This window comes from Streptomyces sp. NBC_00690 (genome assembly GCF_036226685.1).
Classification (GTDB): domain Bacteria; phylum Actinomycetota; class Actinomycetes; order Streptomycetales; family Streptomycetaceae; genus Streptomyces.
The window spans coordinates 4,829,513-4,944,855 of the sequence record NZ_CP109009.1 but is presented as its reverse complement, the minus strand read 5'-3'; the positions used below and the strand labels follow the sequence as shown (position 1 = coordinate 4,944,855).

The window sequence follows — 115,343 nt, the reverse complement described above, 5'->3', positions numbered from 1 at the left end:
TCGCCCTTGACGATGGCCTGGGCCAGGCCCTCGACGACGGCGGTCTTGCCGACGCCGGGCTCGCCGATGAGCACGGGGTTGTTCTTGGTGCGGCGGGACAGCACCTGCATGACCCGCTCGATCTCCTTCTCGCGCCCGATGACCGGGTCGAGCTTGGACTCCCGTGCGGCCTGGGTGAGATTGCGGCCGAACTGGTCCAGGACGAGCGAGGTCGAGGGAGTGCCCTCGGCCGGGCCGCCGGCAGTGGCGGCTTCCTTGCTTCCTGAATAGCCGGAGAGCAGCTGGATGACCTGCTGCCTCACTCGATTCAGATCGGCGCCCAGCTTCACGAGGACCTGGGCCGCGACGCCCTCGCCCTCGCGGATCAGGCCGAGCAGGATGTGCTCGGTGCCGATGTAGTTGTGGCCCAGCTGAAGGGCCTCGCGGAGCGAAAGCTCCAGGACCTTCTTGGCACGGGGAGTGAAGGGGATGTGCCCGGACGGGGCCTGCTGGCCCTGACCGATGATCTCCTCCACCTGCTGGCGGACCGCCTCGAGCGAAATCCCGAGGCTCTCCAGGGCCTTAGCGGCGACACCCTCACCCTCGTGGATTAGGCCCAGGAGGATGTGCTCGGTGCCGATGTAGTTGTGGTTGAGCATCCGGGCTTCTTCCTGAGCCAGGACGACAACCCGCCGCGCGCGGTCGGTGAACCTCTCGAACATCGTTAATCGCTCCTCAGAGCGGTCAGGCAGTAAGGGGTCGGTCCCCTCCCTGTCCTTCCGCAGCTTAGTCCCGCAAGCGGGGACCGCTCATTCCAACTGCCGACACCCGTCTGTGGCCTCCTGACCCCTGAACGCCGACAACTGCTCCAACCCGATGGTGCGAGACGATGTTCCCGCAGGCCAGGCAGTTACCCTCTCCATCACTACGCCGATGGCGAACGTAAGCGCTCCCTGCGAGCGTGTCGCCCCTTCCCACTAGGGATGTCTTACCCGTAAGCACTGACAGTCCATGCGGCGCACACCGGTTCCCTCCGCTACGGGCGAACAACCGCGTGCGCTCGAATGCCCCCGAACACCCCCATCTGCGACACTCTGAGCAATGCATTGCGCACTCTGCGTAACTCCTACGGCGGATCGAGAGTTCCCGGGACATGACTTTCACCGTTCCGGGGCCCCGCTCCCCCCGCGAGGCCGTCGCATCGCCGCCCGAAAGGGAAGTGGCATGGGCGCGCTGGTACGAAACGGAACTGGGCTGGGCGACAACCACCGACCCGAGCGACCCAGAAGTCACAGGCGACCCAAATGCCTCGCATTGCCACGTCGCGCATTGCCGCGGGGGCCATCGGTCTTCCCGCGTATGGCTACGGACCGGGGTGCGTTTCGACGTACTGCAATTTCCGGCGGCAGCGGGAACGGCGGTGCTCGACCAGATGCAGCTGAACGGGCCCGTGGCACTCTCCGGGCCGGCGGGGGACCGAATGCAACTACTGGTGGCCGCGGGGAGCGCTGAGGAGCTTCCAGGGCTGCTCGACTGGCTGGAATGGGGCGGGATCACCTTGGATCTGACCGCCGTCGGTGCGGGCGGACGCCTGAGCGCCCCACCCCCACCAGGCAGGACCGGCTCTCGGGAGGCCGCCGTCTGGCTGCGGCCCCCCGTGCCGGGGTGTGAGGTGGAACCGACACTTCCGGCCCTGAACCCGCTAGGGCGCGGGACCGAAACAGGTCGGGGCGGGGGCCCCGATCTCGTCCGTCTCCTCGATGCGGTCGCCTCCGAGTGCCACCGCATCCGTTTGCTCGGTACGAATATGCGCACGGCCGCGGGAACGAGCGCGTACGAATACGCGGCCTGCGAATACCTGGCCGATTAAGACGGCTGCTACTCAGCCGTTGGCCTTCTCGTACGCCTCACGGACCGTGGCGGGGACTCGACCGCGGTCGTTCACCTCGTAGCCGTTCGCCTTGGCCCACGCGCGGATTTCCGCGGTGTCCTTGTTCCCACTCGCCGCCGCACGGCCCTTACCCCGACCCGAAGCAGCGCGGCCACCCGTGCGCCGCCCGCTCTTGGCATACGGGTCAAGCAACCCGCGGAGCTTGTCCGCATTGGCGGTGGTGAGGTCGATCTCGTAGGTCTTGCCATCGAGAGCGAACGTCACGGTCTCGTCCGCCTCGCCGCCGTCGAGGTCGTCGACAAGAAGGACCTGAACCTTCTGTGCCACCGGATTTCCTTTCATCGAAAATGCAGTACGCGGAAAGGAAACCGCTTTTCCCTGGAAAACACAAACCCTTGGCAGAGGTTCAGATCCTCAAGAAGACGGGAAACATGCGCGATTCGGACATAGAGCTCCCAGGCAAGTGGTGATCACAGGTGCAGAAGCATCCGGCTGTTGCCCAAGGTGTTCGGCTTCACGCGTTCGAGCCCGAGGAACTCGGCTACACCCTCGTCATAGGAACGCAGCAGCTCGGCGTAGACATCTCCGGCGACCGGCGTCTCGCCGATCTCGACGAAGCCGTGCTTGCTGAAGAAGTCGACTTCGAAGGTCAGGCAGAAAACCCGGCGAACCCCCAGCCAGCGCGCTGTGTGCAGCAGTTTGTCGAGCACCTGATGGCCGATGCCTGTGCCCTTGAAGAGAGGATCGACCGCAAGTGTGCGTACTTCTGCGAGGTCTTCCCACATGACGTGGAGAGCGCCGCAGCCGACGACAGTACCGTCTTCGTCCCGTTCTGCAACCCAGAACTCCTGGATGGCTTCGTAAAGAGTCACTGTCGCTTTGTCGAGCAGGATGCCTTCACTCACGTACGGATCCAGCAGTCGGCGGACCGCACCCACATCGCCGGTCCTGGCGCGTCTGACGGTGATGGCATTTGCCGCTGCATTAGACATGCATCGACGCTATCGCCCCGAGGATGTCCGGCCGTCGGCGGGATGGTCGCCGTGAACTGCGTCTTGGTCGAGAAGGGGACCCTCACCAGGAACTGCGTCTTCGGCGAGATCCGGGTCAACAACGGCCGGAACTTCGCCTTCGACCAAATCGGAGTCGCCCCTACGAACAGCGCCTTCGGCTTCGGCTTCGGCTTCGGCTTCGGGGGATGCAACCCCTTCTTCAGTCGAGTCGCCTTCTTCGGCCGCGTTCGGGACCGGTTCACCCCCGACCATGCGGACGGCTGCTTGCAGCGCCTCACGCTGTTCGGGCGACATCATGCCGAAGAAGGCCACGAGTGCGGCGGCAGGGTTGTCGCTCTTGGACCACGCCTCGTTCATCAAGGCCGCCGAGTACGCGGCCCGAGTCGAGACGGCCGTATATCGATAGGCACGGCCTTCGACTTCCCTGCGGACCCAGCCCTTCTGATGGAGATTGTCCATTACCGTCATGACGGTCGTGTAGGCGATGGAGCGGTCCTGTTGGAGGTCTTCCAGGACTTCCCGGACGGTGACCGGCCGGTTCCATTGCCAGACCCGTGTCATGACGGCATCTTCGAGCTCTCCCAATTGGCGGGGCACATTCCCACCATAGTGGGAGAAGTTGGAATGCTCGGTAATGACGTAACAAAAAGGACGTACGACTCAAACTGAGTGTGTCGTACGTCCTGCGCCCCAGGTATTGCTCCTGAGTCAGCTATCCCCGCCGCCCTGACGGGCCGCTTCCGCGCGGGCGATCGTGGCATCCACGATCGCGTCTTCCTTGGACTTGTTCGGACCGCCCTGACTCTTGACGATCGTCACGATCAGGGCGGTGAAGAGAGCGGCCATCACCACGGGAGGCACCAGGGCGGATACGTAGTCCATGCCTCCCAGAGTAGCTACCCCGCGGCGCGCTCCTCCGGTGGGGGCGCAGGGCGACGGCGCGGCGGAAAGACCTCGGAGGGCTTGGGCACCGGGCGCTCGCCGGGAGCGGGCTCCTCGGGCCTGGTCGGAGCCGGCCTCGGCTGGGGGCGCGGCTCCGGCTTCGCATCCGGATCGCGTTCGTCCGCCGCCCGGCCGCCAGGCAGCGCCAGCAACCGCGCACGCGGGGCGGGAGCGGTCCACCGGCCGAGCCTGGCCCGTACGGACTGCTCGGCCAGCAACTGGCAGCGTTCAAGGACGGCCGCTGCGACCGGATTGCCGCGCAACGCCCTTAGGGCCGCGAGGTCGTCCGGACAGGGGTCGTAGCCGGCGGCGAGGGCGTCCTGGAGCAGTTCCAGATAGCCGGTCAGCGAGCCGGGGAGCGCTGCGCGGTAGCGAGTCAGGTCGGCGAGGAGGAAGGCGTGCAGCCGCCCGGCCTCGAACACCGCCTCGTCGACGGATTCCGCCAGGCGCAGGCAGTCCCGGATGTCCTCGTCGGGCAGGGAGGTGGGATGGAGGGCGACGGCGAGGGCGCGTCGGAGCACACGCAGCTCGTCTGCGCTGAAGGCCATGCCGCCGCGGGAACCGTATGGCGTGGGCATGAGGTGACGATACGTGCGAACAAGTGGAAATCAACCCAATACGGGCGCTTGGGCGCGGCGCACCCGGTTGCGGTGGCGAGCCCCCGGACAGGCACCGCCGAGGCGCCACGCATCGGGCGCCTCCACCGCTTCTCAGCGCCGGCGACCGTCCCGAGGAGGGCCACTTCGGGTGGACGTGCCGTCAGGGCTCCACCGGCCCCCTGCGCGCGCCGGCCGGGCCGCTCCGAGCGGCTGGCTCGGGCGACCCGAGGCCGGATGCGGTCACATGCGGGAGACGTTCCGCTCATAGACCAGGCGCAGGCCGATCAGCGTCAGCCAGGGCTCGTGCTCATCGATCTCTGAGGACTCTCCCAGCACCATGGATGCCAGCCCGCCCGTCGCGATGACGGTGACGTCGTCCGGGTCCGCGGCGGCCAGTTCGGTCTTCATCCGGCGGACCACACCGTCCACCTGGCCGGCGAATCCGTAGACGATGCCGGACTGCATGGCCTCGACCGTGTTCTTGCCGATCACGCTCCTCGGCCGGGCCAGTTCGATCTTGCGCAGCTGGGCGCCCTTGACGCCCAGTGCCTCCACCGAGATCTCGATGCCCGGGGCGATGACCCCACCGACGTACTCGCCGCGCGTGCTCACCGCGTCGAACGTCGTCGCCGTACCGAAGTCGACGACGATGGCCGGGCCCCCGTAGAGGTCGACCGCGGCCAGTGCGTTGATGATGCGGTCCGCGCCGACCTCCTTGGGGTTGTCCATGAGGATCGGCACGCCGGTCTTGATGCCCGGCTCGACGAGCACCGCGGGCACGTCGCCGTAGTAGCGCCTGGTCACCTCGCGCAGTTCGTGCAGGACCGAGGGGACCGTGGAGCAGATCGCGATGCCCTCGATGCCGTCGCCCAACTCGACGCCGAGCAGGGGGTGCATCCCCATCAGCCCCTGGAGGATGACGGCGAGTTCATCGGCGGTGCGTCGGGCGTCGGTGGAGATCCGCCAGTGCTCGACGATCTCGTCGCCGTCGAAGAGTCCGAGGACCGTGTGGGTGTTGCCGACGTCGATCGTGAGCAGCATCAGACTTCAGCCTCGCGTAGGTCGAGTCCGATGTCGAGGATCGGAGCGGAGTGGGTCAACGCGCCCACGGCGAGGTAGTCGACGCCGGTGTCGGCGTAGGCGCGGGCGTTCGCGAGGGTCAGTCGGCCCGACGATTCGAGGACCGCCCGGCCGTCGGTCAGCGCCACCGCCTCCTCGGTCTCGGCGGGAGTGAAGTTGTCCAGCAGGATCAGATCGGCGCCCGCGTCGAGCACCTCGCGGACCTGGTGGACCGTGTCGACCTCGACCTCGATCGGGAGATCGGGATAGGCGTCCCGGACGGCCTTGAAGGCATCGGCCACCCCGCCGGCCGCCACCACGTGGTTGTCCTTGACCAGGGCAGCGTCCGAGAGGGACATCCGGTGGTTGACGCCGCCGCCGCAGCGGACCGCGTACTTCTCCAGGGCGCGCAGCCCAGGGGTGGTCTTGCGGGTGTCGCGGACCTTCGCCTTCGTCCCTTCCAGGGCGTCCGCCCAGGCGCGGGTCGCGGTCGCGACGCCGGAGAGGCGGCACAAGATGTTCAGTGCGCTGCGCTCGCCGGTCAGCAGATCCCGGGTGCTGCCGGTGACGGAGAGCAGTTTCTGCCCTGCGACGACCCGGTCGCCGTCGTCGACATGGCGCTCCACGGCAAACTCATGGGTCGCCGCGACCGACAGCACGGCCTCGGCGATCTGGAGTCCGGCCACCGTGCCCGCCTCACGGGCGGTGAAGTCGGCGGTGGCCACGGCCTCCTCGGGGACGGTTGCGACGCTGGTCACGTCCACACCGCCGTCGAGGTCCTCGCTGAGCGCGAGATAGGCGATGTCCTCGATCTGTACGGGGTCGAGACCGGCCTCGGCGAGCAGCGCGGCCAGCGCGGGGTCAAGACCGCACTCGTACTCCTCGTCGTCGCCCTGGGCGCAGCCGCAGGAGTCCCCGCAGCCACCGCCTTCGGGCTCGGCGGCGCCGATCTGGATCAGCGGTACGTCCACGGGGAGTGGACGTTCTTCGGGCGTGCTCACGGCTGGTGCTCCCTGGGGACGTGGGGGACGGTCGGCGGTTCGGGTGGGGAGACGGGGTCGGCCCGGTGTTCGGGGAGTGGGTCGAGGGCCGTCGCGGGGAAGGCGGTGTGCTCGGTGCGGGTGACCACCAGCGAGCGGTCGGGGGCGATCCGCACGATCAGATGGCGGTGCCACTCCTGGTCGTCGCGGTCGGGGCGGTCCTCGCGCCAGTGACAGCCGCGGGTCTCCTCGCGCTGAAGCGCGGCGGCCGTGAGCACCCGGGCGACACAGAGCAGGTTTGAGGTCTCCCAGGAGTCGACGCCGGGCTCTGCATGTTTGGCGTGCCGGGCGTGCTGGGCGCTGTCGCTGCTGACCGCGCTCGTGTGCACGGCCTCCAGGGCCGCCGCTGCTTCCCGCAGACTCTCCTCGGAGCGCAGCACCCCCGCGCCGAGCGACATGATCCGCTGGATCGCGGGGCGGGTGTCGGGGTCGATCAACGGCAGCACGGACGGTGTGCCCGGTGGGTGGGGAACGCCGGCCGTGAGGGTGCCGGCCGAGGACCTGCGTGCGATGTCCGCCGCAATGCGCTCGGCGAAGACGAGGCCCTCCAACAGGGAGTTGGACGCGAGCCGGTTGGCGCCGTGGACACCGGTGCAGGCGACTTCGCCGCACGCCCAGAGTCCGGGGACCGTGGTGCGGCCGTGGAGGTCGGTGCGGACGCCACCGGAGGCGTAGTGGGCGGCGGGGGCGACCGGGACCGGTTCGGTGACCGGGTCGATGCCGTGGACACGGCAGGCCGCGAGGATCGTGGGGAAGCGGTGCTCCCACATCCGGGCCCCGAAGTGGCGGGCGTCCAGGTACATATGGTCCGCGCCCTGCTCGCGCATCCGGCGCATGATGGCCTTGGCCACCACGTCCCGGGGCGCCAGTTCCGCCAGTTCGTGCTGGCCGAGCATGAAGCGGACGCCGTCGGCGTCGACGAGGTGTGCGCCCTCTCCGCGTACCGCCTCGGAGACCAGGGGCTGCTGGCCCTCGGAGTCCGTACCGAGGAAGAGCACGGTCGGATGGAACTGCACGAACTCCAGGTCGGACACCTCGGCGCCGGCACGCAGTGCGAGGGCCACACCGTCGCCGGTGGAGACCGCGGGGTTGGTCGTGGCGGAGAAGACCTGGCCCATGCCGCCGGTGGCGAGGACGACGGCGGGGGCGTGGACCGCTCCGACGCCGTCGTGCTGCCCCTCACCCATCACATGGAGGGTGACTCCCGCGGTACGGCCTTCGGCGTCGGTCAGGAGGTCGAGCACCAGGGCGTTCTCGATGGTGCTCAGACAGGCTGAGCGGGCGGCTTCCACCAGGGCGCGGGAGATCTCGGCGCCGGTGGCATCGCCGCCTGCGTGGGCGATGCGGCGACGGTGGTGGCCGCCCTCCCTGGTCAGCTCTATCTCGCCGGCGGCGGAGGTGTCGAAGACGGCACCGGTGGCGATCAGTCGGTGCACCGCCGCCGGGCCCTCGGTCACCAGGGCCCGGACCGCCTCCTCGTCGCAGAGGCCGGCGCCGGCGACCAAGGTGTCGTCGAGGTGCTGTTCGGGGGTGTCGCCCTCGCCGAGCGCGGCGGCTATGCCGCCCTGGGCCCAGCGGGTGGAGCCATCGTCCAGACGGGCCTTGGTGACGACGACCGTGGACAGGCCCGCAGCGGCGCAACGCAGGGCCGCGGTGAGCCCGGCGACCCCGGAGCCGACGACGACGACGTCGGCGGCGATGGACCAGCCGGGGGCGGGGGCGTTGAGCCGTATGCCCGGGCCGTGCGGGTGGGGCGTGCTCACGAGGTGGCTCCGAACCTGAGGCGGGTGTTGTCGATCAGGCGGGTCGCACCGACCTTCGCGGCGACGGCGAGGATCGCCTCCCCCTCGAAGTCGTCGGGGACCTCGGTGAAGGTGGCCGGATCGACGAGCGCCAGATAGTCGAGGACCAGGGGCGGGTTGGCCCGTGCGGCGTCGTCGAGCACCGTACGGGCTGCGGCGCGCACGGCGTCGGCACCGGCCGGTGCGGCCTGGGCCACGGCGGCGGCATCCGCTGCGGCTCGGGCCTCGCCGAGTGCGGACAGGGCGGCGGCGCGGGCCAGGTTCCCCGGCGTGGCTTCGGCCCGGGCGAGCAGCGCCTGCTGTGCGGCCTGACGGTCCTGGGCGGCGAACAGGGCGCGGGAGAGGGCCAGCGCGGTGCCCCGCTCGGCAGCCGAGAGGTAGCGATTGCGGCTGGAGCGGGCGATCCCGTCCTCCTCGCGCACGGTGTCCACCCCGACGATCTCGACCGGAAGGTTGAGATCGCGGACCATCCGTCGGATCAGGGCAAGCTGTTGGGCGTCCTTCTGCCCGAAGAACGCCAGGTCGGGGCGGGTGAGATGGAGCAGCTTGGCGACGACGGTGAGCATCCCGTCGAAGTGGCCGGGGCGACTGGCTCCTTCGAGGCGCTCCCCCATGGGGCCGGCGGTGACCTTCACCATGGGTTCGCCGTCGGGGTAGATCTCCGCCACGGACGGGGCGAAGACGATGTCGGCGCCCGCCGTCTCCGCGACGGTCAGATCGGAGTCGAGGGTGCGCGGGTAGCGATCGAGGTCCTCACCCGCGCCGAACTGGAGCGGGTTGACGAAGACGGTGACCGTGACGAAGCCCTTGGTGCCCACCCGCTCGCGTGCCGCACGGATCAGCGCGGCGTGCCCCTCATGGAGGGCGCCCATCGTCATGACGACGGCCGTGTGGCCGGGCGCGGCCAGGTGTTCGAGGACGTACCCCAGGTCATCGAGGGTCGGGACCAGCTCGAAACCGGCGGGGCGCGAGGTGATGGAGCCCAGTGGACGGGTGCGCTCCGGGACCGGTGCAGCGACGGCGGCCGGTTCGACGGGAGGCCGGTCGGACTGGCCGCTCATCCCACCCGCCTCACCCGTCCCACGCGTCTCATGGGGGTCGTTCACGGGCGCTCGCCGCCCGCGGGCTGACCGCCGTCTGCCAGTACGCCGAGGAGGTCCTCGGCCAGCTCGGGTTTGAGCAGGCCGTGGGCGAGCGCTCGGTCCGCGGTGGTGCGCGCCATCGCCAGATAGCCCGCGACGGTGGCGGGGGCGTGTTTGCGCAGTTCCGCCACGTGGACGGCGACGGTCCCCGCATCACCGCGGGCAACGGGTCCGGTGAGCGCGGCGTCCCCCGAGCGCAGGGCGTTGTCCAGGGCCGCTCCGAGCAGGGGGCCGAGCATCCGGTCGGGCGCCGCCACTCCTGCCGTGCGCAGCAGCTCCATCGCCTGGGCGACCAGCGTGACCAGGTGGTTCGCCCCGAGGGAGAGGGCCGCGTGGTAGAGCGGGCGGGACTGCTCGTCGACCCACTCGGGCTCTCCGCCCATCTCGATGACCAGCGCCTCGGCGGCGAGCCGCAGCTCGACCGGGGCGGTGACCCCGAAGGAGCATCCGGCCAGTCGCTGCACATCGACACTGGTGCCGGTGAACGTCATCGCAGGGTGGAGGGCGAGGGGCAGTGCGCCGGCCCGGGTCGCGGGCGCGAGCACCTGCACACCGAATCGCCCGGAGGTGTGCACCAGCAGTTGACCGGGGCGGACCGCCCCGGTGTCGACGAGCCCCTCGACCAGACCGGTCAGCGCATCGTCGGGGACGGTCAGCAGGACCAACTCGGCGCGGGCGAGCACCTCGGCGGGCGGGACGATCGGAACGTCCGGCAGCAGGACGGCGGCCCGGCGGACGGAGGCTTCGGAGACGGCCGAGACAGCGACGGGACGGTGTCCGGCGAGCTGGAGCGAGGCGGCCAGGGCCGGTCCGACCCGGCCGGCTCCGACGACGCCGACGGTCAGACGGGCGGGCCTGTCCCGGGGGTCGAGTGGCTCTTGGGGGGCTGTGGCATTCACGCGGTGCAGACCTTCCGTTCCAGTCCGCGGCGGGTACCGGACGATGTCCCGTCATGCTACGCCAGCACCACTTGCCCCCCGATGGTTGTCCACAGGCTGTGTGCGGCGCCACTCCGGCCCTCTCGGGGATGATCGTCGGATGGCGGAGACGAGCGGACCGGACAACAAGCAGCGTCGGCGGGCGGCATGGCGGGCTTCACACCGAAAGCTGTGGCAGCCGCCCACAGAGGATCGCATCGGGGAGCGCTTGGCGGCCCTCGCCGCGGACGCTGAACACGTGTACGACCTGGACGAGTGGGCCGATCTCTACGGGGACGGAGTGGTCGAGGCGGTGGAGGAGCGGACTGCCGCCCTCCTGGGGTTCCCGGCCGCCGCGTTCTTCCCGACGGGGACGATGGCCCAGCAGATCGCGCTGCGCTGTTGGGCGGGGCGCACGGGCAACAACACGGTCGCGCTCCATCCACTGGCGCATCCGGAGGTCCATGAGCGGAATGCGTTCAGCGTGGTGAGCGGCTTGCGCACGGTCCATCCCGTACGGGAGCCGAGATTGCCGACGGCGGATGAGGTACGGGACTTCGAGGAGCCCTTCGGCACTCTGATGGTGGAGCTACCCCTGCGGGAGCCGGGATTCCTCCTGCCGTCCTGGGACGAATTGGTGGCGGTGGTGGAGGCGGCACGGGAACGCGATGCAGTGGTGCACTTCGACGGCGCACGGCTGTGGGAGTGCGCCCCGCACTTCGGTCGCTCCCTGGCGGAGATCGCCTCCCTCGCCGACAGCGTGTACGTCTCGTTCTACAAGTCGCTCCGGGGGCTGTCGGGCGCCGCACTGGCCGGTCCGACCGATGTCATCGCCGAGGCCCGGGCCTGGCGGCACCGCTACGGCGGCCAGTTGTTCCAGCAGTACCCGGCGGCGCTGTCGGCCCTGCTCGGCATGGAGCGGGAGCTTCCGCGGCTGCCCTCGTATGTGGCCCATGCGAAGACGGTGGCGGCAGCGCTGCACGAGGCGTTGCGGGATTCACGGGTGCCCTGGTTCCGGATCGTTCCCGAGGTGCCCCACACCCACCAGTTCCATGTCTGGTTGCCCTATGAGCCCGACCGGCTGGAGAAGGCCGCGACGGAGCAGGCGGAGAGTACGGGCGTCACGCTATTCCGTGTCTGGTGGGCCCCGGAGGGAGCGCCTCCAGGGACTTCGATCACAGAACTGACGGTGGCCGAACCCGGCCTGACATGGACGGCACAGGACGTACGGGCAGCGGTCGACGAGTTCCTCAGCCGACTGGCCTGACGGAGTTCGTGATGGCGAGGTGGGCGGTCAGCCCAGGCGGATGTGCCGGATGCCCGTCCATGCCTTGCGCAGTCGATGGGTGAGCGGCCCATCGGTGTTGGGCCGCAGCCGCAGCCCCACGCGCTCGGCGATGAGATCGGCGACCTGCGGGACGCTCACCCGGTCGGTGTGGACGTGCTCGGCGAAGAGCGGCCCGCCGAGTCGGTCGAGGCAGTGGTCCAGCTTGCTCACGGCGAAGCTCTCGCGCTTGAGGCCGGTCCCCAGCCCCCGTTCCCGCAGCCGGCGCAGTACGGTCGCCCGCTCGGCGAGGAGTGCGAAGTGGTGGACGTCGTGCCCCGCCGCCCGCAGCCGCCCCACGGTCTCCTCGAAGTACGCCGGCTCCGCCACCGTCATCGGTGCGATGAGTACCCCCGGATGGGAGCGCAGGGAGACGTCCAGCGCTTCGAAGACCCCTGACCGCCAGGCCCTGAGGTCCTGGAAGTCGCCGCGTACCGCGGGCGGCATCATCCCGTGCAGACCAAATCCGACCCGCTCGGGATCACAGACGAAACTGCCCGGCAACCTGCGGTGGATCTCGTACGCCGTCTGGGTCTTGCCACCGCCGAAAGGGCCGTTGATCCATAGCAACATGGAATCGACCCTAAGGACGGCGGCCGTCACCGGTGGGCGCCGGTCGGGAACTGACGGTCAGTTCAGTGCGCCCCGCCGCCCGCGCGCACCAATCCCGTCTCATAGGCGAGCACCACCACCTGCACCCGGTCGCGGAGGTTCAGCTTGGTGAGGATGCGTCCGACGTGGGTCTTGACCGTCGCCTCCGACAGCACCAGCCGGGCCGCGATCTCACCGTTGGACAGCCCTTGGGCGACGAGGAGCATCACCTCGCGCTCGCGCTCGGTGAGCCGGTCCACGTCCTTGTTCTTGGGCTCGCCCACACTGCTGGGCAGCATCGGTGAGAACCGGTCCAGCAGTCGCCTGGTGGTGGAGGGCGCCACGACCGCATCGCCGCTGTGGACCGAGCGGATCGCCGCCAGCAGTTCACCAGGCGGTACGTCCTTGAGCATGAAGCCGCTGGCCCCGGCCTTGAGCCCGGAGAAGGCGTACTCGTCCAGGTCGAACGTGGTCAGGATCAACACCTTGGGCGGGTCGGGCTGGGCACAGATGCGCCGCGTGGCCTCGACCCCGTCCAGACGCGGCATCCGCACGTCCATCAGCACCACGTCCACGGCCGTCGACCGCAAAACCTCGATCGCCTCGGCGCCGTCGCCGGCCTCGGCGACCACCTCCATGTCCGGCTGGGCGGCGAGCACCATCCGAAAGCCGGTGCGCAGCAGCACCTGATCGTCGACGAGCATGACTCTTACGTGCGTTGCGGGCGGTCCGGCTGTGGCATCAGTCATACCGCCAGAGTACGTAGGTCACGCGGCAGGGGCGTCAGTGCGGGCGAGGGCCCCGGCTCCACGCAGGGGCACCGACCGCAGCACGGCCCGGGCCCGCGCGCTCCCGGTGCGACGAACGCTCGACGGGCCCGGTGCGGACTACGCGGTCTTCAGCGGCAGCAGGGCGCTGATCCTGAAGCCACCGCCGGGCCGTGGGCCGGCGTCCAGCGTTCCGCCGACCATGCCAATGCGCTCCCGCATCCCGATGAGCCCGTGCCCCTGGCCGTCCGCGCCGCCGTCCTCGTAGAGCTCGTGCGCCGAGCCGCGACCGTCGTCCTCGACCAGCAGCCCGAGACCGTCGTCGAAGTAGACGAGCCGCACGCTCGCGCCGACCTCCGGGCCGGCGTGCTTGCGCGTATTGGTGAGGGCTTCCTGGACGATGCGGTACGCGGTCAGTTCGACGCCGCTGGGCAGCGGACGAGGTGTCCCCTCGATCCTGAAGTCCACCGTCAGTCCTGCCCGGCGCACCTGCTCGACCAGGTCCTCGATCTGCTGGACGTCGGGCTGCGGAACGTACTCGCCGCTCTCCGGGTCATCGCCCGTGCGCAGCACGCCGAGCAGCCGCCGCATCTCGGCGAGCGCCTGCCGGCCGGTGGTGGAGATCGTCTCCAGCGCCTGTTTGGCCTGGTCGGGTGCGGCGTCGAGGACATAGGCGGCGCCGTCGGCCTGCACGACCATCACCGAGACGTTGTGGGCCACCACATCGTGCAACTCGCGGGCGATCCTGGCCCGCTCGGCCGCCACCGCGACCTTGGCCTGCGCCTCCCGCTCCCGTTCCAGCCGGGTGGCGCGCTCCTCCAGTTCGGCGAAGTAGGCACGGCGGGTGCGTATGGAGTCGCCCAGCACCCAGGCGAGCGCGAACGGCACCGCCAGGAAGATCACCAAGAAGACCTGCTGCGTCGTCGTGACCTCGGGACTCGGCCAACGCAACTGGGCGAGGGGCGCGGCGACGAGGCCGCCGGCGAGTGCGAGGCGGGAGGCCCAGCGGGAGCGGTCGCGCGCCGCGACGGTGTAGATGATCACCAACATCGCGAAGTCGGCCGTATTGACCGGAACGTCCAGGATCAGCTGTGCGACACCGGTGACCGCCCCGAGCACCAGCATCTGCTCCGGCCTACGGCGGCGCAGCGCGAGAACCAGGCTCAGCGCCACACCCACCAGGAGCGCGGCCCAGGTGGGTCCCGTCTCGTCGGCGCCCCCCCACACCCACAGCACGGTGAACCCGAAGAGGACGATGCCCCAGAAGGCGTCGACGCCCGTCGGGTGTCTGCGGATGAACTCATAAACACGCTGCACGTAACCCAGAGTAGGGAACCCTGACAGCCGACGGGGTCAACCGCCAGAGCGATCCGAACAGCGGAGGCGTACTCCGCAAGGTGGAGACTTGCCGTTGTGACGGACGAGACGTGTGAATGGCAGGGCTGGCGGGAAGCAACGGAAGCCGCTCTGTACGGGCCCGGCGGCTTCTACCTCCGGCCCGAGGGGCCGGCAGGACACTTCCGTACTTCGGTGCACGCCTCCCCCCTCTTCGCCGCGGCCGTCGCCCGGCTGTTCCGGGAGACGGCCGCGGAACTGGGCCCCGGTGCGGGGGACCCCATGATCGTGGACATGGGTGCGGGTCGGGGCGAGCTGTTGACGGGAGTGCTGGCGGCCCTCCCCGACGACTTTCCGGTACGGGCGTACGCCGTGGAGCGGGCCTCGCGGCCGGCGGGGCTCGACGCCCGGATCGAGTGGACGCACCGGCCGCCTGAGGGGGTCCGGGGGCTGCTGTTCGCCAACGAGTGGCTGGACAACGTGCCCGTGGACGTGGCTGAGGCGGACGAGGACGGGGTGGTGCGACAGGTGCTCGTCGCCGCCGACGGCACGGAACGCCTCGGTCCACCGGTGGCAGGGGCGGACGCCGAATGGCTGGCGCGCTGGTGGCCGCTGACGGAGCCGGGAGCTCGCGCGGAGATCGGTCGACCGCGGGATGCGGCGTGGGCACGGGCGGTGGCGACGCTGGACGAGGGCTTGGCCGTGGCGGTGGACTACGCGCACTCGGCGGCGGCCCGTCCGCTGTTCGGCACGCTGGCCGGGTTCCGCGGAGGCAGGGAGGTGCGACCGGTGCCGGACGGGAGCTGTGATCTCACCGCGCACGTGGCCCTGGACGCCTGCGCACTGCCCGGGGCGGTGCTGGCCACCCAGCGCGAGGCCCTGCGCGGGTTGGGGGTGGCGCCCGAGCGTCCGCCGATCGCCCGGGCGACCAGCGATCCGACGGGATACCTGCGCGCGCTGTCCGAGGCGTCCGAGGCGGCTGAGCTGCTGCTGCCGGGCGGGCTCGGTGACTTCGTCTGGCTCAAGCAGCCGGTGCGGCCGAACAGCGGCTGAGGGGGGTCCGCACCTGCGGTTGGATGTCATGTCCCGTGGGCCGCTACCGCCGTGCGGGTCCGCTGACGGCGGGGGCGGCTCCCTGGGCAGGACACAAGAACCGGCCTCCTCCGGGACCGCCGGGTCGGGGGCGAGCGGGTGGTTCGCGGCTCTGGCCGAGGAGCGGGAGCCGCATCAGCAGTCGGCCGGTCCGTGGGACCGGGCTCCGACAGCGCCGCATTCAGGCGGATGGAGGGATGGGGGGATACTGACCCCATGACGGAGACCACCCTCGGAATCGGCGGAGCCGCAGAGAGCACCGACATGGTGCTGAACATCGGCCCGCAGCACCCTTCCACGCACGGCGTCCTCCGCCTTCGTATCGTCCTGGACGGCGAGGTCATCCGGCACGCCGAACCCGTCATCGGCTATATGCACCGGGGTGCCGAAAAACTCTTCGAGGCCCGCGACTACCGCCAGATCGCGATGCTCGCCAACCGCCATGACTGGCTCTCGGCGTTCTCCAACGAGTTGGGCGTGGTGATGGCCGTCGAGCGGATGCTGGGCATGGAGGTCCCCGAGCGGGCCGTGTGGACCCGTACGCTCCTCGCCGAGTTGAACCGGGTACTCAACCATCTGATGTTCCTCGGCTCGTACCCGCTGGAACTCGGCGGCATCACCCCCGTCTTCCACGCCTTCCGCGAGCGGGAGGAACTCCAGAGCGTCATGGAGGAGATCTCCGGCGGGCGGATGCACTACATGTTCAACCGGGTGGGCGGGCTGAAGGAGGACCTCCCCGCCGGCTGGACCGGGCGGGTGCGCCATGCGGTGGCCGATGTCCGATCCCGGATGGACGTGTACGACCGGCTGGTGCTCGGCAACGAGATCTTCCGCGGACGGACCCGGGACGTGGGCGTGCTGTCCGCCGCCGCGGTGCACGGCTACGGGGTCAGCGGCCCCATCGCCCGGGCGTCGGGAGTGGACTTCGACCTCCGCCGCGACGAGCCCTATCTGGCCTACGGCGAGCTCCAAGACACCCTCAAGGTGGTCACCCGGTCCGAGGGCGACTGCCTGGCACGGTTCGAGGTGCTGTTGGACCAGACGCACAACGCTCTGGACCTGGCGGACGCCTGTCTCGACCGCATCGCCCAACTGCCGCCGGGACCGATCAACCAGCGGCTGCCCAAGGTGCTGAAGGCGCCCGAGGGCCACACCTACGCCTGGACCGAGAACCCGCTCGGTATCAACGGCTACTACCTGGTCTCCAAGGGCGAGAAGACGCCCTACCGCTTGAAGCTTCGCTCGGCCTCGTACAACAACATCCAGGTGCTCACCGAACTGCTACCGGGAACGCTGGTCGCGGACATGGTGTCCATCCTCGGGTCGCTGTTCTTCGTCGTGGGCGACATCGACAAGTAGGGCTCGAAGGCGCGGGCGACGACGAGCGTCCGTGCAGGGGGTTCGTCGAAGGTCGTTCGTCGAAGGGCCGGGGCGGCGGGGCGTACCGAGGAGCGGCGTCGACCCGTCGAACCGGGGTCATGGTGTGGGGCCGGGCTCGGGAAGCCGGCTGCATGCATCGTGTACGCCCCTGGCCGCCCGACCCGCGCTCGCTCGCTCGCTCGGGGACAGCAGCGACGGCCCGTTGTTGGAACGCGTTGCGGTCCGGAGGTCGGCAGACCGTTCCCCCGCACACCACACCCGGCGCTGAGCGGGACGCGTCCCATGCGGGGGCGCGCGCTGGCGCTGGGCCTACGAGCTGACCGCCTTGCGGAGCTTGCCCACCGGCACCCGCTCCTGCTGCGGCTCCTCATGTGCGGCCAGATCGATGACGTCGCCCACCGCCCGCGCCGGGTCGGCACGCTGAGCGGCCAAGGTCTCTTCGCCGACCACATCGGCGAGGTCCGCCTGTTGTACGTCGTCCAGGACTCCGGACTCGGCGACGCCACGGCGGTCCGCACCACGGCCAGGGGGCGTCGTGGCAGACGCAGTCTGCTGAGGCAGGGTCAGGGAGAGCGCGGCGGGGCCGGATCGAGACCCGTCCGCCACTGGCGGTACGGCGGCGGTGCTGCCCGGCTCGGTCTCCGTGGGCGGTGCTCCCTCCCGCTGGGACGGAACCGTACCGCCCGCCCGCTGGGCGCCGAAGAAGTTGAACCCGCTCTCGGGTCGGGGTTCGGGAAGACGACGCGGCCCGTACGGCGTGACAGCCTTCGCACCGGAAGCGCGTCGGGCAGGGACAATAGCCGGACGACTGTGCTCCGCTTCCATCTCGGCCACAGGCTCCTGCGGTGGACCGTCCGTCTCGTCGACGATCTCGACCGGCTCGTCCTCGACCGGCTCGTCGGCCTCGGGCGAGCCGTCGTCAGAGGCGGCGTCCGGGTGCTCTTCCGCCACCACCTCAGGTGCATCGGTCGCCTCCGCCACCTCCGCGGGCGGCTCCGTGGCGTCCTGAACGCCCGCTTCGGCCGCCTGCCGCTGCGCCGTGGCACTGTCGGTGAGCTCCTCCAGGGCCTTGCGGGCGCGCAGGAAGACATCGGCGGTGGGCGCGGACCCGATCTGGGCGAGACCCTTGGGCATCGCCACCTCGATCGTGAGCTGTCGACGCTCTTCCAGCGCTCCGGCCCGTTCGGTCTCGGCGGTGGCATACCGCCGCAACAACGCGGCGTGCTCGCCCCGGAGTGCCGCGAGCTCCACCCGCTTGGCGCGCAGCTTCGCGTCAAGCTTGGCGCGAAGTTCGCGCGAATCCTCGACGTCCGTCTCCAACTCGGCTATGCGCTCTTCGGACTGCCAGGCGTCATGAGCTCGGGCGCGGGTGAGGTCGGCCACCTGACGGCCGGCTTCACGGTCCCACAGACGCATCATCACCGCGCCAGTGCCGGCCGCCGCTGCGGCAGCCGCGACCAGGGTCCGCAGCATCACGGGATCCACCAACGTCCACGAGCCGACGGCACAGAGCGCCGACGCTCCGGCGACCGCGACCGGCGGCAGCATCCTGTGCAGGGGCGGGGAATGGCGGTGGCGTCCACGTGGCATGGCCAGAAATTTACCGTGCGTAGACGTCAAAGGGGATGGTGGGTACTCAATTCTCTCGTCTTCTCTGGTGAACGTCCGATGTGGTTCACCCTCAACCTCAATGAGCTCAACCACCACTGTGGTCCCGGAGCTTTCAGTGCCTGACACAAAACCAGCTCCGGGACCCACTCTCCTAGGAGTTGAGCAGCCCCTTCGACTCCAGATACTCCCTGGCCGCGTCCTTCGGCTTCGCGCGCTCGGCGTCCACCTTGCGGTTCAACTCGGCCAGATCGGCGGTCGTCAGTACCTTCGTGAGCTTTCCGAGCGCCTCGGCTATCTCCGGGCTCCCCGCGTCCTTGGCATTGACCACGGGCAGGACGTTGTCCGCGTTCTGGAGTTTCTTGTCGTCTTCCAAGAGGACCAGTCCATCGAGCACGGCGTCCGTGGTCGTGGTGAGGGCGAGTTGCACGGTGCCGTCCCGCAACGCCTGCTTGGACTGCGGCGTCCCCACACCCTTGGGGTCGACCCCCGTGACGTCGATGCCGTACGTGGCCTTGAGACCGGGTGCACAGAACGGCCGGACCTCGCACTCGTCCCCGGCGGCTATCTTGACCTTCAGCTTCGACCTCCCGAGATCGGAAAGCGTCTTGAGGTCGTTCTTCTCGGCGAATTCCTTGCTCACCGCAAAGGTGTTCTGGTCGACGGCCTCACCCGGCGGAAGCACCTTCAGACCGCGTGGTTCGGCGAGCCGGGTGAGCGCGGCGACGGTTGCGTTCACATCGCTGGAGGCAACCGGCTTCTCCTCGGGCGCCTTCGGCCCGTTCACCTTTGCGTTGAGGAATTCCGCGATCGTCGCCGCATATTCCGGCACGATGTCGATCTCGCCCTTCTCCAGCGAGGGTTCGTACAGTTCGCGGTTCTTCACGGTGGTGATCGACGTCTTGTATCCGACGTCGGCGAGGGCCTGGGCATACAACTCGGCCAGGACCTTCGCCTCGGTGAACGAGGCGGCGCCGATGGTCAGGGAGCCCTTCTTGCCCGAGCCGGCGCCCTTCTGGTCACCCTCCGACTTCTCCAGGCTGTCACCGCCACAAGCGGCGAGCGAACCCACCAGGGCCGCCACGGCCAGTACCGCTCCCGCCGTACGAGAGGTCTTGCGCATCGGGGTCTCCTCCAAGGAGTCACGGGGTCTTATCGCGTATCGCATATCGAGGGCGAGGGGATGGGGCGAAGAGGATGGGGCGAAGGGCGAGGTCGAGGCGTGCCACCGGACATCGCGGAGGTGGCGGGCGCTGCTGGGACGCGTCATCCACCGACCACGGCTTGCGCGACGACTGACCAGCGCTGGTCACGCTGCCGGCTCGCCACGGGCTGCTCTGGCCCGCCATGGCTCCTCTGACCCTGTCGGACGCTGGTGGGTGCTCAGACGGCGGAAGGCACCGGACCCGACTCCTTCCGCTGCCCCTGTGCGGGCTTCCGCAGGGGGTTCAACAACCGATCCGCCGCCACCAGCACCGCTTCCACCAGCAGTGCCAGACCGGCCGCGAGGAGTGCTCCGGCCACCACCTGTGCGGTGTCGTAGGTGTTGAAGCCCGCGGTGATGATCCGCCCCAACCCGCCCTGGCCGACCATGGAAGCGATCGTGGCGGTCGCCACCACCTGCACGGCTGCCGAACGCAGACCGGTCATCAACAGGGGATAGGCCAAGGGGAGCTCCACCCGGAAGAAGAGCTGCCAGCCGGACATCCCCATGCCGCGGGCGGCCTCCACCACCGCACGGTCCACCTCTCGCATCCCCACATACGCATTGGTCAGCAGCGGGGGCACCGCGAACAGCACCAGGGCAATGATCGTCGGTGCATAGCCCGCCGTACGCAGCGGTGTGAGCATGAACAAGGCGAGCACGGCGAACACCGGTATCGCCCGGCCGGCGTTGGACACGTTGATCGCGAGTGCTCCCCCTCGCCCGAGATGACCGAGCCAGAGAGCGAGAGGTAGGGCGATGGCGCAGGCCAGCACGAGGGCGATCCCGCTCACGTACACATGCTCCCCCAGCCGGTGCCAAGCACCGCTGTCCCCCTCCCAATTCGCCCCGGTGGTGAGCCATGTCCAGGCGTCGGCGAGCACTCCCATCAGTTCGCCCCTTCAACGGCGTGCGCTTCTTCTCGCCGTGCCCCGAGTCGCGCCGCGCCATGCCCCGCCGGCGGTATTCGTTCCCGGGAATGCGCCTCTGAGGTGGTGTCCCGTGCCTTGGGCGTGCGCGTCCACGGCGTGAGCAGTCGTTGCATCCCCAGCAGCAGGAGATCGGCCGTCACCGCCAGCAGCACACAGAGCACGGACGCGGTCAGCACCTGCGCCTTGAACGTCGTCTGCACTCCGTCGTCGATGAGATTGCCCAGTCCGCCCTTGCCGACCAGCGCACCGACGGTCGTCAGGGCCACCGTGGAGACCGTCGCGATCCGCAGCCCGGCCATCACAGCGGGCAGCGCCAGGGGCAGTTCGACCTCCCACAGGAGTCGGACCGGGCCGTAGCCCATGCCTCGGGCGGCTTCCCGCGCCTCGGCGGGCACCGCCGCAAGGCCGGCCAGGATGTTCCGGACCAAGATGGTCAGCGAGTAGAGCACGAGACCCGTGACGACCAGCGCCGACGACAGTCCGAAGACCGGTAGGAGCAACGAGAACATCGCCAGCGACGGAATCGTGTAGAGCAAAGTCGTGAGCCCGAGCACCGCCCCTGCGAAGGCGGGCTTGGCGCGGGCGAGGAGGGCCAGGGGGAACGCCACCACGAGTCCTATGACGACCGATGCCACGGTGATCCACAGATGCTCGACCGTCGCATCCGTCAACTCCTGGCTGCGGCTGCGGAGATACTCCCCGCAGATCCAGTCATTGGCCGCCAGACAGCCCTGAGCGGCCAGCCGCATACTCATGTTCCCCTCCTCCCCATCCACGCCGAACGTATGTCTGCCGACCATAACCTTGGCCACTGACAATCGTCCGAGAGCGTCATAGACCGGCAACACGGCCTTCACACAGCACCCGCCACAAGAGGGAACCATGATCCTTTTCGAGAACGTCACCAAGCGCTACCCGGACGGGACCACCGCCGTGGACAACCTGTCGTTCGAGGTGGCCCAGGGCGAACTGGTCACCCTGGTCGGCCCGTCCGGCTGCGGCAAGACCACGACGATGAAGATGGTCAACCGCCTCATCGAACCGACCAGCGGGCGGATATCCGTGGACGGCGAGGACATCTCCACCGTCGATCCGGTCACCCTGCGCCGCCGCATCGGCTACGTCATCCAGCAGGTCGGCCTCTTCCCCCACAAGACCGTTCTGGAGAACACCGCGACCGTGCCCCATCTGCTCGGTTGGCAGCGGTCGAAGGCCCGGGCCCGGGCCGCCGAACTGCTGGACCTAGTGGGTCTCGACCCATCCGTCTACGGGGACCGCTACCCGGAGCAGCTCTCCGGCGGCCAGCGCCAACGCGTCGGAGTGGCCAGGGCACTGGCCGCCGATCCGCCCGTCCTGCTCATGGACGAGCCGTTCGGCGCCGTGGACCCCGTGGTGCGCGAGCACCTCCAGAACGAGTTCCTCAAGCTCCAGTCGCAGGTCCGCAAGACCGTCCTGTTCGTGACCCACGACATCGAGGAGGCCGTGCGACTCGGCGACCGCATCGCCGTCTACGGACAGGGCAGGATCGAGCAGTTCGACGCCCCGGCAGCGGTGCTCGGCACCCCGGCCACCTCGTACGTCGCGGACTTCGTGGGCGCCGACCGCGGCCTCAAGCGCCTGTCGGTGACCCCCATCGAGGAGGGCGATCTGGAGCAGCCCCCGATCGTGCGCCTCGATGATCCGCTGCCCGGCGAACTCGGCGCCCGCTGGGCCGTCGTCCTCGACGGTTCTGGTCATCTGCACGGCTGGCTCTCCGCCGAGCACGCACGCGACGCCGCGGTCGGGTCGACGACGGTGCGCGAGCGCGCGCGTCGGATGGATGCCCGGCTACCGCTGGGCGCTTCGCTCAAGCAGGCGTTCGCCACGATGTTGCAGCACGACGCGGGGTGGATCGCGGTCGTCGACGGGGAGTCGGAACGCTTCCTCGGGGTCCTCACCCCGGGGAAGCTCCATGAGGCGCTGCGGCGCTCCATCGACGCCGATGCCCAGGACCTTCCCCGTACCGCGGTCGCACTGGACTCGATCGGTACGGTCCCCACCGGTCCCGAGCGGCCGTGACGGGACAAGGACCGGCTCGTATCGCAGGACGCGTCACGGGCCACTGCCCGCAGGTGGAGCGGCACCGGAGGCCGCGACTGTCGGCCGGCGGGCCTAGGCTGGACGTATGAGTACGTTGCGCGGGTTGCCGGAGTGGGGTCGCTGTGCGGTCATGGGAGTCGTCAATGTGACACCCGACTCCTTCTCGGACGGCGGTCGCTGGTTCGACACCACCGCCGCGGTCAAACGCGGCCTGGACCTCGTCGCCGACGGAGCCGATCTCGTCGATGTCGGCGGTGAGTCCACCCGCCCCGGTGCCAGCAGGGTCGACGAGGAGGAAGAGCTGCGCCGCGTCGTCCCCGTCGTGCGCGGCCTGGTCGCCGAAGGCGCCACCGTCTCCGTGGACACCATGCGGGCCCGGGTGGCCGCCGAGGCGGTCGCCGCCGGCGCAGCCCTCGTCAACGACGTCAGCGGGGGGCTCGCCGACCCCGAGATGGTTCCAGCGGTCGCCGCCGCGGAGGTGCCCTTCGTCGTGATGCACTGGCGGGGCTTCAGCCACGACATGAACAGCCGAGCGGTCTACGAGGACGTGGTCGCCGAGGTCACCGCTGAGCTGCGCAGCCGTATGGAGGCCGTGGTCGACGGCGGCATCCACCCCGATCGCATCGTCATCGATCCCGGCCTGGGCTTCGCCAAGGAGGCCGCGCACGATCTGGCGCTGGTGGCCCACCTCCGTGATCTTCGGAGCCTCGGTCGCCCCCTGCTGGTCGCCGCCTCCCGGAAGCGTTTCCTCGGCCATGTACTGGCCAAGGACGGCACACCACCCCGCGCCAGGGAACGGGACGCGGCCACCGCCGCGGTCTCCGCCATAGCCGCCCACGAGGGCGCCTGGGCCGTACGGGTCCATGAGGTGCATGCCACCGCCGACGCCGTACGGGTCGCGCACGCCGTCGAGGCCGCCCGGTGAGCCGTACCGACATCGAGTTGGTCGAAGAGGCCAACACCACGTTCTACGAAACGATGGAGCGAGGGGACTTCCAGGCCCTCTCCGATCTCTGGCTGGACGACCAGATCTCCTGTATCCACCCCGGCTGGCCCGTGCTCTCGGGCCGGGGCGAAGTGCTGCGTTCCTATGCACTGATCATGGCCAACACCGAGTACATCCAGTTCTTCCTGACCGATGTGCAGGTGAGCCTCGCCGGTGACACCGCACTCGTCACCTGCACGGAGAACATCCTCAGCGGAGGGCCGGCGGAGGAAAGCGGCGAGCTGGGACCGCTCGTGGGTCAGCTGGTGGTCGCCACGAACGTCTTCCGCCGCACGCCGGAGGGATGGCGGATCTGGTCGCATCATGGCTCGCCCGTCCTCACCGAGAGCGACGACGAGGAGACGGGTGGGGACGACGAGGAGTCCCCGGCCTAGCAACGCCTCCCGCTCAGTGGTCGCCGACCCCATGAACGACATGAACGACGACCGATGCGCCCCGTCCTGAGGTTTGGCCGATCATGCCCCGGGCAAACGCTCGATCCAGCCGCCAGCAGCCCCGCCACCGCACCCCGTGAGCGAATGGTGTCAGTGGTCGCAGGTAGATTCGAATGGGGACACGGACTGCTCAGCAGCGGTCCGCTGCCCGTCAGACCTACGACAGCAGGAGTGATTCGCGTGGATCGTGTCGCGCTGCGCGGCCTCAAGGCCCGCGGGCACCATGGCGTCTTCCCTCGGGAGCGCGAGGAGGGGCAGACCTTCATCGTCGATCTGGTGCTCAGCCTCGACACCCGCCCCGCAGCGGCCGACGACGACCTCGCGAAGACCGTGCACTACGGCGTCGTGGCCGAGGAGGTCGTGGCGGTCGTCGAGGGCGAGCCCGTCGACCTCATCGAAACCCTGGCCGAGCGCATCGCCCGAACCTGTCTCAAACACGACGGCGTCGAAGAGGTCGAGGTGGTGGTCCACAAACCGGACGCACCGATCACGGTGCCCTTCGACGATGTCACCATCACCATCACCCGGAGCCGAGTATGAGCGACCCCACCGTGCAGCCGGTTCCGGCTTCCGTCGTCGAGCAGGTGGACGCGGCAGACACCACCCTGTCCAACCCCAAGCGGGCCGTGATCTCCCTCGGCTCGAACCTGGGCAACCGCTTGGAGACCCTCCAGGGCGCGATCGACGCCTTGGAGGACACCCCCGGGGTCCGTGTCAAAGCCGTCTCCCCGGTGTACGAGACCGAACCCTGGGGTGTGGACCCCGGCTCGCAGCCGTCCTACTTCAATGCGGTGGTGGTGCTGAAGACGACCCTGCCGCCGGTGTCCCTCCTGGAGCGCGGACAGGCCATCGAGGAGGCGTTCGACCGGGTTCGCGAGGAGCGTTGGGGCCCGCGGACCATAGACGTCGACATCGTCACGTACGCAGACGTCGAGTCGGACGATCCTGCGCTCACCCTGCCCCACCCACGGGCCCACCAGCGGGCCTTCGTGCTGGCTCCCTGGCTCGAAGTCGACCCGGAGGCTCAGTTGCCGGGCCATGGTCCGGTGGCGGGGCTGCTGCAGGGCGTGGGCCAGAGCGGTGTGCTCGCCCGCACCGATCTGGAACTTCGGCTGCCGGAGTAGTCGTTAGGCTCTTGCGTTGAAGGTGCGCTCCACCGTGCACCTTCGCATGATCTTTTGCAGGTGGGACGGCAAGGTTGGGACGGCAAGGTGAGGAAGGGCGTGCTCTCTCGGTGAAGCAACTACGGCTCGGAGTGCTGGCCGGTCTCTTCGTCGGTGCCGGCGTGCTGTCCTGGGCCGGCGCCCGCCTCTGGGAGTCCTTCGGCAGTCTGCCGAGCGTCCCCCTGGCCGCTCCCATCGTGCTCGCCGCGATCGCCGCCGTACTGACGGCCACGGCGCTGTCCCTGCGTTCCCGACTGAAGGCCCAGCGGGAGCGCCGGCCAGGAGCCAAGGGAGTGGAACCGCTGATGGCCGCGCGAGCGGTGGTCTTCGGCCAGGCGAGTGCCTTGGTCGCGGCGCTGGTGAGCGGGATGTACGGGGGGACCGGAGTGTTCCTGCTGGGCTCGCTGGACATTCCGTCCCGACGGGACCAGGCGATCTACGCGGGGTTCTCCGTCGTGGCCGGGATCGCGGTGATCGCAGCGGCGTTCTTCCTGGAGCGGGTGTGCCGCCTCCCCGACGACAGCGATCCCGGCAGCAGCACCGGGCCGGGCCCGGCGCACGCCTAGACTCCACCAATCTTCGGTGGATTCAGCCTCACCCCACCGAAGAGTGGGACCCTGGCCCCACCGGGGAACGACAAGGCACCGCCCGAGCCGCTAGCAGGGCCCTGCCACAAGCCGCCACGCCCCTGAGACGCCCCTTGGCCCTGCTCCCCCGCTACCCCCGGACACGTGGCCCCCGAACCCAATGCCCCGGATCTGCGGCCTTGCAGCGCCCTGGTCGAGCGGGACCGAGCACTCTAGGCCCTGGCAGACTTCCTCCACACCGACAACCACCACCGCAGCCACACCGCACTCGGCGGACACCCGCCCATCAGCCGCGTCAATAACGTTGAGGGTCAATACACCTAGCGGGCCATGATCAGAGTCATGGCCTCATTACGGGTCGCGGGGTCCCGCAGCTGCCCCCGGACCGCCGAGGTGATCGTTTTTGCACCCGGTTTGCGGACTCCTCGCATCGTCATGCACATGTGCTCGCACTCGACCACCACGATGACCCCGCGCGGCTCCAGGATCTCCATGAGCGAGTCCGCGATCTGCGTGGTCAACCGTTCCTGCACCTGCGGACGGCGAGCGAACACGTCCACCAGCCGGGCCAGCTTGGACAGGCCCGTGATCTTCCCGTCGCTGGAGGGGATGTAGCCGACGTGCGCCACCCCGACGAACGGGACCAGATGGTGCTCACAGCTGCTCATGACTTCGATGTCCTTGACCAGGACCATCTCGTCATGGCCAAGGTCGAACGTCGTGGTGAGCACATCGCGGGGCTTCTGCCACAGACCTGCGAAGATCTCCCGATAGGCCCGGGCAACCCGCGCAGGGGTCTCCCGCAGACCCTCTCGGTCCGGGTCCTCCCCAACCGCGATGAGCAACTCGCGTACGGCGTTCTCGGCTCGTTTCTCGTCGAAATCACCGGTCGTACCTTCGCCGTCCAGCGTCACCGGGTCGGTCATGTGTGCCTCGTTCCTCTTGCTCTGGCCTGCGGTCATACAAATGCCGCGTCCCCCCAGGCTAAAACCTGGGGGGACGCGGCAGCCATCCTGGAAGCGGTGTGATCAGAGCGACACCGCCCCTGACCTCAGCTCTCCGGACGCTCTTCCGGTGCCGCTTCGACATTCGGTGCGGCTTCGGTGGGTGTCGAGCCGTTCCCCGCCACCGCCCCGTTGGCGCCGTTGGTCAGCGCCAACTCCTTCGGCGAGAGCACCGGAGGACGCGTCGAAGGCGTACGACGGGAGGAACCGGTCCACGCCGGGCGAGCCGGACGCTTCACGATCGTCGCGAAGACCTCCGCGATCTGTTCCTTGCCCAGCGTCTCCTTCTCCAGCAGTTCGAGAACGAGGTTGTCGAGGACGTCACGATTCTCGACGAGAATTTCCCACGCTTCGTTGTGCGCGGTCTCGATGAGCTTCTTGACCTCTTCGTCGACCAGTGCCGCGACCTCTTCGGAGTAATCCCGCTGGTGCGACATCTCCCGGCCCAGGAAGGGCTCGGTGTTGTCGCCACCGAACTTGATCGCGCCGAGCCGCTCGGTCATGCCGTACTGCGTGACCATCGCGCGGGCCGTTGTCGTGGCCTTCTCGATGTCGTTCGCAGCGCCGGTGGTCGGGTCGTGGAACACGAGCTCCTCGGCCGCGCGCCCGCCCAGCATGTAGGCCAGCTGGTCGAGCATCTCGTTGCGCGTGGTCGAGTACTTGTCCTCTTCCGGCAGGACCATGGTGTAACCCAGGGCCCGACCACGGGAGAGGATCGTGATCTTGTGTACCGGGTCGGAGTTCGGTGAAGCCGCCGCGACCAGGGCGTGACCGCCCTCGTGGTACGCGGTGATCTTCTTCTCCTTGTCCGACATGATGCGAGTCCGCTTCTGCGGGCCCGCGACCACACGGTCGATCGCCTCGTCCAGCGCGTGATTGTCGATCAGCTTCTTGTCGCCACGTGCGGTGAGCAGCGCGGCTTCGTTCAGCACGTTCGCCAAGTCAGCACCGGTGAAACCGGGCGTACGCCGGGCGACAGCGCCCAGGTCCACGTCCGGAGCGACCGGCTTGCCCTTCTGGTGAACCTTGAGGATCTCCAGACGGCCCTGCATGTCCGGACGGTCGACCGCGATCTGCCGGTCGAAACGGCCGGGCCGCAGCAGCGCCGGGTCGAGGATGTCAGGGCGGTTGGTGGCGGCGATCAGGATGACGCCACCCTTCACATCGAAACCGTCCATCTCGACGAGGAGCTGGTTGAGCGTCTGCTCCCGCTCGTCGTGCCCACCGCCGAGACCGGCGCCACGGTGCCGCCCGACGGCGTCGATCTCATCGACGAAGACGATCGCCGGAGCGTTCGCCTTCGCCTGCTCGAAGAGGTCGCGCACTCGGGAAGCACCGACACCGACGAACATCTCGACGAAGTCGGAGCCGGAGATCGAGTAGAACGGAACGCCGGCCTCACCGGCGACGGCACGGGCGAGCAACGTCTTGCCCGTACCGGGCGGGCCGTACAGCAGCACGCCCTTGGGAATCTTGGCGCCGACCGCCTGGAACTTGGCCGGCTCCTGGAGGAACTCCTTGATCTCGTGGAGTTCCTCGACGGCCTCGTCGGACCCCGCCACATCGGCGAAGGTCGTCTTCGGAGTGTCCTTGGTGATCAGCTTGGCCTTGGACTTCCCGAAGTTCATGACTCGGGAGCCGCCGCCCTGCATCTGGTTCATCAGGAACAGGAAGACCACGACGATCAGCACGAAGGGCAGCAGCGAGAGCAGCACCGAGATGAACGGGCTCTGCTTCGACGGCGAGACGGTGTATCCGTCCTCGATGTCACCGGCCTCGTACTTCGCCTGAAGCTTGTCGGCGAGATCGGCACCCTGGGTGCCGATGTAGCTCGCCTGGATCTTGTTGCTGCCCTTGACCTTGACGTCGTCCTTGAGGTCGACCTTGATGATCTGCTCGTCGCCGGTGGTCAGCTTGACCGAGTCGACCTGGTTCTTGTCGATCGCCTGGACGACCTGGCCGGTGTCCACTGTCTTGTAGCCGCCGGACGAGCCGACGACATTCATCAACACGACCACGGCGAGGACGGCCAGCACGATCCACATGACCGGCCCACGGAAGTATCGCTTCACGTCCATCCATACGGAGCGGATTCGCCCCGTCCCTCCTGCCCGTAGGTAAATGCTGCTGTGAGAAAAGACTGTTCTTCGGACGGTACCCCAGCATCGCCACCGTGACCGCACGGTACGGCTGACAAACCCGCCCTCCCATGCTCCAACGGCGCGAGACGGGCCATGGTTCCCGTTAGCCCCGCCCCTCCTGGCTCAGCCGCCGTAAACGTGGGGCGCGAGCGTACCGACGAAGGGGAGATTGCGGTACTTCTCCGAGTAATCAAGCCCATACCCAACGACGAACTCGTTCGGAATGTCGAACCCGATCCACTTCACGTCGATCGCGACCTTCGCCGCGTCCGGCTTGCGCAGCAGCGTGCAGACCTCGATGGAGGCCGGCTCGCGCGAGCCGAGGTTGGAGAGCAGCCAGGACAGGGTGAGCCCGGAGTCGATGATGTCCTCGACGATCAGGACGTGCTTGCCCTTGATGTCGGTGTCGAGGTCCTTGAGGATGCGGACGACGCCGGAGGACTGGGTACCCGCGCCGTAGGACGACACGGCCATCCAGTCCATGGTGACGGCGCTGGAAAGGGACCGTGCCAGGTCCGCCATCACCATCACTGCGCCCTTGAGGACACCGACGAGAAGCAGATCCTTGCCCGCGTACTCAGCGTCGATCTTCGCGGCGAGCTCCGTCAGCTTCGCGTCGATCTCTTCCTTGGTGATGAGCACCGACTGAAGGTCGGTGCCCATGTCCTTCTCGTTCACGCGGTCGCTTTCTTTCGAGCGGGTTCCGGGGCTGCCCCGGTTCAGCACGGCCTGGCGATCCGGGGTCCGGGCGTGTCCGCGGGCCCAGCGCGGTGCATGCCTGGGCTCAGGGAGCGTTCCCGGGTGACCTCAGCAGCTGTGCTTGTGCCGCGACTGCGTCAGCCTTGCCGAATGACAAGTCTGCCACTCTGCCGGCGCGCCTCGACGCGGCCGGGCAGATTGATGCCCCCCTGACCCCGCCAACCGGTGATGAGCCGATCGACTTCCTCGATGTGACGGGCGAAGAGCGAGCCGGCTGGCGCGCCCGCTTCGATCACGGCCCGCCGCAACACCCGGCGCCGGACGGCGGGCGGCAGGGCGTAGAGCTTGGCGCATTCCAGTTGGCCGCTGTCGTCCCGTACGGATGCCTCCGCATCGGCGGCCCAACTGTCGAGGGCGTCCGCGTCGTCACGGGAGAGTTGCGCGGTGCGTGCCAGGGCTTCGACGACGCCCTTGCCCAACGCCTTCTCCAGGGCGGGCAGGCCCTCGTGACGCAGTCGGGAGCGGGTGTACGCGGGGTCGGCGTTGTGGGGGTCGTCCCAGACGGGCAGCGACTGGACCATGCACGCCTTGCGGGCGGTCTGCCGGTCGATGTGGAGGAAGGGGCGGCGGTAGCGCCCGTAGGAGCCGGAGACGGCCGCCATTCCGGAGAGCGAGCGGATACCGGAACCGCGAGCGAGACCCAGCAGGACGGTTTCCGCTTGGTCGTCGCGGGTGTGACCGAGGAGCACGGCGGCGGCGCCGTGGCGTTCGGCGGCTTCGTCGAGGGCTGCGTAGCGGGCGTCCCGGGCGGCGGCTTCGGGGCCGCCTTCGCGCCCCACTTCCACGGTGACCGCTTCGACGGGGTCGAGTCCCATCGAGGAGAGCCGGACCGCCACCTCGGCGGCACGCAGGTCGGAACCGTCCTGGAGGCCGTGGTCGACGGTGATGCCGCCGGCGCGGACGGAGAGTTTGCGGGCCTCGAAGGCGAGTGCGGAGGCGAGGGCCATCGAATCGGCGCCACCGGAGCAGGCGACGAGCACGAGGGGCAGCTGTCCGGCGGGGGTGGCACAGCCGGGATGGAACGGGGCCTGGTCGCGGGACCCCGAGCCGAAGGAGCCGGAGCGCGCCGCGGGGCTCGCGGCTCCGGAGGGCGCCGCCGGCACAGAGGCGGTGGCACAGGCGGCAGCAGCCGCGTGGCTCAGGCGCGTCGCACGCTCGGCGGGTTGGGCGGGGGTGCCCTGCGCGAGGTGGGAGGAGTATTCGTTGAGTACGTCGTGGAGTACGCGGCGGACCGCCAGGCGTATCGCCGCGACCGCTGGATGGGGACCCATGTCCGGTGCCCTTCGTGGAGAGGATGGGGGGTGCCTCGGTCGAGTCGGAGCGGGAGCTTCGGAGCTTCGAGGTCTGATGTTTCGGTGGTTCTGAGACTCGAACGCTTCCGAGTGGGAGAAAGTCACTCAGAGTGCGTCGATGGTGACAGAACCGAGCCGTTCCCCGAGCATCGCACGCCTATCTACGGGCTACGGTCCCTCGGATGGGTGATGCTGCGCCCTCCGGGGGGCGTCCCCCGACCCCCTGAGGGCGCACAGCCCTCCGCCGCCTAGGAGTCTGCCTTTCGATGCACCCGCGCAACCCAGTCGGCGGGTTTGGCGATCTCCAACTTGGTCGGGAGGGTGTTGGGAGAGGTCCAGACCCGGTTGAAGCCGTCCATGCCCACCTCCTCCACAACGGCCCTGACGAAGCGCTCTCCGTCGCGGTACTGGCGCAGCTTCGCATCGAGGCCCAGGAGCTTGCGGAGCGCTTGGTCGAGTCGACTCGCTCCGCGCGCCCTGCGCTGTTGGAACTTCTCCCGGATCTCGGCCACCGACGGCACCACGGCCGGGCCCACGCCGTCCATCACGAAGTCCGCGTGCCCTTCGAGCAGCGACATCACGGCGGTGAGCCGGCCGAGGATCTCCCGCTGTGCCGGGGTCTGGACCAGTTCCACGATGGAGCGTCCGCCGTCGTCCCGCTCGCCTTCGGGACGTGCCCCCGACAGTGATTGGGCGGCCTCACGGAGGCGTTCCAGGACCGTCATCGGGTCCATCTCCGTCTCTCCGAGGAAGGACTGGATCTCCCCTTGCAGATGGTCGCGCAGCCAGGGCACTCCAGTGAACTGCGTGCGGTGGGTCTCCTCGTGCAGGCAGACCCAGAGCCGGAAGTCATGGGGGTCGACGTCGAGTTCCCGCTCGACGTGCACGATGTTGGGGGCGACCAGCAGGAGCCGTCCACCACCGTTGGCACCTGCTGGCAGATCACGGGTGGCCGGCGCGAAGGTCTCGTACTGGCCGAGGACCCGGGAGGCGAGGAAGGACAGCAGCATCCCCAACTCGACACCGGTGACCTTGCCCCCCACTGCGCCCAGCACCGCGCCGCCGGGGCCGCCTGAGCGGCGGTCCTGCATCTTTTCCAACAGGGGTTTCAGCAGTTCGCGGAAGCCCGCGACGTTCGCCTTGATCCAGCCGGCCCGGTCCACCACCAGGACGGGGGTGTCCTCGGGCTGATGGCTCTCGGGGATCATCCGGGTGAAGCCCCGCACATGTTCTTCGGAGGCTTTTGCGTGTCGCCTTAGCTCGGCGACGACCGCACGCGCCTCGTCCTTGCTCACGTCAGGCCCTGGCCGCACGAGGCGGGTCGCGGTCGCCACCGCGAGATTCCAGTCGACCATCTCGGCACCACCGATGCTCGTCATGCGTCAACCGTACGTGGTGGGTCCGGGCTGCGGTGAGGTGATGAAAGCCGCCTGGTGGAACGGGTGAGCGGCGGCGGGAGCGGATCGGCCGCGGTGGGACGCGGGCGGTTCGGCCGACCGGGGGCCGTGCCGGTGGGGCGGGATCGGTCCGGCAGAAGGCTTCAGCCCCATGCAACCGACACAGGCACAGGCATAGACACAGGTATAGACACCGGCACGGGCACCGGCACCGGCACCGCGGGGCGTACGTGCACCCGGCGGTGGGGCGCAGTCCCCGGCTCCCCCTGGGTGTCCATGCCTGTTGACGCCTGTTGACGCCTGTTGACGCCTGTTGATGCCTGTTGATGGTTCACCGCAAGCACGACGAAGCGCTACGAGATGAGGGCCGTCGCAAGCCGGTCGAGCACCGGTTGGGCCTCGTCGCGGGAAGGGGTCTTGCCAGCGAGGAAGGCGAAGGCCAGGAGCCGACCGTCGGCGGAGACCACCGTTCCGGCCAGTGAGCTCACACCGGTGAGCGTCCCCGTTTTGGCGCGAACCAGCCCTGTCCCCGGGGATGCGTCCGCGTAACGGGATTCGAGCGTCCCACTGAATCCGGCGATGGGCAGGCCCGTGAGGACCGATCGCAATTCGGGCTTCGAGGGATCGGCCGCTCGGCTGAGCAGTGCGGTCAGGAGGCGCGCGGAGACCCTGGCGGAACGGTCGAGTCCGCTGCCGTCGGTCAACCGTGCCCCCGTCAGGGGCAGGCCGAGGCCGGCCAATCGCTGGTGCACCGCACGTCCGCCACCGGCGAAGCTCGCCTCATGTCGGGAGGCGAGCGCGGTCTGTCGGGCGAGTGCCTCCGCGAGGTCGTTGTCGCTGTCGGTCAACATCCGCTCGACCAGGGCGGAGAGCGGGGCGGACATCACGCGCGCCACGGGTTCGGCCGTACGGGGCACCACGGTGGCGGCCGGCTTGGTGATCACCCGGATCCCGCGCGCCTCCAGCAGTTGTTCGAAGGCCCGGGCCGCGGCGCCCGCGGGGTCGGCGACCCGTTCCGAGTCGCCGGTCGCGGTGGGGTCCTTGCGCCCCTGGTCGACCATGAGCGCGGTGACGGGCGCCAGGTTGCCGTTCTTGCCGATGCGGTGTCGGACCGGCCCCCGGTAGAGGGACTTGTCGTAGGTGAGCCGCACCGCCGTCGCAGACCGCTGGCGCAAAACGGTGGCGGCACGGTCGGCGAGAGTGGCGAGGGCGGACTGGCTCAGAGTGGCATCACCGCCCCCGACGAGGGTCAACTCCCGACCGTCGGCGGAGAGCACCGCGGTGGTGGGGATGCGGTGATCGGGCCCCAACGCGGCCAGGGCGGCAACGGCGGTGGCGACCTTGACGGTGGATGCGGGCGCCATCGGTTTGGCCGCGTCCTGCCCGAAGACCTGTCGTCCGGTGGAGACATCGACGACGCTGGCCGCACGCAGCGGTCCGAGACCGGGATCGCGCAGGAGGGTGCCCAACTCCTTGCCGAGGCCGACGACGGGCTTCCCGTCGGCCGGCCCGGTGGTGGCTCGAACGGTACCGATCGCGGTGAGCACACCGGGTGCGCTGGGGGCGGGTGCGGGCCGTTGGTCGACCGGTTGGCGGTGATCTGCGCCACCTGACGTACTCCGTGCAGCCGCCCACTGCTTTTCGGCCTTACGCTGGCCGGAGTCCCAGGGACCGGCCGCGGCCACCGCCCCGGCGGCGAGGGCCAACCCCACCACGGCGGCGCCCGCGGCGAGCTGCCACGTCCTGAGCACCGGCACCTCGACCAGCCCCTTTCGCGATCACACACCTGCGTGAGGGACACTTAATCACCAGAACTGCGTCTTGCCGCGAGCACGGCACCCCCGGTCAGGGCCATCGGCCACTCGTCTGGGGGTCCGGGGATGTCCCCGGGAGGGCACAGCATCACCGGACGTATGTGTTGATCATGGAGGAGCCACCCGTGGAGTTCGACGTCACCATCGAGATCCCGAAGGGTTCGCGGAACAAGTACGAGGTGGACCACGAGTCGGGTCGTATCCGCCTGGACCGTCGACTCTTCACCTCGACCAGTTACCCGGCCGACTACGGCTTCGTCGAGAACACCCTCGGCGAGGACGGCGACCCGCTGGACGCGCTGGTCATCCTGGACGAGCCGACTTTCCCCGGCTGTCTGATCAAGTGCCGTGCCATCGGCATGTTCCGCATGACCGATGAGGCGGGTGGCGACGACAAGCTGCTCTGCGTACCGGCCTCCGACCCGCGCGTCGAGCACCTGCGCGACATCCACCACGTGTCGGAGTTCGACCGCCTGGAGATCCAGCACTTCTTCGAGGTCTACAAGGACCTTGAGCCCGGCAAGTCCGTCGAGGGCGCCAACTGGGTGGGCCGGACCGAGGCCGAGGCCGAGATCGAGGCTTCCTACAAGCGTCTTGAGGCGCAGGGCGGCGCACACTGACACCGCGGCACCACGACGCCACCACGGGCGGGCCACCCTTCGGGGGTGTCCCGCCCGTGGTGCGTGGGCAGCAGATCACCTGCGTACGGGCCCGGGGGCGGGATGCCGCGGAAGCGGGGCGACGCCTCAGCGCGCCTTCGGGTTCGCGCACATACTGGCCCTGAACCGGCAATGGCCGAGGGAGTGAGGACGGTACGTGGTGGCGGAGCCGGAAGGTCGAGGTCCACGGGACCCCGGGCCACGGGGTCCGGAGGACGCACGGGGACAGGACCGTCGTGGCCGGGACGGCACGGGGCGGTCACCGCAGGTCGCCGATCGACAGGGCTCGGAGAAGCCCCTGTCCGACGAGGCCCATTCGGCCTTCACCCCGCCTGCCGGTTTGGGCGTTCCCGAAGCCCCGGAGGAGGACCAGCCGACGTCGGAGTTCTCCGTTCCGGCCGGTACGACCGCCGAGGTCCCGATCGAGCAGGAAGGTTCCGCCTTCGCTCCCCCCAGCACGTACAGCGCCCGGCACTCCCCACCGGCCTTCACTCCGGCCCAGGGCATCGCCGAGGTGCGGCTGGTCAAGGACGCCCCCTGGCAGGACCGGATGCGCACGATGCTGCGGATGCCGGTGGGGGAACGACCCATCCCGGAGACCGCCCAACGCCATGAAGAGGGCGGACCGGCCGTCCCGCGCGTGCTCGACCTGACCCTGCGGATCGGCGAACTGCTCCTCGCGGGCGGCGAGGGCGCGGAGGACGTCGAGGCCGCGATGTTTGCGATCACACACTCCTACGGACTCGACCGCTGCGAGCCCACCGTCACCTTCACCCTGCTGTCGATCACCTACCAGCCCTCCCTGGTCGACGACCCGGTGACCGCCAACCGGACGGTTCGCCGCAGGGCGACCGACTACACCCGACTGGCCGCCGTCTACCGACTGGTGCACGACATCAGCACCCCCGAGACCGGGGTGACGTTGGAGGAGGCGTACCGCCGGCTCGCGGAGATACGCCGCAATCGCCACCCGTACCCCGGTTGGGCGCTCACGGTCGCCGGCGGTCTGCTGGCAGGAGCGGCGTCCGTCCTAGTCGGCGGCAATGAGCTGGTCTTCCTGGCGGCAGCAATCGGAGCCATGCTCGGCGACCGGTTGGCCTGGTTGTTCGCGGGGCGTGGGCTGCCGGAGTTCTACCAGTTCGTGGCCGCGGCCATGCCCCCCGCTGCGATGGGGGTCGCCCTCACCCTGTCCCCGTTCGATGTGCGGGCCTCGGCGGTGATCACCGGTGGACTGTTCGCCCTGATTCCCGGACGCGCCCTGGTCGCGGGCGTCCAGGACGGCCTGACCGGCTTTTACATCACGGCAGCGGCGCGACTCCTGGAGGTCGGCTATCTGATCGTCGGGATCGTGGTCGGGGTGTTGTGCGTGCTCTATCTGGGGCTCGCGTTGGATGCGACCCTCACCCCCGAGACCGCGGTGCACGCCATCGAACGCCCCGAGGTCCAGTTGTTGGCCGCGATGGCGCTGTCACTGTGCTTCGCCGTGCTGCTCCAACAGGAACGGGACACGGTCTTGCTGGTGACCTTGAACGGCGGGGTCGCCTGGGTGGTCTACGGCGCACTAGCGGACACGGCGGGCGTGCCACCGGTCGCGGCGACGGCCGCGGCAGCGGGGTTGGTGGGCCTGTTCGGGCAGATGTTGTCGCGCTATCGATTTGCTTCCGCACTGCCCTATGTCACGGCGGCGATCGGACCGCTGTTGCCCGGTAGTGCAACGTACTTCGGTCTGCTGGCCATCGCCCAGGGCGAACTGAACACCGGCCTCGCGTCCCTCTCGAAGGCCGCCGCGCTGGCACTGGCCATCGCGATCGGGGTGAACCTGGGCGGTGAGATCTCCCGCCTCTTCCTGCGCGTACGCGGTGGCGCCGAGCTGACGGAACCGCGACGGGCGGCGAAGCGGACCCGAGGCTTCTAAAACGCACGGTCCCCGCGTACGACTCGTACGCGGGGACCGCAGCGGAAAGTCAACGAGGGGCAGGAGCGCTCAGCGCTTGGCGTGCCGACCGCGCTGCACCGGGCCCTGACCGCCCTCGTCAGGGGTGACGGCAGCGGCAGCCGCGGCCTTCTTGCCCTGGGAGCGGGCGCGCAGCACCTCGATCACGATCGGAAGCACCGAGAGCAGCACGATCAGGATGAGGATCTTCTCGATGTGCTGGTGCACGAAGTCGATCTTGCCGAGCATGGCGCCCAACAGGGTCACGCCCGCGCCCCACAGCACACCGCCGACGATGTTGTACGTGATGAACGAGCGGTAGTTCATCCGGCTGACACCGGCGATGATCGGGGTGAACGTCCGCACGATGGGGACGAAGCGCGCGAGGACGAGCGACTTCGGGCCGTACTTCTCGAAGAACTCGTGGGCCTTCTCCACGTTCTCCTGCTTGAAGAGGCGGGAGTCGGGGCGCTTGAAGAGGGCGGGGCCGACCTTGCGCCCGAAGAGGTAGCCGACCTGGTCCCCTATGACCGCCGCCAGGACGATCAGGGAACAGATGGCCCACAGGGGCAGAGTGTCGAGCGTGCCCGTCGTCACCAGCAGGCCGGTGGTGAACAGCAGCGAGTCACCCGGCAGGAAGAACCCGATGAGCAGACCTGACTCGGCGAAGACGATGACCAGGACGCCGACGAGGCCGAAGGTGTTGATCAGGTAGTCCGGGTCCAGCCAGCTCGGTCCGAGCGCGAGGGTAGTCACGAGGTCCTGGCTCCAATGAGTCAGAGATCTGCCATAGATCGGTGATCGGGGGATCGGCGAAGACAGCCGCCGACCCACGCTATCAACGCATCGGCCCTGCTAGGCGTTCCAACGGCCCCCTCAGGATGCACTGTGCCAGCACCGGTACAAAGCTGTACGACAGAGGTTCCTCGGTAAAGCCCCAAAAAGCATTCAAAGTCCAACGAACTCCCTTGGGGCCGGAGGGACGGTTGGTCGATGGGGGAATCCCTCAGCACGGGAGATCCCCCGCCAAGGAAGGCGGATGGCATGGGCATCGACGACTTCGGCGGTGGACAAGGACCCCACCCGGACGTACTGGTGGTCACCACCAACGATGTGCCCGGGTACGAGGTGCGGCAGATCATCGGTGAGGTCTTCGGGCTCACGGTCCGCTCCCGCCATCTGGGGAGCCAGATCGGGGCGGGCCTCAAGTCCATGATCGGCGGCGAGCTGAAGGGGCTGACCAAGACGCTGGTGGAGACCCGCAACCAGGCGATGGACCGACTCATCGAGCAGGCCAGGGTGCGGGGAGCCAACGCAGTGCTGATGTTCCGCTTCGATGTGACGGAGGCGGCAGACGTCGGCACGGAGGTCTGCGCGTACGGCACGGCGGCGGTGATCGCACCCCGCGGCTGACCGGCTCGGCCACCGCCCATCGCTCCACCGACGCGTGTGGCCGGTCGCTGCCCTGTGCACGAGCGCGGCCACTGCGGCGGGCGCGCGGCAGGGCAGCAAAAACCCGATGTCATCCACCAACGGGCTTGGGTACGGTCCCCCAGTGGACCCGTTGACCGAAAAACAGATTCGTACGTCCCTGGTGAACTGCTCCAAGGGAGAGGCGGGCCGGCTCAAGCTCCCCGCTGACTTCCATGAGCTCGCCTGGCAGGACCTGGACTTCCTGGGGTGGATCGACCCGGCTGCGCCGCTGCGCGCGTACATCGTCGTCTCGCGCGCCGACGGCCCACTGGGCATCGCCCTGCGCGTACCCGCGGCCAGTCGGACCAGCGCGGTCAAGACCAGCCTCTGCGGCATCTGTCTCACCGGCCATGCCTCATCGGGGGTGAACCTGCTGGTGGCGCCCCTCAGCGGGGCCCGGGGGCGCGACGGCAACACGGTCGGGCTCTACGTCTGTGCCGATCTGGCCTGCTCGCTCTACATCCGGGGCAAGCGGCAGCCGAAGCTCCGTATGACCCGGTACGAGGAGAGCCTGACCCTCGCCGAGAAGTCCGTCCGGAGCCTGGACAACCTCAACGCGTTCATCGCGAAGGTCACTGCTGACTGAGGCAGAGATAGCCGCCCGGGACGGCCCCGGGTGGCCGTCCCGCGTTGCGGGCCCGGTTTCACCGTACGAGCCTGACCGGAGGGAACACCGCGACGCGGCGACCGGAAGGCGGCGAGGCTGATGTCACTCCACAGGGGCGCCGACAGCACACGGGGCAGCGGGTCGACTTCCGACGGGGAACCGCGCAGTCGCATGCTCAACCCCTTCTTCGGTGAGGCCGACCCCGTCAGCGGAATGACGTCCGCACCGCCCACCCACCGGCTGCCGGACGGGCCCATGCCGCCGATGACCGCCTATCGGATCGTCCACGACGAACTCATGCTCGACGGGAACGCCCGGCTCAACCTCGCCACCTTCGTCACCACCTGGATGGAGCCGCAGGCCGGGGTGCTGATGGGTGAGTGCCGGGACAAGAACATGATCGACAAGGATGAGTACCCGCGGACGGCGGAGTTGGAGCGGCGTTGCGTCGCGATGCTCGCGGACCTCTGGAACGCACCGGATCCCGCCGCGTCGGTCGGCTGTTCCACCACCGGCTCCAGTGAGGCGGCGATGCTCGCGGGGATGGCGCTCAAACGGCGTTGGTCGGCACGCAACGCCGACCGGTACCCGGGGGCCGCCCGCCCCAATCTGGTCATGGGCATCAACGTCCAGGTGTGCTGGGACAAGTTCTGCAACTTCTGGGAGGTCGAGCCCCGGTTGGTGCCGATGGAGGGCGACCGCTTCCATCTCGACCCGCAGGCAGCGGCCGACCTCTGCGACGAGAACACCATCGGTGTGGTCGCCGTGCTCGGCTCGACCTTCGACGGGTCCTACGAGCCGGTCCAGGAGATCTGCGCCGCGCTGGACGCGCTCCAGGAGCGGACCGGACTGGATGTCCCCGTCCATGTCGACGGCGCCTCGGGCGCGATGGTCGCGCCGTTCCTCGACGAGGACCTGATCTGGGACTTCCGATTGCCCCGGGTCTCATCGATCAACACATCTGGGCACAAGTACGGCCTGGTGTACCCGGGTGTCGGCTGGGCGCTGTGGCGTTCCCAGCACGAACTGCCCGAGGAACTGGTCTTCCGGGTGAACTACCTCGGCGGCGACATGCCCACCTTCGCCCTGAACTTCTCCCGCCCCGGCGCCCAGGTCGTGGCGCAGTACTACACCTTCCTGAGACTGGGTTGGGAGGGCTATCGCGCGGTGCAGCAGGCATCGCGGGACGTGGCCTGCAAGCTCTCGGACCGGTTCGCATCGATCGATGAGTTCCGGCTGCTCACCCGGGGCGACGAACTCCCGGTCTTCGCCGTGACCACGGCCCCCGGAGTGAAGACCTTCGATGTCTTCGACGTGTCCCGGCGGCTGCGCGAACAGGGCTGGCTGGTTCCCGCGTACACCTTCCCGAAGAACCGGGAGGACCTGTCCGTACTGCGTGTGGTGTGCCGCAACGGGTTCTCCGCTGATCTCGCGGATCTGCTGGCCGAGGACCTGGACCGGTTGCTGCCGGAGTTGCGCAAGCAGCCGGGTCCGTTGGGTACGGACATCGCGAAGGCCACCGCCTTCCACCACTGAGCGCGGGCGCACCCGTCAACACATGGCAGGGTCCGGCAACCAGAGGCGCTACCGCGCGTCCTCGGCATGGACCTCGCCCGTCGCATAGGGGTTCTCCTCACCCTCGGCGAGGACCCCGCGGAACGGATCGCCCTCCCCTTCGAAGGTGTACGCGCCGCGCTCGATGCGCTCGATCAGACCGCGCGTCCACTCGGCTCCGAAGTCGGCGGACGCCACCCAGAGGCTCATGATCTCCCCGATGTGGCCGAGCGACTCGGGGCCGGCTTCGGGGGTGTAGTACTCAGTGACGGAGGACCGCCAGTCCTCGATCCCCCGGATGCGTTCCTCCAGGAGCTCCACCGCCTCGGCGCGGGGGAGGTACACGATGAAGCCCACCGCGGCCGACAGCACGTCGAGCCGCTGGTCATAGGCGGTCAGGGACTCCCGGAGCAGCCGGAAGAACTCCTTCGATCCCTGCTCGGTGAGTTCGTACTCCGTGCGCGGCGGGCCGCCGACCGTGGAGGGGGCCACCTCGTGGGCGCGCAACAGATCCTGCTTCGCCATCTGCTTGAGCGCGTGGTAAATGGAGCCGGGCTTGGCGTTGGACCACTCGTGCGCGCCCCAGAACTCCAGGTCGTTGCGGACCTGGTAGCCATGCGCCCGTCCGTGCTGGCGCACGGCTCCGAGGACCAGCAGACGGATCGCTGACATCGACCGAAACCCTTCTCTACAACTTTGACTAGTGTATTCAAATTTGACTACGCTGCAAGCATGACCGAGAAGGCCATCCCGCTCCTCCCGTGCCGCTCAGACCTGATCCAGGCGGTGGTCGATTTCTACACCGCCCTGGGATTCGAGACGACTTTCCGTCAACAGAGCCCGTATGCGTACGCCGTGGTCGAGCGCGGCTCGATCGAGCTCCAGTTCTACGGGATGAAGGGGTATGACCCCACCGCGTCCCACTCCGGTTGCTACATCCTCACCGATGATGTGGACGGGCTCCACACGTCCTTCCGCGACGGCCTCAGAGCCGACCTCGGCAAGGTCCCCACCCGCGGCCTTCCTCGCATCGGACCGCTCAAGGACATGTCCTACGGGATGCGCCAGTTCCTGATCACCGACCCCACCGGCAACACCCTCCGCATCGGGCAGAGCACCGGCACGGACGGACACCATCGCCCCGCGCCCAAGGACACCTTCGGTCGGGCCCTGCACACGGCCGATCTCTTCGCCGACTCCAAACAGGACCTACCGGGAGCAGCGAAGATCATCGATCGCGTGCTCGGGCTGACGGACGAACAGCCCACCGCGCCCCAACTGCTGAGGCTGCTGGTGCTGCGCGGCGACATCGCCCATCGGCTCGGTGATGCTCCGCTCGCACAGCGGCTGTTGGAACGCGCGGCCTCCGTCCCGCTGACGCCGAAGGAGCGCACGGCGGTACGGGACGATCTGGACCGGCTGGCGGTACTGCACGACGCGCCGGGGGCAGCGGACCGATAGGCGGGCGGGGCCCTGTCCGGACTCGTCCGAGCCAGGGCCCGAAGGCCCCTATCCTGCGGCTGACTGCCGCTCCAGGGCCACCAGGTCGAAGGCCGATGCGCCGTCCAGGGACTCCCGGATGATGTCCGCATGGCCTGCGTGGCGCGCGATCTCCTCCACGAGGTGGATCATCAACCAACGCATCGAGACCCGACCGTCCTTGGGGAACCAGGGGGCTTCGGGCAGCGGGAAGGTGTCGTCCAGGCTGGGTACGGACCGGATGAACTCCTCGGTCTCCCGCGCGACCGCATCCCAGAAGGCGAGCGCGCCCGGAATCGTCTCGTCGTCGACCAGACGGAAGCTGTCCGCCCAGGTCTCCTTCGTGTGCTGTTTCTCGTTGGGTCGCTGCTGGGCCAGCCTCAACCAGTTCAGTTCAGCCTCGGCCACATGCTTGAGCAGGCCGGACAGCGACAACTCGCTGGCACTGGGACGGCTGGCCGCCTGTTCCTCGGTCAGCCCCATGACCGACCGCCGAATCGCCCCTCGCTGTGCCTCGACGAAGAGCAGCAGTGCTCCGCGCTCGTCGCCCGGAGTCTCCGCGGGTACGTGAGTGACCATGGGTCCGCCCTTCCGGCCCCCGACGGGGAACCTGATTCTCCAGGAGAGGCCGATGCCTTCCTGATGACACCGCAAACACTAGAAGGCATTGAGGACAGGTTCGGTCCTCAATGCCTTCAGAGCGCGTCATCGCAGAACGGCCCTGGTGGAGACGAGAGCCGGTGCGGTCAGAACGGGAACTGCGAGCGACCGTGCTGCACCGAGATCCACTTCTGGGTCGTGAACGCCTCGATCATCGACTCGCCGTTCAGCCGCCCGCTGCCCGAGTGCTTCTCACCGCCGAAGGGGACGATCGGCTCGTCGTGCACGGTGCTGTCATTGATGTGGATCATGCCGGTGTGGATGCGCTTGGCGACCCGGACACCCCGCTCGATGTTGGCAGTGTGCACCGCGCCGCTGAGCCCGTACGGGGTGTCATTGGCGATCCGGACCGCCTCGTCCTCCCCGTCGAACGGCACGATCAGCGCCACCGGTCCAAAGATCTCCTGTCCGAGGACGGGAGAATCGGTGGCGATGCCGGTCAGCACCGACGGCCCCACCAGATTGCCTTCAGCAGTGCCCTGCAGCAGAGCGATGGCACCCGCCGCCACGGTCTGGGCCACCAGGGATGTGACCGCATCGGCCTGTCGGGGATTGATCAGCGGACCGATGTGGGTCGCGGGATCCGAAGGGTCGCCCACCTTGAGCGTCCGCACCTTGGCCACGAACTTCTCGGTGAACTCCTTCTCCACCGAGCGGTCCACCAGCACCCGATTGGCCGCCATGCAGACCTGGCCCTGATGCACGAATCGACTGAAGACAGCCGCATCCACTGCATAGTCGATATCCGCGTCATCGAGGACGATCAATGCACTGTTTCCGCCAAGTTCCAGGATGGCGCGTTTGAAATTCGCCGCACAGACCACGGCGACGTGTTGGCCGACCCTGTCCGACCCCGTGAAGGAGATCGCCTTGGGCACCGGGTGTTCGATCAATGCATCGCCGATTTCGGCTATGTCGGTGATCACGACATTGAGCAGTCCTGGCGGCAGACCCGCGTCCTCGAAAACCTTGCCCACCAGGGAACCGCCGCAGATCGGCGTGTTCTGATGCGGTTTGAGGACCACGGCATTGCCCAGCGCCAGTGAGGGCGCGACCGATTTGATCGACAGGAGGAAGGGGAAATTGAAGGGGCTGATCACTCCGACGACCCCGACGGGCAGTCGGTAGACGCGGTTCTCCTTGCCGTCCACCGGGGAGGGGAGGATCCGGCCTTCGGGCCGTAGGGCCAACTGGATGGCCTCGCGCAGGAACTCCTTGGCGAGATGCAGTTCAAAGCCGGCCTTGAGGTGCGTACCACCGAGTTCGGCGATGATCGCCTCGGTGATCTCCTGTTCCCGGTCCTCGATGATGCGCAGCGCATTCTCGAAGACGGTCCGCCGACTGTAGGGGCTGGTCTCACCCCATGCCACCTGCGCACGCTCGGCAGCACGGTACGCCTGGTCCACCTCCGCGGCCGTGGCCACGGTAATGGATGCGAGCTTCTCCCCGTCGTAGGGGTTGAAATCGATGATGTCCCAGGAGCCGCTACCGGGCCTCCACTCGCCATCGATGTACTGGTAGGCCAGATCGGTGAACAGGGACATAGGACTCGATTCCTCACCCGTCGTCGGAACCTCACATAAACGTGCCTGATGACACGTCACTATACTTGCGCTTTATGTGAGTTGGAGTAGACCACGGAGGACATCGCGACTCTCGGCCGGGTCCGGACTGTCCTCTTGCAGTCTCTTCATCACCCGTTCGTACTGGGCGACTTCTTCGCGCTTGTCCAGATAGAGCGCACTGGTCAACTGCTCCAGATAGACGATGTCGGACAGATCCGATTCGGGGAATCGAAGCATGGCAAAGGAACCGCTCTCGCCCGCATGACCACCGAAGCTGAAGGGCATCACTTGAAGAGTGACGTTCGGCTGCTCCGAGATCTCGATCAGATGCTTCAACTGCCCCTGCATCACTGCGCGATCCCCATAGGGCCTGCGCAGAGCAGCCTCGTCGAGCACCGCATGGACCTCGGGCGGGCGCTCCGAGACGAGCAGCTTCTGACGCTCAAGGCGCAGTGCGACGCGTCGATCGACGTCCGCCTGACGGGCACCCGGCTGACCGCGGGTGACGACGGCATGGGCGTACGCCTCGGTCTGGAGCAGTCCATGGACGAACTGCACCTCGTAGAGCCGGATATGTGAGGCGGCGGCCTCCAGTCCTACATAGGTCTGGAACCAGCCAGGGAGCACATCGCCGTAGCTGTGCCACCAGCCGGCAACATTGGCCTCTTTTGCGAGGCCGAGCAGGGACTCGCGCTCCACGTCGTCGGCGACCCCGTAGAGGGTCAACAGATCCTCGATGTCCCGCGCCTTGAAGCTCACCCGGCCCAACTCCATACGGCTGATCTTTGATTCCGATGCGCGGATCGAGTAGCCGGCTGCCTCACGGGTGATACCGCGCGACTCGCGCAGTCTCCTCAGCTGGGAACCCAACAGGATGCGCCGCACCACGGAACCGCCCCCTGGCCCTGCGGCCCACGACTCGCCTGCGGTCACGACTCCCACCCTCCCCATCCTTCGCCTTTTGTCTCGTTCGGTCCGCTGCGTACCTACCTACAGAGTGGGTCACCCCCGAGACCCCAAGTGCGGGATTCTGCCACCAAAACACTTCGGGGCGTACTCATTCAGTTACGGAAATAGGAAGCACTTGGGAAGACCATGAAAGAGTCACGGGAAAGATATAGCCAAGAATCACCATGCAAGGGACAGGTCGGGCACGTGCACGTGCATCTGCCCTTGCATCTGCCCATCGCATTCGGAACGATGGTCTACACCGCACCTGCGTGCTCGTTCGTGTTATAGCGCCACAGCCGCGATTGCCCCAGGGAGTGCCTCGCATGGGAACGAATGGATCGACCATGCTCAAGCCGTTAAGGCAGGGCCTTCCACCGACGGGTCCCTCACGGGTCTCAAGCTCGGCCTCGTGTTCGCTGTCCGCCCGCTATGAAGCGGTCCGCGGAGCACGGCACTTCACCAAGTCGACACTCCAACAGTGGGAACTGAGCGAGCGCTTCGACGATGTGTCCCTCGTCGTCTCCGAACTGGTCACCAACGCCCTCCGGCACGCACTGCCCGAAGATGCGGCCGACGACGCCCAACACCCGCCGGTACGACTGCACTTGCTGCGCTGGCCCGGACGTCTGGTGTGCGCGGTGCGCGACCCGAGCCCCGAGACCCCCGGCACGCCGTTCGACGACGATGTGCCGTTCCCAGACCCCCGCGGCACGGCCGAATCCGGCCGGGGCCTGTTCCTGGTGGACTCCTTCAGCGACAGCTGGGGGTGGCATCCGCTCGCGGGGGCCCTGCACGGCAAAGTCGTGTGGGCCCTGTTCCAGCTGCACTGAGCCGGTACAGGACCGGGCCGACAAGCCGGGGAGCGGGCCCGGCTTTCGGGGGGCGGGCCCGCTTCTCTCCATCCGCGGGCACTCGATCGGATCTGATGCATCCTCAGCAGTGCTCGACCGTGGCTTCAGCAGCGGCGACCGGCGGCGCGCGTTGTCAGATGACGGCGCGTATCAGCGCCGACCGGAGCGCGGTCCATGGCAGCGGCGCGCGGCGGGCTCCCGGAACCGCCCCATGGCTCACGACTCCCCCACAACATCCTCGTCCGACGGCGGGTGCACCGGTCCACTCGGCGGCGGGTGCACCGGCGGCGACCGCAGGTGGCGACGCCACCTGCGACCACACGCCGGTGTGCCCGACCGGGATTCCGTTCTGCGGCGCCGCGGGAGTCATGGGCGGCCCCACCGTAAGGCCCTCCAACTCCCCTGTGCGCAAGGAGGGTTGGTGGACCCTGGGCGATGCGGGATCAGCTCCCCGCGATCAGATGGTCGAACTCCCCGTCCTTGACGCCCAACAACATCGCCTCTATCTCGGCAGGCGTATAGACGAGCGCGGGGCCGTCGGGATGGCGGGAGTTGCGCATGGCGACGCCCCCACCGGGCAGTCTGGCGAACTCCACGCATGATCCTTGGGAGTTGCTGTGTCGGCTCTTCTGCCAGACGACCCCATGGAGCTCTGTGGCCGCCATGCCGTTGTACGCGTGGTGCACGAGTCGCTCCCGGGGTACAAGGTGCATGTGTCAACTGTCCCGGATCATAGCTGTGTTTCACGTGCGAATGCATAAGCGTTGGCACGCGCAGATGCACGTGCACGCGGGGTATTGCTTCGGTTACAGCCCCAACCCATTACGGATGAGGGGACGTTGGAGTTCACCGTCCGAGTGTGATCTTTGGCTTCGTGGTTCTCCGCCGGCCCGATGGACCGAGGGGCAGGTCCCGACGCTGGACGGCTTTCGCGTTCGGGCCTTGAGTGTGCAGCGTACTCGGAACACCCCAACGCACCGTGCACCGATCGAGAAGGCAATGTGCACCGCCCGGCCCGATACGGGAGTACGGACCGTGGCGACCACCCCTCCGGGCAGGGGCGCCGACGGGCGTGCAGGTGCACGGCCATGCTCTCTCGCTGCCCTCGCCGGCGCACCTTCCGGACGGCCCTCCGGATGCACTTTCCGGATCGAGCTCAAGAGAGCCCCTGATAGCTTGGCGCGGTCAGCGAAGATATCCCAGAGGGGCGGTGACGTGCGCAGACGTTCTTCCGCAGCGGCATCGGTCCTGGCCTCGGCAGCCCTTCTCCTCACCACCGGCTGCAGCGGTGACGACCGAGGTGACAACACCGGCCCTCAGCGCGGCAAACAGCCCACACCCTGGACTTCAGCGGACTCGAACACCACGGGCGGCACGGAACTGGAGGGCGAGCAGCAGGGCGCCGACGATCCCGACATCGCACGCGTGGAGGGTGCCTGGACGGGCACGACCGGGGGCAAGAAGGTGGACCTGGCCATCACGGGCCGAAAGGCCGCCCTCGTCACCGAAGGTCGGGCATGCACGGGCGAAGTGGCCGATCACCGTACGTCGGCGTCAGCATCCCCGTTGCCAACCGCGTCGTCGCCAACCTCGCCGTTGCCAACCTCGCCGTTGCCAACCTCGCCGTTGACCTTGACTTTGAAGTGCGTCGACGGGAACACCAAGCGGACCATCGGCAGGATCGAGTCCGGCGACGGCGCCACACTGGTGATCTCCTGGGCCGCCGGCCCGAAGGACACCCTTCTGAGGGCGGCAGAACAAGCCCTGCCGACTGGCTAGCGCCATCTTCTGTCCTTCTCTTGAGGCCCTCACCTTCGAACTCCTTCGTCGAGCGCTGTGGTCAACTCCTTCAGCGCCTCGGTGAGGAGGACCGTTCCGCTCCCCAACACGGGGTGATCGTCATCCCAAGCGGCCAGCGCCTGCTGGACCCGGTCCCAGTTCAAGCTGCGACGCTCCTTGACCGCCCGCGACGCCCGCTCGCCGTCCCTGCGCAGCGCATCGGCGAGCTCCGCAGCGGGCGGAACGGGCACCGCGCCGTGCTCGGGCAGATGGGCCTCCATCAGCATCGCCCCCCGGCCGAACTGTCCCAACGCGTGATCCGCGGACTCGGCAGCCGCCCGGGTGAGCCCCCTGGCGCGCACCGGTTCATGGATCGCCCGGGCCAGTGCCTCCTGCCAGGCGATCCGGGCATCACGGGCATCGAGCAGCGACTGCCGCAGATCCTCACCGGGGCGGTCCGCGGGGTTGGCGTAGTGGTCGACGACAGCCGCTGCATAGCGGCAGTCCGCCATCAGCCAGTCCGCGAGCCGATTGCGGAGCCGGGGGGTCTCCCACGCGGGGTAGAGGGCGTACGCCAGCATCGCGAGCAGGCCGCCGAGCAGGGTCAGCAGCACGCGTTCGGGGACGGTCTGTCCCGCTTCCTCGCCCGCCATGCCCAGGAGGAAGACCACATAGGCGGACGTGCAGATGTTGGAGGCGACGTATCCGGTTCGCATGACGAGGTACATGCCGAAGGCGCACAGGATGGCGAGTGCGCAGGAGATCGCCACCCCAGGGTGGGCGACCTGCTCGACGGCCGTGGCCAGACCGACCCCGACGAGGGTGCCGCCGAAGCGGGCCACGGAACGGGAGTACGTCTGTGAGAAGTCGGGCCGCATCACCATGACCGAGGTCATCGGCGCCCAGTAGCCGTGTCCGAGGGAGAGCGCCGCACCGAGGACGTATCCGGCACACACCACCACCGAGACCCGGATGGCGTGCCGCAGCACGGGCGAGCTCCAACGCAGTTCGCCCCGCACGGAACGCAAGGCTCCGGGGAGCAGGCTCAGTAGGGACGGCCGGTCGCGAATGGGCCCTTCCTCGGTGCCGTCCCCTTCGGCTTCCTCCACCACGTCGTCGAGCAGGGCGACGAGCCGCAGCGCCGCTCGCCGCGGCGGACCGCTCAGGACGGTGACGGTGTCCGGGGTTTTGAGCGCGGCCATCGCCCCCGCCGGCATGCGGACGGGTACGCCGTAGCGGACGGCTCGGGCCGCCGCGTCGAGGAGGGCTGCGGCTGCGGCCAACACGTCCCGGACCCGCTCGCGTTCCGGGCCCTCGGGCGATGCACCGACGGCGGGATCGGCGAGCGAGGCAAGTACGGGTCTGATCCGCTCGGCGACGGCCCGGGTGCCGCGCAGTTCCGCTGGTCTGCGGCGGGCTTCGCGAGGCGTGACGGCGGCGGCGCTGCGGGCGACCATCAGCGGACCGGGGTCGAAGGACGCGGTGGGGTCGTGACGCAGCCGCCGCGCGTAGTCGGCTTCGGCCGCGAGCGCGTCGGCGAGCGCGTCGCGCTGGGCGCCCCAGCGCCGTACGGGGAACAGGACGATCAGCGCGGCCTGGACCAGCCCTCCCACCGCGATCATGGCCGCATGGCCGGCGGCCGTCGCCACCGAGGTGGGGAGCGTGACGGTGACCAGCATGATCGCGACATTGGATGCGGCGATGATTCCGGTCGTGGGGCCGATCGCCCATGCGAGACCGGCGGCGAAGGTCCAGAGAAAGAGGAGCGCGACGAACAGGGGGAGTTGAAAGCCGACCAGATAGCCGATGAAGGTGGAGACGGCGAGCGTGCCCCCGGAGATCAGGGCGAGTACGGGACGAGGGCGCCAGCTGCGCTGAAGCGTGGCGATCGCGGCCTGGAACGCACCGAACGCCGAGCTGACGGCGACGACTGGACCGAAGAGGGCGAGGGCGGTCCCCACAACCAGGGCCAGTCCGACGGCCCCGCGCAAGGCGACGAGAGGTTCGAGCCGGTGCCGTTCGAGCGTGAGCCCGGAGCGGGTGGTGTCCTTGAGGGCTCGAAGCCAGGTCATGGGGTGAGATTAGCCACTTTGGACACTTATCAACCGATTCCCGCGCACGGAATGCCGGTACTAACCGTGCGGCAGCTTCCGTCGCTCGGGTGACACACGGGCCTCATCCGCCGCGGCCCGGCCGTGCAGCCAGCCCGCCTCATCGGTGACACCGCGTACGCGGGTCGTCGTCGTACGCGGAAACAGTTCGTCGGTACGAGCCGTCACGGCGACTTCGCGGGTGGCCAGGACAGGGAGCAGGTCTTGTGGCGCGGACACCCCCTGTGCGACTGCGGCGAGGCGCTCCCCCAGCCGTGCCGCGTACGCCATGAGGAAGGACTGACGGAACGTCTTCGTACGCTTGCGTCCACCCGCTCGCTGCGCTCCTTCGGCGCGCGCCATCGCGGCCGTGCCCTGGACGAGCAGCGAGGTGTACAGCAACTCGACCGATTCCAGGTCCCCCTCGAACCCGACCACGGTGGAGAACTCGAAGGTGCTGTTCCACACCGCGCGACAGCGGTTCGCCGAGGCCGCCGCATCGAGCAGGATGGCCTTCGCCGTCTCATAGGGCGGATCCACTCCGATGCGACAGGCGGACGGCACCGTGGACTTCGGGGCCAGGGACGCATCGTCGACACTGTGACGGGACATCAGCTCCTGCGCCTTGGCGGTGAGCGCCTCCGCTTCATCGGGGTACGTCGTCGCTTCCGCCTTGGCCAGGAGCGCACGTATGCGGTTCAGCATGCGGGGTTCGTATCCCGAGGGTGCGACGAACGGCTCCCCGGGCACCGGGCCCACCGGTTCGATCGACGGGAGGCGGACCAGGACTCGATAGAGCTCCAACACGGCTGTGGCCCGCGAGAAACGGTCCGCCCGCCACCCCGCCCCGTCCAGCTCCGCCAGCTGCGCCGCCCAGCGCGGAGGAAGGGCGGCATAGCTTCCGGTCTCGGCGAGGACGAGGGCGCCGAGCAGCCGGATGTGCGGCTCGGTCAGTTCACGTCGGACGAGTCGCAGAAGGTCCGCGGGCTGCCAGCCGCGCTCCCATGCCTGACGGACGAACTCCGCGCCACGTCGCTCAAGGAAGGCGTCCGTACCAGGATCGGCTGCCAGCAGGGAGGCAGCCCGATCCAAGGAGGCGTCGTCCTCCCCGTACAGCGCAGTGGCCAGCGCGTCGCCCAGCACAGTCACGGCCTTCACCTCCTTTGTCCACGATCATCGCAGGTGGAAGCCGGTCCATGCCCTGCGGTCCGGCTCCAGCGGAGGCGGGGGGTGCCCTCCCACACAAGCCACGGTAGACGGCTGTGCTGTCGAACCACCCAATTCGTCCACAGCCTGTGGATATCTTTTCGCGTGACGCGATCGGACCACGCAGGAGAAAGGACGTACGCCTTCAAGAGCGGCACCCGTGCGTCAAGGGAAACGTCCGTGCCATGCGGTCCACGGCCACAGGGTCGGCTGCACCGATACCGAGGGCGGGATCACGGAAGAGGCCGTTCGGACCGTTCGCGAGTCGTGAGAGCGGGGGCCGAAGGGCCGCTGCCCGCATTCCCGACCTGATGCGGGAACGGAAGACAGCGAGGGGCACAGGCCCCTCGCTGTCGGATTTCAGTTGGAGGTGAGCGTTTTCCTCGCCAGTTCATAGGCGGGCAGCATCGCGTCGTGTTCCGACGAGTCCATTCCCCCCAAATCGAACACAACTACACCCTTGGGTGTGGAGAACGCGAAGGCCCGTTCCTTCCTGGGGGTGTCCAGGAACTCATTGACGTTCAGGTAACTCACCTCCGCCACCTTGAACTCCCCTGCCATCCCCTTCGTGAACACCTCACTCTTGCGATCCTTGGCGTTCTCCGCGACGAACTCCTTCAACACCGCGTTCGGATCGTCTCCCGCCTTCCCGCCGACCCAGATCCGCAGAAAGCCCACGATTCCAGCCGGTTTGGCGTCGATCTCGCACTTGAGCGTGACCGGACCCATGGAGGTCAGCCCGAACTGGGTGTCCTCTTTCACCGCCTCGGCGGTCCAATCGGCGGCGTGGTCAAAGGAGACGGGCAGTTCACAGGGCGAACCCTTGATCCCGACCTTCCCCCCTGCCACGACGGCCTTCGCGGTTGGACTGCTCGTCGCCGATTCCTTCTGCGCATTGCCGACCGGCCGATCGGGTTTCGGTTCCGTCCCGGCCGAACAGCCGGCCAACAGCCCTACCGCAACAACACCGATACCAGCACCGCGTACGGTTCTGCGCATGGCGCGCGCCATGATCCCCCACCCCTGGTTGCATCAGACAGACATGGTCAATCCTAGAGATCCGCATGACCCATCGGGGACCAGAATGGACACTCCATGCAGTAAATCTGGCACCCCAAACGTTTTTGCTTTCGGAGTCAGGAGGCTCACGCATGGGAGAGAACAAGCAACGGATGCTCGCAGGTGACTGGTATCTGCCCCAGGACGCCGAGTTGATCGCGGACAATCAGCGCCGCTTCGAGCTGTGTGCGGCCTACAACGGAGCAGGCGGAGCGAAGCCCGACGAACGGACGGCGATCCTGTCCGAGCTGCTCGGCTCGATGGGCGAAGGGGTATTGATCCGACCGCCGTTCCAATGCGACTACGGCAGCCATATCTCCATCGGGGACCACGTCTTCGTGAATTTCAACGCCGTGTTCCTCGATGCCGCACCCATCGCCATCGGATCCCATGTGCAAATGGGCCCGAACGTACAGCTTCTGACCCCGACACATGAGTTGAACGCAGCCCGCCGCAAGGAGGGCTGGGAGAAGGGCGAGCCGATCACCATCGAAGACAACGTCTGGCTGGGCGGCGGGGTGATCGTCTGTCCCGGAGTCTCGATCGGGGAGAACACGGTCGTGGGCGCGGGCTCGGTGGTGACCAAGGACCTACCCGCCGGAGTGCTCGCGGTGGGCAACCCAGCCCGAGTGATGCGGAACCTCGACTGACCCGGATCGGGACCCTCCACCGAGCCATGAGCGCACCGGATGGTCCGGGAGCCCCCGTACAGGAGGGGAAGGCGAGCACTCGGGTGTCCGGCTCGCCCGACCTCGATCCGAGCCACCCGCGGCCACGCGGCGCACCCCTGCTCTGTCAGACCCTGCTGCCAGACTCAGACCCATGGACGGACGCTGGGCACTGGCGACGGAGGGGGACGGAGCACGGCTGGTCCCCCTCCGCCCCGATGGGCTGCCCGCGGGGCCCGTCGTCGACGAGCCCGATCTGATCACGGCGGTGCGATCACGGCCGGAGGTCGATCGATGGGTCTGGCGATCGACGGCGGAGATCTACCCCCGTCTACTGTCGGCCGGAGTCCGCGTGGAGCGGTGCTACGACATCGAGGGCGCGGAACAACTTCTGCTCGGCCATGAAGGACGGCTGGGTGAACCACGTTCAGCCGCCGCCGCCCTCGCCCGGCTGCACAACGGTCCGGTCCCGGCCGACCCGCCGCAGCGCACAGCCGAGCCCGGCTCGCAGTCCTCCCTGTTCGAACCGCAGCCCGTGACGGTGCCTCTGGAATCGCTGCTGGAGGTGTACGGGGACCAGTTGCGCCGGCATGACGCGGCCGAGCATCCGGGGCGGATGCGACTGCTGACGGCCGCGGAGTCGGCCGGCATGCTGGTGGCCGCCGAGATGAACCGCGCAGGGCTGCCCTGGCGCGCGGACGTGCACCGCCAGGTCCTGCACGACCTGCTGGGCGAGCGGTATGCGGGAGGTGGAGAGCCCCGCCGCCTCGCCGTGCTGGCAGACGAGGTATCGCGGGCCTTCGGCCGACGGGTGCGACCGGATCTCCCGGCGGACGTGGTGAAGGCGTTCTCTCAGGCGGGAGTGAAGGTGCGCTCCACCCGGCGGTGGGAACTGGAGGAGATCGACCATCCAGCGGTCCGCCCGTTGATCGAGTACAAGAAGCTGTACCGGATCTGGGTCGCCCATGGGTGGAGCTGGCTTCAGGACTGGGTGCGGGACGGGCGCTTCAGGCCCGGATATCTGCCGGGCGGCACGGTCTCGGGTCGTTGGACGACCAACGGCGGAGGCGCACTGCAGATCCCGAAGGTGATCAGACGGGCGGTGGTGGCGGACGAGGGCTGGCGGCTCGTGGTCGCGGACGCCGACCAGATGGAGCCGCGTGTGCTGGCCGCGATCTCTCGTGATGCGGGGCTGATGGAGATAGCGGGCCACAAGGGCGATCTCTACGCACTGCTGTCCGACCGCGCCTTCTCGGGCGATCGGGAACATGCGAAGTTGGCGCTCCTCGGGGCGATCTACGGCCAGACCTCGGGGGACGGCCTCAAGAATCTGGCGGCCCTGCGACGGAGGTTCCCCGCCGCCGTGGCCTATGTGGACGAGGCGGCCAGGGCCGGTGAGGAAGGCCGGCTCGTACGAACCTGGCTCGGGCGGACCAGCCCGCGCGCCGTGGGTTCCGATGACGACGGGGAGGCCGGTCTCCCCCAGGAGGACCCGTCGCCCTCGGGGGATTCGATGTCGATGCCCGGCTCGTCCGGGGCTGCGGGCGATTTCACCCCCGGGTACGCCTCCACGAACGCCCGGGCTCGGGGCCGCTTCACCCGAAACTTCGTGGTGCAGGGCAGTGCGGCGGACTGGGCGCTGCTGATGCTCGCGGCCCTTCGGCGGGCCACCGCGGGAATGTGCGCCGAGTTGGTCTTCTTCCAGCACGACGAAGTGGTCGTGCACTGCCCACAGGAGGAGGCCGAGCGCGTGGTGGCGGCGATTCAGGAGGCCGGAGAGCTGGCGGGTCGGACGGCGTTCGGCCACACGCCCGTGAGGTTTCCCTTCACCACCGCGGTGGTGAAGTGCTACGCGGACGCCAAGTAGCACCCGGCGTCAGAAGCCCCTCCACCCGGCGCCGGGATACGCCGGGCATACCCCCATCACCGGGTGATGGACCTCGGGAACGCCACCACGGGAAGGGGCGCCGGACGGCCGTGCACAACGACGATGCGCGACAACCGCTGCTATGAGGGCATTGCCTGACAGCGTTGTCTGAGTGCCCTGTCTGAGTGCCCTGTCTGAGCGCCCTGTATCTGAGTGCTCTGTCTGAGGGCCCTTCCTGAGGACAGTTGCTCACGGTAAGTGCTCGCGCACACGGTACGGCGGCCCCCTCGCGGTCACACCGTCCATCACCGCGAGGGGCAGCGTGTCCGACTGTCGATGGTGGACCGTCGACAGCGGGCGACGGAGTCCGGTCCGGCTGCTACCGACCGAGCCCGATACGCCCCGCGACCGCGACGGCCCTCACCGTAGGTGATCACCCCCGACGGACGGTCCGGTTCCGGGGTTACTTGTTCGCTGCTGCACCCTGACCGGGCGGCACGGGTTGGAGCAGCCCGATCCGGTTGCCGTCGGCGTCCTTCAGGGTGGCGATGAGCTTGCCGCCACCCACGTCCCGTACGCCTTCGACCTCTTCCGCCCCGGCAATGAGCAGTGTTTGCACGGTGTCCTCGATGTCGTTCACATGCCAGTAGGCCACGGGCCCGGTCATCCCTCGACCATGGCCGTGGGGGTCGAGCCCGATGTCCTGCCCGGCAACATGGAAACCGACGTAGTTCGGCTCGTCCACGGCGGGCTCGACCTCCAGCAAGGCCCTGAACAGCGCCTTCGCCTTCGCCAGATCTTTCACGGGATAGATGACCGTCTGGATGCCCTCGGCCATGGCATTCCCTCCTCGTACGGTTCGCGGCTGTCGGCTCAGGTATGCCCCGCAGTGGCGCATCCGCGTGATGGAGCGGGCGAAAAGGACCCGAGTGCCGCAGCCGAACGGGGGACGGCTGCGCCAGTGCGGCCCCCGGGTGGGCGAGGCGATCGACTCGCGGGCACGGGGTTGGGCAGCGGGGCTGAGGGGTGTTCGCGGGCCTGGTCGACCAGCTCGCCGGCGCGGGCTCGGGATGCCCAGTTCGCCCGTGCCGCAAGCCGTTGGTGGCTCACCGCGCGATCTCCCGGATCATCAGAGACTGTCTCGCTTGCCCCTTATGGCCCTACCTTCGCGGAATCAGTCATGGAGGTACGGCTGAATCATGACGTCGCACCATCTGTGGAGGGCTTCAGATAGAGGTAGCGCCGGACACCGCCATCTAGGTCTGCCCACAGCAGGCTCGCCCCTCACCGAACCGGCTCCGACCACGGTCTTTCCTTGGGCTCCCCACCCGGACGACGTGCCGCTCGCCACTCTCGCCAGTGGGCGATGCTGCGTAACTCAAGACCCATTCATCACATGCTCACCACAGTCCCCACCGCGCAACCAGTCCGAAAATACTCGACACATACGCGAGCAGCTGTCCCCCCTCCGTACCCGGGTGCAACAAATGTCCATCACATCGAATTCGACGACACCGAAGGCGAGTTGTCGTTGATCGCACTCAACCGGCTATCATCACGGCATGATTACGGCGCGGCCACCCATCGGTGTTCTGCGGCCCGCGAACTTTCGTGGTCCGCTGCACTTCCTTTGGCTGACCCTGCTCGTATTGGGTTTGCTGTCCACGCACGGCACGAACGCCGAAGGCGTCACCCATCACCCGGCCAGCACCGCTTTCTCGACAGTGAATTCCGTCCCGCTACCGGTCGTCATCCCGACCTCGAATAGCAGCGGCGGAACCACATCACACGAACTGACGGCCGACGCCGGCCCCCCGACGGTGGGCAGCCACGGCGCCCGGCCCTCCAACGAGGTGCACACGGGTAGTTCCGCGCACCACGTCGAGCAGTGCATGCCGACGCAACCGCAGCTCACTCCGTCGTCGCCCATGCCGTGCCCGGCTGCACTGACACAGTGTCCGCACAGCGATTGGTCGCCTCCCGCACCTTCCCTCGACGGTTCGTCGGGCGCTGCGGCCATCCCCGGCGACGCACAGGCACACGACGTCCTGCGGATCTAGACCCTGAGCATTCCGCGGGCCGGGACAACCCCTGGCCCGCCGATCGAGAACTCTCAAAAAACCGCTGCACTCCATTCAACCCCACTGCGCCACGGGGTCCATCAGTGCTGCCCCGGTAATTCTCTCGATCCTCTTCCTCAGGCCATTTCCGCCCCTTCGCTACTCCCTCCGCCAACGATTCACTTCGTGAGTCGGCATGCGAAAGGGAGAGGCTCGGAGGACATATGCCGTCTCGTCGTACCACTTTTCCCGCAAGCGTCTGGTCGAGAATGCGCAGAGCGTTCACCCTGGGTGTCCTCACCGCTCTTGTCGCCATCGCCGCAAGCTGTTCCACCCATTCCGCAACGGTCGGGCACTCCCCTTCGGGAACACCGGCACCCCCGGCCCTGCCCTTGATCGCCGAGGCGACCACGGGCCACGCCCCCGTCGCGCCGAGCCCCTCGTGTCCACCGGACAGCCGCAGTCCGCGAATCAAGCCGGCCGAGCAAGCCCCGTCCGCCCCCACGACCCATACGGCAGAAGGGCATCCACCGGCCCCGGGCAGGGCGGCCGTCCAAGACCTCCGCGGGTCGCCGCCGACTGCTCACGGCACCAGAACCGGCCGGCTCACCCTTCTTCGCATCTCCCGGTGGCGGATCTAGGAGGCCGGTTCGCCCAGCCGCCGAATGACGCCATCGACCGAAGAGAGCCCACAACCCATGTCCTCCCTCTCCACCAACCCCACGGCCGGCACCACGGCACCGTTGACGACGGGCCGATCAACCAACCCGTCCACGAACGCCGCTCCCCTCGACCACCGCGGCGACCCCTCGGCCGTCGGCGCCCTACCCGGCGCGTCGCTCCTCGGTGATTCCTCCCTCACCGCCTCAACGGCGACCGCTCCCGCACGCACCGCGCTGTCGGGGCTGGTCGGCAACACCCCCGTCCTGCGCATCTCCGCCCCCTTCACACCCTCGGACCGCGGATTCTGGGCCAAGCTGGAGGGGTTCAACCCCGGGGGCATCAAGGACCGACCGGGCCTCCACATGGTCGAACGTGCCAGGGCTCGGGGCGAGCTCAAGCCCGGCGCCCGCATCATCGAATCCACTAGCGGCACCTTGGGGTTGGGGCTGGCCCTGGCCGGGATGGTCTACGGTCACCCCGTCACCCTGGTGACCGACCCCGGTCTGGAGCGTTCCATGACCCGCCTGCTCACCGCCTACGGAGCACAGGTCAATGTCGTCTCCGACCCGCATCCGACCGGCGGCTGGCAGCAGGCCCGACGGGACCGCGTCACCCGACTGATGGACCGGCATCCGGATTCCTGGTGCCCCGACCAGTACAACAACCCCGACAACACCACCGCATACACCCCCCTCGCCCTGGAACTCGCGGCCGAGCTGGGACACATCGACGTCCTCGTGTGCAGCGTGGGCACGGGCGGCCACTCGGCCGGCGTATCCCGGGTGCTGCGTCAGCTCTACCCCGAGCTACGCCTCGTCGGAGTCGACACCATCGGTTCCACGATCTTCGGCCAACCCGCCCGCCCCCGGCTGATGCGGGGGCTCGGCTCCAGCATCTACCCGCGCAACGTCGCCTACGACCACTTCAGCGAGGTGCACTGGGTGGCACCCGGCGAGGCGGTCTGGACGTGCAGGCAACTCGCCGCGTCCCACTACGCCACCGGAGGCTGGAGTGTGGGAGCCGTCGCCCTGGTCGCGGGCTGGTTGGCACGTACTCAGCCGGCCGACACCCGGATCGCGGCCGTCTTCCCCGACGGTCCGGAACGCTATCTGAGCACGGTGTACGACGACGACTACTGCTCCGCGCACGGGCTGCTCGACGAGCGGCCGGCCGTGGAACCCGAGGTGGTGGGTCGCATGGACGAGAAGGAAGTCGTCCGCTGGACCCGCTGCCCGGCCGTCGTCGACCCCTTGGAGCCGTCGGGCGCCAACGGCGCCGGGCGCGCGGACGAACGTGCCGCGTCCTCCCCGAGCACCAAGAAAGCGGCAGGAACCGAGGGTACGGACCGATGAGATCGACCATCGGCCAGATCCGCTCGTACGAAAAGAGCGTGCAGCTGCTGATGGTGAATCAGTTCACCATCAATCTGGGCTTCTACATGCTGATGCCGTACCTGGCGGCCCATCTCTCCGGCACCCTCGGGCTGGCCGGCTGGACGGTCGGGTTGATCCTCGGCGTACGGAACTTCAGCCAACAGGGGATGTTCCTGGTCGGCGGCACCCTCGCGGATCGACTGGGCTACAAACCGCTGATCGTCGCCGGCTGCGTACTGCGGACCGTGGGTTTCGCGACCCTCGGCCTTGTCCAGTCGCTGCCCGCGCTGCTCGCGGCATCGGCGGCGACCGGGCTGGCAGGTGCCCTGTTCAATCCGGCCGTGCGCGCCTATCTGGCAGCCGACGCAGGGGAGCGACGCGTGGAGGCGTTCGCCCTCTTCAACGTCTTCTACCAGGCCGGCATCCTGTTGGGGCCCCTGGTCGGAATGGTGCTCACCGGGGTCGACTTCCGGGTCACCTGCCTGGTCTCGGCCGCCGTCTTCGCGGTGCTGAGCGTCGTACAGATCCGCAGCCTGCCCGCGCGCCGGGCCTCGGACAAACCGTCCGCCCGAGGCGAGGGGTCCGTGCTCACCTCATGGCGGAGCATCTTCCAAAATCGCCCGTTCCTGCTGTTTGCCGCGGCGATGATCGGCTCGTACGTCCTGACCTTCCAGGTGTACCTGGCGCTCCCCCTCGAAGTGCGTCGCGTGGGTGGGGACGGTGGTGCGAGCACGGCGGCCGTAGCGGTGCTCTTCGCCGTGTCCGGACTGTCGACCATCGTCTACCAGACCCGGGTGACCGCCTGGTGCACAGCACGGATGCCGGCGGGCCGAGCGCTGGTGTGGGGACTTCTGGCCATGGCGACGGCGTTCACTCCTCTGCTGCTCGCCACCGCACTGCCCGTCCCGGAGGGCAACGTGGGCCGCTGGCTCTTCGCAGCCGTGCCCCCGACGCTGGCCGCGCTCCTGCTCGCCTTCGGGACGATGATCGCGTACCCGTTTGAGATGGACACGATCGTCAGGCTCAGCGGTGACCGACTCGTCGCCACCCACTACGGGCTCTACAACACCATCTGCGGCATTGGCATCACCATCGGCAATCTGCTCACCGGAGTGGCGTTGGACACCGCACGCGGCGCCGGACTGTCGGCGCTGCCGTGGATCTCGCTGATCGCCCTCGGCCTCCTGTGCGCGGCGGCGCTCAACGCCCTTCACAGAACGGGCCGACTCGCCCCCGTGGATCACGCTCCAGAAGCCCTGGCGCCGGCCAAGTCCGCCTAGGACACAAACCGGGTGAGCCGTTGAGTGCGCGGATCGGTGGGTGAGCGGGTCGGTGGGTCGGGGTGGGCAACCGCCCCGCCCACCGACTCCAACACCGGGGCAGCCACTCGGGCACCACCAGCACCGGTACGACCGAGGGTCCTGCTTTGTGGATCATGCCGGGCTCGCTCTCCGGCTTGCCTTCCCGCCGGCTCGGACTCATGGAGCACTCCCGCATGGCCGACGACAACCCCGCGCCAGGCTGTCCGAAAGCCGTTGGCCCTCCCGGCGTTGAACGCCGCAACCGCCCGTAAACGCCCGCTTTCCGCCATGCTCGAAACTACTAGACCAATTTTCAACGCCGCTCTGTACACCATTGCACTATGTGCAGGTCGGCCCTACAGAACGCATATCAGCTATGTCACAATCCGGACGCACCACCCACCATTCACCCTCCTGTGGCCTCACCATGTCCCGTACAGCCACGCACGTCCAGGGGGACCATGCGCACCACAACGACCACCACGGCCATCGTCACGACCCTGCTGCTCGCATCGCTCGTGGGCTGCGGGACCGAAGACGGCACGACTACGCCGGGAACAACGGCTCCTTCCCCCGGGGGTACCGAAAGCGCCAAACAGCGGTTCCTCGTAGGCGCCTTGAGCGCGGACTTCGAAGGCTGGACGGACTACGCACCCATCGAGACCGACCTCGCCCATTTCCCACTGGAATGGTGCAAGGGGCTCAAGGCAGGGCGCAGCGTCAAGTACCTCTTCGATGAGAAGGAGGGGAAGTTGTACCCCTCAGGGAAAGACTGGAACACCATCAAGCCCGACGCCCACAAACTGCTGCTCATCGCCGTGGATACGCACTGCCCTGAGCTGCGGAACCAGGTCACCACGGAGCTTGTCGAAAGCGGCGAGCTCTGAGCAGGACCATTGAGCGGTGCGGCTGACGCCCAGCGGACCGGCCGCACCGCCACCTCCATCGACGCGACCCCGTCACCCGTCACCCGTCACCCGTCACGGTCGCACGGAGACTACGGTCGCGCAGAGATCACGGTCGTACAGAGATCAACTGCGCCACCTCGCACGGCGTCCATGCACCGGCCGCCCCCGGAGCCCGCGCCAAGTACTCGGCCACGGCGGCGCGCTCCCAGGCCCCGCAGGCCAGGAGCCCGGCGGCGAGGTGTCGTAGATAGGCCGGCGACGGCCTGTTGAGCACAGCGCCGCGGGATCGCCAGGGAGCGGTGAACGTGAAGACCGGAACCCCCGCCAAGTACCCCGGGCGCACCAAGGTCTCATAGCGTCCCGGGCCGAGAACGGACCGCCCCTCGGTCAGCGCAGTCCCCAGATCGAGGTCCACGCCGGGGGCTCGGCCCATCTCCTGGGCTGCGATGTCGGAGAACTGCTGCGCAGTGATGAGATGGGCGCGCGCCCAGAGGACCCCTTCGGCATCGGGATCGTAGAACGCCCTTCCCCCGGTCCACACGGGCGACTCGGTGGCGAAGTAGAGCGCCCCGGGCAGCTCCAACGCCATCGAACGCCGGGGCGCACGATGATCACGACACCCCGGATAGGTCCGCGCAGCCCCCATGGGCCTACCGCCGACGAGGTAGTACCGCAGGCGTTCCAGGTCCATGTTGGAACCGTAGGAGGCGTACCAGACCAACCCGGTTCCGGCGGCGGAGACGACGGCCAGGTCCTCCGGCCGGTGCACATTGCTCAAGCGGACACTCCCGACGGGCGTCGTGGACGGATGCCACAGCGGCCCCAGGCTCTGCATCATCCCGCGCGGCGAGCGACGACACGCCTTACTGCGGTCCCCCTGTTGCAGTTCCTCAGAGGGCTGTACTCAGACGTTGGGGTGGGTCCAAGTGTCGAGTCGTCGCTGCAAGTGACGGCGCTCGACGTCGTTACGGGTGGCTTGGATCGCGCGGTGCATCAGTTGCCGTGCCTCGGGGTGCCGGCCGAGTTCTGCGGTGAGCTCGGCACGGAGTGCGAGCAGCCGGTGGTCACCGGGGGCGGCTTGAACGCCGTGGAGAGCTGCGATACCGGCCGCAGGTCCCCTGGCCAGGGCGATCGCGGCGGCGCGATTGGCCAGGACCGCCGAGGACGGGGTCTGTTCGGCAAGCCGGTCGTAGAGGGTGACGATGGCTTCCCGGTCCGGCACGGGCTGGACCTGGAGGGCGGCGATGCAAGCCTGCAGGACCCATCGGCCGGGACGGGTGCCACTTCGGTGCAGGGCCATGGTGGCGAGGTGGAGTCCCTGGTCGATGTCGTCCCAACGCCAGCGGCTGCGATCCTGATCAGCGAGTAGGACCAGGTCATCGCCTTCGGTGCGGGCGTCGCGTCGTGCGTCGGTGAGCAGCAGCAGCGCCGACAGACCGAGGACTTCGGGTTCGTCGGGCAGCAGCCTGCGCAGCAGAACGGCCAGACGCAGTGCCTCATCGCACAGGGCGCCACGGACCAGTACCGGGCCTTCCACGGCCGTGTGCCCTTCGGTGAAGACCAGGCCGATGACGGTCAGCACCGCGTCAAGTCGGTCCGGCCAGGCGGCGCGGGGCGGGATGCCCAGGGTGATGCCGGCATCGCGGATCTTGCGTTTGGCACGGACCAGGCGTTGGGCGACGGTGGATTCGGTCGTGAGCAGCAGTCGGGCGGTTTCGGCTGCGGTCAGCCCGCACAGCAGCCGCAGCGCGAGCGGCACCTGTGCGGAGGCGGCCAGGGCGGGGTGACAGCACGTGAACACCAGCCGGAGCAGGTCCTCCGCAGCGGCGTCGGACCAACGCACGGCGCCGAACGGATCGTCGGGGTCGCTGACGCTGTCGGCTCCCGGTTCGTCGCGGAGCTCATGGGCCAGGGTGGCGAGCTTGTCCACGGCGACGCGGTCGCGGCGCAGCCGGTCGAGGATCCTGCGGCGGGCGGTGGTCTGTAGCCAGGCGCCCGGCCGGTTGGGAATCCCGTCGCGGGGCCAGGTTTCGAACGCCTTGGCGACCGCCTCGGCGGCGGCGTCCTCGGCCCGGTCGAGATCACCGGTCCACCGGGCCAGAGTGGCCACAAGGGTGGGCCACTCCTCCCGGTAGACCTGTTCGACGGCGACCTCGACCGGGCCGGACATCCGCTCAGCCCAGTTCGGCCAGGGACCGGACTTCGACCGAGCCGAAGTCAGCGGCCGGGCAGTCCGCCGCGTACTTCAGCACGGTGTCAAGGACGGGTGCTTCCACGATCCAGAAGCCGCCGAAGGACTCCGCCAACTCGGCGTACGGTCCGTCGGTGAGCAGGGCTTCCCCCTGCCGGTTGCGCACCGTCGTCGCCGTGTCGGCGGGCTGCAACTGCTCGGCACCACGCAGCACCCCGGATTCCGCCAGCGCCTGCGTGAAGGAGACGAATCGTCCCATCGTGGCCTGGAACGCCTCGGGTGCCATCGCGTTCAGGGCGGAATCGTCGACGTGCGACATCAGGATGTAGCGCATGGCGTTCCCTTTCATTGCGGCGGCTGTGCCGCCTCTCACCTGCTCGACGCGCACGTCGGCGAGGGTTTCGACAGCGTAGGGCAGGCATCTTTTTCGCCGGCCAGGAACTGCGGCGCCCAGACAGCCGGGGCATAGAAACGACTCGGCGCCCGGGCGGTCGAGCCCTCGAAACAACTCGGCGCCCGGGCAGCGTGGGCATCGAGACTGTTCGGCGCCCGGGCAGCCTGGCCATGGAAACGACTCCGCCGCTCAGGCGAACCGTGCCTGTAGCGCGGTGAGTGTCTTGTCCATCGCGGTGCCCGCCCGCTTCGGGATGCCGATCAGCCGTACCAGCCGCCGCGCCCGCTTGGCGGTGTAGTCGAACGTCTCCGTGACCTCGGTACCGCCGGGCACCGCCCTCAACTGCCAACGCCACACGTGCCGGCCGCGGTGTCGCCACGCGATCAGGGCATCGTGCTCGAACTCCACGACGGTGTTCGCGGTCATGTAGCCCTTCATCCGCATCCGGAACACCGAGCCGAGTTCCAGCCGCTGAGGCCCTTCGATGACACTCTGCACCTCACCGGTGCCGTCCAAGCCCGGGTGCTCGCCCGGTGCGGCGAGCAGAGCGAAGATCACCGACGGGGTGGCAGCGACGACACCCCGGCGACTCACCAGCGCCGTGGTGGGCATCCCGGGGCGGGCAGTGGTGTTCATAGGGGCCTCCTCTGACGTCTTGCACGGGAACAGGTCGTCACCCGCGCACTCTGTCGACGCGGAAGCGGCCCTCGTTTCGACACACCTCGCGAATCCGCTGAGCTGGGCAGGGACTGGTCGGCGGTACCGGCATCCTCAGTCGCACCTGGACGGTCCGGACCAATGGGGTGGGATCGCTGATGCGTCGGAGTGAGGCCACGGCCGGGCCTGTTTGACAGCCGCCATCAGCGGCTACCGCTCACGGGACACAGAACCCTGCCCGGAGACTGCCGCGAAAGCGAGGGTGACCGGGAGTCGAGGAGCCTGGGATGACCAACTTCCGAATAGCGGCCCGCCTTCTGTGGGGGCTGACAGGCACCGTCTGCCTGGGGGCTCTCGCCGCGGCCCCGACCGCGGCCGTCGGCTCGGCGGCGGGGCAGACCGATGACGGACAGCGGCCCCGGTCGGGACCTGTCTCCTCTGTGTTGGGTACCGCGTTGGGTACCGCGGCCCGCCCGGAGCTAAAGCCCTCCCGGCCCCAGGGTGCCGTGACGTGCACGACGTCGACGGGTCCGTATCAGGAGGAGGTGGAGGATCACCTGGGGCTGGTGGTGGACGGGATTCAGTCCGCGGGGGACTGTTCGGTGATCCAGGAATTCCAACGGAAGCTGGGGATCGTCCCGGATCAGGGGTACGCGGGCCTGTTCACGTACCGCGCGGTGATGTGGGAGCGGGCCGTGGCGGAGGGGGACGCGATCGCCGGGTGCCCGGACACCTCCGGCACGGTGGTCTGTGTCGACATGAACCGGCAGATCCTGTGGGTGGAGGACGCCGGGAAGGTCATCTTCCGGCCGGTGCCCGCACGTACGGGGTCGCCGGACTATCCGACCAGGACCGGATGGCATCAGATCTTCGACCGGCAGAAGGAGTTCTGGTCGACCCTCTACGAAGGGCCCATGCCCTTCGCCCAGTTCTTCGACGGCGGTCAAGCACTGCACGGCAGCTACCGCAACATCTGGGAGGACCCCGGCTCCCACGGCTGTGTCAACCTCCGCTACGACGAGGCCGAAGCCCTCTGGAACGGACTCCGGCTCGGGGACGAGGTCTACGTCTGGGGCCGGCGCACCGGCGGCTGACCTCAGGCGAGCCGAGAAGCGGATGAGCAGTGGACGACGGCCCGGGCACCCACGCGCGTGGGTGCCCGGGCCGTGGCTGTCAACGGTCAGCGGACAGCAATCAGTGGTCAGCGGTCAGCCCCGACGGGTGGCGCGGGGGCTCTCCTTGTCTTTGTCTCTGGCATCGACCGTGCCCTTGGTGGTGCAGCGCGGGTCGGGGGTGGCTTCGCTTCGGGTGGCGGGGCAGTTGTTGCCCGGAGTGTCAGAGGTGACGGTGTTCAGGAGTTGGAGGTCGCCGAAAGGGCGGGCGTTGGTGGTGATGGAGAAGGTGATGGTCGCCGTCTGCCCGGGGGCGAGGGCGCCTGACCACTCCAGGAGCGGCTCGCTGTAGGAGACATCGCCGCGGGTGGCGGTGGCATCGTTGTTGAAGCGGGCGTCGTCGAGGAGTTCGGAGAGGTCGTCGCTGAAGGTCGCCGGGTTCGCCTCGGTGTAGGCGGCGGTCCCCGTGTTCCTGACCGTGATCGTGTACTCGACCTCGCTCCCGGCCCTGACGGTCGCGGAGCCCTTCTGCTTCTTGACGATCTCCAACTTGGTCACGCCGGTGGTGCTGGTGCTGGTGTTGTTGCCCGGGTCGGGGTCGGGGTCCTTGCCGGTGACCTTGGCCGTGTTCTCGATGGTGGTGGCGTTCGCCGCGGCGGTGCCGGTCACCGCGACCGTGACACTGTCGCCGTTCGCGAGCGGACCGCCCGTGCAGGTCAGGATGCCCGACCCGATGCCACAGCCCGGACTCTGGGTGGACGCCCCCGTGACGCCTGCGGGGATGGTGTCCGTGAGGGTCCAGCCCGTCGAATCGCCCGGCCCGTTGTTGGTCACGACGATCGTGTACGTGATCTCACCACCCGGCGCCACCGACGCGGGGCCGGTCTTCACCACCGCGAGGTCAACGCCGCGCGGCGGGACATAGGGGATGGTGACGGTGTTGCTGGTGCCGGTGACGTTCCTGCCGCTGGGGGTGGTGGCCGAGGCGGTGGCGGTGTCGACGATCTGGCCGGCCGTCACGTCGGCGGCGGTGGTGGTGTAGGTGGCCGTGCAGTCCACCGACGCATTCGGGGCCAGGGGGCCGGGCGGGCAGGTCACCGTCGGGGTGCCGGGGCCGTTGTCCTGGACGCTGAGGGCGGTGAGCGGTACGGCGCCGGTATTGGTGACGGTGAAGGTGTAGTGGATCGTCTGCCCGGGTCCGCTGAACTGGGTCTCGGTGGCGCCCTTGACCACGGAGAGGGCGGCGAGCGGAGTGTTGACCTCGTTGCTGGTGGCGTTCGCGGGCTGTCCGCCCGGGTCGTTGCCGGTGACGGTCGCCTGGTCGGGGATGTTCTTGGCGGCGACATCGGCGGCGGTCGTGGTGTAGGTGCCCTGGCAGGTGGTCATGGCGCCGGGCGCCAGGGTCGTGTCCGCGCAGGCCGAGACGGTGACCGCGGGGGTGAGGTCGTTCACGCTCACCCCGGTCAGCGTGACGCCGCCGGTGTTGGTGACGGTGTACGTGTAGTGGAGCGTCTGGCCGGCCGCTGTGAACTCTTGCTCGGTGGCCGATTTGCCGATGGTCAGAGACCGCGGCAGCACGGTGACCTGGTTGCTGCCCACGGTGACGGTCTCACCGCCCGCGTCGGTCACGGTGAGAGTGGCCGTGTTGACGATCTGGCCCGCCGTGACATCTGCGGCGGTCGCCGTATAGGTGGCCGTGCAGTCGACCGAGGCGCCCCCGGCCAGCGGTCCCGCCGGGCAGGTCACCGTCGGGCTGCCCGGACCGGTGTCGGTGACCTGGATGTTCGTCAGCGGCTGGGTAGCGTTGTTTTTCACCGTGTACGTGTAGTGGAGCGCCTGGCCCGCCACGAACGACGCCTCGGTGACCGCCTTGGTGATCGAGGGGGCTGAGCCCACGGTGAGCGTTGCGTCCGCCGGCGGGTTGAGGCCGGTCACGGTCGTCTGACCGGGCCCGTTCACATAGCTGCCGGAGGCGGTGGCGGTCACATCGACCGTGACCGTGCACGATGCCTGGCCGGCGGTCAGCGCGCCGCCGGTCAGGGAGAACGAGGTGCCGCCCCCGGTGGCCGCGACCGTGCCCGCGCCGCAGGTGGTGGCCGCATTCGGGGTGGCCGCGACCGTCAATCCGGCGGGCAGGGCGTCGGTGAGGCCGAAGCCGGCCTTCGCCGCGAGGTCGGTGGTGTTGGTGACGGTGAGCGTGAGGGTGGAGACCCCGCCCGCGGTGATCGTCGCCGGATCGAACGACTTGTCCAACTGCGGTGTCACATCGAGGATGCGGATGTTGTCGAAGGCGTGGTCGTTGCCGTCGCCGCTGCCCTGGCCGTTGAGCATCTTCAAGCCCAGTGAGGCACCGGTGAACAGGACCGATCCATTGCTCGGGAACGATCCGGCCTTGACGAGGCCACCGTAGAAATTCTGCGCTCTCGGATCGGTGCACGGGTTGATCGGCGAACTGAAGGTCGGGATGTCCGGCCCGCTGCCCGTGAGGTAGAACTTGAGCAGCGGTGCGGAGACCGCGCAGTTGAGCGCCGCCGCGTCGACGGAGAAGGTGATGAACCGGCCCGTCGTGGGGATCGCAATGGGGTTCACCGTCTGGAACTCGACCTTGTCCGCGCCGGGGCTGTCCCCGTCGGTGTAGGCCGACACCACATGGTTGGTCGCCGGCGTCGCCGAGCCGTTCACCTGCCCCAGCACCCCGGCCAGCGCCTTGAGGGCATTCATGGCGACGGGGCTCTGGGCCAGACAGGCGGGCTGGTCCGCACCCGACTGGCTGAGGATGATGCCGTTGCAACGCGCCGGGTTCAGCCACACCGGGTCCGCGGTGTACGTCTCGTTCTGCGGAGGCGCCCCGACGTAGGCGGGCAACAGGATCGGCGTGGCGCCCGTGTTGTTCTCGAAGTCCTCGGCGTAGACGACGCTCGGCGCCTGCGGCACCCCGGGGGTCCCCGGCACCGTTCTGACCTCCGCCGCCTTGGCCGCCGGTGGTGGGGCGGGCAGCGCGGCGGCAAGGCCCACCGCCTGGGCCGCCAGGACGGCCGTGGCGCAGACGACGGCGCTCAGCCGCCGTCTGCCAGAAGAACCACGCATCAGTTCCATCACTCCATTCACCGGACCGGTCCCCAACAGCGCTTGGTAGCACGAACGGATACCAATCCCCCGAACAGGCATCAGCCCTGTCCCGCACATCACCCCCACGCCCGGCGCGGGCAACCCTGCACAGCCCAACGAAACCCACTTGAATGGCCTGCCCACCCGGGTAGGCCACTGGCGGGTGGCGGGTGGTCAAGGTGCAGTGCTGGCCACAGACCGACAGGCCATCGGCTCGCGCACCCGGCAAGCCCCCGGGTACCGACCGCGGTCCGTGCACGGCGCTGAGGACCGACGGGTCCGCTCGTGACAGCAGTGCGCCGGGAAGGCGACCCGAGACAGGATCGCTATCGGCCTGCCGACTCGCCGTGTGCCGCTGACACCTGCGGGAGGAGGATCACGAGCTGGATCGAGTCCCACGCATCCGGCACGACGTCAACTGACGAGTCGACCTTGGACGGACCGATTCCACCAAGCTGATCCACCCGCCGGAGTGCGCCACCGGACCGCTCCGGGTGCAGTTCTGCGGCACCCTCCGCGCACCCCGCCGCACAGCCGCTGCACCTGCGCCCCCTTGGACCGGCCGGCCACAGAGGGGAAACCGCCACGACCGGCAAATCATCCCCGAGAATGAGAAAAACCCCAGGTCACGGCGAGTGAGTCCTGGGGTCCTTCAGAGCCGCCTTCGGGATTCGAACCCGAGACCTACGCATTACGAGTGCGTTGCTCTGGCCAACTGAGCTAAGGCGGCAAGCTGCGGGATACCGGCTCTTGCGAGACACATTGGCATCAGCAGCGGTGATGAGTCTACAGGGTTGTTGTGCGTGCCCCGAACCACCCAGGGCCCCGGACGGGAGGCTCGATCGACCCAGTTCCACTTGCGCATGGATGGGCAAAACGGGACATACTTTACGAAGATCCATTCATCCCTTCGACCCCGTCATGCGCCTCCTCACGACCGTCGCACGGACACCCCCAGCCCTCTCCCGATGAAGCGAGGCACCATGGGCCGAGCCACCCAGCAGGCCGCCGCCGATGCTCCGTGGCAGCCGGGGCGGGAGCGGTGGGCGATGTTGGCGGTGTTGTGCGCCAGTCTGCTGCTGGTTGCGCTGGACGCCACCATCCTGAACGTCGCCCTGCCCTCGCTGATCGACGACCTCCAGCCCAGCGCCATCGAACAGCTGTGGATCATCGACATCTACGGGCTCGTCCTCGGCGGTCTGCTCGTCACCACCGGTGCGGTCAGTGACCGGTACGGCCGTAAGCGCCTCTTCCTCGGCGGGATCGTGATCTTCGGGCTGGCGTCCATCGTCGCCGCCACCGCCAACAGCACCTGGCAGCTGATCGGGGGCCGGGTACTGCTCGGGGTGGGCGGGGCCATGGTCATGCCGTCCACGCTCTCCCTCATCCGGAACATCTTCACCAACGCCCGCGAGCGCGCCCGGGCCATCGGCATCTGGGCCGCCGTCGCAGGAGCCGGCGCGGCCCTGGGGCCGCTGATCGGCGGAGTGCTCGTGGAGGAGTACGGATGGGCCGCGGCCTTCTGGCTCAACGTTCCGGTCGTCATCGCCACCTTCGTCGCCGGCGTCTGGCTGCTTCCGGAGTTCAAGGACGCGGGGCATGCCCCGCTGGATGTGCCGAGCGCACTCCTCTCGGTCGTCGGGGTGGTGGGGCTGGCCTGGGGCATCAAACACATCGCCAAGGGCAGTCCGGGTGTCGTGGACATCGTCGTACTGGCTGTCGGAGTGCTCGTCCTGGTGGTGTTCGCCCGTCGACAGTTGGGACTGCCCGATCCGCTGCTGGATGTACGGCTCTTCCGGAACCGGGCCTTCACCGCTGCGGCCCTGGTCATCCTGATGGCGATGCTCGCGATCGGGGCGGCCCTCTTCCTCATGTCGCTCTGGCTCCAGTACGTCCACGGCTACTCGCCTTCCCAAGCCGGGTTGCGCACGCTGCCCGCAGCACTCGCCGTGCTCAGCGGATCGCTGCTGGCTCCCGTGTTGATGGACCGGTTGGGGGTCCGCGCCCTCATGACGCTGGGGCTCGGGGGTGTCGTCGCCGGATTCCTGGTCCTGGCGCTCTCACCGGAGCCGACCAGCTACGGATACGTCGCCGTCGTCCTGGTGCTGCTGGGCCTCGGGGATGGACTCGCGATCACCACGGCGTCGTCCGTTCTCGTATCGGCCGTTCCCGCGGCCCGGGCCGGACAGGCAGGGGCGGTTTCCGAGACCAGCTATGAACTCGGCGTCGGACTGGGCGTGGCCCTGCTCGGGTCGATTCACGGGGCGGTCTATGCAGACCACATGATCGGGCAGCCGGCGCAGGCCCGGGAGTCGATCGGTGGTGCGTTCGAGCTGGCTCAAGGCGGGGGCGGGCAGATCCTGGAGATCGCACGCATCGCCTTCGACGACGCGTTGACCACGACGGCTTTCGTCTCGGCCGGGATCGTCGCCGTGGTCACCGTACTGGTGGCGTGGTTGGTGCCGCGAGGATTCACCGCCACGTCCGGGCACTGACCCCGCCCGCCGCTCAGGGGTCGACCGAAGGCGACACGGTGGATCAGCGGCAGCGCTTGCCGTCCTGCGGGACCGTGCCCTTCAGGAGGTAGGCGTTGATGGCCGAGTCGATGCATTCGCTGCCCCGCCCGTACGCCGTGTGCCCGTCCCCGTCATAGGTCAGCAGCCGACCCGATGCCAGCTGGTCGGCGAGTGCCTGAGCCCACTTGTAGGGGGTCGCCGGGTCCTTCGTCGTGCCGACCACCAGGATCGGGTCCGCTCCCTTGGCCTCGATGGGGTGCGGTGTGCCGGTGGCGGGGGTGGGCCAGTACGCGCAGTTCAGCGCCGCCCAGGCGAACCCTCGCCCGAACACCGGCGATGCCTTCTCGAAGTCGGGGAGCGCTTCCTCCACGTCCTGCGGACGGCTGAAGGCGGGGGGCAGGTCCAGACAGTTCACGGCGGCGTTGGCGTACATCAGATTGGTGTACGAGCCATCGCTCTCGCGCTCGTAGTAGCTGTCGGCCAGCGCCAACAGACCGGCGCCGTCGCCCTCCATCGCGCTCGCCAGTCCCTCCCGCAGCTGTGGCCAGGCGTTCTCGTCGTACATCGCCGTGAGCACACCGGTCGTGGCCAGCGACTCGCCGAGTTCACGGCTCTCACCGGTGGGCACCGGGCGCGCATCCAGTTCGGCGAAGAACTCCTTGAGGCGGGCGGAGGCGTCCGCGACCGACGTGGTGCCCAGCGGGCAGTCGGTCCGTGTCACACAGTCGGTCGCGAAGGAGCGGAAGGCGGTCTCGAACCCTGCGGTCTGATCACGGTTCACCTGACGGGCGGGCAGCGAAGGGTCGAGCGCGCCATCGAGGACGAGGCGTCCGGCCCGGTCGGGGAAGAGTTCCGCGTACGTCGCCCCCAGGAAGGTTCCGTACGACGCTCCGACGTACGCGAGTTTCCGGTCACCGAGTACGGCGCGCAGCACATCCATGTCCCGCGCGGAATCCTCGGTGGAGACATGGGGCAGGACCGTGCCGGAGCGCTTCTCGCATCCGGTGGCGAATGCCTTGAAGGAGGTGGTGAGCCTATTGGTCTCGGCCGGGTCGTCGGGCGTCTGGTCCACCTGGGTGTAGGCGTCCATCTCCTTGCCCGTCAGGCATTCGACGGGCTCGCTGCGGGCGACCCCCCGCGGGTCGATGGCCACCATGTCGTAGCGGGCACGGACCTGGGCGGGATAGCCGATGCCCGCGTACGCCTGGAGGTATCCGATGGCGGACCCGCCGGGGCCACCGGGGTTGACCAGCAGCGAACCGATCCGGGCACCGGGTCCGGTGGCCTTCTTACGGGCCACCGCGAGTTTGATGGACTCCCCTTGCGGCTTCTCGTAGTCGAGGGGCGCCTTCAGGGTGCTGCACTCGAATCCGGGGACCCCGCACTCCCGCCAGGCCAACTTCTGCGCGTAGTACGGCTTGAGCTCGGCGACAGGGGCGGCGCTCGTGCCCGAGCCCGAACCGCCACCCTCGGGAGTGGATACCGAGGAACTGTTGGAAGGATCCGTTCCGGTGCAGCCCGACAACAGCAGGCCGGCTGCGGTCACGGCGAGGACTGAGCTGCGGAGCATGCGCCTTGGGTCCATCCCCGGAGCGTAGGCGACTGCGGGAAAAGTTGCCCATCCGTGCTCTTACGGGTGAATTCAACCGGTAGGTGGGTACCTCTTCGTGCGACGAACAGCCATCGGGACGTGGTGGAGCACGGAGTCGAACTGGGGATGTGTCGAACCGGTGCCGCGCGCTTCCGCGGTGGTCAACCCGCGCGCAACGCCATCGCCATGGATTCGACCGCCAGCAGAGCGGCCACGTTCTTCTGGAGTGCGTCCCGGCAGGCGAACACCGCCTCGATCCGCCGCAGGGTGCTCTCCGGTGTGGAGGAACGGGCGATCCGCTCCAAGCCGTCCCGGACGTCCCCATTGGCGATGGCTACCTCCGAGCCCAGTTGGAGGGCGAGCACATCGCGGTAGAAGCTGGTGAGATCGCCGAGTGCAAGATCCAGGGTGTCCCGTTGGGTGCGGGTCCTACGGCTCTTCTGCTGGTCTTCCAACTCCTTCATGGCGCCCGCAGTCCCCCGCGGCATCCGGCCGCCCTGTGTCGCGCCGAGGGCTGCCTTCAGCTCATCGACCTCCTTGGTGTCGACCTCCTCCGCGACCTGCTTGGCATCGTCCGCGGCGGCGTCGATCAACTCCTGTGCGGCCTTGAGCGCGGCTCCGACGTCATCGACCCGCAGGGGCAGTTTGAGGATGGTGGCCCGACGGGAACGAGCCCGCTCATCGGTGGCGAGCCGTCGGGCCCGGTCGATGTGCCCCTGGGTGGCGCGAGCGGCGGCGGCGGCGACCTCGGGCTCGATGCCGTCCCGACGGATCAGCACATCGGCGACCGCGTCGACGGGGGGCGTACGCAGCATCAGATGACGGCATCGGGACCGGATCGTGGGCAGCACGTCCTCCAGTGACGGCGCGCACAGCAACCACACCGTACGGGGAGCGGGCTCCTCGACGGCCTTCAGCAGGACATTGCCGGCGCCTTCGGTGAGTCGATCCGCGTTCTCCAGGATGATCACCTGCCAGCGGCCGACCGCTGGGGAGAGCTGAGCGCGCCGGACGAGCTCTCGGGTCACCTTGCGGCCGGTCGACAGTAGGTCGGTACGGACGACCTGGACATCCGTGTGCGTACCGATGAGGGCGGTGTGGCAGCCGTCACAGAATCCACAGCCCGGCGCCCCGCCGAGGGCACGGTCGGGGCTGATGCATTGCAACGCCGCGGCGAAGGCACGGGCGGCCGTGGCCAATCCGGAGCCGGGGGGGCCAGTGAACAACCACGCATGCGTCATCGTGGAGGTGTCGGCGAGGGTTTCCCCACTGGCCTCGGCGGTGACGAGCGCATCGGCGTCACGGGCAGCGGCGCTGAGCTGCTTGTGCACCCGCTCCTGGCCGACGAGGTCATCCCAAACCGCCATCTGCCGGTCACCTGCCTTCTGTGCTGAGGGCTCCCATTGTGCGCCAGGGGACTGACAGTGCCGTCCACCGAGACGTCAGCGGCTCCCGTACGGGAGCCGCTGAGGCAGTGACAGCCCAGCCGACGGAGGGCCCGCTTCTGCTATCGCCCGCGCCGACGGCCAGGGCCGTTGCCCCGCTCGTCGTCGTCCCCTTGGGAACCGAACAGTTCATCGGCGAGCGTCGGCAGATCGTCGAGGGGGGTCTCCTCCGCCCAGTCCGAACGGCGGCGCGGACGCCCGGTGTCCGGGTCGATCTGGGGCAGCTCCCGCGTGCGGTCGTTGGGCCCCACGAGACCCGACCCCGCGGACGACAATCGCGGCTCCTCCGCAGACCGGGGGCGGGAGGTCGGACCGGAATCCGACCGCGGCTTGCGACCGGTGCCCCGGCCGCCCGAACCCGTCGAGCGGGCCGAACCGGCCGGCCGACGCTTCGGCTGCTCGTCCCGGAAGATCCCCGGAGGCACCCGATCGGTCGGCTCTTCGTCCCGCACCGGCGGCAGTACGGCCGTCTCGTCCAGCCGCTCGTCACGGACGGGTGGCAGAACCGCGGTCTCGTCCAGCCGCTCGTCACGGACTGGCGGCAGAACCGCGGTCTCGTCCAGTTCACGATCCGCAGGAGCACTCCCGGAGATCTTGGGGACCTCCTGCGTCACATCATTGGGTCCCACCACGGGGGTGGGCACGGTGATCTCCTGGGCGGACGGGTCGGTCGGGTCGGTCGGGTCGGTCGGGTCCACGATCGGCGTCGGCACGGTCACCTCATGGCCCGAGGTCACCCCGCTCTTCGCGGTGGCACCGCGAGCCGTTCCCGCACTGCCATCCTGAGCATGCCCAGATCGCTCAGATCGCTCAGATCGCTTGGCTCGCTCAGTTTGCTCGGCTTCCCGAGCCGCGGACTCCCGGGCGGCCTCCGCCGCAACCGCTGCTTCCTCAGCCCTGGCCTTCGCGGCAGCTCGCTCCGCCGCGCGAGCCTTCGCGGCAGCCGCTTCCTCCGCAGCCCTGACCTTCGCGGCAGCTTCCTCAGCCGCCTGAGCCTCCGCCGCCTCCTTCGCAGCCTTGGCCGCCGCAGCCGCTTCGGCGAGCAAGCGGGCCTCTTCAGCTCGCAGCAGGGCCTCCTCAGCCCTGCGCTGCTTCTCCAGCCGCCGTTCCTCGGCCTCGGCGCGCAGCCGTGCCTGCTCCTCGGCGAGCCTGCGCAGTCGCTCCTGCTCCTCGTGCTTCGCCCGTTCCTCGGCCTCCCGCCTGCGCCGCTCCTCCTCGGCCGCCCGGCGCTCCTCCTCGGCACGCTGACGGGCCTCTTCCGCCTTGCGCTCCTCCTCGCGCTGGCGTGCGGCCTCCTCCTCGGCCTTGCGGCGGGCCTCCTCCTCGGCGCGGAGCTTCGCGAGCTGCTCCTCACGCACGCGCTCCAGCCGTTCTTCCTCGGCCTTGCGGGCGGCTTCCTCCTCGGCCTTGCGGCGCAGCTCTTCCTCCGCCTTGCGACGGGCCTCCTCCTGGGCCCGTACCTCGGCTTCGGAGAGGGGGAGCAACTGGTCGAGCCGGTGGCGTACGACCGTGGTCACGGCTTCGGGGTCCTGTCCCGCATCCACCACGAGATAGCGTCCGGGGTCGCCAGCGGCGAGCGTCAGGAATCCGGAGCGCACCCGTCCGTGGAACTCGGCCGGCTCCGACTCCAGCCGGTCCGGGGCCTCGGTGAACCGCTCCCGCGCGGTCGCGGGCGAGACGTCGAGCAGGACCGTCAGATTCGGCACCAGACCGTCCGTCGCCCAGCGCGAGATACGGGCGATCTCCGTCGGCGACAGATCACGGCCCGCGCCCTGATAGGCGACCGAGGAGTCGATATACCGGTCGGAGATGACGATCGCGCCCCTTTCGAGGGCGGGCCGCACCACCGAGTCGACGTGTTCCGCGCGGTCGGCGGCGTACAGCAGGGCCTCGGCACGGTTGGAGAGTCCCGCGGATGACACATCGAGCAGGATCGACCTCAGCCGCTTGCCCACAGGGGTGGCGCCGGGTTCACGGGTGACGACGACCTCGTGGCCCTTTGCGCGGATCCATCGCGCGAGGGCCTCGACCTGCGTGGACTTGCCCGCGCCGTCGCCGCCTTCGAGTGCGATGAAGAAACCGGTGGGGGCGATCGCCTGTGCCGGGTCGGCCCCGCCGCGCAGTGCCTCGGTCAGGTCGCGACGCAGCGGTACGCCGGAGCGGTCGTCCGTCTTGGCGAGCAGGACCGCCGCGACGGGCAGCAGCAGCGCACCCATCAGCATCAGGCTGAAGGCCGCACCGCCGCGGACGAAAGCGAGGTCGCCGCCGGCCAGTCGCTGCGGTCCGATCGCCGCGGCGAACAGGGCCGCCGCGAGAGCTCCGAAGGCGATGGAGACGCGCACGACCGCCTGGAGGTGGTCGTTCATCCGGGCCTGCCGGGGGTCCTCGCACTCCTGGGCGATGAGCGCATGACCGGTCTTCGCGGCGACACCGGCTGCGAAACCGCCGATCACCGCGGCGAACACGACGGTCGCCGTGTCGGGCACCAGCCCCATCGACAGCAGCGCGATCCCCGTGACGGCGAGGGCGAGCGCCAGCAGACGTCGGCGGGAGAGCGTCGGCAGCACCGACTCACCCCCGCGGATTCCGAGGGTCGTACCACCGGTCAGAGCGAGGACGAGAAGGGCGAAGGTCAGCGGGCCGCCACCCAGGTCGACGGCGTGGAGCACGGACACGGCAACGGCTGCCGCGACCGCACCCGCGACCGCCGCGCAGCCGATGACGAAGAGCGGGACCGCGCCCGTACGGCCCTTCTCGACGCCGTCACCGCCGACGGCGGACGGTCGACGCAGACCTTCGAGCGGCGAGCGCGGGCGCGGTGTCGGCGACGAAGGCAGGGTGACGAAGGCGAGTACGGAGACGGATGCGGCGAAGAGCCCGGCTGCGACGTACGAACCGAGGGCCGCCTGGTGCAGGGAGAACCAGTCGACGCCCGTGCCCAGCGCCTTGCCGACCAGTGTGGCGACGAGCAGCACCACGGCGGCGATCGGAATGGCGACGAATCCCGTACGCAGCCAGAGCCTGCGCAAGGCGTCGAGGTGGTCCGGCAGGGGACGCACCGCAGCGCCCTCCAGGGGCGGCGCGGGGAGCAATGCCGGGGCGGCTCCGTCTCGGGCGACGGTCCAGAAGCGTTCGGCGACGCCCAGGACGAACACGGTGACCAGCAGCATCAGTACGGCGTTCGCCGGGGTCCAGTCGAGCCACAGGGGGGCGACGATCAGCAGCGCCAATCGCACCCCGTCCGACGCAATCATGGTCCAGCGACGATCCAGGGGGCCCTTGGGCGAGGTGAGCGAGGTCAGCGGACCGAGCAGTACCGCGCCGAAGAGGAAGGTGGCGAGGATGCGTGCGCCGAGAACGGCGGCGACGGAGAAGGCCGCACCCCGATAGCCGTCACCGAGGGTTCCCTCCGCCACCGCCGCTTGGAGCGTGAGCAGGAGCAGCACCAGAACGGCCAGGGCATCGCCGACCGCTCCAACCGCCTGGGCGTTCCACAGGCGACGCAGTGAGGGGACGCGCAGCAGGGAGCGCAGCGCCCGCTCGCGGGAGTCCGCGGCAAGGGCGTCGGAGTCTGAGGCAGTCTCTGAGACGGTGCCCTCGACCGTCTGCTGCTTGGCTGGCTGCTCGGCTCGCGTCATCCGCCCAGCCTATCCGGAGCGCCTAGCTCCCCGAGGTGTCAGCCCGAACATATGGGCGTTTCTGGACAGGTCTGCCGGCTCCGCCGCAGGCCATCGCCGACCTCTCGACACCCTTGCGACGCAACCGTCACATTCTCCACACAGCGCAGCCATCCACACGGAAGAGGACGCAGGGGGTAAAACAACCGAACGGGCCTTCACGACCGGAGCTGAAGCTGGTCGTGAAGGCCCGTTCGGTGGACCTATTCGGCGAACCCATGCGGTGGACTCGTGCAGTGAGCCCATGCGGCGATGAGCCTTCGGGCGTCTATGCGTCGCCGGTGGCCTTGGCCGACGCCGTGGTCTTCGTCGTGGTCGCCTTCTTGGCGGGAGCCTTCTTCGCCACCGTCTTCTTCGCGGTGGTCTTGGCAGCCGTCTTCGTGGCCGTGGTCTTCGTGGCCGTGGTCTTCTTCGCGGTGGCCTTCTTGGCGGGAGCCTTCTTCGCCGTCTTCTTGGCCGGAGCCTTGGCGCGCTTCTCGGCGAGCAGCTCGTAGCCGCGCTCCGGAGTGATGTCCTCCACGCTGTCACCGCTGCGCAGGGTGGCGTTGGTCTCGCCATCGGTGACGTATGGGCCGAAACGGCCGTCCTTGACCACCACGGGACGCTCGCTCACCGGGTCGTTGCCCAGTTCCTTCAGCGGCGGCTTGGCCGCTGCCCGCCCGCGCTGCTTGGGCTGGGCGTAGATCGCCAGGGCCTCGTCCAGCGTGATCGTGAAGAGCTGGTCCTCGTTCTCCAGGGAGCGCGAGTCGGTGCCCTTCTTGAGGTACGGGCCGTACCGACCGTTCTGCGCGGTGATCTCAACGCCTTCGGCGTCCTTGCCGACGACGCGCGGCAGGGACATCAGCTTGAGGGCGTCGGCCAGAGTGACCGTGTCCGGGGACATGCTCTTGAAGAGCGAGGCCGTGCGCGGCTTGACCGCGTTCTTGCCGGTCTTCGGGGTGCCTTCGGGCAGGATCTCGGTGACGTACGGGCCGTAGCGCCCGTCCTTCGCCACGATCTCGTTGCCCGACACCGGGTCGGTGCCCAGGGCGAAGTCCCCACTGGGCTTGGCCAGCAGCTCCTCCGCGTACTCCACCGTCAGCTCGTCCGGAGCGAGGTCGTCCGGAACGTCGGCGCGCTGGTGGCCTTCCTGGTCCTTCTCGCCCCGCTCGACATAGGGACCGTAGCGGCCGACGCGCAGGACGATGCCGTCGCCCACCGGGAAGCTGGAGATCTCCCGAGCGTCGATCGCGCCGAGGTCGGTGACCAGGGCCTTGAGACCGCCGAGGTGGTCGCCGTCCCCGTTGCCCGCGGCTGCGGCGTCACTCTGGGGGGCACCGGCAGCCTGTGCGCCCTGACCGAAGTAGAAACGCTTCAGCCACGGCACCGACTGCGCCTCGCCCCGGGCGATGCAGTCGAGGTCATCCTCCATCTTGGCGGTGAAGTCATAGTCGACGAGCCGGCCGAAGTGCGTCTCCAGCAGGTTGACGACGGCGAAGCTCAGGAAGGAGGGCACGAGGGCCGTCCCCTTCTTGAAGACATAGCCGCGGTCCAGGATGGTGCCGATGATCGAGGCATAGGTGGAAGGGCGACCGATCTCGCGCTCTTCCAGCTCCTTGACCAGCGACGCCTCGGTGTAGCGCGCGGGCGGCTTGGTCGCGTGGCCGTCGACCGAGATCTCCTCGGCGGCGAGCGCGTCACCCTCCGCGACCTGCGGCAGCCGGCGCTCGCGGTCGTCGAGCTCGGCGTTCGGGTCGTCGGCCCCTTCGACGTACGCCTTCATGAAGCCGTGGAAGGTGATCGTCTTGCCGGACGCGGTGAACTCGACGTCGCGGCCGTCCGCCGCGGCGCCGCCGATCCGTACGGTGACCGAGTTACCGACGGCGTCCTTCATCTGGGAAGCCACGGTCCGCTTCCAGATCAGCTCGTAGAGCCGGAACTGGTCACCGGTCAGACCTGTCTCGGCCGGAGTGCGGAAACGATCACCCGAAGGGCGGATCGCCTCGTGGGCCTCCTGCGCGTTCTTGACCTTGCCCGCATAGACACGGGGCTTGTCCGGCAGATAGCTGGCCCCGTAGAGCTGGGTCACCTGGGCGCGCGCCGCCGACACCGCGGTCTCGGAGAGCGTGGTGGAGTCGGTACGCATATAGGTGATGAAGCCGTTCTCGTACAGCTTCTGCGCGACCTGCATCGTGGCCTTGGCACCGAAGCCCAGCTTCCGCGACGCCTCCTGCTGCATCGTCGTCGTACGGAAGGGTGCGTACGGAGAGCGGCGGTAGGGCTTGGACTCCACCGAGCGGACGGAGAACGAGGTGCTCTCCAGCGCGACGGCCAACGCACGGGCATGTGCTTCGTCCAGGTGCAGGATCTGGGCCTGGCCCGACTTGAGCTGTCCGTCCGGGCCGAAGTCCCGCCCCTGGGCGACGCGCTTGCCGTCGACCGTGTTCAGTCGGGCGGCGAGGGTCGAGGGGTCGGAGGGATCGCCGGCGCGGCCGGTCGAGAACGTCCCGGTCAGATCCCAGTACTCGGCGGAGCGGAACGCCCTGCGCTCACGCTCACGCTCGACGACCAGGCGGGTGGCGACGGACTGCACCCGGCCTGCGGACAGCCGGGGCATGACCTTCTTCCACAGGACCGGCGAAACCTCGTAGCCGTAGAGCCGGTCCAGGATGCGACGGGTCTCCTGGGCGTCGACCATGCGCTTGTTCAGCTCGCGCGGATTGGCGACGGCCTCTCGGATCGCTTCCTTGGTGATCTCGTGGAAGACCATCCGGTGGACCGGGACCTTGGGCTTGAGGACCTCCAGCAGATGCCAGGCGATGGCCTCGCCCTCGCGGTCCTCATCGGTGGCCAGATAGAGCTCGTCGGAGTCGGCGAGCTGTTCCTTGAGCTTTCTGACCTGCGCCTTCTTATCGGCATTGACGACGTAGACGGGCTGGAAGTCATGCTCGACGTCGACACCGAGTCGGCGCACCTCACCGGTGTACTTCTCGGGCACCTCAGCCGCGCCGTTCGGGAGGTCGCGGATGTGCCCGACGCTCGCCTCGACGACATAGCCGGGGCCGAGGTAGCCCTTGATCGTCTTCGCCTTGGCTGGCGACTCGACGATCACGAGGCGTCGGCCGCCCTGTGCGGTCTCGCTGGTCGGGGACAACTTCGCTCTTCTCTCCGGTTGAATGCTTGGCTGGGCAGACACGGCAGTACGACGCTGATGACGCACGTCGTGACACTGCTGCGGCACTGCTGGGCACTGCTCGAAACTTTGGCGCTCCTGCTGCCGCTGCGGAGTGTGACGGTACAACCCGCCCCCGTGTCAAACGGTAAAAGCCCGCAACGGCCACTCGAACGGTAACCCGAGTCCGGGCATTCCTGCCGCCCGGCCCGACACGCCACTGTTCTGGCGCCCCGATGGAGGGTGGCCGGGCGCCGACCGCGGAAGGTGGGAGGTCGGGCACGTACTCCAGGACGCCGAAACGAGGCCGGCGGTCCAGGTCGGGCGGCCACCCCCGAGGGCGCCCCTCATCGATCACAGCTCTTGATCAGAACCAGGAGTCCCAGGATCGAGGCCGGTCGGGCAGCGTTCAAACAGTCGCAAAATTCGTCTCAAGAGTACGCATCGAGGCAGCGTCGACCGAGCCTCTGCCGAGGCCGTCGATGAGGAGAGGTCCGCCTGCCATGCCTATCGGCACGCTCATCCTTGCGTTCACCGGCAAGCATCGGCGGCTACGAACCAGCGGTCGCGCCTCCGCCCGGCACACGGGATGGCCGACATCCAGGGACCCGGCCCGATCGGGCGGCGGGCACACCACTGCCGGATAGTCCTCTCTTCAGGCACGGCTACACCTCAGGCACGGCTACTCAGACCCGGCCGAAGCACCAGACGCCCAGGGCCAGTGACACAGCGCCGAATACGACGGTGAGGGCGACGGCCATCCCGGGATGGACCCCATGGGCAACCGGTGCGCGATGGGTGGACCGGACCGCCGTCCACAGCAACAATCCGGCCCCGAACAGCGAGAACGCCGCCCCTGCAAAGATCGCTGGTCCACTTTCCATGCCGTGCCCCGTCCTGCGCCCGTGCCGCCATCGAGGTGGCGTGGGGTGATTCCCCGCGGCTGAGGCTGGCAGTTCATGACGTCCTGGACACCAATTCCGGATGAACACCACCGGGGTTCACCCGAGCGAGGAGGGCACTCCTCTTTTTGGGCTTGGGGTTCTGGGCTTTGGGTTCACTATTTGGCGTTTCCTGGGCTGTTCTTGGTGCTGTCTCGTACTTCCCCGGGCGCCCGAACGTTCCACACGGCAGGTGTCGGCGTTCACCACGGCGGGTGGCAGCCGTTCGGCCAACCGTCCGCTAGGGACGCCGCGCTGCCCGGGGGCCTGGTCGAACGCGCTCGGAGGCGGTCGAAAGGTGCGGTCGAAGCACCGCACATCCGTCCGAGCCCGCGCCCCTACGCGGAGTCGGACAGCAATGCCGTCGCAGACAACCCCCGAAGCCCAACAATGGCCTGATCTCTTCCACATCTCTTCCAGGTCTCTTCCAAGGGTGAGTGAACTCCCCTGGTGCGAGCGGTAGCCGCACACGAAGAGGCTCCCGGCCTGTGCACGGCTTCCGGATCCGCCCCCGTACAACGCCCCGGCAGCCGAATCCGACCCGCCCCCTCTGCTTCGGGCGATCAACCGCCCTCACTCGCCCGAGCCCTGAGGCAGCGACCGACCGCAGAACTGCCGAACGCGGCAGCCGCCTCCTCCCCGACCACTGCGGGGCATCCAGGCTATTCAGGGCGAAACATCACCGTACGGTCGGATCGGTTGATGGGACGGGCTCCAGGAAGCCCTCCTCAACCAGCAGTCGCAGTGCCTGTGGCGTGCGGTCCCGCAGCAGCACGGGGTCCTCATTGATCAACTGGGCGATGGCGTCCAGGATCCGGCCGGCGCTCAACGTCCCGTCACAGGCACCCGCGAACCCCGCGCCGACCGTGTCCACCTTGGTCGCGCGACGCATGCCGCGGTGCTGCCTGAGCACCACGTGCTCCGGATCCTCGGCGCCGGGCTGACCGACCTGCTCCTGGACTACGTCGGCGGCCAGGACGAAGCGGTCCGCGAGAAGGGCCGCGTCGTCATGGTCGCGCAGATAGTCCTGCCGGGCGAAGTGCGCCCGTACGGTCTCGCCGAGCGGCTGCTCCACCGGATGCGGCCACTCCTCCACCACCACGGAAGGCCGATCGACGCCCGACTTCCGCAGGGTGATCCAGCCGAAGCCGACCGCCCGGGTGCCCCGCGCCTCGAACTCGTCCAGCCATCGCTCGTACCGTTCGGCGTAGCGGGCGGGGTCGCCGCGGTGGTCACCGCTGTCGCGCAGCCACAACTCGGCGTACTGCGTCACGTCCTGCACCTCTCGCTGGACGATCCACGCGTCACAGCCGTCGGGCACCCAGGAACGCAACCTCTCCTGCCACTCCTCGCCCTCGACGTGCTCCCAGTTGGCGAGGAAATGCGCATATCCGCCGGAATTCAGCCGGTCCCCCGCCCGCTGGACGAGGGAACGACACAACTCGTCCCCCGCCATGCCGCCGTCGCGGTAGGTCAGCCGGGCGTCCGCGCCGGGTGAGATCACAAAGGGCGGATTGGAAACGACCAGGTCGAAGGTGTCCTCCCCGACCGGATCGAAGAGCGAGCCCTGCCGGAGATCGGCCGCGGGAGCCGCGGAGAGCGCGAGAGTCAGTCGGGTGAAGTCCAGTGCACGGGGGTTCAGATCCGTGGCCACCACCCGGCCGGAGTGCTGTGCGGCGTGGAGCGCTTGGATGCCGGAGCCGGTACCGATGTCGAGCGCGGCGGACACCGGGTTGCGCACGGTGATGCCAGCGAGCGTCGTGGAAGCACCTCCGACACCGAGGACAACCGCCTCTCTCTGCCCGCTGGCACCGCCAGCCCCACCGACCGCGAAGCCCAGGTCGGAGACGATGAACCAGTCCTGGCCTTCGGGACCGCCGTACGGACGGATGTCCACCGTCGCCCGGACCAGGCCGTCCGAACGGACCACCCAGCCGTCGGCCAAGCACTCCTCCAGCGGCAGAACGGCACCGGCCTGCGCCTCGTCCACGGGCTGTTGGAGCAGGAACAGCCGAACGAGTCCGGCCAGAGCCGCCCCGCCGCGCGTGGCTCTCAGGGCGGGCACGGTCTCACTGCGGGCGAGCGCGGCGTACGCGGACCCACCCAGGAGATCGAGCAGCCCATCGACGGTGAAGTCGCCGAGGAGCAACGCCTCACGCAGCTTGAGCGCATGGACGGCGGACGGAAGGTCGGGCGAGGCATCGGTCGTACTCACCCGCCCATTGTGTCCGCCGCCACTGACAACCGCTGCCCCGCCCACCGAGGAACGGGCCGGGGCCTTCCCTGCCCGGAGCGCCCGCCGGGCCGAACGCTCGGGCGAAGGGCAGGCAACGTCGCAACCGGAGCCCGGGCGGCGGTGCCGATGACAGCCGTCAGCCCCGGTGCCCGCGGGAGGGAGCCAGGCCCGGTGAGCCGGTCCGCTGCCGGCTCGGCCGGGCGTGTCGCCGGGCCATCGCGCCGTCGGCCGTCAGCTCCCGCGGGCCACCGCGCTCAGGTGGCCGAACTGGCCGCGGGGCTCGGCTTCACGGGCTTGCAGCCCGGCTGCTTCGCCATGGCCGTACCGGTCTCCCCCGACCGCAACTTCTGCCGAGCGCTCTGGTTCACCTCGATCTTCGCCAGCCCCTCCGCGATCGGCTTGAGGCCATCGGCGAAGTTCTGCTGGTTCTGGACGTCGAGTGCGTCCACCTGCTTCTTCAGATTCAAATACGCGGTGGACTCGGCGTCGAACTCGGCCGCGGCACTCTTGACCAGCTCTTCCCCACCGTCGACGGGCGGGGTTCCAGCGGCCCTCAGCGCTGCGGCGTGGCCCTTGTCCGCATCCGAGAGGTCCTGGAACGCCTTGGAGTCCGCGGACTGGATGTCAGCCGGTTTGCCGTCCGACGCAGTCGAGCGGATGAGCTGTTCGGCGTCGACCCGCTTCTTGATCTGGGGCTGTGCCGCGTCGCAGTACTTCTTGGCCCAGTCGTCGACCGTGAATTTGTCCTCGTCGCTGCTGCAACCCGACAGCGCCAGTACCAGCACCGCACTGCTGGTCAGCGCGACCGCAAGCTTCTTGTTCACCGGATTGGGTCCCTTCCAAGGCTCCTCGGCCCCGGAACATACACGCCATGTGGGCGACCACAGCGCGCCCTGCATCCGGTTCATACCTCATTGCGCCATTTGCATCAGGAGAGAGAAGGCTCACGGCAGGCGGCTGAACACCATGACGAACGGGCGGACGCCACGTCATGAGATGGCGTCCGCCCGCTCTTTGGAAGGGTGACGGTCAATCGGTTGTTACGAGACCACCGCGGGATCGGGCGTCGGACTGCTCCGCTCCGCCGGCTGGGGCTCGTCGTCCCCGACGGTGATGCCGCGCCGTTTGGAGATGTAGACCGCGACCACGATGATCAGCACGGCGAGGACCGCGACCACCGCCCTGACGCCCGCGCTCGCATCGTCTCCGTAACTGAACTGGACCACCGCCGGAGCGATCAGCAGCGCGACCAGGTTCATAACCTTGAGCAGGGGGTTGATCGCCGGACCCGCCGTGTCCTTGAAGGGATCGCCGACCGTGTCGCCGATCACCGTCGCGGCGTGTGCTTCGCTGCCCTTGCCTCCGTGGTGGCCGTCCTCCACCAGTTTCTTGGCGTTGTCCCACGCACCTCCGGAGTTGGCGAGGAAGACGGCCATCAGCGTGCCGGTGCCGATCGCTCCCGCGAGGAAGGCGCCGAGGGCTCCGACACCCAGGGAGAACCCGACCGCGATGGGCGTGAGCACGGCCAGTAGCCCGGGAGTCGCCAGTTCCCGCAGGGCGTCCTTGGTGCAGATGTCGACGACCCGACCGTATTCCGGCTTCTCGGTGTAGTCCATGATCCCGGGGTGCTCACGGAACTGCCGTCGCACCTCGTACACCACGGCCCCAGCCGACCGGGACACCGCGTTGATCGCCAGCCCCGAGAAGAGGAAGACGACCGCGGCGCCCAGGATCAGGCCCACCAGATTGTTGGGCTGCGAGATGTCCATGACAAGGTTCATCGGAGCGCCGTCGCCGACCTTCTCCCCGACGTCCCGGGCCGCGGTCGCGATGGCGTCGCGGTACGACCCGAAGAGCGCCGCAGCCGCCAGTACGGCGGTGGCGATGGCGATTCCCTTGGTGATGGCCTTGGTGGTGTTGCCGACGGCGTCCAGGTCGGTGAGGACCTGCGCGCCCGCGCCCTGCACGTCTCCGGACATCTCGGCGATGCCCTGGGCGTTGTCGGAAACAGGCCCGAAGGTGTCCATGGCCACGATGACGCCGACCGTGGTGAGCAGTCCCGTACCGGCGAGAGCCACCGCGAAGAGCGCCAACATGATGGACGTGCCGCCCAGCAGGAAGGCTCCGTACACACCGAGCCCGATCAGGAGCGCTGTGTAGACGGCGGATTCCAGGCCGATGGAGATCCCGGCCAGGACGACGGTCGCAGGACCGGTCAGTGAGGACTTGCCGATGTCCCTGACGGGCCGTCGGTTGGTCTCGGTGAAGTACCCCGTCAACTGCTGGATCAGGGCGGCGAGCACGATCCCGATCGCGACGGCGGCGAGGGCGAAGATCCGGGGGTCGCCCTCGTGTGACGAGACCGCGGCTTCGGTGACTCCTTCCAACTCGGCGAACGTGGACGGAAGGTAGACGAAGGACGCCACCGCCACCAGGGCGAGCGAGATCAGCGCGGAGATGAAGAACCCCCGGTTGATCGCGGTCATACCGCTGCGGTCGGAGCGCCGTGGAGCCACCGCGAAGATGCCGATCATCGCGGTGAGCACGCCGATCGCGGGGACGATCAGCGGAAAGGCGAGTCCTGCGTCGCCGAAGGCGGCCGTACCGAGGATGAGCGCCGCGACCAACGTGACCGCGTACGACTCGAAGAGGTCGGCGGCCATTCCCGCGCAGTCGCCGACGTTGTCGCCCACGTTGTCGGCGATGGTGGCCGCGTTACGGGGGTCGTCCTCGGGGATGCCCTGTTCGACCTTGCCGACGAGGTCGGCGCCGACGTCAGCGGCTTTGGTGAAGATTCCGCCACCGACACGCATGAACATCGCGATCAGCGCGGCGCCGAGACCGAAGCCTTCCAGGACCTTGGGGGCGTCGGCGGCATAGACGAGAACGACACAGGAGGCCCCGAGCAGACCGAGGCCCACGGTGAACATTCCCACCACGCCTCCCGTACGGAAAGCGATCTTCATTGCTTTGTGTGCAACGGCGGTCAGATCCCTTTCTGGTTCACCCGGCGCCGGTGTGGCCTCTCGCGCCGCCGCGGCCACACGCACATTCGCCCGTACGGCGAGCCGCATGCCGATGTATCCGGTGGCTGCCGAGAAAAGCGCACCCACCAGGAAGAACACCGAGCGCCCGGCGCGCTGGGACCAGTTGTCCGCTGGAAGTAGGAGGAGGAGAAAGAACACGACGACTGCGAACACGCCGAGTGTGCGCAACTGACGGGCCAGATAGGCATTTGCGCCTTCCTGGACCGCTGCTGCGATCTTCTTCATGGAATCGGTGCCCTCGCCGGCCGCCAGTACCTGGCGGACCAGGAGCTGGGCAACGACGAGCGCTGCCAGTGCCACGGCGGCGACGACAATGATGATCAGGCGATTGTCGTCCGTGAGTACCGCGGCTGCGAGTGAGGTGGGGTGGTCGGCCAGTTCTGAGGTGTAGAGCCCCGCCATTCGTCCTCCTTGACGTCGTCCAGAGCTCAAGATGTGGACGGATTGTAGGGAGCGGAACCCGATCAAAACAGGGCGCGACAAATCCAATTGACCTTCACTTGCCGCTCATCAAATGATCCAGTCCCAAAAAACACTCCGAATGGAGTAATGGGGCGAAGGCATTGACTTCCCATGAACGATCTAGAGAAATGGAAAGAGTTGCAGCTCAGCAGTGTCGGAAGGTTCACGAACTGGAATTTCTTACGCCCTGCGGTGATGTCTCACGGGTATCACTTGGACCCAAACGAGCGGTGGCCGACAACTACTGAGGATGGGCGCCAATACGTCTGTCACGGCGTGTTGCCCGATCGACGGCGGCTTGCACCCGGCCCGCCTCGTCGCCTGGGCGGTACGACGGGGCGGTCTCACGGCGATGCCCGGCCTCCCCGCGGCACCTGTGCCCACTCCCGGACGGACGTGGTGCTGGACGCCGAACGGGTTACCGAGCTGTCGTCCTTCCGCGCCGACGGCAGGCAGGGACTCCCCGGAGCGGGACTGCCGGGAGCGGGACCGCCGGCGCCGGGCCGAGGAGAAGCGCAAGGACATTCGAGCGGCCATGGCGGCACCAGGCTCGTCCTCTCGCGCCCGTTGCGTCAGGCGCGAGAACAGGAACCGGCGGGTCGAGGACGGGGAAACCCTTCACGGCTATGGGGCGCGATGCGCGCGGCACAGTCGCTACGCCGGCGCGGCGCATGGCCCACACCGGCCCCGCGGCGCATAGCCCACCCCGGCCCCGCGGGGCTCAGATGGCCGCTGAAGGCGCGGCGGGGCGGCACTGGGGCCTGGGGCGGGGACGAGTGCCTCACGGGCTGGAGAGGCTCGTCCAGGGGCCCGCTCGGGCATGCGGGGTACCGAGGCCCTGGAGCTCACCCGCTGGCATGCATGTGGCCAACGCCTGTGGCCGATGAGCTTGTGGCCGATGAGAGCAAGTGAGATGCGGCACGCGACCATCTCGCCCAGGCGCCGAAGACCCCACGGCCCTCGTCACTGAGAGATCCGCTGGGCACTGAGGGATCCGCTGGGGCCACGAAGGTCGCGAGGAGTAGCCGGCCATGAATCAGGCGGCTGCCGTACGGACGCTCGGGCGCCAATTCACTGGCGGCCGATTCGCTGACGGCCGAGGCAGCCCTTGCAGGGCGGGCAGCCCGGACGACCCGGGCCAGTCACGCAAAACGGGCATCAAGAAGCCAGCCACGTGCCGGCCGAACGTCAGCACCAGCAGGGCTGGCGAAGGTCGGTGCAGAACGTAGAAATACAACGGTTCAGGGGCAGATGCCTCAGGGCAACAGAATGGCAGGGGTGGTCGGCCAGTTCATCCGGATGACACCACCGACGTCGCTGGAACTGACGTCCATGTCGTCGACGAGCCCCCGAATGACCGCAAGGCCCATCTCGTCCTCACCGTCGGCGTCCTCATCGACACCACGCGCAGCACCGGATGCGTCCGGTGGACCGCTGGTGCCTGGCAGGGGAACTTCGTCCCCGACCTCGATGGAGAAAGCCTTCTCCTCGTCGGTCAAGACCACTCGGATGGGCGCATCCACACCATGGCTTCGATGCAGACCAACGGCCCGACTGCACGCCTCACCGACCGCGAGGCGCACCTCATCCAGTACGGCCTCGTCGACACCTGCCCGTCGCGCCACGGCAGCGGCCACCAAACGGGCGGTCCTCACATGCTCAGGCTGGGCGCTGAAGCGCAGTTCGACGGTCGCCATGCGATCCCCCTCGGACGTACGGGCGTGCTTCTCAGGGGCCCGGGCTGGGTGCCCGGTGCCCCTTGCTCTCTCGGTGCTTCCCGGTGGTCCTGACCAGCCTCCGCCGGTCAGAACCACCGTCCGACATCAGTCGGTGGCAGCAACGGCCTCGTCGACCGTGGTGTGAATGGGAAACACCTTGGTCAGGCCGGTAATCCGAAAGATCTTGAGAATGCGCTCCTGGTTGCAGACCAGGCGCAGCGACCCTTCATGCGCGCGAACGCGCTTCAGGCCGCCCACCAGCACACCGAGCCCAGTGGAGTCGAGGAAATCCACGCCCTCCATGTCGACAACCAGGTGATAGCTGCCGTCGTTCACCAACTCGACCAACTGCTCGCGCAGCTTGGGCGCGGTATACACATCAATCTCGCCACCGACCTCGACGACCGTACGGTCGCCTGCAGGCCCAGACACATTGCGAGTCGACAGGGACAGGTCCACGGATCCTCCAGCACCTTGCTATCGAGCGGCCGCCCCCAATGAGGTCTCCCCGGCGGAGCCGGAGGACGGTCGCCAGCCGCGATGGCATTCAATCACTTACCAGCAGCCATGCACGACGCCTTGGGACCATTGTCCGTCACGCCAGTGACACACTCGGTGCCGATGGCCAAGAATCTCCGTCCCAATCGACCACCCGAGAGCGGGGAAACCCGCCCCTCCCCCGGTGTAGTCCTTGCCCGACTCGCCGCAGGGGCGGGCCGGGCTGCGCGCATCACTCATACGGAGCACTTGCCCCCGCGGCCGGGACGCCATGCTTCCTGGCCCGACCGCATCCGCCCAGAAGTGATCAACGCCATTCAGCAAGCGGGCATCGACCGACCCTGGGCGCACCAGGCGGTCGCGGCCGAGCACGCTCTGGCCGGAGAATCGGTGGTCATCTCCACGGGAACGGCTTCCGGGAAGTCGCTGGCCTATCTGGCGCCCGCCCTCACGGCCCTCCTTGACGGTTCAGAGGCCCCGAACGGTCGCGGAGCCACCACGCTCTATCTGGCGCCGACGAAGGCGCTGGCGGCCGACCAGTGCCGTGCGGTGAAGGAGCTCGCGGCTCCGCTGGGGAACCGGATCCGCCCCGCCGTCTATGACGGCGACACTCCCTTCGAGGAGCGGGAATGGGTCCGGCAGTACGCCACCTACGTCCTGACCAACCCGGACATGCTCCATCGCGGCATCCTGCCCTCACACCCCCGCTGGTCGTCCTTCCTGCGGGCCCTGCGCTATGTCGTGATCGATGAGTGCCACACCTACCGCGGTGTCTTCGGCTCCCATGTCGCCCAGGTACTGCGCCGGCTGCGCCGGATATGTGCGCGCTACGGCGCCGATCCCGTCTTCCTCCTCGCCTCGGCCACGGCAGCGGAGCCCTCGGTGGCTGCGGAACGGCTCACGGGCCTGCCCGTCCAGGAGGTCTCCGATGATGCTTCTCCCCGCGGTGAACTCGTCTTCGCCCTCTGGGAACCGCCGCTGACCGAACTCCATGGCGAGAAGGGCGCTCCCGTACGCCGTACGGCCACCGCCGAGACGGCGGACCTCCTCACCGACCTGACCGTGCAGGGGATCCGCACGGTCGCCTTCGTCCGGTCCCGCCGGGGCGCCGAACTGATCTCGTTGATCACCAAGGAACGCCTGGCGGAGGTGGACCGCTCGCTGCCTCGGCGGGTCGCCGCCTACCGTGGCGGCTACCTGCCCGAGGAGCGCAGGGCGCTGGAGCGGGCGCTCCACTCCGGTGAACTCCTGGGCCTGGCCGCCACCACGGCCCTGGAGCTCGGTGTGGACGTCTCCGGCCTCGACGCCGTCGTGATCGCCGGCTACCCGGGCACCCGGGCGTCCCTGTGGCAGCAGGCGGGCCGCGCCGGGCGCTCGGGAGGCGGTGCCCTGGCGGTGCTCGTGGCCCGGGACGACCCTCTGGACACCTATCTGGTGCACCACCCCGAAGCGCTGTTCCATCAGCCGGTGGAATCGACGGTCCTCGATCCCGACAATCCGTATGTCCTCACCCCCCATCTGTGTGCCGCGGCAGCCGAACTCCCGCTCACTGAAGACGATCTCCAACTCTTCGGTCCGGCGGCGGCGGACCTGATGCCCCAACTCGTGGCGGCTCGACTGTTGCGCCGTCGCCCCACCGGCTGGCACTGGACCCGCCGGGAACGGGCTGCGGACCTCACCGACATCCGGGGCGAGAGCGGCCCTCCGGTGCAGATCGTGGAAGCCGCGACCGGCAGACTGCTCGGCACGGTCGACGAATCGGCCGCCCACACCACCGTCCACGAGGGGGCCGTCCACCTCCACCAGGGGCGCAGCTATCTGGTGCGTCAACTCGACCTGGCCGACCCTCATGGCGCCGTCGCCCTCGTCGAGGAGGCCAACCCGCCGTACTCGACCACCGCCCGTGACACGACGGCCATCACCGTCCTCGCAACGGACACCGAGGTCCCCTGGGGCGATGGACGCCTGTGCTTCGGTTCCGTCGAGGTGACCAATCAGGTGGTCTCCTTCCTTCGTCGAAAACTGATCACCGGCGAGGTGCTCGGCGAAACCAAGCTGGACCTGCCGGCCCGCACCCTTCGCACACGTGCCGTCTGGTGGACGGTGACGGAGGACCAGTTGGACGCCGCCCGGGTGAATCCCGAGCAGTTGGGCGGCGCCCTACATGCGGCTGAGCACGCTTCCATCGGGATGCTGCCGCTCTTCGCGACCTGTGACCGCTGGGACATCGGCGGGGTGTCCGTCCCGCTCCACCCGGACACCTTGCTGCCGACGGTCTTCGTGTACGACGGGCATCCGGGAGGCGCCGGGTTCGCCGAACGGGCCTTCCACACGGCACGCGGTTGGCTGGCTGCGACCCGGGAGGCCATTGCGGCCTGCGAATGCGAGGCGGGCTGCCCGTCATGCATTCAGTCCCCCAAGTGCGGCAACGGCAACGAACCTCTCCACAAACGGGCCGCTGTCCGGCTGTTGACGGAGCTCCTCAAAGGCGCCCCGCTCAGTACCGAGTAGACCCCCCTTCGATTCCGCGTGTGCCGGAGAGTGCAACCGGCAACTCCATCGCCTCCGGCGGACCCGCCCTGGCCCTCGCCTCGGGCGTGTACGGGCCGAATGCGACCCTCGTCGTCACCTCGGCGACCTCGCCCCGCACCGCGCATCGCACCACCTCGGCCCCCTGCGCCCGGGCCACCATCACCCCTTTCGCGCAGGCGGGAGCCGGGCCGAGCAACGCATGGCTCGCGGCGGCGAGTGACGCCAAATCGGCTGCGGTGGACGCTCGGTGACGGGTCACCACGGCTTGGCCCAGCGCCAGTACGGCGGCGAAGACGAGGCACAGGGTGGTCACGGCCATGGCGGTCCACACCGTTGCCGAACCACGGTCGTCCGTGGCGGGTATCCGGGCGCGTGCAACGGGGAGGCCATGTCCCACCGTCATTGCAGTGCTCCCTTCACCCCTGGTGGAACCGGCTCGGCGCCCACCAAGGCGTCCTCCGCGTGAGCCGCGGCCTCTGCGCTGAGCATGATCCCCAATCCATCCGGCCCGGGCGCCGGCGAGTCCACCCGGACCCGCCAGAGGTCCCCCTCCCGCTCTACGGCGACCCGTGCCCCCTCCGGCGCTACGGACTTCGCCGCGGCAAGCACGGTGGTGGTCGGCTCGGAACGGGCCGCCGCACGGGCTCCCGCCCGAGCGGCGTCCACACATTGGATCTGCGTCGCTGACGACATCAGGGCCCACACCAGAGAGAGGGTGAAGATCACCAGCGCTGGTACGGCAACGGCTGCCTCTGCGGTCACCGAACCCCGATCCGCTGACTCATCACCCCGCTCAGAACTGCACATCGAGCGCCTTCCCCACCAGCGACCCCAACGCGTCCGAGACGGCTCCACTCGTGACGATCTTGTAGAGCACGGCCGCAAAGGCACAGGCCGCGATCGTGCCCATCGCGTACTCGGAGGTGGTCATGCCCCCGTCCCCCCGACCCGCCCTGAGCCGAGCCCTGAGATGTGCCCAGCGAAGGGCGGACCCCAGACGTCGTACTACTCGCTTCATCTCAACCCCCGTGGTTTGTTCATTCAGTTGCCGTTCAGCAGTCCGCCGGCAAGGCCGATGACAACCGGTGCGACACCGACGGCCAAGAAGGCGGGCAGGAAGCACAGCCCCACCGGTGCTGTGATCAACACCTGCGCGGTGCGCCCTCGGCCGACCGCCACCCGCGCCTGGTCAGCCCTCAGTCGTTCCGCCAACCGCGACACCGACTCCGCCGCGGGCGCTCCGGTCAGATCCGCGCGCTCCATACATCGGGCCAACGCGGCGGCGCCAGGTATCCGAGCAAACCCGCCCCAGGCGGCAACGGGCTCGCCGCCCAGCCGCAACTGAGCTGCGACCCTGACTAGTTGCTCACCGACCGGTCCACCCAATGCGTCACCGACGGCCTCAGCGGCCTCGCGTGGGCCGGCTCCCGCCGACACGCATGCCGCCAGAAGGTCTGCTGCAAGAGGGAGTTGGCGCTCGATGTCGTCCTCGTCCGGCGATGGCCCCGGATCACGACCTCGCTGCCGGCGCCACACCGCATAGGCGGCAAACAGTCCCAGAACTGCGCCGAGCAGATCTTCGACCACTACAAACCCTGCGGTTGCTGCCCCCAGCGGGGCCGCCCAACGCCGGATTGCATGCAACGGGAAGCTGCGAAGCCGAGCCGGTTGGATCCGTTCCCTGCCCACCAAGTGTTCGACTCTTGTTCGCAGCCTGCGTGCGCGGCTGCGGCGGGCCAGCGAGACACCCACACCCAGAGGGACCGCAAGGGCCAGTCCGACGGCTCCGAAGATCTGCGCCGCATCACTCACGGCCCGCTCCCCGTGTGAGCCACTTGCCCCTTCCGCACGATGCGCGCGGCCCAGCACACCCCGGCCGTCTCCAAGGCTCCCCCGATCAGCAAACAGGCCAGTCCCGCCGGGGTGTGCAGCAGTACGCGCAGCGGATCCGCACCCAATGCCCACCCCATGGCCAGCCCCACCACGGGCAGGAGCGCCAGCAGAGCAATCGTCGATCTGGCACCCGCCAGGTGGGCAGTTACGTCGGCGCGCTGATCGTGTTCGGCCTGGAGCGCGGCCTCCAGTCGATCGAGACCGGCCGCAAGCCCTACTCCTCCGTCCACGGAGACCCGCCAACAGGCGGCCACTCCGGCCAGTCCCCCCGCTCCCGGCTCCCGGGCAGCAGCCCTCAACTCGCGCGGCACATCGCCGCCGAACCGGGCGGCTGCCAACACCGAAGCTTCTGCCGCACCGAGGCCCCCCGTGCTTCGAGCCGCCGTGAGAAGTGCCTGGGCCGGCTGGAGCCCCGCGCGCAGCTCACCGACGAACGACCCACAGAAGGTGATCACCGCTTCGGCACGAAGATCCCGTTGGCCGGCCCGTTCCCGTGCCGTGAGCCAGCGCTTCACCAGCGGAACCGCCGCGGCACCTGCCAGCAAGGGCAGGACCGACTTACCGAGCACCGCAAGGAGCAAGCCCACCGGCAGACAGAGCCATTCCCGCCGTCGTAGCAGCTCTCGTTGCATCCATGGTCGTAGACCCGCTCCTGACCACCAGAGAGTCGGCCGGAACTCGCCACCACCGGACAGGAGGAGCCGGGACCGCATCACGCCCGACTTTTGTCCCATGGCCAACCACGCCATGGCCCCCGCGCAGACAGCTGCGACATGAGTCGGCTCAGGTGCCCTCATGGTGTGCCACCGATCCGGGAGCACAACTGCGGCCAGCCCTGTTCGGGGGCGAACCCGGTGGGTTGCCAGCGCAGCGCGGGAACCGTCTGCACCAACCCGACCGCATTCCGCTCCAGGACATGGACCTCGGCGAGCCGTCGAAGGCCGTCCCGGTCCCGTGTCAGATGGATGACCACCGACAAGGCCGCGGCGAGCTGACTGTGCAGAGCGGCCCGGTCGAGTCCCGCGGACATCCCCAACGCCTCCAGGCGAGCCGGAACGTCCGCTGCGGCATTTGCGTGAACTGTTCCACAACCCCCTTCATGTCCCGTATTTAGGGCTGCGAGCAGGTCGGTGACCTCGGGCCCCCTGACCTCACCAACGACCAGTCGGTCCGGGCGCATGCGCAACGCCTGCCGCACCAACTCCCTCAGCGTCACCTGGCCCGCTCCCTCCTGATTCGCGGTGCGCGACTCCAGACGGACCACATGCGGATGATCGGGCCGCAACTCCCCCGAATCCTCGGCCAGCACCAACCTCTCGTGCTCGCCGACGAGTCCGAGCAGGCTCGAAAGAAGCGTGGTCTTGCCCGTGCCCGTCCCTCCACTGATCAGGAAAGACGCCCGGGCATCGATGAGCGCACGCAGAACTCGATCGCCTCCAGGCGGTACGGTCCCTGCCTCGACCAGTTCTTCCAGGGAAAACGCCCGGGGGCGAACCACGCGCAGTGACAGACAGGTTGAACCGACCGCCACCGGGGGGATCACCGCATGCATCCGGGTCCCGTCCGGTAGACGTGCGTCCACCCAGGGGCGCGCGTCGTCCAACCGACGTTCCGCCACTGCCGCCAGCCGCTGGGCCAGCCTGCGGACCGAAGCCGCGTCCGTGAAGGTGACCCTGGTCAGTTCCAGGCCGCGCCCTCGATCGACCCACACCCGGTCGGGCGCGGAGACGAGGACGTCCGTCACCGCCGGGTCGGCAAGCAACGGCTCCAGCGGCCCCGTGCCCACCAGTTCGCAGCGCAGCGTCTCGGTACCGCCGAGCACTTCGGCATCGCCCAACAAGCGCCCGTGAGCCCGCAGCGCAGCGGCAACTCGTGCGGGCGTGGGCTCGGCACCGCTCTCGGCCAGGCGCTGTCGTACGGCGTCCAGCAGTCCGGTGGTCATGAGGCAGCGCTCCCCGTCAGCACCCGTCCCCAGAACTCCCCGCAGAACCGGCTCAAGGGTCCTGGCGATCCACCCGGTGGCGCTCCCTGTTCCTGGGCTGAGGGCAGACCGGGTTCCCAGGGCACCTCGCCCGCGAATGGCAGCCCCAGCGAGGCTGCGACCCACGCCTCGTCCAGTCCCGCGCCGTAGGGGCCTCGGGCGACCACCCGGAGGTCCTGAAGCACCATCCCGACCACGGATGCCACTCGATTGGCGGCGGCCACCGCCCGCAACTCGCCCGGCACGACCAACAGCCCCAGATCAAGCTGGGCAAGTGCCTCTGCCACTCCCTCATCTACCCGGCGCGGCAGATCGACGACGACCACACCCCCACGGCGGCGCGCAGCGGCCAGCACCGACCGCATGGCTTCCGGCGGGACGAGCACCGAATCCCCACGGTCCCAACTGAGCACCCTCAGCTGATGCAGTTCAGGCAGCGATTCCTCCAGCGCGCCACCTGCGACCCTCCCCTTGGACTCGGCGAAATCAGGCCATCGCATCCCCTCTGTTCGCTCACCGCCCAGCAGTACGTCGATGCCTCCGCCCAACGGATCAGCGTCAATGAGCATGGTCCTCTGGCCCGCCCGTGCAGCCGCGATCGCCAGGGCGCAGGACAGTGTCGACGCCCCCGCCCCACCGCTGCCTCCGACCACCCCGACCGTCAGGGCCGGGGCAGCGACACCTTCGGCCACGTCGGCGATCCGGTCGAGCAGCCACCCCTCGGCATCCGGCAGGCGCAGCACGCCCTCGGCACCGATTTCCACCGCCAGCCGCCAGACGTTCGGATCGTCCTGATCTCGGCCGACCAGCAGTACGCCTCGCCTGCGGGTCGCCCCGCGACAACGCTCAGCCGCATCGTCGCCGACGAGGACCAGGGGAGCCGTTTCCCAGCCGCCCCTGTGTTCCGGCACCGAGTGATGCACTTCCGGCTCTACTCCCGCTGCGGCGCACAACCGCAGCAGATCGTCGAGCAGGTCCGTGTCCTCGGTGACGATCAGAGGTCCTTCCCGCGGACCTTCGACGACCGGGACCGTCTTAGACGTGAGTGATCCAGCCACTTCGCCCCCCACTTACTTCGATCTCGCCTAGAAACGGGATCGGCGATTCCTGTTGTCCGCGAACTGCCGCGGCTGGAATCACGGTGGAGCACACCGGAAAATCGTGTGGATCTTGCTCAAAAGCTGTGGACAACTAGCCGCCTGTGAATAACTCGGTAGTCCATACCGGTGACTCCCAGCCGCACCTCTTCCACTACGCACAGTGACGTTGCAGAGTGGTGGATGCCCAGGACGCAAACGGCCCACGAAGGGGGGTCAGCCATCAAAATGGATCTCGACCCACAAGAGAAAACCCGCCCGGACATGCGACGACCCCCGCCGGGGGGGAGAGCGGGGGTCGTCTCTCCGGCCGACTCGGGGGGGGAGGAGCCGGACCGGGTTAGCACGGTCGCGAACGATCCGTGACTTCCATGGTGTACCCGAGAGCCTTCTCAGGCAAACCCACACGCCCGGGCGTACGCCGAATGGCGGGCACCTATGCTCTGCTCGTGGATAACCACTCCTTGCCTCGCGCAGCTGCGTTCTTTGACCTGGACAAGACGGTCATTGCGAAGTCTTCGACACTGACCTTCAGTAAGTCCTTCTACCAAGGCGGCCTGATCAACCGGCGGGCCGTACTACGCACCGCCTATGCCCAGTTCGTTTTCCTTGCTGGCGGTGCCGACCACGACCAGATGGAGGGCATGCGCGAGTACCTTTCCGCGCTTTGTAAGGGCTGGAACGTCCAGCAGGTGAAGGAGATCGTCGCCGAGACCCTTCACGACCTCATCGACCCGATCATCTACGACGAGGCCGCTTCCCTGATCGAGGAGCACCACACGGCCGGCCGGGACGTGGTGATCGTCTCCACCTCCGGCGCGGAGGTGGTCGAGCCGATCGGTGAGCTGTTGGGCGCCGATCGAGTCGTGGCGACGCGCATGGTGGTCGGCGAGGACGGGTGCTTCACGGGGGAGGTGGAGTACTACGCCTACGGACCCACCAAAGCCGAGGCCATCAGAGAACTGGCCGAGTCCGAGGGGTACGACCTTTCACGTTGCTACGCCTACAGCGACTCCATCACCGACATTCCCATGCTGGAGTCGGTCGGCCATCCCTACGCCGTGAACCCGGACCGAGCTCTCCGCCGGGAAGCAACCGTACGAGACTGGCCGATTCTCGTCTTCAACCGACCCGTCCGGCTCAAGCAACGCCTACCTGCCTTCTCGATGCCACCCCGGCCAGCTCTGGTTGCTGCTGCCGCAGTGGGTGCGGCAGCAGCGACAGCGGGGCTCGTTTGGTACGCGAGCCGCCGGCGCACTGCAGCCGCGCAAGCAGCCGCCGGGGCCCTCGAAGGCATAGCCGACCGACTTGCCCGTATTTGAAGCTAAAAGTAAAGAACTTGAGCCAGGGGTTCCGCTTCCTCGTGTACCGGAGTACAAAGGATTCAACGGCCCGCGAGACCAAGGACATCCGAGAGGATCACCGAGAAACGCATTAAGGCCCCACGGACCGAAGCATGAAAACTGAGCACCCACGCGACGTCGACCCGTCGAATACGGGCCAGCCGCACCAGGTGACGGGCAAGAGTTCCCGACCTGATGGGCACATCTTCGAGGACGCTTGGTAACTCGGTGGACATGCCAGCGGCGGTGCCGGATATCGGTACCGCCGCAACCATGTCGACACGCCCTCAGCGCGGCTCCGACGAGCACACCACCGGCCGCTGACCGGCAGCCACGCCCACTTGGCAGCACGAGCCGGGGCGCCCCTGAGGCCCTTCCCACCCAGCGCGATTCCCAGCCCGCACAGCATCCGCCAGCCACACAGGCGCATCACATCGCAGGCAGGGCTTTCCTCAAGGGCGGGTGACCTGGGGGAACTCTCCCGAGGGCGAGTGACACACCGAGCCGGGCACGATCGGGCGGCTCCAGAGGCACCCACCCCAGGGAATACCGCAACCGGCTCAGGCCGCCCCCCGCTGGAGCGCCTCACAGACCGCCGTCGATTCCCTGGCACCCAACTCAACCGCACGACCGCAGTGCGCAAACCAATCACTCATACCCTCCGGCGTACCGGACAGATATCCCTCGAAGGCTGCACTGTAGGCAGCCTGCCCCTGCTCGGCATGGCCAACTTCCGCAGGGCAGATGGCCTTGGGGTCGAGCCCGCTGCCGATCAGCACAATCCGCTCTGCCGCCCGTGCGACGAGACCGTTGTGAGAACTGAACGGGCGCAGCGCCAACAACTCGCCGTGAACGACGGCAGCGATCACCAGAGCGGGCGCGGAAGACCCTGAAATGATCAGTCGAGCCAGTCCGTCCAGTCGCCCCGCGACCTCATCCGCGCTGGGCAGCGGCGCCTGGATGAAGGGTTCGTCGACCGCTTCGCCCACGAGCCGTGGACGTCCAACGGTTACCTCCTCCGTGGCATTGCCCGAAGCGACCAGATGAAGCCTGGCCAGCACCCTCAGCGGCGACTGCCGCCAGACGGAGAGGAGTTGCCCCGCCTCCGCTGTCAATCGCAGCGCCGCCCCCACCATGCGGGCCTCGGGGTCACCACTGAAATCAGTACGCCTGCGCACCTCCTCCAAGGCCCAGTCAGCCCCAGCCAGCGCGGCGGAACCACGCGCTCCGCGCAGCGCGGCCTCGGAGGTCACCTCGTTGCTACGACGCCGCATGACACGGTGCCCATAGACACGATCGACAGCCTTGCGCATGGCCTCGACGGCCTCCGGGACACCGGTCAGGGACGCCAGAGCAACCAATGGGTCGCTCCCTGACGGCACCGAAGCATCGGCCCCCGCTCCACGCGGAACCTTCCCACTCGGGGTCGCTCCCCCTCGGGGCGAGGGAGGCGGCAGGGAGGCCCCGGACTCAGAGGAGGCTCCGCCGTCCGCACCAGAGATGTCCTGGCCAACGTGCCGTTCCCCTGCTCCGGGCTCCCCTGACGGGGCACTGGATCCGATGCCGTCTCTGACGTCGGCACGGACCGAAGTCGGCGGAGTGACGGCAGCCGCAGAAGAAGAGGGTGCGGCGGTGCGGGGCTGTGCATCCGACGGAACGGACCCTGCCGATGCAGCGGACGAAGCGTGCGTGCTCATAGCCAGCGAGGCTACGCGCCCTCGGCGCGCACCCCACCTTGGAGTGGTCTTCTTCACGCTGCATGACAGCGGGGCGACATAGAGCTACTACCCTAGGTGAACATGAAGATCGCTTTCGTAGGGAAGGGCGGCAGCGGGAAGACCACGCTGTCCTCGCTCTTCATCCGTCATCTGGCCGCCAATGAAGCTGCGGTCATCGCGGTGGACGCCGACATCAACCAGCACCTCGGAGCAGCGCTCGGGCTCGATGAGACGCAGGCGGCTGAACTGCCGGCCATGGGCGCCCACCTCCCGTTGATCAAGGAGTACCTGCGCGGTTCCAATCCCCGTATCGCCTCGCCCGACAGCATGATCAAGACGACCCCTCCGGGCGAGGGTTCGCAGTTGCTGAGGGTCGACGAGGACAATCCCATCTACGACGCGTGCGCACGCACCGTCCGGCTGGACGACGGTGACATCCGGCTGATGGCCACCGGCCCCTTCACCGAGTCCGACCTGGGTGTGGCCTGCTACCACTCCAAGGTGGGGGCGGTGGAGTTGTGCCTCAACCATCTCGTCGACGGGCTCGATGAGTATGTGGTCGTGGACATGACCGCAGGATCGGACTCCTTCGCCTCCGGGATGTTCACCCGCTTCGACATGACGTTCCTGGTCGCCGAGCCCACCCGCAAGGGCGTGTCGGTCTACCGTCAGTACAAGGAGTACGCACGGGACTTCGGCGTATCGCTCAAGGTCGTCGGCAACAAGGTCCAGGGGCAGGACGACGTGGACTTCCTCCGCGAGGAGGTAGGTGACGACCTTCTGATCACCGTGGGCCACTCCGATTGGGTACGGGCGATGGAGAAGGGTCGACCGCGCCCCTTCGAACTACTGGAAGCGGACAATCGCATGTCGCTCCAGGCCCTTCAGAACGCTGCCGACGACTCGTACGACCAGCGTGACTGGGAGCGGTACACGCGCCAGATGGTCCACTTCCATCTCAGGAACGCGGAGAGTTGGGGGAATGCCAAGACGGGGGTCGACCTGGCGGCCCAGGTCGACCCCGCCTTCGTACTGAGGGAGCGAGTAGCGGAGGTCGGCGCTCCACTACCGGCCTGATCTCGGGCCCCACGCTTGGGCGGGAGCCGCTCGATCAGTCCTTTTCCGCCGGCTTGCCCGCCGGAACCACCGGCGCGGCGGGCTTGGCGGGTTCTGCGGGAGCAGCGGGCTTGACCGGTTTGGCCTTCTCACGGCCGGACTTCGCAGGCTGGGCGGCAGTGAGGTACGTCGCCCAGCCACCCTTGGGCTCCTCCCCCACCTTCAGGGTCCTCAGTTTCGCCAGGACCGCGGGGTCCTGAGCGTCGAGCCAGTCCGCAAGCTGCTTGAAGGACACACACTTGACGTCCTTCTGCACACAGACCGTGGCAATCGTCTCCTCGATGGCGCGCATATAGGTGCCGCCGTTCCAGGACTCGAAGTGATTGCCGATGATCAACGGCGCCCGGTTGCCCTCGTACGCACGATCGAACGCCTGCACGAGGCCGTCGCGCATCTGGTTGCCCCAGTAGGTATGGGAGGCCGGGTCGCCCTTGACCGTCCCCGACTGGTTGACCATGAAGTTGTAGTCCATGGACAGGGTCTCGAAGTCCCGACCGGGCACCGGCACCAGCTGGAGGGAGAGGTCCCAGACGTTGAGTTCCTTCTCGGGCCAGATCTGGTCATTGACCCCACTGGTGTCATAGCGGAGGCCGAGTTCGCTGGCGGCGCGAACGAAGTTCTTCTGACCCTCAAGGCATGGCGTGCGCGCCCCGACCATTTCCTTCTCGTAGTCGAAGGGCAGGGGCTGTTCCGCAGTGAGGCCGGAGTTGGTCTTCCAGTTCTTCACAAAGGACTTGGCCTGGCTGATCTCGCTCTTCCATTCGTCGACCGACCAGGTCCCCACCCCGCCGTCCGCACCGCAGAAGTGGCCGTTGAAGTGGGTGCCCACCTCGTTGCCCTCCAGCCAGGCACCGCGCAACTCCCGCACGGTGTCCCGAATGCCCTCGGCGTCATTGAATCCGATGTCCGACCGACCTGCGGAGTGCTGGGGCGGAAGGTAGAGGCTCGACTTCGCCTCGGGCAACAGATAAACACCGCTGAGGAAGTACGTCATGGTCGCGTTGTACTTCTTGCCGACCTTGCGGAAGTGGGAGAAGAGTTTCTGACTGTCCTCGCCGGCCCCGTCCCAGGAGAACACGACGAACTGGGGTGGCTTCTCACCCGCCTTGAGACGTTCCGGTTTGAGTTGGGCCGGCTGAACTCCCGTGTACGCAGTCGAGCCGTCGCCGATGAGACGTGGCGCGAGCTTGGGCGCTGCGGCCTTCTTCGCACCTGGCGCGCCTTCTTGCTGGGCGTCCTTCCCGACGACCGAGCAGCCCGCGACCCCGGCGACCAGCGCCGTGACGGCGGCGCCGACGGCAACCCTTTGTACGGCGGATTTCATCCGCTCACCTCATTTCATATGACTTTGTGTTTTTCCGACCGGTATCGATGGCCGACAAAGTCGCACTGGGTGAGCGAAGGAAGGTCTGCGACGGGCCGCATTAAGCGCACTAATCACTGAAACGGGTGAACCATTGCCCTATTTGCGCAGGAAATCATGCCTCAGTCTTTACTCTGCATTACGATCAATTTACTGAAAGTTGAGCCTCCCGCCGCTTTACGCCGTGACCCACGGCCGCGTCCCCACATTCCGCGACCGCGCTGCCCCGGAGGAGACGGGAACCATGTCCGCCTGCGTCCCCACCCGCACCGACGAACCACCTCGTGAGCCCAGCAAGGCCCAGCGAACTCGCCGAGGCCGCTCCCACGAGCCACCAACGGGTCCGACCCGCTTCCGCATCAGCGGCGCGGACCTGTCCGCATCGATCGCCGTGTTCCTCATCGCGCTGCCCCTCTCCTTGGGCATCGCGCTGGCAACCGGAGCACCACTGCAAGCGGGACTCGTCGCCGCAGCAGTCGGCGGCATCGTCGTAGGCCGCTTCGGCGGCGCCCCGCTCCAGGTCAGCGGACCGGCCGCAGGACTGACGGTGGTCACCGCCGACCTGATCCAGCAGTACGGCTGGCGGGTCACCTGCGCCATCACGGTGCTCGCCGGCTTCGCGCAACTGGGCCTCGCCGCCCTTCGGGTTGCCCGTTCCGCCCTCGCCGTCAGCCCTGCGATCGTCCATGGAATGCTCGCCGGCATCGGCGTCACCATCGCCCTGGCGCAACTCCACATCGTCCTCGGCGGCACACCGCAGAGTTCGGCGATCGCCAACGTCCGCGCGCTGCCCGCCCAACTCGCGGCGCTACAGCCGGCAGCAATCACCGTCAGCGCCCTGACCGTCGCGGTACTGCTGGCCTGGCCGCGGATTCCGGGCGCAGCAGGCCGGATCGTCCGCAAGATCCCGGGCGCGCTCGCCGCGGTGGCCGCCGCAACCACGCTCGCCGTCCTAGCCGGGCTGCATCTCCCCCGTGTCGATCTGCCGTCGTGGAGCAGTCATGCACTGCCCGGGATGCCGCAGGGACCGGCGCTCGGCCTTCTCGCTGCCGTGCTGACCATCACCCTGGTGGGCAGTGTGGAGTCGCTTCTGTCGGCCGTGGCAGTCGACAAATTGATCGGTGGTCGCAAAGACCAGGACGTCCGCATCCCCCGCGCAGATCTGGATCGCGAGTTGGCCGGGCAGGGTGCCGCCAATGTGGTCTCCGGCGCGCTGGGAGGGTTGCCCATCACCGGCGTGGCCGTGCGCAGTTCGGCCAATGTGTCGGCGGGCGCCGTCAGTCGAAACTCCACGATGCTGCACGGGTTGTGGATCGTGTTGGCCGCGGTGCTGCTGGTTCCTGTGCTCGATCTGATCCCGCTGGCGGCGCTCGCGGCGCTGGTGATGGTCGTGGGTGTGCAGATGGTCAACATCACCCATATGCGGACCGTGCGACGCAATCGCGAAGTCCTGGTCTATGCGGTGACCTTGGCCTCGGTCGTGCTCACCGGGGTACTGGAGGGAGTGATCATCGGCGTCGCCGTGGCCGTCGCGGTCGCGCTGCACCGGTTGACCCGGACCAGGATCACGGAGGAGGAGCACGACGGCGTCCATCGGGTCCAGGTGCGTGGACAGTTGACGTTCCTCGCCGTTCCCCGATTGACCAGGGCGCTCAGCCTAGTACCCGTGGGCGCCCAGTGCGTCGTCGAGTTGGACGGGTCCTTCATGGACCACGCCGCCTACGAGGCCCTGCACGACTGGCAGTCCTCCCATGTGGGACAGGGCGGCACGGTGGAGTTCACTGGTCGGGCCGGGGGTCGCATCAGTGAACCCGCGTCGGAGACCCATGGCTGTTGTCGCCCGTGGACTCCCTGGCGCAACCACCACTGCGAAGCCCGGGTGCAGGGTCCCACCACCCATCAACTCGCTGACGGGCTCAGCTCCTTCCAGCGCGACACGGCCCCACTGGTGCGGGACGAGTTGGCGCGACTGGAGCGGGAGGGCCAGCGGCCGTCGCAGCTCTTTCTCACCTGTTCCGACTCCCGGCTGGTCACCAGCATGATCACAGCCAGTGGCCCGGGCGATCTCTTCACCGTGCGCAACATGGGCAATCTGGTCCCCCTGCCCGGTGCGAAGAACGGCGACGACTCGGTGGCCGCAGCCATCGAGTACGCGGTGGACGTGTTGCGGGTCGGTTCCATCACCGTCTGTGGCCACTCCGGTTGCGGCGCCATGGAGGCGCTGCTGACCACTCCTCCCGGAGGCACACAGACCCCTTGGAAGCGATGGTTGAGGCATGGCCGGCCGAGCCTGGAGCGGATGAGAAGCCGACACCGTTCCTGGGCACGGATCTCCGGCAGGCTGCCGACCGACGCCCTGGAGCAGTTGTGCCTGACCAATGTGGTCCAGCAACTGGATCATCTACGGGCGCATGAATCGGTCGCACGCAGACTCGCTGAGGGCGCGTTGGAACTCCACGGAATGTACTTCCACGGCGGCGAGGCCCAGGCGTATCTGTTGGCCAAGAGTGACGATCACAACTTTGACGCGGTGTTCACCCGGGTTGCACCGGCATCGTCGGCCCTGGTCAAGGCACATGTCTGAGCTGGTGGCAGGCCGCGGCTGAACCAGCGCGGGCTGCATATGCTCCCCCCTAGTGACACGAAGTCGCTAGGGGCGGCGCAGCCTGACCGAGAGGAAGCTCGGCTGGCTGTGCGTTTTGTCGTACCGGCGCGGATCAACCCGGCGAGCCTCCTCCTCGGCCCGAGGCTCCAGGAGGCGTTCCAGCACGAACCCTGCACCGAGCAGTTCTCCGAGGAACTTCTCCAGGGTCATCCGCCAGTAGTTCAGGGCGAATCCGTCGCCGAAAGGCAGCTCGGCTTGCTCATCCGCGAAGTAGGAACCGCCGAAGTAGGTCCAATCGCCGGTGGGGTGGGTCGTCGAGACAAGCAGGGCCCCGCCCGGCCGCAGCACACGCCGGATCTCGGCGAGCAGTTGTTCACGGGCGGTTATGTGGTGGTAGACGAGGGCCATCACCACCAGGTCGAACGACTGGTCGGCCAAGAAGGTGAGCAGCTCTTCCAGATCATGGTGGTGCAGGACGGCCCCGGCTCCGATGCGGTCCTGCGCGGCACGCAGCAGGCTTTCGCTCCCGTCGACGCCGACGACCGTCGCGGCACCTCGCTGCAGCAGATCCGCGGCGTAGTGGCCGGCCCCGCACCCGAGGTCCAGAACGGACAGCCCATCCACATCACCGGCGAGCCCCAGCATGGCGGGCCGATCGGTGTGCGCGTTGTAGGCACTGTTCGTGGCCTGGGCGGCGAACTGCTTCCCCATCTCACCGTGGTACGCGGTCTCGGCTTTCATACGTTCATCCTCACTGCTGCCGCCGCAGTCCGAAAACGGAGCGAGACACCCACCGGAGCGGGGGTCGGGGCCCGAACGCCCCCGCCTCATCGATGCACCGGCCCCGAGTGGGTTCGATCGGTCCGGGTCGGAACCGAGCACGCAGCAGAACATGCAGAGGGCTCGAAGTGGGCTCACAGGGTGCTCGCACTGGGCAAGCCCTCGGGCCAGAACCGCAGCCCTCACCCATCCGTGGATGAGCGGGATCAGACGCTTGTCCGAACCTGAAGCTCCCCCACAGCGACTCCCGGCCATTCGTAGGAGAATCAGCCATCGAGAGCCGAAGATGAACCACCCCGGGGCAGCATCCGTGCAACCGTACGGCCCCTCCTTCCCGCCGCCCGGGAAGGAGGGGCCGTCTCATAGCATCAACCAAGACTCAAAAGGTCTAAACCAATTTCTGGAAGGCTCTTGTCACCCGACCCCCTGGGCTGGTGAGCTATGGGCTCGGACACATACGCACAGAGGACGCCCTGGGAAAGGGAGATGTCGTGAGCAACGAAAGCCTGGCAAATCTTCTCAAAGAAGAGCGGCGGTTCGCGCCGCCGGCCGAGCTGGCCGCGAACGCCAATGTGACAGCGGAGGCGTACGAGCAGGCCGAGGCTGACAGGCTTGGCTTCTGGGCCGAGCAGGCACGGAGGCTCACGTGGGCCACCGAGCCGACCGAGACCCTCGACTGGAGCAACCCGCCCTTCGCCAAGTGGTTCGCGGACGGCAAACTCAACGTCGCCTACAACTGCGTGGACCGCCATGTCGAGGCCGGAAACGGCGACCGGGTGGCGATCCACTTCGAGGGCGAGCCCGGAGACAGCCGCGCCGTCACCTACGCCGAGCTGAAGGACGAGGTCTCGCGGGCCGCGAACGCCCTGACCGAGCTGGGTGTGCAGAAGGGCGACCGCGTCGCCATCTATCTGCCGATGATTCCCGAGGCCGCGGTGGCGATGCTGGCCTGCGCCCGAATCGGCGCCGCCCATTCGGTGGTCTTCGGTGGCTTCTCCGCCGATGCCGTCGCCTCCCGCATCCTGGACGCCGACGCCAAGCTGGTCATCACCGCCGACGGCGGCTACCGCCGTGGCAAGCCGATGGCGCTGAAGCCCGCCATCGACGACGCCGTCGCCAAGTGCCCCCAGGTCGAGAACGTACTGGTGGTCCGTCGCACGGGCCAGGACACGGCCGTCACCGAAGGCCGCGACGTGTGGTGGCACGACATCGTCGACCGCCAGTCCGCGGAGCACACCCCCGAGGCGTTCGACGCGGAGCACCCGCTCTTCATCCTGTACACGTCCGGCACCACCGGGAAGCCCAAGGGCATCCTGCACACCTCCGGCGGCTACCTCACCCAGGCCGCCTACACCCACCACGCCGTCTTCGACCTCAAGCCGGAGTCGGACGTCTACTGGTGTACCGCCGACATCGGCTGGGTCACCGGGCACTCGTACATCGTGTACGGCCCGCTGGCCAACGGCGCGACGCAGGTCATGTACGAGGGCACGCCGGACACCCCGCACCAGGGCCGGTTCTGGGAGGTCATCCAGAAGTACGGGGTCACGATCCTCTACACCGCGCCCACCGCGATCCGCACGTTCATGAAGTGGGGAGACGACATCCCCGCGAAGTTCGACCTCTCCAGCCTGCGCATCCTCGGCTCGGTCGGTGAGCCGATCAACCCCGAGGCATGGATCTGGTACCGGGAGCACATCGGCGGCGGCAGCACCCCCATCGTCGACACCTGGTGGCAGACGGAGACCGGCGCGATGATGATCTCGCCGCTGCCCGGCGTCACCGAGACGAAGCCGGGATCCGCCCAGCGGGCCCTGCCGGGAATCGCGGCGACCGTCGTCGACGACGAGGCCAACGAGGTCCCGAACGGTGGTGGCGGCTATCTGGTCCTCACCGAGCCGTGGCCGTCGATGCTGCGCACGATCTGGGGCGACGACCAGCGGTTCATCGACACCTACTGGTCCCGCTTCGAGGGCAAGTACTTCGCCGGGGACGGCGCCAAGAAGGACGACGACGGCGACATCTGGCTGCTCGGCCGGGTCGATGACGTCATGTTGGTCTCCGGTCACAACATCTCCACGACCGAGGTCGAGTCCGCGCTGGTCTCCCACCCCAAGGTCGCCGAGGCGGCCGTCGTCGGCGCGAACGACGAGACGACCGGACAGGCCATCGTCGCGTTCGTCATCCTGCGGGGCACGGCGACCGAGGACGAGAACCTGGTGGCTGACCTGCGCAATCACGTCGGCAAGACCCTCGGCCCGATCGCCAAGCCCAAGCGTGTCCTGCCGGTGGCGGAGCTGCCCAAGACACGTTCCGGAAAGATCATGCGGCGACTGCTGCGGGATGTCGCCGAGAACCGTCAGATGGGCGATGTGACGACGCTGACGGACTCGTCGGTGATGGATCTGATCCAGTCCCGTCTGCCGAGCGCGCCTTCCGAGGACTGACGCTCCCCCGGGGCGACGCCGCTTGGACGGTCGCCTCGGGAGACAGACCACGGGCACCCCGCAGCTCCGGCGCGGGGTGCCCGTGGTCTGTGCGGGCCCCTGCTCCTCACCCTCCGAACGCCACTCCAGGTGCCCAGAAAGTCTGCTATGCCCCTAAAGTAAGATCACAAAGATGATCGCCGGATACCCACGAGCGTCTCCTTAGGTTTATGGTGAGCCGCGCGTTAAGAGCGCGACAATGTGAACCTAGGTGCGCCGGGAAGTCTGGTCGGCAGGTGCTTTGCCCTGCCCGACCTACCGGAGGTACACCCGTCATGACTTCGCCGAGCCCCCGCAAGTTCCTTGGCCGGATGTCGTTGCCGGAGCGCACTTTCGTAGCGAACGCCCTGCGCACCGAAACCGTCGGCGGAGTCCTGCTCCTCATCGCCGCCATCGTGGCCCTGATCTGGGCCAACACTCCCCTGTCGAGCAGCTATGAGTCCCTCAGTTCGTTCCACATAGGCCCTGAGTCGCTCGGCCTGGACCTTTCGATACAGCACTGGGCGGCCGACGGTCTGCTCGCCATCTTCTTCTTCGTGGCCGGCATCGAACTCAAGCGCGAACTGGTCGCGGGTGAACTGCGCGACCCCAAAGCCGCCGCCCTTCCCGTGATCGCCGCGCTCAGCGGCATGGCCGTTCCCGCACTGGTCTATCTCGCGGTCAACACGATCGGAGGCGGCTCAACCGACGGATGGGCCGTTCCCACCGCCACGGACATCGCCTTCGCCCTCGCCGTACTCGCCGTTCTCGGTGCCTCCCTCCCGTCCGCTCTGCGCGCGTTCCTGCTGACCCTCGCCGTGGTGGACGACCTCTTCGCCATCCTGATCATCGCCGTCTTCTTCACCAGCGATCTGAACTTCGCCGCACTCGGCGGCGCCTTCGCCGGACTCGTCCTCTTCTGGATTCTCCTCCGCAAGGAAGTGCACGGCTGGTACGTGTACGTCCCACTGGCCCTGGTCATCTGGGGCCTGATGTACAACAGCGGCGTCCACGCCACCATCGCGGGCGTCGCCATGGGCCTGATGCTGCGCTGCTCCCGCCGGGAGGGTGAGGACCACTCCCCCGGCGAGCACATCGAACATCTGGTGCGTCCCTTGTCGGCAGGGCTCGCCGTACCGCTCTTCGCCCTGTTCTCGGCCGGCGTCAGTGTCTCCGGGGGCGTACTCGGCGACGTCTTCACCAAGCCCGAAACGCTCGGAGTGGTCCTCGGCCTGGTGGTCGGCAAGGCATTCGGCATCTTCGGCGGCACCTGGCTCGCAGCCCGCTTCACCCGAGCGGAACTCAACGAGGATCTGGCCTGGCCGGATGTCTTCGCCGTCGCCACCCTGGCCGGTATCGGCTTCACCGTGTCCCTGTTGATCGGCGAACTGGCCTTCGCCGGCGATGCGGGGCTCACCGATCAGGTGAAGGCTGCCGTTCTGATGGGCTCACTGATTGCTGCCGTACTCGCCGGTGTTCTTCTCAAATTGCGGGTACGCAAGTACCGGGCGCTCATCGCGGACGAGGAACGCGACGACGACCAGGATGGCATTCCCGACATCTACGAACAGGACGACCCGGCGTACCACCTCCGCATGGCGGAGATCTACGAGAAGAGGGCCGCGGAGCACCGTCGGCTGGCAGGCGTCTCAGCCGGCGGCGGACAGGAAGCCTCGGGGGCGTCGCGCGAAGACCGTGAGCGTCCGGCATGATCTGATAACGGACCCCGGACAATTCAGAAGCGTCCCGGTCTCCAGGACACTCCAGGAGCGCCCGGACACCGCAGCAGAGCCAGGAAAGAGGGAGTAGCGATGAGCGACCCCGGCACCAGTGCAGAGCGGAGCCTCGGGCAGTTGGTCGCGTCGGCGACCGCCGAGATGTCGGCACTTGTGCACGATGAGATCGCCCTGGCGAAGGCGGAGCTCCGACAGGACGTCAAGCGCGGCGTCACGGGCGGAGCAGCCTTGATCGTCGCAGGGGTGTTCGTGCTCTTCTCGCTACCCGTGCTCAGCTTTGCCGCGGCGTACGGAATCCACAATCTGGGGCTCGGTCTCGCCTGGTCGTTCCTGATCGTTGGTGTGGCGTTCCTGCTGCTGGCCGGCGGACTGGCGCTGTTGGCGGTCGCCAAGTTCAAGAAGGTCAAGCCGCCGGAGAAGTCGATCGCCTCCGCCAAGGAGACCGCAGCGGTGCTCCAGGGCGTGAAGCCGCACCCGCGTGCGCCGCAGGAGGTCGTCCTGGTGAAGGTGTCGGGCGCGGAAGTCGGTGCGACGGCCCGCTGACCGGCGCTCCCGCATCACGCGTTCGCCGCTGAGGCCCCTTGGGCCACTCGGATCAGATGTGTGGACTGTCGGGTCCTCCTCCCGTTCACCAGGGCTCGCCCCGGCGCTCCCGGGCGGACAGGCATGGCAAACACGACATGCTTGGGTATGGCACGCTCGTCTGCATGACCGCCCCTGACACCGGTAGTGGAAGTCCCGTTCGCATCGACGGTCCCTGGACCCATCGCGACGTGGCGGCCAACGGCGCGCGTTTCCACATCGCCGAAATGGGCGACGGGCCGCTGGTTCTGCTCCTCCATGGCTTTCCGCAGTTCTGGTGGACCTGGCGGCACCAGTTGACCGCGCTCGCCGACGCCGGCTACCGGGCAGTGGCCATGGACCTGCGGGGTGTGGGAGGAAGCGACCGTACGCCCAGGGGGTATGACCCGGCGAACCTCGCCCTCGACATCACGGGGGTGGTGCGCTCGCTGGGCGAGCCGGACGCGGCGCTGGTGGGGCACGATCTCGGTGGCTATCTGGCGTGGACGGCGGCGGTGATGCGGCCGAAGCTGGTGCGCCGGCTCGCGGTCTCCTCCATGCCGCATCCTCGACGTTGGCGGTCGGCGATGCTCTCGGACTTCTCGCAGAGCAGGGCCGGTTCGTACATCTGGGGCTTCCAACGCCCTTGGCTGCCGGAACGTCAACTCGTCGCGGACGATGCGACCCTGGTGGGAGAGCTGATCGAGAGCTGGTCAGGGCCCAAACCGCCCGATGAGCAGACGCTGCACACCTACCGACGGGCGATGAGCATCCCGTCGACGGCGCATTGTTCGATCGAGCCGTACCGCTGGATGGTGCGGTCGATGGCCCGCCCGGACGGCATCCAGTTCAATCGTCGGATGAAGCGGCCGGTTCGGGTGCCCACCCTCCATCTGCACGGTTCTCTGGACCCGGCCATGCGCACGCGAAGCGCCGCCGGGTCGGGGGAGTACGTGGAAGCCCCCTACCGCTGGCGGCTGTTCGACGGGCTCGGGCACTTCCCGCACGAGGAGGATCCGGTGGCCTTCTCGTCGGAGCTGATCAATTGGCTCAAGGATCCCGAACCGGACCGGTAACGGGCGCGGGAGCGGGAGCAGTCGCGGAGCTCTGCCGAGTTGGCGACGGTTGCCGAAGGTGGTCCAACTGACGATTCGTCGCCGGGTCGGTTCTCTGCCGAGGCGCCCCGACCGCAACAGAGAACAGGCGAGGGAACACGCATCCGACGAACAGCCACTTGCCTGGCGCATAGGCCAATTGGCTGCCCTCAGTACGGTTACCGACCTTGGGCCACGGGCACAGGTCCCGGTATGGGTTGGACGTACGACTACGGTGACGCCGCACGCAACCGTCGCTCGGCCAATGGTCCGAGCACCCACAGCAGTGATGGCCCGCAAGGTCAGGGGCCTGAGCACTCTGCACAGGGCATGGGCATTCCACTAATTCTGAGGCGGCGCGCGCGCTGGGTCTCAGCTCGCCTTCGGCATTCGCGCGGCTAGGACCTGCCGGGCGAGATCCAGCCATCTGCGGCGCCCTCGCCGTCGAGCGGACTCGCCTTGTAGTGACCGCCGTCGATCAAGTGCCGGGCGTCTGCCGCTGACGGAGTGGACAAGGCCAGGTGCGCTGCTTCGGGCTGCGCACGGCACTTGCCCCATCCCGGCAGCCGGCTCGTCCCGGCACGCCTTGTCGCGCTTCGCCGCGCTTCGTCACGCCGGGAACTCCACACGCCCCCGTGGGCTCAGCGCGAGGAGGAGGCCACGGCCAGGCAGCTCGGGCGTGCGACTCGGTCGGTCAGCGCTGCACTGCCCGCACACCGTCGGCTCGCACACCACCGATCCGCGCCCGGCCATCGGTCTGTACAACCGCCGACCGCCCCTCGGGGCCTGGCCGTCCGACGTCCAGCAGCAACGCCGCAGCGCTAAGGGGAGAGCCCACCCTCCCCGTGCTCCCGTAGGGCCCTGGAGGCCCGGTCAGAGGGCTACAGCGCGCATCCCTGGCTGTCCACCTGCTGATTGGCCGAGAGCCCCGCGGAGATGTCCTCGGTGATCTCATCGACCGTCAGGGCATAGCCGGTCTTCGGATCGTCCAGTGAACGGGCGAAGATGACTCCGGCCACCTCACCGTCGGGGGTGAGCAGCGGACCGCCCGAGTTGCCCTGCCGAACCATCGTGTAGAGCGAGTAGACATCGCGCCGGACCGTGCCGCGGTGGTAGATGTCGGGCCCGTTGGCGTTGATGCGGCCCCTCACCCGTGCCGAGCGCACGTCGTACGCTCCGTTCTCGGGGAAGCCCGCCACGATCGCGCTGTCCCCGGTCTTGGCGTCGGGATCGGCGAATCGCAACGGCTTGGCCTTGAGGTCGGGGACGTCCAGTACGGCGATGTCCCGCTGCCAGTCGTACAGCACGACCTTTGCGTCGTAGCGACGGCCCTCGCCACCGATCTGGACGGTCGGCTCGTCGACACCCCCCACGACATGGGCGTTGGTCATGACCCGACGCTCGCCGAAGACGAACCCGGTTCCTTCGAGGACCTTGCTACAGCTCTGTGCCGTCCCCACGACCTTGACGATCGACTTCTTGGCACGCTCTGCGACCGGACTGCCCACCAGAGCGGGGTCGGGGGGCTCCACCTCGGTGATCGGCTCGTTGGAGAAGGGGCTGAAGACCTGCGGGAGTCCGTTCTGCGCGAGGACCGTGGTGAAGTCGGTGAAGAGGGTGGACGCCTGGTCGGGCATCACTCGGGAGACTCCCAGCAGCACCTTGGAGCTGCGGACCTCCTTGCCGAGCGTCGGCAGCGCGGTCCCCGCGAGCGCGGATCCGATCAGCCAGGCGACCAGGAGCATCGCGATGACGTTGACGAGCGCGCCACCGGTGGCGTCCAGGGCCCGGGCGGGGGTCCAGGTGATGTATCGGCGGAGCTTGTTGCCGAGGTGCGTGGTGAACGCCTGGCCGATCGAGGCACAGATGATGACGACCACAACGGCGACGACAGCGACGGTCGTGGACACCTCGGAGCCGTCGTCGGTCACCTCTGCCCAGAGCACGGGCAGCAGATAGACCGCGACCAGCCCACCGCCGAGAAAGCCGATCACCGAGAGGATGCCGACGACGAAGCCCTGCCGATAGCCGACGATCGCGAACCATACGGCCGCGACCAGCAGCAGGATGTCCAGCACATTCACCGTCATTTGCCTCGCAGATCCATCGCTTCAACGCCGGACCCCGGTCCGGTCGTCGCCGGTTTCGAGCCGGCAGGTTCGGAGGGTCAGCCTGTCATGGGTGCCAGTCAAGCGGGACCTGGCGTTCGCGGTCCCAAGGCCGTTCCCAGCCTGCGAAGTGCAGCAGTCGGTCGATCACCCCTGCGGTAAAGCCCCAGACCAGGGCCCCTTCCACGGTGAACGCCGGGCCGAGGTGACCGCTCGGATGGAGGGTCGTGACCCGGTTCGCCGGGTCCGTGAGATCTGCCACGGGCACGGTGAAGACGCGTGCCGTCTCTGCGGGATCGACCGCTCCGATCGGGCTGGGTGTGCGCCACCATCCCAGTACGGGCGTCACGACGAATCCGCTCACCGGAATGTAGAGCTTGGGAAGGACACCGAAGACCTGCACCCCCGTGGGGTCGAGCCCGGTCTCCTCCTCGGCTTCTCGAAGGGCGGCCCTGAGGGGTCCGGTGGTCGTCGGGTCGCCGTCCTCGGGATCCAGGGCGCCGCCCGGGAACGAGGGCTGGCCGGCGTGGGCGCGCAGAGTGCCGGACCGCTCCATCAACAGCAGCTCGGGGCCGGTTGCGCCCTCTCCGAAGAGAACCAGGACTGCGGACTGTCGTCCCCTGCCGTTCTTGGGCGGCAGGAATCGGCTCAGCTGCTCGGGCGCGACACCGCCCACGCTCTGTGCGACGGGGTGGAGCCAGGTCGGCAGGCCGTCGGCGGTGACGGCCACCTCGGGCCCACAGACGGTCTGGGGGTCCAGAGGCGTGCGGTCCGTGGGAGACACACGGTCCGCGGCGGTTCGATGTCTGGACGAGCTCGGCGCCCGGCGCGACCGATCATGCCCGGTCGTCTCATGGCCCTCGCGGGGTGCATGCCGCGGATCAGCGGGGTCACCTGCGCACGCCGCGGGACGAAGGGCGGGAGCAGCCTGCGCGGACCCGGCATGCGACCCGGCCCCGTCCGAGCTGTCAGCCGGGCCCCGGGGAGCCCTGCCCGGGGCCCCGGTCACCGCCCGGTCGTCCACATCGGCTGCGCCGGTACCGGCTGCCCTCGCCCGGAGTATCGGGGCGACGCTTTGCCCTGTCGGAAGCGTCCCCGAGCGCTCGCGTCCGGGCGGAGCAGCGACATCACCGGCCCCGGGCGGACGGGACGCAACGACATCGCCGGGAGCTGCCGCCCCGGGCAACACGGCCGTGCTCCCCGCCGCC

Annotated in this window: 96 protein-coding genes, 1 tRNA gene and 1 pseudogene (1 of these 98 cut by a window edge); 36 read left to right on the top strand and 62 right to left on the bottom strand. The window is 68.4% G+C overall.

Annotated elements, in window-relative coordinates:
• Positions 1 to 701, bottom strand: partial view of an ATP-dependent Clp protease ATP-binding subunit gene (locus tag OID54_RS21635; RefSeq protein ID WP_329021817.1) — the 5' portion only. The gene continues 1,828 nt to the left of window position 1, outside the view; the window shows 701 of its 2,529 coding nt (coding positions 1-701); its start codon is at positions 699 to 701; its stop codon lies beyond the left edge, outside the window.
• Between the two features lie 431 nt (positions 702 to 1,132).
• Between OID54_RS21635 and OID54_RS21630 the strand changes: the two genes are divergently transcribed.
• Complete coding sequence (locus OID54_RS21630; RefSeq protein ID WP_329021815.1) at positions 1,133 to 1,849, top strand: SCO3374 family protein; 717 nt, start codon at positions 1,133 to 1,135, stop codon at positions 1,847 to 1,849.
• 12 nt (positions 1,850 to 1,861) lie between these two features.
• Here the strand turns inward: OID54_RS21630 and OID54_RS21625 are convergent, their stop codons facing one another.
• The 10 genes from OID54_RS21625 to OID54_RS21580 all read right to left on the bottom strand — a co-directional run bounded on the left by OID54_RS21625 (position 1,862) and on the right by OID54_RS21580 (position 10,366).
• A complete protein-coding gene (locus OID54_RS21625; protein ID WP_329021813.1) occupies positions 1,862 to 2,197 on the bottom strand; it encodes a histone-like nucleoid-structuring protein Lsr2 in 336 nt (111 codons plus the stop codon).
• 143 nt (positions 2,198 to 2,340) lie between these two features.
• On the bottom strand, positions 2,341 to 2,862 hold the full coding sequence (locus tag OID54_RS21620) for an amino-acid N-acetyltransferase (protein ID WP_329021812.1): 522 nt from the start codon (positions 2,860 to 2,862) through the stop codon (positions 2,341 to 2,343).
• Positions 2,863 to 2,871: 9 nt separating this feature from the next.
• Positions 2,872 to 3,444 (bottom strand): BlaI/MecI/CopY family transcriptional regulator, encoded by a 573-nt coding sequence (locus OID54_RS21615; protein WP_443055657.1) that lies wholly within the window; start codon positions 3,442 to 3,444, stop codon positions 2,872 to 2,874.
• A gap of 147 nt (positions 3,445 to 3,591) precedes the next feature.
• Entirely contained in the window at positions 3,592 to 3,765 is a 174-nt protein-coding gene (locus tag OID54_RS21610; protein ID WP_329021810.1) for a hypothetical protein, read from the bottom strand.
• Between the two features lie 14 nt (positions 3,766 to 3,779).
• A complete protein-coding gene (locus tag OID54_RS21605) occupies positions 3,780 to 4,373 on the bottom strand; it encodes a hypothetical protein (RefSeq protein WP_329027692.1) in 594 nt (197 codons plus the stop codon).
• A gap of 291 nt (positions 4,374 to 4,664) precedes the next feature.
• The gene (locus OID54_RS21600) at positions 4,665 to 5,465 is read right to left on the bottom strand and encodes a type III pantothenate kinase (RefSeq protein WP_329021808.1); all 801 of its coding nucleotides are present in this window, start codon (positions 5,463 to 5,465) and stop codon (positions 4,665 to 4,667) included.
• Entirely contained in the window at positions 5,465 to 6,484 is a 1,020-nt protein-coding gene (nadC, locus tag OID54_RS21595) for a carboxylating nicotinate-nucleotide diphosphorylase (protein WP_329021807.1), read from the bottom strand. Before nadC ends, OID54_RS21600 begins: the two co-directional genes overlap by 1 nt.
• Positions 6,481 to 8,286, bottom strand: a complete 1,806-nt coding sequence (locus tag OID54_RS21590) for an L-aspartate oxidase (protein ID WP_329021805.1) — start codon at positions 8,284 to 8,286, stop codon at positions 6,481 to 6,483. Before OID54_RS21590 ends, nadC begins: the two co-directional genes overlap by 4 nt.
• The gene (gene panC / locus OID54_RS21585) at positions 8,283 to 9,386 is read right to left on the bottom strand and encodes a pantoate--beta-alanine ligase (RefSeq protein ID WP_329021803.1); all 1,104 of its coding nucleotides are present in this window, start codon (positions 9,384 to 9,386) and stop codon (positions 8,283 to 8,285) included. The genes OID54_RS21590 and panC overlap by 4 nt, the downstream gene beginning before the upstream one ends.
• Before the next feature lie 41 nt (positions 9,387 to 9,427).
• Positions 9,428 to 10,366, bottom strand: a complete 939-nt coding sequence (locus tag OID54_RS21580; protein WP_329021801.1) for a Rossmann-like and DUF2520 domain-containing protein — start codon at positions 10,364 to 10,366, stop codon at positions 9,428 to 9,430.
• A 139-nt stretch (positions 10,367 to 10,505) separates the two neighbouring features.
• Here OID54_RS21580 and OID54_RS21575 point away from each other — a divergent pair, with 139 nt between their 5' ends.
• Positions 10,506 to 11,651 (top strand): threonine aldolase family protein, encoded by a 1,146-nt coding sequence (locus OID54_RS21575; protein ID WP_329021798.1) that lies wholly within the window; start codon positions 10,506 to 10,508, stop codon positions 11,649 to 11,651.
• A gap of 27 nt (positions 11,652 to 11,678) precedes the next feature.
• Here OID54_RS21575 and OID54_RS21570 read toward each other — a convergent pair whose 3' ends face one another.
• From OID54_RS21570 to OID54_RS21560, 3 genes are all read right to left on the bottom strand, one after another.
• Positions 11,679 to 12,281: an ATP-binding protein gene (locus OID54_RS21570; protein ID WP_329021795.1), complete on the bottom strand. Its 603-nt coding sequence runs from the start codon at positions 12,279 to 12,281 to the stop codon at positions 11,679 to 11,681.
• Between the two features lie 62 nt (positions 12,282 to 12,343).
• The gene (locus tag OID54_RS21565) at positions 12,344 to 13,048 is read right to left on the bottom strand and encodes a response regulator transcription factor (RefSeq protein ID WP_329021793.1); all 705 of its coding nucleotides are present in this window, start codon (positions 13,046 to 13,048) and stop codon (positions 12,344 to 12,346) included.
• A gap of 138 nt (positions 13,049 to 13,186) precedes the next feature.
• Complete coding sequence (locus OID54_RS21560) at positions 13,187 to 14,383, bottom strand: sensor histidine kinase (protein ID WP_329021791.1); 1,197 nt, start codon at positions 14,381 to 14,383, stop codon at positions 13,187 to 13,189.
• 96 nt (positions 14,384 to 14,479) lie between these two features.
• Between OID54_RS21560 and OID54_RS21555 the strand changes: the two genes are divergently transcribed.
• Both OID54_RS21555 and OID54_RS21550 read left to right on the top strand, forming a co-directional pair.
• Positions 14,480 to 15,454, top strand: coding sequence for an SAM-dependent methyltransferase (locus tag OID54_RS21555; protein ID WP_329021790.1), 975 nt, complete (start codon positions 14,480 to 14,482; stop codon positions 15,452 to 15,454).
• Between the two features lie 255 nt (positions 15,455 to 15,709).
• Positions 15,710 to 16,852, top strand: a complete 1,143-nt coding sequence (locus OID54_RS21550; protein ID WP_329021788.1) for an NADH-quinone oxidoreductase subunit D — start codon at positions 15,710 to 15,712, stop codon at positions 16,850 to 16,852.
• 330 nt (positions 16,853 to 17,182) lie between these two features.
• Here the strand turns inward: OID54_RS21550 and OID54_RS21545 are convergent, their stop codons facing one another.
• The 4 genes from OID54_RS21545 to OID54_RS21530 all read right to left on the bottom strand — a co-directional run bounded on the left by OID54_RS21545 (position 17,183) and on the right by OID54_RS21530 (position 21,360).
• Positions 17,183 to 18,463, bottom strand: a complete 1,281-nt coding sequence (locus OID54_RS21545) for a hypothetical protein (protein ID WP_329021786.1) — start codon at positions 18,461 to 18,463, stop codon at positions 17,183 to 17,185.
• A gap of 172 nt (positions 18,464 to 18,635) precedes the next feature.
• A complete protein-coding gene (locus OID54_RS21540) occupies positions 18,636 to 19,604 on the bottom strand; it encodes an ABC transporter substrate-binding protein (protein WP_329021784.1) in 969 nt (322 codons plus the stop codon).
• 260 nt (positions 19,605 to 19,864) lie between these two features.
• A complete protein-coding gene (locus OID54_RS21535; RefSeq protein WP_329021782.1) occupies positions 19,865 to 20,575 on the bottom strand; it encodes an ABC transporter permease in 711 nt (236 codons plus the stop codon).
• Complete coding sequence (locus OID54_RS21530) at positions 20,575 to 21,360, bottom strand: ABC transporter permease (protein WP_329027690.1); 786 nt, start codon at positions 21,358 to 21,360, stop codon at positions 20,575 to 20,577. The genes OID54_RS21535 and OID54_RS21530 overlap by 1 nt, the downstream gene beginning before the upstream one ends.
• A gap of 139 nt (positions 21,361 to 21,499) precedes the next feature.
• Between OID54_RS21530 and OID54_RS21525 the strand changes: the two genes are divergently transcribed.
• The 7 genes and pseudogenes from OID54_RS21525 to OID54_RS39240 all read left to right on the top strand — a co-directional run.
• Positions 21,500 to 22,675, top strand: coding sequence for an ABC transporter ATP-binding protein (locus OID54_RS21525; protein ID WP_329021780.1), 1,176 nt, complete (start codon positions 21,500 to 21,502; stop codon positions 22,673 to 22,675).
• A 106-nt stretch (positions 22,676 to 22,781) separates the two neighbouring features.
• Complete coding sequence (gene folP / locus OID54_RS21520; RefSeq protein WP_329021778.1) at positions 22,782 to 23,621, top strand: dihydropteroate synthase; 840 nt, start codon at positions 22,782 to 22,784, stop codon at positions 23,619 to 23,621.
• Entirely contained in the window at positions 23,618 to 24,076 is a 459-nt protein-coding gene (locus OID54_RS21515) for a nuclear transport factor 2 family protein (protein ID WP_329021775.1), read from the top strand. The genes folP and OID54_RS21515 overlap by 4 nt, the downstream gene beginning before the upstream one ends.
• Positions 24,077 to 24,316: 240 nt before the next feature.
• On the top strand, positions 24,317 to 24,676 hold the full coding sequence (gene folB, locus OID54_RS21510) for a dihydroneopterin aldolase (protein WP_329021774.1): 360 nt from the start codon (positions 24,317 to 24,319) through the stop codon (positions 24,674 to 24,676).
• The gene (gene folK / locus OID54_RS21505) at positions 24,673 to 25,260 is read left to right on the top strand and encodes a 2-amino-4-hydroxy-6-hydroxymethyldihydropteridine diphosphokinase (RefSeq protein ID WP_329021771.1); all 588 of its coding nucleotides are present in this window, start codon (positions 24,673 to 24,675) and stop codon (positions 25,258 to 25,260) included. The genes folB and folK overlap by 4 nt, the downstream gene beginning before the upstream one ends.
• Positions 25,261 to 25,370: 110 nt before the next feature.
• Positions 25,371 to 25,865 (top strand): DUF3180 domain-containing protein, encoded by a 495-nt coding sequence (locus OID54_RS21500; protein WP_329027688.1) that lies wholly within the window; start codon positions 25,371 to 25,373, stop codon positions 25,863 to 25,865.
• Between the two features lie 237 nt (positions 25,866 to 26,102).
• Positions 26,103 to 26,210, top strand: a pseudogene (locus OID54_RS39240) (IS481 family transposase); the annotation flags it as partial.
• Here OID54_RS39240 and folE read toward each other — a convergent pair.
• The 6 genes from folE to dacB all read right to left on the bottom strand — a co-directional run bounded on the left by folE (position 26,207) and on the right by dacB (position 34,236).
• Positions 26,207 to 26,812 (bottom strand): GTP cyclohydrolase I FolE, encoded by a 606-nt coding sequence (gene folE, locus OID54_RS21495; protein WP_329021769.1) that lies wholly within the window; start codon positions 26,810 to 26,812, stop codon positions 26,207 to 26,209. The pseudogene OID54_RS39240 and the gene folE overlap by 4 nt on opposite strands.
• Positions 26,813 to 26,937: 125 nt before the next feature.
• Positions 26,938 to 28,968, bottom strand: a complete 2,031-nt coding sequence (gene ftsH, locus OID54_RS21490) for an ATP-dependent zinc metalloprotease FtsH (protein WP_329021767.1) — start codon at positions 28,966 to 28,968, stop codon at positions 26,938 to 26,940.
• 186 nt (positions 28,969 to 29,154) lie between these two features.
• Positions 29,155 to 29,694 (bottom strand): hypoxanthine phosphoribosyltransferase, encoded by a 540-nt coding sequence (gene hpt, locus OID54_RS21485; protein WP_329027685.1) that lies wholly within the window; start codon positions 29,692 to 29,694, stop codon positions 29,155 to 29,157.
• A gap of 173 nt (positions 29,695 to 29,867) precedes the next feature.
• Complete coding sequence (tilS, locus tag OID54_RS21480) at positions 29,868 to 31,061, bottom strand: tRNA lysidine(34) synthetase TilS (protein WP_329021764.1); 1,194 nt, start codon at positions 31,059 to 31,061, stop codon at positions 29,868 to 29,870.
• A gap of 269 nt (positions 31,062 to 31,330) precedes the next feature.
• Positions 31,331 to 32,461 carry a zinc-dependent metalloprotease gene (locus OID54_RS21475; protein ID WP_329021762.1) on the bottom strand — a complete coding sequence of 377 codons (1,131 nt, stop codon included), beginning with the start codon at positions 32,459 to 32,461 and terminating at the stop codon, positions 31,331 to 31,333.
• A gap of 371 nt (positions 32,462 to 32,832) precedes the next feature.
• Entirely contained in the window at positions 32,833 to 34,236 is a 1,404-nt protein-coding gene (dacB, locus tag OID54_RS21470; RefSeq protein ID WP_329021760.1) for a D-alanyl-D-alanine carboxypeptidase/D-alanyl-D-alanine endopeptidase, read from the bottom strand.
• Positions 34,237 to 34,418: 182 nt separating this feature from the next.
• Here dacB and OID54_RS21465 point away from each other — a divergent pair, with 182 nt between their 5' ends.
• Complete coding sequence (locus OID54_RS21465) at positions 34,419 to 34,913, top strand: inorganic diphosphatase (protein WP_250921645.1); 495 nt, start codon at positions 34,419 to 34,421, stop codon at positions 34,911 to 34,913.
• Between the two features lie 199 nt (positions 34,914 to 35,112).
• Complete coding sequence (locus OID54_RS21460; RefSeq protein ID WP_443055656.1) at positions 35,113 to 36,867, top strand: threonine/serine ThrE exporter family protein; 1,755 nt, start codon at positions 35,113 to 35,115, stop codon at positions 36,865 to 36,867.
• A gap of 69 nt (positions 36,868 to 36,936) precedes the next feature.
• Here OID54_RS21460 and OID54_RS21455 read toward each other — a convergent pair whose 3' ends face one another.
• Positions 36,937 to 37,641, bottom strand: coding sequence for a DedA family protein (locus tag OID54_RS21455; protein ID WP_329021758.1), 705 nt, complete (start codon positions 37,639 to 37,641; stop codon positions 36,937 to 36,939).
• Positions 37,642 to 37,929: 288 nt separating this feature from the next.
• On the opposite strand from OID54_RS21455, the gene OID54_RS21450 reads away from it, so the two are divergent.
• The 3 genes from OID54_RS21450 to OID54_RS21440 all read left to right on the top strand — a co-directional run bounded on the left by OID54_RS21450 (position 37,930) and on the right by OID54_RS21440 (position 40,501).
• Positions 37,930 to 38,298 (top strand): YbjQ family protein, encoded by a 369-nt coding sequence (locus OID54_RS21450; RefSeq protein WP_329021756.1) that lies wholly within the window; start codon positions 37,930 to 37,932, stop codon positions 38,296 to 38,298.
• A 142-nt stretch (positions 38,299 to 38,440) separates the two neighbouring features.
• Positions 38,441 to 38,944, top strand: coding sequence for an FBP domain-containing protein (locus tag OID54_RS21445; RefSeq protein ID WP_329021754.1), 504 nt, complete (start codon positions 38,441 to 38,443; stop codon positions 38,942 to 38,944).
• Between the two features lie 120 nt (positions 38,945 to 39,064).
• Positions 39,065 to 40,501: a glutamate decarboxylase gene (locus OID54_RS21440; protein WP_329021753.1), complete on the top strand. Its 1,437-nt coding sequence runs from the start codon at positions 39,065 to 39,067 to the stop codon at positions 40,499 to 40,501.
• A 48-nt stretch (positions 40,502 to 40,549) separates the two neighbouring features.
• On the opposite strand, the gene OID54_RS21435 is transcribed toward OID54_RS21440, so the two are convergent.
• On the bottom strand, positions 40,550 to 41,191 hold the full coding sequence (locus OID54_RS21435) for a PadR family transcriptional regulator (protein WP_329021751.1): 642 nt from the start codon (positions 41,189 to 41,191) through the stop codon (positions 40,550 to 40,552).
• Between the two features lie 60 nt (positions 41,192 to 41,251).
• Here OID54_RS21435 and OID54_RS21430 point away from each other — a divergent pair, with 60 nt between their 5' ends.
• Positions 41,252 to 41,980: a bleomycin resistance protein gene (locus OID54_RS21430; RefSeq protein ID WP_329021749.1), complete on the top strand. Its 729-nt coding sequence runs from the start codon at positions 41,252 to 41,254 to the stop codon at positions 41,978 to 41,980.
• A gap of 48 nt (positions 41,981 to 42,028) precedes the next feature.
• On the opposite strand, the gene OID54_RS21425 is transcribed toward OID54_RS21430, so the two are convergent.
• The 3 genes from OID54_RS21425 to OID54_RS21415 all read right to left on the bottom strand — a co-directional run bounded on the left by OID54_RS21425 (position 42,029) and on the right by OID54_RS21415 (position 45,174).
• A complete protein-coding gene (locus OID54_RS21425) occupies positions 42,029 to 42,577 on the bottom strand; it encodes a DinB family protein (RefSeq protein ID WP_329021746.1) in 549 nt (182 codons plus the stop codon).
• A 167-nt stretch (positions 42,578 to 42,744) separates the two neighbouring features.
• Positions 42,745 to 44,202: an aldehyde dehydrogenase family protein gene (locus OID54_RS21420; RefSeq protein WP_329021744.1), complete on the bottom strand. Its 1,458-nt coding sequence runs from the start codon at positions 44,200 to 44,202 to the stop codon at positions 42,745 to 42,747.
• A 72-nt stretch (positions 44,203 to 44,274) separates the two neighbouring features.
• The gene (locus tag OID54_RS21415) at positions 44,275 to 45,174 is read right to left on the bottom strand and encodes a helix-turn-helix domain-containing protein (protein ID WP_383532498.1); all 900 of its coding nucleotides are present in this window, start codon (positions 45,172 to 45,174) and stop codon (positions 44,275 to 44,277) included.
• A gap of 323 nt (positions 45,175 to 45,497) precedes the next feature.
• On the opposite strand from OID54_RS21415, the gene OID54_RS21410 reads away from it, so the two are divergent.
• Positions 45,498 to 46,004, top strand: coding sequence for an ATP-binding protein (locus OID54_RS21410; protein ID WP_329021740.1), 507 nt, complete (start codon positions 45,498 to 45,500; stop codon positions 46,002 to 46,004).
• Positions 46,005 to 46,468: 464 nt separating this feature from the next.
• Here OID54_RS21410 and OID54_RS21405 read toward each other — a convergent pair whose 3' ends face one another.
• The gene (locus OID54_RS21405) at positions 46,469 to 46,711 is read right to left on the bottom strand and encodes a DUF397 domain-containing protein (protein ID WP_329027681.1); all 243 of its coding nucleotides are present in this window, start codon (positions 46,709 to 46,711) and stop codon (positions 46,469 to 46,471) included.
• 529 nt (positions 46,712 to 47,240) lie between these two features.
• Here OID54_RS21405 and OID54_RS21400 point away from each other — a divergent pair.
• Complete coding sequence (locus OID54_RS21400) at positions 47,241 to 47,804, top strand: hypothetical protein (protein WP_329021738.1); 564 nt, start codon at positions 47,241 to 47,243, stop codon at positions 47,802 to 47,804.
• Between the two features lie 29 nt (positions 47,805 to 47,833).
• Here OID54_RS21400 and OID54_RS21395 read toward each other — a convergent pair whose 3' ends face one another.
• The 3 genes from OID54_RS21395 to OID54_RS21385 all read right to left on the bottom strand — a co-directional run bounded on the left by OID54_RS21395 (position 47,834) and on the right by OID54_RS21385 (position 52,111).
• Positions 47,834 to 49,876 (bottom strand): FUSC family protein, encoded by a 2,043-nt coding sequence (locus OID54_RS21395; protein WP_329021736.1) that lies wholly within the window; start codon positions 49,874 to 49,876, stop codon positions 47,834 to 47,836.
• A 60-nt stretch (positions 49,877 to 49,936) separates the two neighbouring features.
• A complete protein-coding gene (locus OID54_RS21390; RefSeq protein WP_443055655.1) occupies positions 49,937 to 51,052 on the bottom strand; it encodes a DUF2786 domain-containing protein in 1,116 nt (371 codons plus the stop codon).
• 408 nt (positions 51,053 to 51,460) lie between these two features.
• Positions 51,461 to 52,111: a lipoprotein gene (locus OID54_RS21385; protein WP_329021732.1), complete on the bottom strand. Its 651-nt coding sequence runs from the start codon at positions 52,109 to 52,111 to the stop codon at positions 51,461 to 51,463.
• 140 nt (positions 52,112 to 52,251) lie between these two features.
• Between OID54_RS21385 and OID54_RS21380 the strand changes: the two genes are divergently transcribed.
• Both OID54_RS21380 and OID54_RS21375 read left to right on the top strand, forming a co-directional pair.
• Complete coding sequence (locus OID54_RS21380) at positions 52,252 to 52,809, top strand: sugar O-acetyltransferase (protein WP_329021729.1); 558 nt, start codon at positions 52,252 to 52,254, stop codon at positions 52,807 to 52,809.
• Positions 52,810 to 52,981: 172 nt separating this feature from the next.
• A complete protein-coding gene (locus OID54_RS21375; protein WP_329021727.1) occupies positions 52,982 to 54,694 on the top strand; it encodes a bifunctional 3'-5' exonuclease/DNA polymerase in 1,713 nt (570 codons plus the stop codon).
• A 463-nt stretch (positions 54,695 to 55,157) separates the two neighbouring features.
• On the opposite strand, the gene OID54_RS21370 is transcribed toward OID54_RS21375, so the two are convergent.
• Positions 55,158 to 55,532, bottom strand: a complete 375-nt coding sequence (locus tag OID54_RS21370) for a VOC family protein (protein ID WP_329021725.1) — start codon at positions 55,530 to 55,532, stop codon at positions 55,158 to 55,160.
• A 724-nt stretch (positions 55,533 to 56,256) separates the two neighbouring features.
• Between OID54_RS21370 and OID54_RS21365 the strand changes: the two genes are divergently transcribed.
• The 4 genes from OID54_RS21365 to OID54_RS21350 all read left to right on the top strand — a co-directional run bounded on the left by OID54_RS21365 (position 56,257) and on the right by OID54_RS21350 (position 60,978).
• A complete protein-coding gene (locus tag OID54_RS21365; RefSeq protein WP_329021723.1) occupies positions 56,257 to 56,754 on the top strand; it encodes a hypothetical protein in 498 nt (165 codons plus the stop codon).
• A gap of 698 nt (positions 56,755 to 57,452) precedes the next feature.
• Positions 57,453 to 58,769, top strand: a complete 1,317-nt coding sequence (locus OID54_RS21360) for a PLP-dependent cysteine synthase family protein (RefSeq protein ID WP_329021721.1) — start codon at positions 57,453 to 57,455, stop codon at positions 58,767 to 58,769.
• The gene (locus tag OID54_RS21355; protein WP_329021719.1) at positions 58,766 to 60,070 is read left to right on the top strand and encodes an MFS transporter; all 1,305 of its coding nucleotides are present in this window, start codon (positions 58,766 to 58,768) and stop codon (positions 60,068 to 60,070) included. Before OID54_RS21360 ends, OID54_RS21355 begins: the two co-directional genes overlap by 4 nt.
• Positions 60,071 to 60,552: 482 nt before the next feature.
• Positions 60,553 to 60,978, top strand: coding sequence for a hypothetical protein (locus OID54_RS21350; RefSeq protein WP_329021716.1), 426 nt, complete (start codon positions 60,553 to 60,555; stop codon positions 60,976 to 60,978).
• Between the two features lie 127 nt (positions 60,979 to 61,105).
• Here the strand turns inward: OID54_RS21350 and OID54_RS21345 are convergent, their stop codons facing one another.
• The 4 genes from OID54_RS21345 to OID54_RS21330 all read right to left on the bottom strand — a co-directional run bounded on the left by OID54_RS21345 (position 61,106) and on the right by OID54_RS21330 (position 64,220).
• Positions 61,106 to 61,777 (bottom strand): histone deacetylase, encoded by a 672-nt coding sequence (locus OID54_RS21345; RefSeq protein WP_443055654.1) that lies wholly within the window; start codon positions 61,775 to 61,777, stop codon positions 61,106 to 61,108.
• Positions 61,778 to 61,903: 126 nt separating this feature from the next.
• Positions 61,904 to 63,169 carry an RNA polymerase sigma factor gene (locus OID54_RS21340; protein WP_329021714.1) on the bottom strand — a complete coding sequence of 422 codons (1,266 nt, stop codon included), beginning with the start codon at positions 63,167 to 63,169 and terminating at the stop codon, positions 61,904 to 61,906.
• Positions 63,170 to 63,173: 4 nt separating this feature from the next.
• Positions 63,174 to 63,524 carry a YciI family protein gene (locus OID54_RS21335; protein ID WP_329021711.1) on the bottom strand — a complete coding sequence of 117 codons (351 nt, stop codon included), beginning with the start codon at positions 63,522 to 63,524 and terminating at the stop codon, positions 63,174 to 63,176.
• Positions 63,525 to 63,773: 249 nt separating this feature from the next.
• The gene (locus OID54_RS21330) at positions 63,774 to 64,220 is read right to left on the bottom strand and encodes an SRPBCC family protein (protein ID WP_329021708.1); all 447 of its coding nucleotides are present in this window, start codon (positions 64,218 to 64,220) and stop codon (positions 63,774 to 63,776) included.
• Positions 64,221 to 64,528: 308 nt separating this feature from the next.
• On the opposite strand from OID54_RS21330, the gene OID54_RS21325 reads away from it, so the two are divergent.
• Entirely contained in the window at positions 64,529 to 65,335 is an 807-nt protein-coding gene (locus tag OID54_RS21325; protein ID WP_329021706.1) for a L,D-transpeptidase, read from the top strand.
• A 114-nt stretch (positions 65,336 to 65,449) separates the two neighbouring features.
• Here OID54_RS21325 and OID54_RS21320 read toward each other — a convergent pair whose 3' ends face one another.
• A complete protein-coding gene (locus OID54_RS21320; protein WP_329021704.1) occupies positions 65,450 to 68,440 on the bottom strand; it encodes a DUF7507 domain-containing protein in 2,991 nt (996 codons plus the stop codon).
• Between the two features lie 677 nt (positions 68,441 to 69,117).
• Positions 69,118 to 69,191, bottom strand: a tRNA-Thr gene (locus tag OID54_RS21315).
• Between the two features lie 238 nt (positions 69,192 to 69,429).
• Here OID54_RS21315 and OID54_RS21310 point away from each other — a divergent pair.
• The gene (locus OID54_RS21310) at positions 69,430 to 70,956 is read left to right on the top strand and encodes an MFS transporter (protein ID WP_329021701.1); all 1,527 of its coding nucleotides are present in this window, start codon (positions 69,430 to 69,432) and stop codon (positions 70,954 to 70,956) included.
• 43 nt (positions 70,957 to 70,999) lie between these two features.
• Here OID54_RS21310 and OID54_RS21305 read toward each other — a convergent pair whose 3' ends face one another.
• The 10 genes from OID54_RS21305 to OID54_RS21260 form a co-directional block, all read right to left on the bottom strand.
• Positions 71,000 to 72,562 (bottom strand): alpha/beta hydrolase, encoded by a 1,563-nt coding sequence (locus OID54_RS21305; protein WP_329021699.1) that lies wholly within the window; start codon positions 72,560 to 72,562, stop codon positions 71,000 to 71,002.
• 167 nt (positions 72,563 to 72,729) lie between these two features.
• On the bottom strand, positions 72,730 to 73,935 hold the full coding sequence (locus OID54_RS21300) for a DNA polymerase III subunit delta' (protein WP_329021697.1): 1,206 nt from the start codon (positions 73,933 to 73,935) through the stop codon (positions 72,730 to 72,732).
• Positions 73,936 to 74,075: 140 nt separating this feature from the next.
• Complete coding sequence (tmk, locus tag OID54_RS21295; RefSeq protein WP_329021695.1) at positions 74,076 to 77,651, bottom strand: dTMP kinase; 3,576 nt, start codon at positions 77,649 to 77,651, stop codon at positions 74,076 to 74,078.
• 307 nt (positions 77,652 to 77,958) lie between these two features.
• Positions 77,959 to 80,823, bottom strand: a complete 2,865-nt coding sequence (gene topA, locus OID54_RS21290) for a type I DNA topoisomerase (protein WP_329021694.1) — start codon at positions 80,821 to 80,823, stop codon at positions 77,959 to 77,961.
• 704 nt (positions 80,824 to 81,527) lie between these two features.
• Entirely contained in the window at positions 81,528 to 81,725 is a 198-nt protein-coding gene (locus OID54_RS21285) for a hypothetical protein (protein WP_329021692.1), read from the bottom strand.
• Positions 81,726 to 82,461: 736 nt separating this feature from the next.
• Entirely contained in the window at positions 82,462 to 83,997 is a 1,536-nt protein-coding gene (locus OID54_RS21280) for a class I SAM-dependent methyltransferase (RefSeq protein ID WP_329021690.1), read from the bottom strand.
• 275 nt (positions 83,998 to 84,272) lie between these two features.
• Positions 84,273 to 84,842, bottom strand: a complete 570-nt coding sequence (locus tag OID54_RS21275; protein ID WP_329021688.1) for a small secreted protein — start codon at positions 84,840 to 84,842, stop codon at positions 84,273 to 84,275.
• A gap of 216 nt (positions 84,843 to 85,058) precedes the next feature.
• Entirely contained in the window at positions 85,059 to 87,467 is a 2,409-nt protein-coding gene (locus OID54_RS21270) for a sodium-translocating pyrophosphatase (RefSeq protein WP_329021687.1), read from the bottom strand.
• 1,316 nt (positions 87,468 to 88,783) lie between these two features.
• Positions 88,784 to 89,224, bottom strand: coding sequence for an ATP-binding protein (locus tag OID54_RS21265; RefSeq protein WP_329021685.1), 441 nt, complete (start codon positions 89,222 to 89,224; stop codon positions 88,784 to 88,786).
• Positions 89,225 to 89,350: 126 nt separating this feature from the next.
• On the bottom strand, positions 89,351 to 89,704 hold the full coding sequence (locus OID54_RS21260) for an STAS domain-containing protein (RefSeq protein ID WP_250921495.1): 354 nt from the start codon (positions 89,702 to 89,704) through the stop codon (positions 89,351 to 89,353).
• A gap of 81 nt (positions 89,705 to 89,785) precedes the next feature.
• Between OID54_RS21260 and OID54_RS21255 the strand changes: the two genes are divergently transcribed.
• The gene (locus tag OID54_RS21255) at positions 89,786 to 92,254 is read left to right on the top strand and encodes a DEAD/DEAH box helicase (RefSeq protein WP_329021683.1); all 2,469 of its coding nucleotides are present in this window, start codon (positions 89,786 to 89,788) and stop codon (positions 92,252 to 92,254) included.
• Here the strand turns inward: OID54_RS21255 and OID54_RS21250 are convergent.
• The 7 genes from OID54_RS21250 to ssd are packed head-to-tail and all read right to left on the bottom strand — an operon-like array spanning position 92,241 to position 97,207.
• Positions 92,241 to 92,678 carry an Rv3654c family TadE-like protein gene (locus OID54_RS21250; protein WP_329021681.1) on the bottom strand — a complete coding sequence of 146 codons (438 nt, stop codon included), beginning with the start codon at positions 92,676 to 92,678 and terminating at the stop codon, positions 92,241 to 92,243. The genes OID54_RS21255 and OID54_RS21250 overlap by 14 nt on opposite strands.
• Complete coding sequence (locus tag OID54_RS21245; protein WP_329021678.1) at positions 92,675 to 93,037, bottom strand: TadE family type IV pilus minor pilin; 363 nt, start codon at positions 93,035 to 93,037, stop codon at positions 92,675 to 92,677. The genes OID54_RS21250 and OID54_RS21245 overlap by 4 nt, the downstream gene beginning before the upstream one ends.
• A gap of 31 nt (positions 93,038 to 93,068) precedes the next feature.
• Positions 93,069 to 93,293, bottom strand: a complete 225-nt coding sequence (locus tag OID54_RS21240) for a DUF4244 domain-containing protein (protein WP_329021676.1) — start codon at positions 93,291 to 93,293, stop codon at positions 93,069 to 93,071.
• A 23-nt stretch (positions 93,294 to 93,316) separates the two neighbouring features.
• Entirely contained in the window at positions 93,317 to 94,087 is a 771-nt protein-coding gene (locus OID54_RS21235; RefSeq protein ID WP_329021674.1) for a type II secretion system F family protein, read from the bottom strand.
• On the bottom strand, positions 94,084 to 94,902 hold the full coding sequence (locus OID54_RS21230) for a type II secretion system F family protein (protein WP_443055653.1): 819 nt from the start codon (positions 94,900 to 94,902) through the stop codon (positions 94,084 to 94,086). The genes OID54_RS21235 and OID54_RS21230 overlap by 4 nt, the downstream gene beginning before the upstream one ends.
• Positions 94,903 to 94,961: 59 nt before the next feature.
• Positions 94,962 to 96,110, bottom strand: coding sequence for a TadA family conjugal transfer-associated ATPase (locus OID54_RS21225; RefSeq protein ID WP_329021671.1), 1,149 nt, complete (start codon positions 96,108 to 96,110; stop codon positions 94,962 to 94,964).
• Positions 96,107 to 97,207 carry a septum site-determining protein Ssd gene (gene ssd / locus OID54_RS21220; protein ID WP_329021669.1) on the bottom strand — a complete coding sequence of 367 codons (1,101 nt, stop codon included), beginning with the start codon at positions 97,205 to 97,207 and terminating at the stop codon, positions 96,107 to 96,109. The genes OID54_RS21225 and ssd overlap by 4 nt, the downstream gene beginning before the upstream one ends.
• 464 nt (positions 97,208 to 97,671) lie before the next feature.
• On the opposite strand from ssd, the gene OID54_RS21215 reads away from it, so the two are divergent.
• Positions 97,672 to 98,568, top strand: coding sequence for an HAD family hydrolase (locus tag OID54_RS21215; protein ID WP_329021668.1), 897 nt, complete (start codon positions 97,672 to 97,674; stop codon positions 98,566 to 98,568).
• A 581-nt stretch (positions 98,569 to 99,149) separates the two neighbouring features.
• Here the strand turns inward: OID54_RS21215 and OID54_RS21210 are convergent.
• Positions 99,150 to 99,950, bottom strand: a complete 801-nt coding sequence (locus OID54_RS21210; protein WP_443055652.1) for an oxidoreductase — start codon at positions 99,948 to 99,950, stop codon at positions 99,150 to 99,152.
• Positions 99,951 to 100,388: 438 nt separating this feature from the next.
• On the opposite strand from OID54_RS21210, the gene OID54_RS21205 reads away from it, so the two are divergent.
• Positions 100,389 to 101,384: an ATP-binding protein gene (locus OID54_RS21205; protein WP_329021666.1), complete on the top strand. Its 996-nt coding sequence runs from the start codon at positions 100,389 to 100,391 to the stop codon at positions 101,382 to 101,384.
• Between the two features lie 34 nt (positions 101,385 to 101,418).
• On the opposite strand, the gene OID54_RS21200 is transcribed toward OID54_RS21205, so the two are convergent.
• Positions 101,419 to 102,747: a hypothetical protein gene (locus OID54_RS21200; protein WP_329021665.1), complete on the bottom strand. Its 1,329-nt coding sequence runs from the start codon at positions 102,745 to 102,747 to the stop codon at positions 101,419 to 101,421.
• Positions 102,748 to 103,030: 283 nt separating this feature from the next.
• Between OID54_RS21200 and OID54_RS21195 the strand changes: the two genes are divergently transcribed.
• Complete coding sequence (locus OID54_RS21195; RefSeq protein WP_329021664.1) at positions 103,031 to 105,370, top strand: bifunctional SulP family inorganic anion transporter/carbonic anhydrase; 2,340 nt, start codon at positions 103,031 to 103,033, stop codon at positions 105,368 to 105,370.
• 66 nt (positions 105,371 to 105,436) lie between these two features.
• Here OID54_RS21195 and OID54_RS21190 read toward each other — a convergent pair whose 3' ends face one another.
• Entirely contained in the window at positions 105,437 to 106,132 is a 696-nt protein-coding gene (locus OID54_RS21190) for a class I SAM-dependent methyltransferase (RefSeq protein ID WP_329021663.1), read from the bottom strand.
• 530 nt (positions 106,133 to 106,662) lie between these two features.
• Here OID54_RS21190 and acs point away from each other — a divergent pair.
• The 5 genes from acs (at position 106,663) to OID54_RS21165 (ending at position 112,429) form a co-directional block, all read left to right on the top strand.
• Positions 106,663 to 108,618 (top strand): acetate--CoA ligase, encoded by a 1,956-nt coding sequence (gene acs / locus OID54_RS21185; protein ID WP_329021662.1) that lies wholly within the window; start codon positions 106,663 to 106,665, stop codon positions 108,616 to 108,618.
• 314 nt (positions 108,619 to 108,932) lie between these two features.
• Complete coding sequence (gene nhaA, locus OID54_RS21180) at positions 108,933 to 110,348, top strand: Na+/H+ antiporter NhaA (protein WP_329021661.1); 1,416 nt, start codon at positions 108,933 to 108,935, stop codon at positions 110,346 to 110,348.
• A 99-nt stretch (positions 110,349 to 110,447) separates the two neighbouring features.
• A complete protein-coding gene (locus tag OID54_RS21175; protein WP_329021660.1) occupies positions 110,448 to 110,915 on the top strand; it encodes a phage holin family protein in 468 nt (155 codons plus the stop codon).
• A 164-nt stretch (positions 110,916 to 111,079) separates the two neighbouring features.
• The gene (locus tag OID54_RS21170) at positions 111,080 to 112,009 is read left to right on the top strand and encodes an alpha/beta fold hydrolase (protein ID WP_329021659.1); all 930 of its coding nucleotides are present in this window, start codon (positions 111,080 to 111,082) and stop codon (positions 112,007 to 112,009) included.
• Between the two features lie 231 nt (positions 112,010 to 112,240).
• Complete coding sequence (locus OID54_RS21165; RefSeq protein ID WP_329021658.1) at positions 112,241 to 112,429, top strand: hypothetical protein; 189 nt, start codon at positions 112,241 to 112,243, stop codon at positions 112,427 to 112,429.
• A gap of 479 nt (positions 112,430 to 112,908) precedes the next feature.
• Here the strand turns inward: OID54_RS21165 and OID54_RS21160 are convergent, their stop codons facing one another.
• Positions 112,909 to 114,111 carry a MarP family serine protease gene (locus OID54_RS21160; RefSeq protein WP_329027676.1) on the bottom strand — a complete coding sequence of 401 codons (1,203 nt, stop codon included), beginning with the start codon at positions 114,109 to 114,111 and terminating at the stop codon, positions 112,909 to 112,911.
• 91 nt (positions 114,112 to 114,202) lie between these two features.
• Positions 114,203 to 114,919 carry an NUDIX hydrolase gene (locus OID54_RS21155; protein WP_329021657.1) on the bottom strand — a complete coding sequence of 239 codons (717 nt, stop codon included), beginning with the start codon at positions 114,917 to 114,919 and terminating at the stop codon, positions 114,203 to 114,205.
• Positions 114,920 to 115,343 lie beyond the last annotated feature (424 nt).

What these genes read in the sequence shown, in the direction of transcription:
- OID54_RS21630 (WP_329021815.1), top strand. Translation starts at nt 1,133, where the DNA reads ATGACTTTCACCGTTCCGGGGCCCCGCTCCCCCCGCGAGGCCGTCGCA.
- OID54_RS21620 (WP_329021812.1), bottom strand. Translation starts at nt 2,862, where the DNA reads ATGTCTAATGCAGCGGCAAATGCCATCACCGTCAGACGCGCCAGGACC.
- OID54_RS21615 (WP_443055657.1), bottom strand. Translation starts at nt 3,444, where the DNA reads ATGACACGGGTCTGGCAATGGAACCGGCCGGTCACCGTCCGGGAAGTC.
- OID54_RS21610 (WP_329021810.1), bottom strand. Translation starts at nt 3,765, where the DNA reads ATGGACTACGTATCCGCCCTGGTGCCTCCCGTGGTGATGGCCGCTCTC.
- OID54_RS21605 (WP_329027692.1), bottom strand. Translation starts at nt 4,373, where the DNA reads ATGGCCTTCAGCGCAGACGAGCTGCGTGTGCTCCGACGCGCCCTCGCC.
- OID54_RS21600 (WP_329021808.1), bottom strand. Translation starts at nt 5,465, where the DNA reads ATGCTGCTCACGATCGACGTCGGCAACACCCACACGGTCCTCGGACTC.
- panC (WP_329021803.1), bottom strand. Translation starts at nt 9,386, where the DNA reads ATGAGCGGCCAGTCCGACCGGCCTCCCGTCGAACCGGCCGCCGTCGCT.
- OID54_RS21575 (WP_329021798.1), top strand. Translation starts at nt 10,506, where the DNA reads ATGGCGGAGACGAGCGGACCGGACAACAAGCAGCGTCGGCGGGCGGCA.
- OID54_RS21570 (WP_329021795.1), bottom strand. Translation starts at nt 12,281, where the DNA reads ATGTTGCTATGGATCAACGGCCCTTTCGGCGGTGGCAAGACCCAGACG.
- OID54_RS21565 (WP_329021793.1), bottom strand. Translation starts at nt 13,048, where the DNA reads ATGACTGATGCCACAGCCGGACCGCCCGCAACGCACGTAAGAGTCATG.
- OID54_RS21550 (WP_329021788.1), top strand. Translation starts at nt 15,710, where the DNA reads ATGACGGAGACCACCCTCGGAATCGGCGGAGCCGCAGAGAGCACCGAC.
- OID54_RS21545 (WP_329021786.1), bottom strand. Translation starts at nt 18,463, where the DNA reads ATGCCACGTGGACGCCACCGCCATTCCCCGCCCCTGCACAGGATGCTG.
- OID54_RS21540 (WP_329021784.1), bottom strand. Translation starts at nt 19,604, where the DNA reads ATGCGCAAGACCTCTCGTACGGCGGGAGCGGTACTGGCCGTGGCGGCC.
- OID54_RS21535 (WP_329021782.1), bottom strand. Translation starts at nt 20,575, where the DNA reads ATGGGAGTGCTCGCCGACGCCTGGACATGGCTCACCACCGGGGCGAAT.
- OID54_RS21525 (WP_329021780.1), top strand. Translation starts at nt 21,500, where the DNA reads ATGATCCTTTTCGAGAACGTCACCAAGCGCTACCCGGACGGGACCACC.
- folP (WP_329021778.1), top strand. Translation starts at nt 22,782, where the DNA reads ATGAGTACGTTGCGCGGGTTGCCGGAGTGGGGTCGCTGTGCGGTCATG.
- folK (WP_329021771.1), top strand. Translation starts at nt 24,673, where the DNA reads ATGAGCGACCCCACCGTGCAGCCGGTTCCGGCTTCCGTCGTCGAGCAG.
- folE (WP_329021769.1), bottom strand. Translation starts at nt 26,812, where the DNA reads ATGACCGACCCGGTGACGCTGGACGGCGAAGGTACGACCGGTGATTTC.
- ftsH (WP_329021767.1), bottom strand. Translation starts at nt 28,968, where the DNA reads ATGGACGTGAAGCGATACTTCCGTGGGCCGGTCATGTGGATCGTGCTG.
- hpt (WP_329027685.1), bottom strand. Translation starts at nt 29,694, where the DNA reads ATGGGCACCGACCTTCAGTCGGTGCTCATCACCAAGGAAGAGATCGAC.
- tilS (WP_329021764.1), bottom strand. Translation starts at nt 31,061, where the DNA reads ATGGGTCCCCATCCAGCGGTCGCGGCGATACGCCTGGCGGTCCGCCGC.
- OID54_RS21475 (WP_329021762.1), bottom strand. Translation starts at nt 32,461, where the DNA reads ATGACGAGCATCGGTGGTGCCGAGATGGTCGACTGGAATCTCGCGGTG.
- OID54_RS21450 (WP_329021756.1), top strand. Translation starts at nt 37,930, where the DNA reads ATGGGCATCGACGACTTCGGCGGTGGACAAGGACCCCACCCGGACGTA.
- OID54_RS21440 (WP_329021753.1), top strand. Translation starts at nt 39,065, where the DNA reads ATGTCACTCCACAGGGGCGCCGACAGCACACGGGGCAGCGGGTCGACT.
- OID54_RS21435 (WP_329021751.1), bottom strand. Translation starts at nt 41,191, where the DNA reads ATGTCAGCGATCCGTCTGCTGGTCCTCGGAGCCGTGCGCCAGCACGGA.
- OID54_RS21430 (WP_329021749.1), top strand. Translation starts at nt 41,252, where the DNA reads ATGACCGAGAAGGCCATCCCGCTCCTCCCGTGCCGCTCAGACCTGATC.
- OID54_RS21425 (WP_329021746.1), bottom strand. Translation starts at nt 42,577, where the DNA reads ATGGTCACTCACGTACCCGCGGAGACTCCGGGCGACGAGCGCGGAGCA.
- OID54_RS21420 (WP_329021744.1), bottom strand. Translation starts at nt 44,202, where the DNA reads ATGTCCCTGTTCACCGATCTGGCCTACCAGTACATCGATGGCGAGTGG.
- OID54_RS21415 (WP_383532498.1), bottom strand. Translation starts at nt 45,174, where the DNA reads ATGGGGAGGGTGGGAGTCGTGACCGCAGGCGAGTCGTGGGCCGCAGGG.
- OID54_RS21410 (WP_329021740.1), top strand. Translation starts at nt 45,498, where the DNA reads ATGGGAACGAATGGATCGACCATGCTCAAGCCGTTAAGGCAGGGCCTT.
- OID54_RS21395 (WP_329021736.1), bottom strand. Translation starts at nt 49,876, where the DNA reads ATGACCTGGCTTCGAGCCCTCAAGGACACCACCCGCTCCGGGCTCACG.
- OID54_RS21385 (WP_329021732.1), bottom strand. Translation starts at nt 52,111, where the DNA reads ATGGCGCGCGCCATGCGCAGAACCGTACGCGGTGCTGGTATCGGTGTT.
- OID54_RS21380 (WP_329021729.1), top strand. Translation starts at nt 52,252, where the DNA reads ATGGGAGAGAACAAGCAACGGATGCTCGCAGGTGACTGGTATCTGCCC.
- OID54_RS21375 (WP_329021727.1), top strand. Translation starts at nt 52,982, where the DNA reads ATGGACGGACGCTGGGCACTGGCGACGGAGGGGGACGGAGCACGGCTG.
- OID54_RS21370 (WP_329021725.1), bottom strand. Translation starts at nt 55,532, where the DNA reads ATGGCCGAGGGCATCCAGACGGTCATCTATCCCGTGAAAGATCTGGCG.
- OID54_RS21365 (WP_329021723.1), top strand. Translation starts at nt 56,257, where the DNA reads ATGATTACGGCGCGGCCACCCATCGGTGTTCTGCGGCCCGCGAACTTT.
- OID54_RS21360 (WP_329021721.1), top strand. Translation starts at nt 57,453, where the DNA reads ATGTCCTCCCTCTCCACCAACCCCACGGCCGGCACCACGGCACCGTTG.
- OID54_RS21355 (WP_329021719.1), top strand. Translation starts at nt 58,766, where the DNA reads ATGAGATCGACCATCGGCCAGATCCGCTCGTACGAAAAGAGCGTGCAG.
- OID54_RS21350 (WP_329021716.1), top strand. Translation starts at nt 60,553, where the DNA reads ATGCGCACCACAACGACCACCACGGCCATCGTCACGACCCTGCTGCTC.
- OID54_RS21340 (WP_329021714.1), bottom strand. Translation starts at nt 63,169, where the DNA reads ATGTCCGGCCCGGTCGAGGTCGCCGTCGAACAGGTCTACCGGGAGGAG.
- OID54_RS21335 (WP_329021711.1), bottom strand. Translation starts at nt 63,524, where the DNA reads ATGCGCTACATCCTGATGTCGCACGTCGACGATTCCGCCCTGAACGCG.
- OID54_RS21330 (WP_329021708.1), bottom strand. Translation starts at nt 64,220, where the DNA reads ATGAACACCACTGCCCGCCCCGGGATGCCCACCACGGCGCTGGTGAGT.
- OID54_RS21325 (WP_329021706.1), top strand. Translation starts at nt 64,529, where the DNA reads ATGACCAACTTCCGAATAGCGGCCCGCCTTCTGTGGGGGCTGACAGGC.
- OID54_RS21320 (WP_329021704.1), bottom strand. Translation starts at nt 68,440, where the DNA reads ATGCGTGGTTCTTCTGGCAGACGGCGGCTGAGCGCCGTCGTCTGCGCC.
- OID54_RS21310 (WP_329021701.1), top strand. Translation starts at nt 69,430, where the DNA reads ATGAAGCGAGGCACCATGGGCCGAGCCACCCAGCAGGCCGCCGCCGAT.
- OID54_RS21305 (WP_329021699.1), bottom strand. Translation starts at nt 72,562, where the DNA reads ATGGACCCAAGGCGCATGCTCCGCAGCTCAGTCCTCGCCGTGACCGCA.
- OID54_RS21300 (WP_329021697.1), bottom strand. Translation starts at nt 73,935, where the DNA reads ATGGCGGTTTGGGATGACCTCGTCGGCCAGGAGCGGGTGCACAAGCAG.
- tmk (WP_329021695.1), bottom strand. Translation starts at nt 77,651, where the DNA reads ATGACGCGAGCCGAGCAGCCAGCCAAGCAGCAGACGGTCGAGGGCACC.
- OID54_RS21285 (WP_329021692.1), bottom strand. Translation starts at nt 81,725, where the DNA reads ATGGAAAGTGGACCAGCGATCTTTGCAGGGGCGGCGTTCTCGCTGTTC.
- OID54_RS21270 (WP_329021687.1), bottom strand. Translation starts at nt 87,467, where the DNA reads ATGGCGGGGCTCTACACCTCAGAACTGGCCGACCACCCCACCTCACTC.
- OID54_RS21265 (WP_329021685.1), bottom strand. Translation starts at nt 89,224, where the DNA reads ATGGCGACCGTCGAACTGCGCTTCAGCGCCCAGCCTGAGCATGTGAGG.
- OID54_RS21255 (WP_329021683.1), top strand. Translation starts at nt 89,786, where the DNA reads ATGGCATTCAATCACTTACCAGCAGCCATGCACGACGCCTTGGGACCA.
- OID54_RS21250 (WP_329021681.1), bottom strand. Translation starts at nt 92,678, where the DNA reads ATGACGGTGGGACATGGCCTCCCCGTTGCACGCGCCCGGATACCCGCC.
- OID54_RS21240 (WP_329021676.1), bottom strand. Translation starts at nt 93,293, where the DNA reads ATGAAGCGAGTAGTACGACGTCTGGGGTCCGCCCTTCGCTGGGCACAT.
- OID54_RS21230 (WP_443055653.1), bottom strand. Translation starts at nt 94,902, where the DNA reads ATGGGACAAAAGTCGGGCGTGATGCGGTCCCGGCTCCTCCTGTCCGGT.
- OID54_RS21225 (WP_329021671.1), bottom strand. Translation starts at nt 96,110, where the DNA reads ATGACCACCGGACTGCTGGACGCCGTACGACAGCGCCTGGCCGAGAGC.
- OID54_RS21215 (WP_329021668.1), top strand. Translation starts at nt 97,672, where the DNA reads ATGGCGGGCACCTATGCTCTGCTCGTGGATAACCACTCCTTGCCTCGC.
- OID54_RS21205 (WP_329021666.1), top strand. Translation starts at nt 100,389, where the DNA reads ATGAAGATCGCTTTCGTAGGGAAGGGCGGCAGCGGGAAGACCACGCTG.
- OID54_RS21200 (WP_329021665.1), bottom strand. Translation starts at nt 102,747, where the DNA reads ATGAAATCCGCCGTACAAAGGGTTGCCGTCGGCGCCGCCGTCACGGCG.
- OID54_RS21195 (WP_329021664.1), top strand. Translation starts at nt 103,031, where the DNA reads ATGTCCGCCTGCGTCCCCACCCGCACCGACGAACCACCTCGTGAGCCC.
- OID54_RS21190 (WP_329021663.1), bottom strand. Translation starts at nt 106,132, where the DNA reads ATGAAAGCCGAGACCGCGTACCACGGTGAGATGGGGAAGCAGTTCGCC.
- nhaA (WP_329021661.1), top strand. Translation starts at nt 108,933, where the DNA reads ATGACTTCGCCGAGCCCCCGCAAGTTCCTTGGCCGGATGTCGTTGCCG.
- OID54_RS21175 (WP_329021660.1), top strand. Translation starts at nt 110,448, where the DNA reads ATGAGCGACCCCGGCACCAGTGCAGAGCGGAGCCTCGGGCAGTTGGTC.
- OID54_RS21170 (WP_329021659.1), top strand. Translation starts at nt 111,080, where the DNA reads ATGACCGCCCCTGACACCGGTAGTGGAAGTCCCGTTCGCATCGACGGT.
- OID54_RS21165 (WP_329021658.1), top strand. Translation starts at nt 112,241, where the DNA reads ATGGGTTGGACGTACGACTACGGTGACGCCGCACGCAACCGTCGCTCG.